We start from the raw sequence: 115,343 nt of genomic DNA on the forward strand, positions 1-115,343 counted from the left end.
GTTGGTTACATCTTTGATTTCTCGCGGAGTAACTTGTGATGCTGATAATCTTGTTGACTATCAGTCTGACTCCACAAGCACCCACACGAATTGCTTGATTCAATTGTTAAAGAGCGGTTGGTCAGCTTTCGCTGTACCGAGGCGCGCATTCTACAGCAGCCTCTGTTGCTGTCAAGCGGTTATTTTAAGATGTTTTCAAAGTTTCCTCTGTAACATCAACCACTTGCGCTTTCGATCTCTCGTTAGCGGGAGGCGAATTCTACAGCGTTACACGCTGCTGTCAACACCTCATTTCCTGCTTCGATGACTTGAAGCTGACACCACCGAAAACCATCCAACTCATTGAAACTCAAGGAGTTTTCCGTTTCGACTGCGCCGGAAGTGGGGCGAATTATAGACAGTTACAATTCCGAGTCAAGGGTTAATTGAACAAACCTATCAATTAACCCTAAACCCCAGCATTACTCGGCTTTCAGGGTGATTCGCGCGAAAGCCTTCTTACCTGCCTGACACACATGGGTGGAACCCAATGCATATATATAGGTGCGATCAACCACTTCACCATCTATACGCACACCACCCGACCCCAGCAGGTCGCGCGCCACTGCAGAGTTCTTCACCAGGCCCGCTTTATTAAGGACAGCAGCAATAGGCATATCCTCAGTAGCAGTCAGTTCAACCTCCGGCAGATCATCAGGCAGCTCGCCATCCTTCATCCGGTTACCGGCGCCACGATGCGCATTGGCAGCAGCCTCCTCACCGTGGAAGCGGGCAACAATCTCTTCAGCCAGCTTGATCTTGATGTCTCGAGGATTGGCACCGGCTTCGACTTCAGCCTTGAATGCATTGATTTCGTCCATGGAACGAAAGCTCAGCAATTCAAAGTAACGCCACATCAGAGCATCAGGAATGGAAACCAGCTTGCTGTACATCACGCCTGGCGCTTCCTGGATACCGACATAGTTACCCAGGGACTTTGACATCTTCTTGACGCCATCCAGACCTTCGAGCAAAGGCATGGTCACAATACACTGAGCTTCCTGACCGTAGCCGCGCTGCAACTCACGACCCATCAGCAAGTTGAACTTCTGATCAGTACCGCCCAACTCAACGTCTGCCTTGAGCGCAACCGAGTCATAACCCTGCACAAGCGGATAAAGGAACTCGTGAATCGCGATAGGCTGATTGGTGGTGTAGCGCTTGTCGAAGTCATCGCGCTCAAGCATGCGAGCAACGGTGTATTGAGAGGTAAGCCGAATGAAGTCGGCAGGCCCCATTTGATCCATCCAGGTGGAGTTGAATGCCACCTCGGTTTTTGCCGGATCAAGGATCTTGAACACCTGAGTCTTGTAGGTCTCGGCGTTCTCGAGCACCTGCTCACGCGTCAGCGGTGGACGGGTTGCGCTTTTGCCACTTGGATCACCGATCATCCCGGTGAAATCACCAATCAGGAAGATCACCTGATGACCCAGTTCCTGGAACTGGCGCAGCTTATTAATAAGCACGGTATGACCCAAGTGCAGATCGGGCGCCGTAGGGTCGAAGCCGGCCTTGATACGCAACGGCTGACCGCGCTTGAGTTTCTCGACCAATTCAGACTCGACCAGTACCTCTTCGGCACCCCGCTTGATTAGCGCTAGCTGCTCTTCTACCGACTTCATATCAGACCCGTAAGGCTCAAATTCAAAGGGAACCAACGATACAAGATCAGGGACTAATTACAAGTTCCGGCAGGCATACGGCCGACTATCCGCGCGCGAATGGTTCGCAGACTTGCTTCAAGGGCGATTTGGTTATATTTTATACAGTTATTTCATATTCATTGTGTCAGTCATCTTTTCCAATTCATCCTTATCTCAAAGTCAAAATCATCTATGACCAGTCAACCGCCTAAAGCGCCACCGCTTTATCCGAAGACCCACCTGCTTGCCGCAAGTGGTATCGCCGCCCTCTTAAGTCTGGCCTTGCTGGTATTTCCCTCCAGCGAAGTAGAAGCCAAAAGAACGACCCTGAATCTGGAGCTGGAAAGCCCGGCAGAACAACTGACACAAGATCAAGACGCTGCAGATCTCGTTCAAGCCACAAATGAAGCGAATCCATCGCCATTTGCCCAGATTGAACAGCAGGACAGCGCCCCGGTAGCGACCGCCAAAGTCGAGCCAGAAGTTGCCCCTGCCCCAAGCCACCGCGAAGTGATCGTCAGCAAGGGCGATACGCTTTCAACCCTGTTCCAGAAGGTCGGCCTGCCTGCGACCTCCGTGCATGAAGTACTGGCAAGCGACAAGCAAGCCAAGCAGTTCAGCCAGCTCAAGCACGGCCAGAAACTCGAATTTGAAATGAGCCCCGACGGTCAGCAACTGAACAAGCTGCACAGCCAGGTCAGCGACCTGGAGACCATCACCCTCAACAAAACCGCCAAAGGCTATACCTTTCGCCGCGTGACCACCCAGCCGACCATGCGCTCGGCGTATGCACACGGCGTGATCAGCAGCTCCCTGTCTGTTTCGGGTCAGCGCGCTGGCTTGCCACACAGCACCACGATGGATATGGCCAAAGTATTCGGTTACGACATCGACTTCGCCCAGGACATTCGCCCTGGCGACCAGTTTGAAGTGATCTATGAGCAGAAAGTGATCAACGGCAAAACCGTTGGCACCGGCAATATCCTCTCTGCACGCTTTACCAACCGCGGCAAAACCTTCACCGCAGTGCGCTATACCAATAAACAGGGGATCAGCAATTACTACACCGCTGATGGCAGCAGCATGCGCAAGGCATTCATCCGCACACCGGTGGACTTTGCCCGTATCAGCTCGCGCTTTTCCTCAGGCCGCAAGCACCCGATCCTGAACAAGATCCGCGCCCACAAAGGTGTGGATTACGCAGCGCCACGCGGTACTCCAATCAAGGCTACCGGTGACGGCAAAGTGCTTCTAGCCGGCCGTCGGGGAGGCTATGGCAACACCGTGATCATTCAACACGGCAACACCTACCGTACCCTTTACGGGCACATGCAAGGCTTCGCCAAGGGCGTGAAAACCGGCGGTTCGGTCAAGCAGGGCCAGGTGATTGGCTATATCGGCACTACCGGCCTTTCGACCGGCCCGCACTTGCACTACGAATTCCAGGTTAACGGCGTACACGTTGACCCGCTGGGCCAGAAACTGCCGATGGCCGACCCGATCGCCAAGGCCGAACGCACCCGCTTCCTGCAGCAGAGCCAGCCGTTGATGGCGCGCATGAACCAGGAAAAGGCCACTCTTCTGGCCTCGAGCAAGCGCTAAGCCATGGCCCTCTATATAGGCGTGATGTCCGGAACCAGCCTGGACGGTATGGACATTGCCCTTATAGAGCTGGAGGCAGGCATCAGGTTGCTCGCCACCCATTACACCCCCATGCCGAAGGCCTTGCGCAGCGAGTTGCTTGGCTTGTGCGCCAGCGGCGCAGATGAAGTGGCCCGCTGTGCAATTGCCGAAAACCACTGGGTCGAGCTGGCGGCTCAGGGCGTCAACACCCTTCTCGCACAGCAACAACTCTCCCCTGCTGATATCCGCGCAATCGGCAGTCATGGTCAGACCATTCGCCACGAGCCCGCCCGGGGCTTTACCGTGCAGATCGGCAATCCGGCACTGCTGGCCGAACTGACTGACATCTGCGTCGTCGGTGATTTCCGTCGTCGCGATGTGGCTGCCGGGGGCCAGGGCGCGCCCTTGGTTCCTGCGTTCCACGAGGCCTTGTTCACAGGTGAAGGCGGCAACCGCGCGGTACTGAACGTAGGCGGCTTCAGTAATCTGAGCCTGATAGCCCCCGCCCTTCCCGTTGCAGGATTCGACTGCGGCCCCGGAAACGTCTTGCTGGATGCCTGGATACAGGAAAAACGTGGCGAACTCTATGACCGCAACGGCGACTGGGCAGCCAGCGGCAAGGTTGAACCGCTGCTGCTCAACGCCCTGCTCAGCGACCCGTTCTTCCAGACCCAGGGCCCAAAAAGCACAGGCCGTGAGGTATTCAACCTCGCATGGCTGAAGCAGCACCTGTTCAATCTGCCGACCTTTCCTGCCGAAGACGTTCAAGCAACCTTGCTGGAACTCACCGCACAGACCATCGTGCAGTCGCTGCAAACAGCCCAGCCACACACGGACGAGCTGCTGGTATGCGGTGGTGGCGCCCATAACGCAGCCTTGATGGCCCGCCTTGGCGATTTGCTTGCACCCGCTCGAGTGAGCAGCACCCAGGCCAAGGGGGTTGACCCTGACTGGGTTGAAGCCATGGCCTTTGCCTGGCTTGCCCACTGCTGCCTGGAAGGCATCCCCACCAACCGCCCCAGCGTTACCGGCGCACGCGGCCTTCGCGTGCTGGGCGCCATCTACCCCGCCTGACTCCTCCGCCAAACGCCAGACAGCAAAACGCCGCGAATCGACGCGGCGTTGAGTTTAAAGCCTGTTAATGCAATCAGATCGAGAACGACGAGCCGCAACCACAGGTGGTGGTGGCATTCGGGTTCTTGATTACAAAGCGCGAGCCTTCCAGACCTTCCTGATAATCCACCTCGGCACCCGCCAGGTACTGGAAGCTCATGGGATCGACCACCAGGCTAACGCCTTCGCGCTCAACCAGGGTGTCGTCATCGGCCACTTCTTCATCGAAGGTGAAGCCATACTGAAAACCGGAACAACCGCCGCCCGTAACGAATACGCGCAACTTCAAACGATCATTACCCTCTTCATCGACCAGGCTCTTCACCTTGTGCGCAGCACCTTCGGTGAATTGCAAAGCCATGGGGGTGAAGGATTCGACGCTCATGCTGACTATCTCCCGGCGTTATGCCGCCATAATGCGTGATGACGCGCATTATCCGCTTCTCCTAGAAAAGCGGTCAACTATTCATAAGTAGCAACGGCAAGCGAAGCACTGCCCGCTTGCCGTTTGAAGCCGCAAATCTACGCTGCAATCAAGGCAACATCCCAGCATGGGACAAGCCCAGACGCTCATCCAGACCGAACATGATGTTCATGTTCTGCACGGCCTGGCCAGACGCGCCCTTGACCAGGTTGTCGATCACCGACAACACCACCACCAGGTCGCCATCCTGCGGACGATGCACCGCAATACGGCATACGTTGGCACCGCGAACGCTACGGGTTTCCGGGTGGCTGCCAGCCGGCATCACATCGACGAAAGGTTCGTTGGCATAGCGCTTCTCGTACAAGGCCTGCAGATCAACGGAGCGATCAACCACGGTTGCGTACAGCGTGGAATGGATACCACGGATCATCGGCGTCAAATGCGGAACGAAGGTCAGCCCCACATCCTTGCCCGCTGCGCGGCGCAGACCCTGACGAATTTCTGGCAAATGACGATGACCTTTAACGGCATACGCCTTCATGCTTTCTGACGTTTCGGCATACAGCGCGCCCACACTGGCACCCCGACCGGCACCGCTCACACCTGACTTGCAGTCAGCAATCAACTGCGTCGTCTCTGCAAGACCGGCCTCCAGAAGCGGCAGGAAACCCAACTGCGCCGAGGTCGGATAGCAACCTGGCACAGCGATCAAGCGGGCCTTTTTGATTTGCTCGCGGTTTACTTCCGGCAGGCCGTATACGGCTTCGTCCAGTAATTCTGGCGCACCGTGGGGCTGACCGTACCACTTGGCCCACTCTTCGGCATCCTGCAGACGGAAGTCAGCAGAGAGGTCGATAACTTTGGTGCCTGCGGCCAGCAGTTCACCCGCCAGGGCATGGGCTACGCCGTGAGGTGTAGCGAAGAACACCACATCGCACGCGCCCAGGGTTTGCGTGTCCGGCACGCTGAAGGCCAGGCCGTCATAGTGGCCGCGCAGGTTGGGATACATATCGGCAACCGGCAGGCCCGCCTCGGATCGAGAAGTGATGACTACCACTTCTGCCTGCGGATGCTGTGCCAGCAAACGCAGCAATTCGACCCCGGTGTAACCCGTGCCGCCGACAATACCGACCTTGACCATAACCTGCCCTCAACGAAACCACTGGAAAGCCTTTGATAATAGGGTCAGCGCGCCCCTGCGACAACCGCCAAGGTGACTCACAGACGCTCTACTACTACTATTTGATCTACCGTGAACCTGGGAATAACTAAAAATGCTTTATCTATGGCTAAAAGCCTTCCACATCATCAGCATTGTCTGCTGGTTTGCAGGCCTTTTTTACTTGCCCCGCCTCTTTGTTTACCACGCACAAAGCGAAGATTCCGTCAGCAAAGAACGCTTCAGCATCATGGAACGCAAGCTGTATCGCGGCATCATGGGGCCTGCAATGATTGCGACCCTGATCTTCGGCGGCTGGCTATTGTGGCTAAGCCCAGGCTTTCTCAGCCAAGGCTGGATGCACGCCAAGTTGACACTGGTGTTTCTGCTGATTGGTTATCACCATATGTGCGGCGCACAGGTAAAGCGTTTTGCCCGTGGTGAAAACAAACGCACTCACGTGTTCTACCGTTGGTTCAACGAAGTGCCGGTGGTGTTCTTGCTGGCTATCGTAATTCTGGTGGTGGTCAAACCGTTTTAAACTCACATCCTGACTAGCCGAGGTTATCCAATGTCGCTGCCCGCCCTGCTTGAACAACGCTTGCGCCTGCCGGTAGTTGCTGCGCCCATGTTTCTGATTTCCAACCCGCAACTGGTGCTGGCCTGCTGTCGCAACGGGGTAGTGGGCAGCTTCCCTGCACTCAACCAGCGTGAAAGCAGCGGGTTCAAGGCCTGGCTGGAAGAGATCGAAGCCGGGCTCGCCACATTGGATAACCCTGCGCCCTACGCCGTGAACCTGATCGTGCACAACAGCAACCCACGGCTACAGGCCGACCTGGCGATCTGCATCGAGCACAAGGTGCCCATCGTCATTACCAGCCTGGGCGCAGTCAAAGAGGTGGTGGATGCCGTCCACAGTTATGGCGGGCTGGTGTTCCACGATGTCACCACCCGTCGTCATGCCGAAAAAGCCGCAGAAGCCGGGGTCGACGGGCTGATTGCCGTCGCCGCCGGAGCCGGTGGCCATGCGGGCACCTGGAGCCCGTTTGCATTGCTGGCCGAAATTCGCCAGTTCTTCGACAAAACCGTATTGCTCTCGGGTTGCCTGAACCACGGCCACGAGATCCTGGCCGCGCAGATTATGGGCGCAGACCTTGCCTACCTCGGCACGCGCTTTATCGCTACACAAGAGAGCCAAGCGCCTGATGCCTACAAAGAGATGCTGCTGGCATCCCGCGCTGCCGATATCATCCACACCCCGGCAGTGTCAGGGGTACCCGCCAGCTTTATGCGCCAAAGCCTTGAAAATGCAGGTTTCGACCTTGCGGCACTCCAGGGCAAAAGCGAAGCCAGGCTCAAACCGCTGACCGATGAAGCCAAAGCATGGAAAACGGTCTGGTCTGCGGGCCAAGGCGTAGGAGAAATCCACGATCTACCCACCACCGATCAATTGATTGCACGCCTCGATGAGGAATACCGCAAGGCGCATAACCTCACTTCGACGCTGGCCCGACATTGGCCGCATCACTGACAGCACCAAGCCCGCCAATCCCGGCGGGCTTTTGTTAAACACATCCGGACAAGGAAGCCACCATGCCCGAGCTGAGCCTGGACAAAACCCCTCAAGAACACTACGCACCGCTTGACCCTTTGGGATTCAGCGGCCGGATCGGGCGTTTACGGCTACTGGCCTGGAGCATGATCATCAGCATCATCGCCATGATCACGTCACTGCTGGTGCTGCTTGCCGTCAAGGTTTCCCCCACGCTTGGCATTACCTGTGGTGCAACGCTCACATTGGCCTACTTCATCATCAGCCTGAGAATCAGCGCCCAGCGTTTACACGACATAAACTGGTCTGCCTGGATGCTGTTGCTGCATCTGGTGCCAGTGGCCAATCTGGTTCTGTCCCTCATGATGCTGCTGATGCCCGGCACGCCCGGCCCAAATAAATATGGCCCGCCGCCACCGCCCAACAGCCGGGCCGTCAACGTGCTGGCGGCAATCACGATCTTTTTGATTGGATTGGGCATTTGCGCGATGGTTGCCGTGCTGGCTTTGGGCCTGATGACTGCGGTGATCAACGCAGTGAACAGCAACAGCCTGTAGACTGCGTGCCTTAATGAACGCGTTAACGCCAGGGACATCATTGTCACCGGACTGTACCGTTGCAATGGAGAACAGCATGACCCGTTACGCTTTAATCACTGGCGCCACAAGCGGCATTGGCCTGGCCCTGGCTGAAGCCCTTGCCCGACGTGGGCGCAGCCTGATTTTGGTGGCCCGCCAACGGGATGCGCTGGAAACCATTGCCCTTGAGCTGACCCAGCGTTTCGGTATCGAGGTGTTGTTCCGCGCCTGTGATCTTGGCGAGCCCCTGCGCCTGTCCGGTTTTTTGCTCGAACTCGAAGAAGGCGATCGTCAGATCGACCTGCTGGTCAACTGCGCGGGCATAGGCACCTGCGGGCCGTTCCTGGCCCACGACTGGAGTGCCGAACAAGATCTGATCGAGCTCAATGTGCTGGCGCTCACCCGCTTGTGCCACGCCGTCGGCAATATGATGGCCGTCCAGGGCGGTGGGCAAATTCTCAATGTAGCTTCGATCGCCGCCTTCCAGCCCGGGCCCTGGCTCAGCACCTACTTTGCGAGCAAGGCCTATGTGCTGCATTTTTCCGAAGGTTTGCGCGAGGAAGTGAAAAAAACCGGCATCAAGGTTTCAGTCCTTTGCCCCGGCATCACCCGCACCCGTTTTTTTGATGCGGCCAACATGAATACCGACGCCATCAAGCAAAGTACCAGCGCCATGACCCCAGAAGAGGTTGCGCTCTACACTGTGCGCGCACTCGACAAAAACAGGGCGATCATCATTCCCGGGCGGCGCAATCGCTGGATAACTCGCTTGCCACGCCTGCTCTCACGCTGGATGACGCGAAAAATAGCCGCCTCAGTCAACAAATCCTACTGCCCTCGTTAACGAGGCTGGGCGTAACTGACTGCCCTGAGTACACTCAGACCGGACTTCACTCACGGAGACACAGCTTTGGATACTCTGTTCACCAAGATCATCAACCGCGAAATACCCGCCAAGATCATCTATGAAGACGATCAAGTGTTGGCTTTTCACGATATCGCCCCACAAGCACCGGTCCACTTTCTGGTTATCCCGAAAAAACCGATCCGCACGCTCAACGACCTGACCGAAGAAGACAAGCCGCTGGCAGGCCATATCCTGTTCACGGCACAGCGTCTGGCCAAAGAGCTGGGCTGCGAAGACGGCTTTCGCGTGGTGATGAACTGCAATGAAAAGGGCGGTCAGACCGTCTACCACATTCATATGCATGTTCTGGGTCAGCGCCAGATGAACTGGCCGCCGGGTTGATTGATCAATAACTATGACGCGTGAGCCCGATGGCTCTCGCGTTCACCCGTGATCCAACGCAAACCCCGGCTGCGGGATTGGGGTAAACTGACCGCCGTGATTTTTTCCGGAGGTAAGCATGACTACCCAACGTCACTACTCGCCGATTGACCGTCTTCTGTTACAAGCCGATACCGCCTTGCGAACACTTCTGCCGTTCAGCGGTCAGCCGCATCGGCCGTCGCCTGCCATCGTCAAACCTGAACACCCTTTGGACCCACAGGCCAAGCGTCATGTTGCCGGTCTGATGCGTATCAACCATACCGGCGAAGTCTGTGCTCAAGCCTTGTATCAAGGCCAGGCGCTGACAGCCAAGCTTCCCCATGTGCGTGAGGCGATGGAACATGCCGCGGAAGAAGAAATCGATCATCTGGCCTGGTGTGAACAACGCATCCGTCAACTGGATAGCCACCCCAGCGTGCTGAACCCGTTATTTTACGGCATGTCCTTTGGGATAGGCGCCGCTGCCGGCTTGATTAGTGACAAGGTCAGCCTGGGGTTCGTGGCAGCGACTGAAGATCAGGTGTGCAAGCATCTGAACGAGCATCTTGAGCAACTGCCGCCTGAGGATGAAAAGTCCCGGGCAATTCTTGAGCAAATGCGTATCGACGAAGAACAGCACGCAGAGTCCGCGCTCAATGCCGGCGGTTTTCGCTTCCCTGCCCCAGTGAAGTTCGGCATGAGCCTGATGGCCAAGGTCATGACCAAAAGCACCTACCGGATCTGACAGCACAGTCTTTGTGCAAGCAGGCCAGTTTGCGATTCACGCGCCGCGGCCTTTCTGTCTAACCGTGGTCAGGCCATCGCGAGCAAGCCCGCTCCCACAGGGGTTCTGCGAAGCACAAAAAAAGGCGGCTACCGTGAGGTAGCCGCCTTTTTATATGCCGAGAATTTACGCCATGTTGCGCGCGTAGAAAATCTCGAGCATTTCGTGTTTCACCCGTTCAGTGACCTGGGCGCGCTGTTCAACCGACAGATTGCTGGTGGCATCGCCGAACAGGTAGTTATCCAGTTCGAACTCCTTGAGCAGCATCTTGGTGTGGAACAGGTTTTCCTGGTACACATTTACGTCGGTCATCTGGTAACCGTCGCGGGTGTCTTCGGAGAGGTAGTTCTGGATCGAGTTGATCTCGTGATCGATAAAGTGCTTTTTGCCTTCCACGTCACGGGTGAAACCCCGTACACGGTAATCGACAGTCACGATATCCGAATCAAACTGATGGATCAGATAGTTGAGAGCTTTAAGCGGTGAAATAACGCCGCACGTCGACACGTCAATATCCACACGGAATGTTGCAATCCCATCAACCGGATGAATTTCCGGGTAGGTATGCACCGTGATATGGCTTTTGTCGAGGTGAGCCAGGATGGTCTCGGGCAGCGGGCCTGGGGACTCTTCGATCTGGCTTTCGGTAGGTATTACCGGCTGCTCGGAGATCAGAATAGTCACGCTGGCGCCTTGGGGGTCGTAATCCTGACGGGCAATGTTCAGGATGTTGGCACCAATGATATCAACCACATCTGTAAGGATCTGCGTCAGGCGCTCTGCGTCGTACTCTTGATTGATGTACTCAACATATGCCTGCTGGTCTTGCGGGGTTTCCGCATAACAGATGTCATAGATGTTGAAGCTCAAGGTCTTTGTCAGGTTATTGAACCCGTGGAGCTTGAGTTTGCTTTTCACCGTTATAAAACTCTCTATGTCGATGCGGCTCGGCCGCGTGATCCAGCATGCCCGTCAAGTGCGTGGGACGCACCTGCGTAGGACGGTTAACACCTCTTCGCGATGGCGATTTTGGTTATCTGTTCGGACATGCGGCCGGGAATCAACCCCGCCACTACCCTGAAAAAAGTGGCGCATTATGCAGACGTCAGCGACTGATCGCCAGAGTCTGCATCGCTTTTATGAAAATTGAATGTCCGCTCAGGCCAGTTCAATAATTTCATAGTCATGGCTGATGGCAACACCCGCAGCGCCGAGCATGATCGAAGCCGAACAATACTTCTCGGCCGACAGCTCGATGGCGCGCTTGACCTGGGCTTCTTTCAAACCACGACCCTTGACCACAAAGTGCAGGTGTATTTTGGTGAACACCTTTGGATCTTCGGTGGCGCGCTCAGCCTCCAGAAACGCTTCACAGCTCTCAACCGCCTGACGCGACTTCTTGAGAATGCTGACCACGTCAAAGTTGCTGCAGCCGCCGAGGCCCAACAGCAGCATTTCCATCGGACGCACGCCCAGGTTGCGACCGCCACTCTCAGGCGGGCCATCCATTACAACAACGTGGCCACTACCGGATTCGCCCAAAAACATGGCTTCGCCAGCCCATTGAATGCGTGCCTTCATCGCCCAGACTCCACTGTTTTAAAAGGGGCGCCAGCTTAGCACAGGGCCAGAAACTCATAACTCGCCGCACTGAAGCGTTTCTCCGATAAGCCACTCTGAAAATTCTACTAACCACACAGAACCTGTCTGGTAAGCTGGCGCCAAATAGCCGGCGCCAGCCAGCTAGCACTCTATATAAAAATAGATCTGACCCTTACTGTGCCAGCTTTTCGGGAAACAACCATGGTTGCTCTTACTCCCATACCCAAGATCAAAAACCTCGACAAGTTTTTGACTTTTTGCCAGCGCAAACGCTACCCCGCCAAGAGCAATATCATCTGCGCTGGCGAATCTTCACACACCCTGTTTTTCATCATCAAAGGCTCGGTAACGGTTTTGATTGAAGACGAGGAAGGTCGTGAAATGATCATTGCCTACCTCAATAGCGGCGACTTTATCGGCGAGCTGGGTCTGTTTGAACAGGCAGGCCAGGAGCAGACGCGCAGTGCATGGGTTCGAGCCAAGACCGAGTGCGAAGTTGCTGAAATCAGCTACCCAAAATTCCGAGAGTACACCCAGCAAGAACCAGAAATTCTTTACGCGATGAGTGGCCAAATCGCACAGCGCCTGCGCAACACCACACGCAAGGTCGGTGATCTTGCGTTCTTTGATGTCACCGGAAGAGTGGCTCGCTGCCTGCTGGAACTGTGCAAGCAACCGGACGCCATGACCCATCCCGATGGCATGCAAATCAAGATCACTCGGCAGGAAATCGGCAGGATTGTCGGCTGTTCGCGAGAGATGGTAGGACGCGTACTCAAAAGCCTGGAAGAACAGAACCTGGTAAGCGTCAAAGGCAAGACCATGGTGGTGTTCGGTACGCGCTAAACCTTGAGCAAGGGCGCCAGGAGCTGTTGATAACTGGCACTCAGGCGCTCAAAGAAATCCGGAGCGGCAAAGGCCTCGTGCAGCGCAATATGGCTGTCGGCCATGCAATGTTGCTCCAGATCGCATAACCGATTGAATCGATTGACTGCAGCCACCATCGACTCACGTTCGTTATCCACCAGCAAGGCACCGTGCACAAGACCGACAGGGCGCTGCCCGCCTTTGCTCTGGCGCCAGCGCTGGGCGGTGCCTACCAGTTTTCGGGCATTGAGATTGACGTTGAAGCGACCATCACAAAACGCGCCTTCAACCTCCCCCAAAGACGCCTCCCCACCCAATTGCGTCAACAAATCACAGATGGGCTCGCACAAACGGCGATAAGCCGTTTCGATACGCCCATGATCGCCTTCACTGGGTAAAGGTGCGTAAACCAGGGCAATATTGACGGTCGATGCCGATTGCGGAACGGGTTCGCCACCGGTTTCACGCAGCAGGATTGGCCAGCCACTGGCAGCCAGTTCGACACTGGCCTGCTCAAAACCGGGCAGGCGACTCAAGCGCCGTGGCATGACCAGCGCCCGGTCGGTGGGCTGCCAGAACAGCACACCCGCCTCGCACTCACCGGCACACACAGATGCCAATAAATCCTGTTCGGCCTTGAGGCCGGCTTCGACGGTGAGTTGCTGAATGGGTGTCATGGGATTCCTTATCAGACACTGAGCCCTTGTGGGAGCGAGCTTGCCCGCGATTCAGGCGCCGTGGCCTGACAGGCAAATCGCACTGATGCTATCGCGAGCAAGCCCGCTCCCACAGGGGGGGATTGGGTCAGTCCAGAGTCGAACCGGTTACCGCCACAGCACGCTCAGGGAAGAACAAGCGCTGCAGTTCATTGCCCGGGTTTTCGGCACGCATAAAGGCTTCGCCCACCAGGAACGAATACACTTCGCTGATTTCCATCAACTCCACATCCGCCCGGTTGAGAATGCCGCTTTCGGTAATCACCAAGCGGTCACGGGGAACGCGCGGCAACAGGTCCAGCGTGGTTTCCAGGCTGACTTCAAAGGTGTGCAGGTTGCGGTTGTTGATACCCACCAGCGGTGTGTCGAGGGTTTTAAGCGCACGTTCAAGCTCATCGCCATCATGCACTTCAACCAGCACATCCAGCCCGACGCTTTTGGCAACAGCCGCCAGCTCGGCCATTTTTACGTCGTCCAGGGCGGAGACGATCAACAGCACACAGTCGGCGCCCAACGCCCGGGCTTCGACGATCTGGTAAGGGTCGATCATGAAGTCCTTGCGGATAACCGGCAAAGTACTCGCGGCACGTGCCTGCTGCAGGTACGCATCGGCACCCTGGAAGTAGTCGATATCGGTCAGCACTGACAGGCAGGTAGCGCCACCTGCCTGATAGCTTTTAGCAATCTCGGCAGGCACGAAGTGCTCGCGAATCACACCCTTGCTCGGCGATGCCTTTTTGATTTCAGCAATCACCGCGGGCTGTTTTTTCCTGGCCTGCGCCAGCAAGGCACTGGCAAAACCACGAACAGGATCAGCCTGAGCGGCCAAACGCTCAAGTTCAGCCAGGCTTACCCGCGCACTGCGCTCGGCAACCTCCTGAACTTTACGCGCCAGAATATTTTCCAGAACGGTTGGCACACTCATGCTTCATTCTCCTGCTTGAAAATCGCGGTAAAGGCGCCGAGCTCTTCGAGCTTTTCCCGGGCCAGCCCGGTATGCAGCGCGTCGTGGGCCAATTCCACACCTTCTTTGAGTGTGTAGGCAAGGTCCGCGGCGTACAGAGCAGCACCTGCATTGAGTACAATCATTTCAGCCGCTTTCTGGCCTGCTTCGGTTTTGCGCCGCCCCAAGGCATCACGGATCAGCTCCAGCGATTGCTCCGGGCTGTCGACCACCAGGCCAAACAGGCTTTGGCTCTTGATGCCAAGGTCTTCAGGCTGAACCCAATACTCCTTGATTTCACCTTTATGCAATTCCGCTACAAAGGTCGGTGCTGCCAGGCTGAACTCATCCAGGCCATCCTGCGAGTGCACCACCAGCACGTGCTTGCTGCCCAGACGCTGCAACACTTCAGCCAGGGGCCGGCACAGCGCCTGATTGAACACGCCGACCACTTGATGCAATACACCAGCCGGATTCGTAAGCGGGCCAAGCATATTGAACAGGGTACGCAGGCCAAGATCGCGACGAGGGATGGCCGCATGTTTCATGGCGCCATGATGGCATTGTGCGAACATAAAACCGATGCCCACGCTGTCAATGCAGCGGGCAACTTGAACCGGGGTCAGGTTCAGGTACACACCGGCCGCTTCCAGCAGGTCGGCACTGCCGCTTTTACCGGACACCGCGCGGTTGCCATGCTTGGCCACCGTGCAGCCAGCGGCCGAAATCACCAACGCCGAAGCGGTGGACACGTTGAAAATATTCGCGCCGTCGCCGCCGGTACCAACGATATCGACCACGCCGTCCAGGGTCTTGAGTTCAACCTTGTCTGCCAGCTCGCGCATCACGGTCACGGCACCGACGATTTCGTCGATGCTTTCGCTCTTCATGCGCATGCCCATCATGAACGCGCCAATCTGCGCCTCGGTGCATTGACCGGTCATGATGTCGCGCATCACATCACGCATTTCATCGGTGGTCAGGTCGAGGTGACCGACGATACGGTTCAGGGCTGTCTTGATATCCATTTGAAGTCCTTAGCGCGTGCCGCCGGTTTGTTTAAGAAAGTTGGCAAACAGTTCATGACCCTGTTCGGTCAGGATCGACTCAGGGTGAAACTGCACCCCTTCGATGTTCAGCGTCTTGTGGCGCAGGCCCATGATCTCGTCGACCGAGCCATCTTCAAGCTGGGTCCAGGCCGTCAGCTCCAGGCAATCCGGCAGGGTGTCGCGCTTGACCACCAACGAGTGGTAACGGGTCACGGTCAGCGGATTGTTCAGACCCTGGAACACTCCGGTATCGAGGTGATAAACCGGACTGGTCTTGCCGTGCATCACCTGGCGCGCGCGTACCACATCGCCGCCAAAGGCCTGGCCGATGGACTGATGGCCCAGGCACACGCCCAGGATCGGTAGTTTGCCCGCAAAGTGCTTGATGGCTTCAAGAGAGATGCCCGCCTCATTCGGCGTGCATGGACCGGGCGAGACCACAATGCGCTCGGGCTGGAGCGCTTCGATCTGGGCCACGGTCAACTCATCGTTGCGCACCACCTTGACCTCGGCACCCAACTCGCCGAGGTACTGCACAACGTTGTAAGTAAAAGAGTCGTAATTATCGATCATCAGCAACATGTTGCTAAACCTCTGAATTCACTGACATTCAAAACTGTTTTCAGAATGCATTACCCGCAGTTTCGATTGCTGGATTGAACACACCAACCGAGGGGTAGCCATTCAGGAAAACGCAGGGGGCAGGTCCGGCGAGGCCGGCAGAGAAATATTAGGCGCGCCAACGCCAACGGCCATGGGCCTTGAGAACTCGCATAAAGAGTTTGCTGATGATCAACACAGGAAGGGTCTCATTTCTACGTCATGGCACAGTAACGTAGCCTTGCAACAGGTGCAACACGGGGCAGCACATACGGGGAAAAACACCTGCTAAGTACTTTGTGACTTTGTTTTTCATGAAACATTTAATACAGATTGTCTTGCTAAGGTCTGTAACCCAAATAATAAAAACAGGTCGTCACATGCGCAGGTTTTCCCTACTTATCCCCCTGGCGGGATGTATCTTGTCCGTCGTCAGTGAACGAGCAGTTGCAGCACCCTCCCCGTACTCCACCATGATTGTGTTCGGCGACAGCCTGAGCGACTCGGGGCATTATCCAGGGGTAGGCAGTGGCATGCGTTTCACCAATCTCACCGGACCGACGTACAAGGAATATCGGGGTGAGGAATATGCTGGCGTTGCGCCCACTCGGCTGGGCATAAAACTGGGTATCGCACCCGCAGATCTGCGCCCGTCCACATCGCCGGGTAACTTTCTCACCGGGGAACCCGACGGCAACAACTGGGCGGTGGGCGGCTATCGCACAGACCAGATACTCAATTCCATCAAGACCGAGTCAAAGGTCGCCTTCCCGGATGACTGGGCCTTCGTAGGCGGCTACGTCCTGCGCAGCAAGCCTGGTTACCTTGTGCAGAACAGCTTCACGGCTGACCCCAAGGCGTTGTATTTCATTTCAGGTGGCGGCAATGACTTTCTCCAAGGCAAGGTCACCAACCCCGCCGAAGCAGGCCAAGCCGCACAAAGGCTGGCGGCAAGCGCCCACACCCTGCAACAGGCAGGGGCACGCTACATCATGGTCTGGCTGCTGCCCGATCTGGGCCTGACGCCAGCCGTTTACGGTACACCTACACAGGCTGGCACCAGCGCCCTGAGCGCTCTGTTCAATCATGAGCTAACCCAGCAACTGGCGCAGATTGACGCCGAGGTGATCCCCCTCAATATCCCGCTGCTGCTGCGTGAAGCCACCGCAGACCCCGCCCGTTATGGCCTGGCACTGGGGCAGGACTTTGTCGCGACCTGTTTCAACGGCGAAGAGTGTACGGAAAACCCGCAGTACGGCCTCAACAGCGCAACCCCCAACCCGGCCAAACTGCTGTTCAACGACTCGGTACACCCCACCGAGACAGGGCAACAGCTGATTGCCGACTATGCCTACTCATTGCTGGCCACCCCATGGGAGCTGACCTTGTTACCCGTCATGGCCCAAGGCTCGCTAAACGCCCATCAAGACCAACTGCGTCACCAATGGGCTGGCGATAACGGCCATTGGCAAGCCGTTGGCCAATGGAGACCCCTGCTCGCCGGTGGCGGGCAACGCCTGGAAATCGACAAGCAGGCCACGTCCGTGAGTGCCGATGGCAAAGGCTACAACCTGAACATCGGCACCAGCTACAGGCTGGATGAAACCTGGCGATTTGGCGTTGCAGGCGGGTTTTACCGGCAACGCCTGGAGACCGGAGCCAATGAATCGGACTACAAGCTCAACAGCTATATGGGCAGCGTGTTTGCCCAATACCAGCACAGTCACTGGTGGGGTGATGCCGCACTGACTTTGGGCAGGATGGATTACGACAGCCTAAAGCGTAAATTCGCGCTTGGTGTGGGTGAAGGCATGGAGCAAGGCCAGGCCGACGGACATCTGCGGGCATTAAGTACACGCCTGGGGTATGAAATCGCACAGGCTGCAGACCTGTGGCAGCTGTCGCCTTTTATCAGCGCCGACTACTCGCGGGTGGAAGTTAACCGCTATGAAGAAAAGGGCCGACGTTCGACTGCATTGAACTACGAAGAGCAGACACTGGTTTCAAAGCGCCTGGGCGCGGGTTTGCTCGCCAGTTACCAGGCCACCCCACAGACTCTGCTGTTCGGCGAAGCCGCCCATGAGCATGAGTTCCAGAGCGATACCCAGCGCCTGAATACCGCGCTCAACAGCCTGCCCAACAATCGCTTCAAACTCGAAGGCTATACGCCGCCAAGCAACCTCGGGCGTATCAGCCTGGGGGCTAGCCACAGGCTGACCGCCGACCTCAGGCTGCAGGCGACTTATAACGTAAGGAAAAGTGATGGCGTGACGCAACAGGGCGCCAATATCGGGCTAAGTCTGAATTACTAAAGCCTGTGGAAGGGAGCGGGCACGCTCGCTCCCACAAGCCGGTTGCAGGTTTTTAATCCCGCGGGGTGTGCTCGGCCAGGGCCACGGCACGGAACATTGCTCGGCGCTTGTTCAGCGTTTCTTCCCATTCCAGGGCCGGGACCGAGTCAGCAACAATGCCGCCACCGGCCTGCACATGCAGCTCTCCGTCCTTGATCACTGCAGTACGGATCGCAATCGCTGTATCCATATTGCCGTTCCAGGCGAAGTAACCCACAGCCCCGCCATACACACCGCGCTTGACCGGTTCCAGTTCGTCGATGATTTCCATCGCACGAATTTTCGGTGCGCCAGACAACGTACCCGCCGGCAGAATCGCCCGCAGTGCATCCATCGCTGTCAGCCCGCTTTTAAGCTGGCCGGTGACGTTGGACACAATGTGCATGACGTTGGAATAACGCTCGATCACCATTTTCTCGGTGAGCTTGACCGAACCGACTTCAGATACACGACCCGTGTCATTACGGCCCAGGTCGATCAGCATCAGGTGCTCGGCGATTTCCTTGTCATCACTGAGCAGGTCTTCTTCAAGCGCCAGATCAGCCTCTTCGGTTGCGCCACGCGGACGCGTGCCGGCAATCGGGCGTACGGTAATCAGATTGTCTTCAACCCGTACCAGCACTTCCGGCGAGCTGCCCACAACATGGAAGTCGCCAAAGTTGAAGAAGTACATATACGGCGTAGGGTTGAAGCAGCGCAGAGCGCGATACAGGTCGATGGGCGCAGCCTTGAAGTCGATGGACATTCGCTGCGAGGGCACTACCTGCATGCAATCGCCCGCAAGGATGTAGTCCTTGATGGTATCGACGGCTTTCTCGTAATCGCCCTGGGTGAAGCTGGAGCGAAACACCGGGTCAGCCGACTGCTGCGCTGTAAAGTCCAGGCCGCGACGCGGGGTGATCGGTTGACGCAGTTGTTCAAGCAGCGCCTCAAGCCGGGCCTGGCCTTCTTCATAAGCCTCAGGCTGAGCCGGGTCGACCAGCACAATCGCGTGCATCTTGCCCGCCAGGTTGTCGAACACCACCACGGCGTCCGATACCATCAGCAAAATATCCGGCACACCCAGAGGATCGGGGTTCGGGCACTTGCCCAGGCGTTTCTCCACATAACGTACGCAGTCATAGCCGAAATAGCCCACCAGGCCGCCGTTGAAACGCGGTAAGCCGGCGATGGTCGGCACGTTGTAACGGGCCTTGAACTGCTCGACGAAGGTCAGTGGATCCTCAACCTCACAGGCTTCGATCTCGACACCGTCATGGGTCACGCTGACCTGATGATCATGCACACGCAACACAGTGCGGCATGGCAAGCCAATAATCGAATAACGCCCCCACTTCTCGCCGCCCTGCACCGACTCCAGCAAATAGGAGTTGGGCTGATCGGCCAGCTTCAGGTAGATCGACAACGGCGTGTCGAAGTCAGCCAGGGTTTCGCGTGCAAGGGGGATACGGTTATAGCCGGCAGCGGCCAAACGCAGGAATTCTTCGCGGATCATGAGGTGCCTCGTGGTCTGAGGGTAAAACGGTCAGGTATGCAAACGTGCCGACTGCGCGGCCAGATTCAAGTCAGGCGCGCCAACGCCAGCGGGCCAGGGCCTTGATGACTTTCATCCAGAGTTTGCGGGTGACCACCACGATGGAATCTCTTCGAGAGGGGGAAACAGAATTGCCCAACGTTATCTCAGGCGCAGATTCTAAGCAACCGGCTATCAGCTCTTGCAGGTTACCAATCACCATATCCGGTGACTCTTCTTCAATCGGGCGACCGTGGTTGTAGCCGTAACTCAGCGCTACGCAACGAACACCGGCAGCCTTGGCGGCCAGCACGTCATTTCGCGAATCGCCGACAAATATCGATTGCGCGGGAGTAGCGCCAGCCATTTTCATTACAAACAGTAAGGCGGCAGGGTCGGGTTTTGTCTGTGGCAGGGTGTCGCCACCGATAATCCAGCGAAAAAACCGCCCCAGTTTCAACTCATCCAGTAATGGCGCCACAAAGCGTTCGGGCTTGTTGGTGATCAGGGCCATTTCAACACCCTGCTTTTGCAGCCACTTGAGGCTTTCACGCACACCGGGGTAGACCTTGGTGTGTGCATGGCCACCGTCGTAGGCTTCCATGAAAATTTCCAGTGCCTGTTCGGCCTCTGTGTCATCAACACCACTGCCGTCCATATTCCCGGCCAGGGCACGGCGCACCAGCATGGGCGCGCCGTTACCGATCCACAGCCGTACGTTTTCAATCCCGGCGGGCGGACGACCGAGCTTGAGCAGCATGGCCTCCACGGCAACGGCCAAATCCGGTACCGAATCAATCAGGGTGCCATCCAGATCGAACATCACCAATTTTGGCAGCTGCCCCTGGAGTAGCTGCTCAAAGCGGCTCATGGGCGGGCCAACGCAAGCTCGGCACGCATTTTCTGAATCACTTCTTCATAGTTTGGCGTGTTGAAAATGGCGGAGCCGGCGACAAAGGTATCGGCACCGGCTTCAGCGATTTCACGGATATTGCCAACGTTTACGCCGCCGTCGATTTCCAGGCGAATCTCGCGACCGCTGGCATCGATCAGGGCACGGGCTTCGCGCAGTTTGTTGAGCGTGCCGGGAATGAATTTTTGCCCGCCAAAGCCCGGGTTCACGCTCATCAGCAAGATCATGTCGACCTTGTCCATCACGTACTTGAGCACATCCAGCGGGGTGGCCGGGTTGAACACCAGACCTGCCTTGCAGCCGCCTTCGCGGATCAGTTGCAGGGAGCGATCGATGTGCTGGGTCGCTTCGGGGTGGAAGGTGATATAGGTGGCGCCGGCTTCGATAAAGTCGCCGATGATGCGATCGACCGGGCTGACCATCAGATGCGCATCGATCGGTGCGGTGACGCCGTACTTGCGCAGGGCGGCGCAGACCATCGGGCCGATGGTCAGGTTGGGTACGTAATGGTTGTCCATGACATCGAAGTGAACGATATCAGCACCCGCGGCGAGTACGTTGTCCACTTCTTCGCCGAGACGGGCGAAATCGGCGGAAAGAATCGATGGGGCAATAGCGAAGGGCTGCATGACGCACCTTTTAGTGGGCTAAACACGGTGGCGCGCATTGTATACCGCTGGCTATGTGCCGCACACCGTAGCAGCGATGATTGGCCATTTGTAGCAGCTGCCGAAGGAACGAGGCTGCGTTCGGTTGCGCAGCGACCGTAAACCCTCAACCCCGGTTTTAGATGACACACCGTGTTGCCTGTTTTTACGACGGCTTCGCCGCCGAACGCAGCCTCGTTCCTTCGGCAGCTGCTACGCAAAGTGCAATATCCGGTTAAGTGTTTACTTTGATACTTGCCGATGGCTGATCTAGCGTTAGAAAAAAACAGACCGAGGGCAAAGGATTGCCAATTTCAAACAACGCTTGTCACCTGCGCACAGGGCGCTACTCCGAACCCGGCCACATTTACCTGCTCACCGCCGTCACCGAGCTACGGCGACCCGTATTTACCGACTTCCATCTAGGCCGTCTTGTGGTGAACCAACTCCGGCATGCTCACGACGACGGCATCGTCAGGTCCATCGCCTGGGTGGTCATGCCTGACCACTGCCACTGGCTCGTAGAGTTACGTACCAAAACCCTGGGCGAGTTGATGTGCCGATTCAAGTCACGCAGCAGCATTACGGTCAATAAAGCATGCCGATCCAGTGAGCGAATCTGGCAAAGGGGCTATCACGACAGGGCTGTCAGACAGGAAGAGGACATTAAAAACATCGCCCGCTACATCATCAAAAACCCGATCCGCTCTCAACTGACCTCGCGGATCGGTGATTACCCCCTATGGGATGCCTGCTGGATCTAGACCCGAGCCGTACGCATTTTCTCGCTACGCCCACGCAACCACAGCAGGAGCCGATAACTCACAGAGAGCAAAAACATTTCATCTCAACCGTCATACCCTGACAAATACTGATCAACCCATTACGCTGCCGGTACTACTTCTGGCCTGGAATAACCGATGTTTTCTTATCGTCTGGCACTACCGGCTTTGTGCCTGTCGCTGATATTGCCGTTCGCCCTGCCAGTGCTTGCAGCCGATACCAAGCCCCAAGTCGAGCCAGAACCCGCAGTTCGCGCGCCCCTGCCCGAGCGCAGTCAGGAAGATGCGGCGGCCCTTGAGCGGCAATTGCCGCAACATGAGCAACAACAACTGCAAGCACCCAATGACAGTTTTCTCGCCCTGTGGAAGCCCGCAAACAGCAGCGCCCCCGAGGGTGCGGTCATCATCATCCCCGGAGCCGGTGAAACCGCTGACTGGCCACTGACCGTCAGCCCTCTGCGCAACAAGCTGCCGGACGCCAACTGGGCCAGCCTGAGCCTGAGTCTGCCGGACATGCAAAGCGAAGCCAGCCAGCCGCGCGAAGCCGAACCAGAGAAACCTCCTGCTGCAATTGCGACAGACAGTAGCAGCAAGGCAGCCACCACCACGGCCAAACCCATCGAGCAGGCCGCCAGTGACGGCACCGAAAGCACGGAATCCGAAGCGGCTCAAACCGGGCAAGACCTGGACAAGGCCGATGCCGAGCGCATCTTCGCCCGTATTGATGCAGCGATTGCCTTTGCCCAGCACCAGAACATGCGCACTATCGTTCTGCTCGGCCATGGTTCCGGGGCCTACTGGGCGTCGCGTTATATCAGTACCAAGCATCCTGCCCAGATCCAGAAACTGATCATGGTGTCTGCCCGCAAGCCTGTGTTGGCAGAGCCGGACCTGAGCCAGTTGACCCCGGCCCTCAACGTGGCGCTGCTGGATATCTTCTATAAAGACCAACCCCTGGCCCGCGAAGCCGCCCTGCAAAGATTGCAGGCCAGCAAGCGAGCCAACGGGTCGAATTTCAAGCAGGTCGGATTGTTCGCCACTCCGGGCAACCGGGATGGTGAACAGGAGCAGTTGTTTCGCCGTGTACGCGGCTGGCTCAGCCCGCAACCTGTGGATAAGTAAACTGCGCTAAAAACCACGCCGCTCACGGATCGAGGCGTAGGCCTGGTGCAGTTCACGGGTTTTTTCCGTGGCCTCGCGCACCTGCGCCGGGCCCGCACCGCTGCCGGCAACCTTGTCCGGGTGATGACGACTGAGCAGGCGCCGATAGGCTCGCTTGATTTGCTCAGGATCACTGGCCTCGGTCACCCCCAGCAGAAGCAGCGCTTGCCGGTAGGTACCGCCACGGGTCGCCAGCGGTTTGGGCTGAGGCTCATGTTCGCCACCCAACACCAGAACCTGTTGGCGGGTCCAGCCCAGCCAGCCCCCCCAAAGCACTATCAGCTCACGTTCCTGGGGAGCCACCCGGCCATCGGCCAGGATCATTCGCCAGCAGGCACGCAATACACCTTCTGCCGCATGAGGCTGAGCCTTGAGCCGTTTCAGGTAACCGCGCAGCGAATCAGTAGCGGATTTGCCACGGTTGAACGCGGCAATGGCACGCTTTTGCGCTGCAGGCTCCATATCGAGCTGACGCATTTCCAGCCGCGCCTGCTCGATATGCTTGCCCACCACCTGCCCGCCGCTTTTGGCCAGACGACCGAGCAACACAAACAACAACTCATCGTTGCGCAGCACCGGCCGGGCACCAAAACGCTCAAGCAGATCGGCCCAACTGTGCAGTTGCAAGCGCCGGTCGAGCGCCTGCCCCAGTAAAGCACCGAGCATGGCCCCCGGAATACTGGCTATGAAAAAGCCTGCTCCGGCTCCGATCAGAGTCCCTGGCCACAACATGCTAGCGCGCGTCCTTGATCAACGACTCGACCTCGGCCAGGCGCTCGTGCGTCCCTACATCCACCCAATGCCCTTGCAATCGCTCACCTGTCACTTGCCCTGCCGCCATGGCGTTACGTAATAGCGGTGCCAGTTTGAATGCACCCGCCGTACAGCCCCTGAACAGATCGGGGTGAAGCACGGCGATACCGCTGTAGGTCAGCGTATCGGCACCCGACATGCCATCTTGAACCTGTCCGCCGCTCAAGCTGAAATCACCGCTCGTGTGGTGTGCCGGGTTATCCACAAGAACCAGATGAGCCAGCCCGGTCAACGGCTGACGCAAGGCAGCAAACTCGTAATCGGTCCAGATATCACCGTTCACCACGGCAAAGGGGTCATCGCCAAGCAACGCCAGCGCCTGGAAAATTCCGCCACCGGTCTCTAGCGGTTCGCCTTCCGGGGAGTACTGGATGCTGACACCAAACTGCGAACCGTCGCCCAGATGATCTTCAATTTGCTGACCCAGCCAGGCATGGTTGATCACAATGTCGGTAAAACCTGCCGCGGCCAGCGCCCGCAAGTGGTACTCGATCAACGGCACGCCACCCACACGCACCAAGGGCTTTGGTGTATGCAGGGTCAGTGGCCGCAAGCGCTCGCCCTTACCGGCGGCCAGAATCATCGCCTTCATGCATCGACCTCGCTGACCAGCCCCAGGCTGCTGAACAACTCACCCAGCTCTGCCAGCTCGGGACGTCGCGCCAGCACAGCTTCTATATAAGAGAAGAAGCGTGGTACATCGGCCAGATAGCGTGGTTTACCATCGCGATGACAAATGCGGGCAAAAATGCCGATCACTTTCAAATGCCGCTGCACACCCATCAGGTCGCTGGCGCGCAAGAATTCTTCAAAATCGCGCTGCACCGGGATGCCCAACGGCAGCGCCAGCTTCCAGTAATCCTGCAGCCAGTTGCGCACACGCTCTTCAGGCCAGCTCAAGAAGGCGTCCTTGAACAGGCACGTAATGTCGTACGTCACCGGGCCATACACTGCGTCCTGGAAATCCAGCACCCCAGGATTGGGAATGCTGAGCATCAGGTTGCGCGGCATAAAGTCGCGGTGCACCAGCACTTTGGGCTGCGCCAGGGCACTGTCGATCAGCAGCGTACTGACTCGTTGCCAGACGGCCTGTTGCTGCTCATTGAAATCCACCCCCAGGTGAGCTCGCACGTACCACTCGGGAAACAGCTCCAGCTCGCGGCGCAACAAGGCCACGTCATAGCTGGGCAAAGGCTCGGTCATCGGCAATTGCTGAAAGGCCAGCAAGGCTTCAATGGCATCCTTGAACAACTCGTCGGCGTTGCTGCTGTTGATCACGTCCAGGAAGGTCTTGTTGCCCAGATCGTTGAGCAATAGAAAGCCGCGATCAAGATCCTGAGCGTAAATTTTCGGTACGTTAATCAGGCAAGTTCGCAAAAAATCAGCAATATCGACGAAAGGTTTGCAGTTTTCCTGGGGCGGCGGCGCGTCCATGACAACAAAACTGCGGCCCTCGCCCTCCCAGCGAAAATAGCGTCTGAAGCTCGCATCGCTACTGGCAGCAGTCAACGTGGCCGGGGGCACAGCTCCCCAACCCTCATTCTCGAACACGGTTGCCATCTGCTCATCCAGCCAAACTTTCAGGTGTTGCAGGCGTACATCTTGGTCAGGCATTACAAGGGTCTCCGACGGCGCTAGCCGTCAAGCGGGTCATGCTTTATTATCCAGAATCTTTTCCAGACCATCGATAGGCGTGCGGTCCCCCACCGCGGGCTGATGGCACGCAGGAAGCCCGGACTAATAAGATGGCATTGAAATCCCCCGCGTTTCGTAAAAAATTTCCGTTGCTGGTAACCGGCAGTTTGCTGGCCATGCAACCTCTCGCCACGCCGTTCGCGTTTGCCGAGGAGCAGTATGACTGTTCCGTGTCGGCTACGGGGGGCTGGGATTGCGCACCAAAAACCAACGTGGCGCAACTGCCACCGCGTCCTGCGCACGGTGACGGGTCTGTGGGTGCCAGCGGTGAAACCAGCGAGCAGGCCAAACAGGCCCCGCTGGTCACCGAGGCCAAAGGCCGTGGGCTCAAGGCGCGCAGTGACGATTACAGTCACCTCGACTGGGTGCCCCGGGACAAGCTGACCGCTGCCCAGTTGGCCGAAACCGGCCCGTACTGCTCCGGTTCGTACGTAGAGCCCATCCGTCCGGGCATGAACGACCCCACCAGCAAAAGCGACGCCCCGACCTTTATCGGCGCCAAAGCCTCCCGCTATGAGCAGGAAGAGCAGGTTGCGACCCTGGCCGGTGACGTAGTCATGCGCCAGGGCAGCATGCAGATCGAAGCCGACGAAGCCAGCCTGTACCAGGCTGAAAGCCGTGGCGAGCTCAACGGCAAGGTGCGCCTGCGTGACAACGGCGCACTGATCGTCGGCGACCACGCCGATGTGCAACTGGACACGGGTGCGGCCAAGGTCGACAACGCCGAATATGTGCTGCACAAGTCGCGCATCCGCGGCAGTGCGCTGTATGCCAAGCGTGCCGAAGACTCGATCATCCGCCTCAAGGATGGTACCTACACCACCTGCGAGCCAAACAGCAACGCCTGGCAGCTCAAGGGCAATAACATCACGTTGAACCCGGCCACCGGTTTCGGTACGGCCACCAACGTGACGCTGCGGGTCAAGGACATTCCGGTGTTCTACACCCCGTACATCTATTTCCCGATCGACGATCGCCGCCAGTCCGGTTTCCTGCCGCCGTCCTTCAGCAGCAGCACCGACACCGGCTTTATGCTCGTGACCCCGTACTACTTCAACCTGGCACCCAACTACGATGCCACGTTGTACCCACGCTACATGACCAAGCGCGGCCTGTTGATGGAAGGCGAGTTCCGCTACCTGACCGAATCGAGCGAAGGCCAGTTCGGTGCCGCGTACCTCAACGACGACAACGACGACCGCAAGCGCCAGACCGACTACACCGACAAGCGCTACATGCTTAACTGGCAGCACAAGGGTGGTCTCGACTCCCGTGTACTGACCGAAGTCGACTACACCAAAATCAGCGATCCGTATTACTTCCAGGACCTGGAAAGTGACCAGATCGGCGTTGAAAGCCGTGACTACCTGAACCAGCAGGGCGCCGTCAGCTACCGTGGCGATGACTACACCGCCAAGCTGAACGTGCAGGCCTATCAACTGGCTACCGTTACCCAGATCACGCCTTACGACATGTTGCCGCAGCTCACCCTCAACGGGATGCTGCCAACTCACCCAGGTGGCCTGAACTTCGCCTACAACACCGAACTGGTGCGATTCGATCGCGACTTGGAAACCGGTAAGTACACCAACGAAGACGGCACCACAGCAGATCGTCTGGACACCAACGTGAAAGGCCTGGCCCGTGCCAACGGTACGCGCATGAATCTTGCACCTAGTGTCAGCCTGCCGCTGAACTGGAGCTATGGCTTCCTGACGCCGTCCCTGAAGTACATGTACACCCAGTACGACCTGGACTTGGATGGCACCGGAAAGTCTGAGCTGCCCACTGGCCAGAAATTCGATAGCTCGGTCAACCGCAGCGTGCCAATCGCCAGCGTCGACAGCGGCCTGTACTTCGACCGCAACACCAACTGGTTCGGTACCAACTACCGCCAGACCCTCGAGCCGCGTGCGTTTTATCTGTATGTCCCAGAGAAAAATCAGGATGACATCCCGATCTTCGACACCAGCGAAACCACCTTCAGCTATTCCTCGCTGTGGCGTGACAACCGCTTTACCGGTACTGACCGTGTAGGCGACGAGAACAAGCTGTCGCTGGGTCTGACCAGCCGCCTGATCGAAGACAACGGCTTTGAGCGTCAACGCATCAGCGTGGGCCAGGCCTACTACTTCAAGGACCGCAAAGTTCAGTTACCGGGCATTGACGCAGACCGCAAGGATGCTACATCCAGCGTGTCCCCTTATGCCCTTGAATACGCCTATCGCTTCAACCGCGACTGGCGTGCGACTGCTGACTACAACTGGGATCCGGAAACCCGCAGCCCGCGCTCAGGCAGTGCGATGATGCACTACCAGCCTGAAGACAACCCGAACAAGGTGGTCAACGCAGGCTTCCGCTACCGCAACGACCAGGTGCGCTACGACCAGTACACCGGCAAGTGGACTGTGGGCGGTGGCGACTATCTGTCCCCGGGTGATCCTGGCTACATCAAGGATTACTACAAGATCAAGCAGCACGACTTCTCGGTTATCTGGCCGATCGTGCCGCAATGGAACGCCATCAGCCGCTGGCAGTACGACTACAACCGCAACCGTACCCTGGAAGCCTTCGGTGGCTTCGAGTACGACAACTGTTGCTGGAAGCTTCGTCTGATCAGCCGTTACTGGGTATCCAACGACGAGTACACCCAGGAAGCCCCTCAAAACGAGAAGGGCGACCATGGTCTCTTCCTCCAAGTTGTGCTGAAAGGTCTCGGTGGCGTTGTTGGCACCAAAGTAGAGAGCTTCCTCGACAAAGGCATCCAAGGTTATCGTGAACGTGAAGATCAAGCTTTCTGAGTGTCTGCGCCCGCTAATGCTGGGCGCGTTGTTCCTGGGTACTGCAGCCAGCGCTGCAGTACAGCCCCTGGATAAAGTGGTGGCCATCGTCGACAACGACGTGATCATGCAGAGCCAACTGGACCAGCGTGTCCACGAAGTTCAGCAAACCATCGCCAAGCGTGGCCAGGGCGTACCGCCTGCCAGTGTTCTGGATCAGCAAGTGCTTGAGCGCCTGATCGTCGAAAACCTGCAACTGCAGATCGGCGAGCGTTCAGGCATTCGCATCACGGACGAAGAACTGAACCAGGCTATCGGCACCATTGCCCAGCGCAACAACATGACCATCGAGCAATTCCGTCAGGCCCTGGCCCACGACGGTCTGTCGTATGAAGATGCCCGTGAACAGGTGCGTCGCGAGATGATCATCAGCCGTGTGCGTCAACGCCGCGTGGCTGAGCGCATTCAGGTCACGGATCAGGAAGTGAAAAACTTCCTGGCCTCGGACCTTGGCAAAATGCAGATGTCCGAAGAATTCCACCTGGCCAATATCCTGATCCCGACGCCTGAAAGCGCGAGCTCGGAAGCCATCCAGAACGCGGCAAAGCAAGCTGAAGAGGTCTACAACAAGCTCAAGCAGGGCGCTGACTTTGCCCAAATGGCCATCGCCCGCTCCGGCAGCGACACGGCACTGGAAGGTGGCGACATGGGCTGGCGTAAAGCTGCTCAACTGCCTCCCCCTTTCGACCGCATGCTCAGTGAGATGCCTGTAGGCGACGTTACACCTCCAGTACGCACGCCAGGCGGCTTCATCATCCTCAAGCTGAACGCGAAACGCGGCGGTGGATCAGTGGTGGTGGACGAAGTCCATGTCCGTCATATCCTGATCAAGCCAAGCGAAATTCGTACTGAAGCGCAAACCAAAGAACTGGCAGCCAAAATCTACGACCGCATTACGTCGGGCGAAGACTTTGCCACCCTGGCCAAGACTTACTCGGAAGACCCGGGCTCCGCCCTCAACGGCGGCGACCTGAACTGGGTTGACCCGAATTCGCTGGTGCCCGAGTTCCGCGAAGCCATGGCCGACACTCCGCAAGGTGTGCTGTCCAAGCCGTTCAAGACCCAATACGGCTGGCATGTTCTGGAAGTCCTTGGCCGTCGTGCCACTGACAGCACCACCCAAGCGCGCGAGCAACAGGCTATGAACGCTCTACGTAACCGCAAATACGATGAAGAGCTGCAATCCTGGCTGCGTCAGATCCGCGACGAAGCCTATGTTGAAATCAAGCTGCCAGGCGCAACCGGTACTGACAGCGCAGGCCAGGCCGCGCAGTGAACACACAGCGTTTTGCCCTGACACCCGGCGAACCGGCAGGCATAGGTCCCGACCTGTGCCTGCTTCTCGCCTCGCAGCACCAGCCACACCCCCTGATCGCCATCACCAGCTGCGACCTGCTCCTTGAGCGGGCCGCGCAGCTCGGTGTGGCTGTCAGCCTGCTACCGGTCGAGCCGGGCAACTGGCCCGATCAGCCGGCTCCGGCAGGCAGCCTGTACGTGTGGGACACCCCGTTGAACGCCACGGTTACCGCCGGCAAGCTGGACAAGGCCAACGCAGCCTTTGTGCTGCAAACCCTCACACGCGCCGCCCAGGGCTGCGTGGATGGCGACTTTGCCGGCATGATCACCGCCCCGGTGCACAAGGGCGTGATCAACGAAGCGGGCATCCCGTTCTCCGGGCATACCGAATTCCTCGCCGACCTGACCCATACACCGCAAGTCGTGATGATGCTTGCCACCCGCGGACTGCGCGTGGCATTGGTCACCACTCACCTGCCCCTGCGTCAGGTCAGCGATGCAATCACCCCCGAGCGACTGATGCGGGTCACCCGCATTCTGCACGCCGACTTAAAACAAAAATTTGGCATCGCCCGGCCGCGCATCCTGGTTTGCGGGCTCAACCCCCATGCAGGTGAAGGCGGCCATTTGGGCCACGAAGAAACAGACATCATCGAACCAACCCTGGAGCGCCTGCGCAGCGAGGGCATGGACCTGCGTGGCCCGCTGCCTGCCGACACTCTGTTTACCCCCAAATATCTGGAACACTGCGACGCAGTGCTGGCGATGTACCACGACCAAGGCCTGCCCGTACTCAAGTACAAAGGGTTTGGTGCCGCAGTCAACATCACCCTGGGCTTGCCGATTATCCGCACCTCTGTCGACCACGGCACCGCCCTGGATCTGGCGGGTAGTGGCAAGATCGATACCGGCAGCCTGCAAGTCGCCCTGGAAACCGCCTACCAGATGGCCGAGACCCGTATATGAACGAGCAATACCAACACAAGGCGCGCAAGCGCTTTGGTCAGAACTTCCTGCACGATGCCGGGGTTATCGACCGCATCCTGCGCGCCATCAACGCCAAGGCTGGCGAACGCCTGCTGGAAATCGGCCCGGGCCAGGGTGCCCTCACCGAAGGCATTCTCAACAGCGGTGGCCAGCTCGACGTTGTGGAGCTCGACAAGGATCTGGTGCCGATCCTCAACCGTCAGTTTGCCGGCATGAGCAACTTCACCCTGCACCAGGGTGATGCGCTGAAGTTCGACTTCAAGAGCCTCAATGCTGCCCCTCGCACCCTGCGCGTGGTTGGTAACCTGCCGTACAACATCTCCACGCCGCTGATTTTTCACCTGCTGAAAAACGCCGAGCTGATCCGCGACATGCACTTCATGCTGCAAAAAGAAGTGGTTGAGCGCATGGCCGCCGGGCCTGGCGGTGGTGATTGGGGTCGTCTGTCGATCATGGTTCAGTACCACTGCCGCGTCGAACACCTGTTCAACGTAGGCCCGGGTGCATTCAACCCGCCGCCGAAAGTTGATTCAGCGATTGTCCGTCTGGTGCCCCACGAAGTGCTGCCGCATCCGGCCAAAGACCACCGCCTGCTTGAGCGCGTGGTTCGCGAAGCCTTCAACCAGCGCCGCAAGACCCTGCGCAACACCCTCAAAGCCTTGCTCAGCAACGCTGAAATCGAAGCCGCAGGCGTCGATGGCAGCAAACGCCCGGAGCAACTCGACCTGGCCGCCTTCGTGCGCCTGGCCGACAAGCTCAGCGAGCAACCGGTCGTGGCGCCCGCCGCCGACTGATCGCCGAGAAAAAACGGGTACCCGGCCAGACGCCACGTCTAGCCGGGTACCCGCTGTTTGGCCTAGACTCAGGCATCAGTTTTATCCCGAACTGTGTCTTCGCTTTCAAGTAAGGCCTCTCGCATGCACGATCCCCGCTATCTGGTCGACGTCAGCGTCGTCACACGTTACCTGCCAGAACAATCACAGCCCGAGCATCAGCGCTTTGCCTTTGCGTACACCATCACGGTACGCAACAACGGTTCAATACCTGCCAAGCTGTTGTCACGGCACTGGGTAATCACCGACGGCGATGGTCATGTAGAAGAAGTCCGTGGCGCCGGTGTTGTAGGACTGCAACCCAAGATTGATCCCGGCAGCGAGCACACCTACAGCAGTGGGTCGGTCATCACAACCAAAGTCGGCACCATGCAGGGCAGCTACCTGATGCATGCCGATGACGGTCATGAGTTCAAAGCCATTATTGCGCCCTTTCGCCTGGCGGTACCCGGAGCCCTGCACTGATGGCGGTGTATGCCGTTGGCGACTTGCAAGGCTGCCTGAAACCGCTCAAGCGCCTGCTCGAACGCGTGGCCTTCGACCCCACCAAAGACAAGCTCTGGCTGGTGGGCGACCTGGTCAACCGCGGTCCCGAATCACTGGAAACCCTGCGCTTTCTGTATCGCATGCGCGAGTCGCTGGTGTGTGTACTGGGCAACCATGACCTGCACCTGCTGGCCGTGGGGCGCAATATCGAACGCCTGAAAAAAGGCGACACTTTGCGCGAAATTCTCCAGGCCCCCGATTGCGATGAGTTGTTGAACTGGCTGCGTCAGCAACCGCTGCTGCATTACGATGCCGAGCGTGAGGTTGCACTGGTGCATGCCGGAATACCGCCCCAGTGGACGCTGAAAAAAGCCCTCAAATGCGCCAGCGAAGTCGAACAGGCGCTGCGCGATGACAACCTTGTCGGCCCCTATCTCGACGGCATGTACGGCAACGACCCGGCCAAATGGGATAACGGACTGACCGGCGTTACCCGGTTGCGGGTTATTACCAACTATTTCACCCGTATGCGGTTCTGCACCCGGGACGGCAAGCTCGACCTGAAAAGCAAAGAAGGCGTAGGTACTGCACCGCCCGGCTTCGCTCCATGGTTCAGCTACAAAGAACGCAAAACCCAAGGCCTCAAGATCATCTTCGGGCATTGGGCAGCACTGGAAGGCAACTGCAAGGAACCCGGCATCTTCGCACTCGATACCGGCTGTGTCTGGGGCGGCGCCATGACCCTGCTCAATGTCGACACCGGCCAACGCCTGCTCTGCGATTGCGACGATCCAACACTTGCCGTACCCGGCATTGCCCCACACTCCGCACCAACTTCCCAACCCTTGGGCGCCAGCCAGCCGCGCCCGCTTTCAGGCCACAGGAATTTCCCATGACCGAATTCAAACGCATCCCGCCAGAACAGGCTCAGGCCCTGCGCGAACAAGGCGCCGTAGTCGTCGACGTGCGTGACCCGCAAGCTTTCGCCGCCAATCACATCAGCGGTTCAAAACATCTGGACAACCACTCGCTGCACGATTTCATCGCCAACGCCGACCTCGACGCCCCTCTGATCGTGGCCTGCTACCACGGCAACTCCAGCCAGAGCGCTGCGGCGTATCTTGTCGGCCAGGGCTTTAGCGAGGTCTACAGCCTGGATGGCGGCTTCGAATTGTGGCGTACCACTTACCCGGACGAAACCGCCCAAAGCCCGGGCGAATAATATTTTTATCAGCCCCAGCCCCCGTGATCAGAGGGCTTGGGGCCTGCCTGACCAACGGTCTAAGGCAACAATTCACGCATCTGACCTTGACCTCCCGTATTACCAACTATCCTTTACCTCAGGCCATCCAAATCTGGGGAGAGCCGGTACACCGGCGAATGGATCATCGGTAGTAACTTCAAGGGGTTAGCCACCTTGATGGTGTCCTGGGGGGTACACAGCAGCTGAAATGCTGCTGCATGCCAGCACTCGAACTGACCGATCTATCGCCGACTCCACGTATCGAGCGAGGTGACGTCATGAGTATTTTTAGCCACTTCCAACAACGCTTCGAGTCCACACGCCAGGAAGAGCTTACGCTCCAGGAATATCTTGAGCTGTGCAAACAGGACAAAAGCACTTACGCCTCAGCCGCGGAACGGCTACTGCTGGCCATTGGCGAGCCGGAACTGCTGGACACCTCAACCGACTCCCGGCTGTCGAGGATTTTCTCCAACAAGGTGATTCGCCGCTACCCGGCCTTTGAAGACTTCCACGGAATGGAAGAATGCATCGACCAGATAGTTTCCTACTTCCGCCATGCCGCACAGGGCCTGGAAGAGAAAAAACAAATCCTTTACCTGCTGGGCCCGGTAGGGGGCGGCAAGTCATCCCTTGCCGAAAAGCTCAAACAGCTGATTGAAAAAGTCCCCTTCTATGCAATCAAGGGCTCACCGGTTTTCGAGTCGCCTTTGGGCCTGTTCAACGCCACCGAAGATGGCGCGATCCTCGAGGAAGACTTCGGCATTCCCAAACGCTACCTGAGCACCATCATGTCGCCGTGGGCCACCAAGCGCCTTGCCGAGTTTGGCGGTGATATCAGCCAGTTCCGCGTTGTAAAACTGTACCCGTCGATCCTCAACCAGATCGGTGTAGCCAAAACCGAACCCGGTGACGAAAACAACCAGGACATTTCGGCCCTTGTAGGTAAGGTCGATATCCGCAAACTGGAAGAATTCCCGCAGAACGATGCCGACGCCTACAGCTACTCGGGCGCTCTGTGCCGGTCCAACCAGGGCCTGATGGAGTTCGTCGAGATGTTCAAGGCACCCATCAAGGTGCTGCACCCACTGCTGACGGCTACCCAGGAAGGTAACTACAACAGTACCGAAGGCTTGGGCGCGATTCCGTTTACCGGCATCCTGCTTGCCCACTCCAACGAATCGGAATGGCATACCTTCCGCAACAACAAGAACAACGAAGCGTTTATCGACCGGATCTACATCGTCAAAGTACCGTACTGCCTGCGTGTCAGTGACGAAGTGAAAATCTACGACAAACTGCTGTTCAACAGCTCACTGGCCAAAGCCCATTGCGCACCCGACACCCTGAAGATGCTGGCCCAGTTCACCGTACTGTCGCGCCTCAAAGAACCGGAAAACTCCAACATCTATTCCAAGATGCGGGTTTATGACGGCGAGAACCTCAAGGACACCGACCCGAAAGCCAAGTCCATCCAGGAGTACCGTGACAACGCGGGTGTGGACGAAGGCATGAATGGCCTGTCGACCCGTTTTGCGTTCAAGATCCTGTCCAAGGTATTCAACTTCGACCCCCACGAAATTGCCGCCAACCCGGTGCACCTGCTTTATGTGCTCGAACAGCAGATCGAACAGGAACAATTCCAGGCCGAAACCCGCGAGCGCTACCTGCGTTTCCTCAAGGAATACCTGGCGCCGCGCTACATCGAATTTATCGGCAAGGAAATCCAGACCGCTTACCTGGAGTCCTACAGCGAATACGGGCAAAACATCTTCGACCGTTATGTGCTCTACGCCGACTTCTGGATTCAGGACCAGGAATACCGGGATCCGGAAACCGGCGAAATCCTCAACCGCGTGGCCCTCAACGAAGAGTTGGAAAAAATCGAGAAACCGGCCGGCATCAGCAATCCGAAAGATTTCCGCAACGAAATCGTCAACTTCGTACTGCGTGCCCGGGCGAACAACAACGGTAAGAATCCAACCTGGCTCAGTTACGAGAAACTGCGGGTGGTGATCGAGAAAAAAATGTTCTCCAACACCGAAGACCTGCTGCCGGTTATCAGTTTCAACGCCAAGGCAAGCAAAGAGGACCAGCAAAAACACAACGACTTTGTTACTCGAATGGTCGAACGTGGCTATACCGACAAACAAGTGCGGCTGCTCTCCGAGTGGTACCTGCGGGTCCGCAAGTCGCAGTGAGGCAGTTGTAAGCCTCAAGCCTCAAGCTGCAGGAAAAGGCATGGGTAAATGCCTGGACTTGCAGCTTGCAGCTCACAACTTGAAGCTGCCCGGAGGGCCTAATGAGCTATGTGATCGACCGACGCCTCAATGGCAAGAACAAGAGCACGGTTAACCGTCAGCGTTTTCTGCGTCGCTACCGTGACCACATTAAAAAGGCCGTAGAAGAGGCCGTGGGCCGCCGCTCCATTACGGATATGGAACATGGCGAGCAAATCAGCATCCCTGGCCGCGATATCGATGAGCCGGTAATGCATCACGGGCGTGGTGGCAAGCAAACCGTGGTTCACCCCGGCAACAAGGAGTTTACCAGCGGCGAACATATCCCCCGGCCCCAAGGTGGATCGGGAGGTGGCGGCGGCCCTGGCAAAGCGGGGAATTCCGGCGAAGGCATGGACGAATTCGTGTTCCAGATCACTCAGGAAGAGTTCCTCGAATTCATGTTCGAAGACCTCGAACTGCCCAATCTGGTCAAACGCAACCTGACCGGCACCGACACGTTCAAAACCGTACGTGCCGGTATCAGCAACGAGGGCAACCCGTCTCGTATCAACATCATTCGTACCTTGCGCTCAGCTCACGCTCGACGCATCGCGCTGTCCGGCAGCAGCCGGGCGAAACTGCGGGAAGCCAAGGCCGAACTGGAGCGATTAAAACGCGAGGAGCCCGATAACTTCGGCGATATCAAGACCATCGAGGCCGAAATCGAGAAACTCAGCGCCCGCATTCATCGCGTGCCATTTCTCGACACCTTTGACCTCAAGTACAACCTGTTGATCAAACAGCCCAACCCCAGCTCCAAAGCCGTCATGTTCTGCCTCATGGACGTTTCAGGCTCCATGACCCAAGCCACCAAAGACATTGCCAAACGCTTTTTCATCCTTCTGTACCTGTTCCTGAAGCGTAACTACGACAAGATTGACGTAGTGTTTATTCGCCATCACACCAGCGCACGAGAGGTGGACGAAGAGGAGTTTTTCTATTCCCGGGAAACCGGCGGCACTATCGTCTCCAGCGCACTCAAACTGATGCAGGAGATCATGGCCGAACGCTACCCCACCAACGAATGGAACATCTACGCAGCCCAAGCCTCTGACGGAGACAACTGGAACGACGACTCACCCATCTGCCGCGACATTCTGATCAACCAGATCATGCCATTTGTGCAGTACTACACTTATGTAGAGATCACCCCGCGCGAACACCAGGCGCTCTGGTATGAGTACGAACGCATCAGCGAGGCGTTTTCCGACACCTTCGCTCAACAGCAACTGGTCTCGGCCGGCGATATTTATCCGGTCTTCCGTGAACTCTTCCAGCGCAGGTTAGTGACATGACCGCCAAAGAGAATAAGCGCCAACCCATCTCCACCGGCTCAGAGTGGACCTTTGACCTGATCCAGGCGTATGACCGCGAAATCGGCCGCCTGGCTGGCCGCTATGCGCTGGACACTTACCCTAACCAGATCGAAGTCATCACCGCCGAACAAATGATGGATGCCTACGCATCAGTGGGCATGCCGCTGGGTTATCACCACTGGTCCTATGGCAAACACTTCCTTAGTACTGAAAAATCCTACACTCGGGGCCAGATGGGTCTGGCCTACGAAATCGTTATCAACTCAGACCCCTGCATTGCCTATCTGATGGAAGAAAACACCATCTGCATGCAGGCACTGGTAGTAGCCCACGCCTGCTATGGCCACAACAGCTTCTTCAAGGGCAACTACCTGTTCCGCACCTGGACTGACGCCAGTTCGATCATCGATTACCTGGTATTCGCCAAGCAATACATCATGCAATGTGAGGAACGCCACGGCATCGATGCGGTGGAAGACCTGCTCGATTCCTGCCATGCCTTGATGAACTACGGTGTGGACCGCTACAAAAGGCCTGACCCGATCTCTGCCGAGGAGGAGCGCCGTCGACAAAAGGAACGCGAAGAGCACCTGCAAAAACAGATCAACGACCTGTGGCGCACCATCCCCAAAAGCGCAGACAAGCTCAGCGAGAAGGACAACGCCCGTTTCCCCGAAGAGCCTCAGGAAAACATCCTCTACTTCCTGGAAAAACACGCCCCGCTGCTGGAGCCCTGGCAGCGCGAAGTTGTACGTATCGTGCGCAAAATAGCCCAGTACTTTTATCCGCAGCGGCAAACACAAGTGATGAACGAGGGGTGGGCGACTTTCTGGCATTACACCTTGATGAACGACCTGTACGACGAAGGCCTGGTGACCGAGGGCTTTATGATGGAGTTCCTCATTTCCCACACCAGCGTGGTGTTCCAGCCTGGCTTTGACAGCCCTTACTACAGCGGTATCAACCCCTACGCGCTTGGGTTTGCGATGTATTGCGATATCCGGCGCATATGCGAACACCCGACCGAGGAGGATCGTTACTGGTTCCCGGATCTTGCGGGCAGCGACTGGCTGTCGAGCATCAAATTCGCCATGAGCAGCTTCAAGGACGAGAGTTTTATCCTGCAATACCTCTCACCCAAAGTGATCCGTGACCTGAAGCTGTTCAGCATCATGGACGACGATCAAAAAGACGACCTGCTGGTGCCAGCCATCCACGACGAAAATGGCTACCGCATCATTCGCGAAACCCTGGCCGCGCAATACAACCTGGGCAATCGCGAACCCAATATCCAGATCTGGAGCATCGACCGCCGGGGCGACCGTTCACTGACCCTGCGTCACCAGCAACATGACCGCAAACCCCTGGGCGACTCCACCGAAGAAGTTCTCAAGCACTTACACCGCTTGTGGGGCTTCGACATCCACCTGGAAACACTGCAAGGCGACCAGGTCATGAAGGTCCACCATGTCCCGCCAAAAGGCGACCACGGCGAGATTGACCGCGGTCGCCTGGATATGGGAGCCATTCACCTGTAAAGCAGGCCTCCGTTAGCACGGCACACGCGCTATCCTGTCGCGCTAACGGAGGTTTTTTATGAAGATCTATAAAGTTGGCGGCGCAGTGCGCGATCGCCTGCTGGGCAAGCCTGTCACCGATATTGACTGGGTGGTGGTGGGCGCAACAGCCGAACAAATGCAGGCCTTGGGCTATCGCCCTGTTGGCTCTGACTTCCCGGTATTTCTTCACCCCAAGACGGGTGACGAATATGCACTGGCCCGCACCGAACGCAAAAGCGGGCATGGTTATGGGGGCTTTGTTTTTCACGCCAGCCCCGACGTCACCCTCGAAGAAGACCTGATCCGTCGCGACCTGACCATCAATGCGATGGCAGAGGACGAGGCTGGCAACGTAACCGACCCTTACCATGGCCAGCGCGACCTTGAAGCCCGCATTTTGCGCCACGTTTCCCCCGCATTCGCCGAAGATCCCCTAAGAGTACTGCGCGTAGCCCGATTCGCTGCGCGCTACGCCAGCCTGGGCTTCAGCATCGCTCCCGAGACTCTGGAGCTGATGCGCCAACTGTCCCGGTCCGGCGAACTGCAAGCCTTGACCCCGGAACGCTGCTGGAAGGAAATTTCCCGCGCCCTGATGGAAGATCAGCCTCAGGTTTTTATCGAAGTGCTGCGCAGCTGCGACGCTCTTGAAGTACTGCTACCCGAAGTGAACGCCCTGTTCGGCGTCCCTCAGCCCCCCGCCCATCACCCGGAAATCGACAGTGGTGTACATACCCTCAGCGTGCTGGAGCAATCGGCGCTGCACAAGCAACCGCTGACGGTTCGCTGGGCTTGTTTACTGCACGATCTGGGCAAGGGGCTTACGCCAGAGAAAGACTGGCCAAGGCATATTGCCCACGAACACAAGGGACTGCGCCTGATCAAGGCGGTCAATGAACGCTATAAGGTGCCGAGGGACTGTCAGGAGCTGGCATTGCTGGTAGGCGAATACCACACCCACGGCCATCGCGCCCTTGAGCTCAAGGCTTCGACGCTACTGGAATTGCTGCAGCGCTTCGACGTATACCGTCGGCCACAGCGGTTCGAGGAGTTTATCGTAGCGTGCGAGATGGACGCCAAAGGCCGCCTGGGCCTGGAAGACCGACCCTACCCGCAGGCCGACTACCTGCGCGGCGCGGCGCGGGCCGCCCTTTCGGTAGCGGTGCAGCCGTTACTGGAGCAGGGTTACAAGGGCCCCGAACTGGGCGAAGCACTCAAGCGCGAACGGCTCAAGGCACTACAAGCTTACAAGGATGCGGCGTAGTGCAAACCTTGTGGGAGCGGGCTTGCTCGTGATTAGGGCACCACGGTCTTTCACTCAGACCGCATCGACGCCATCGCGAGCAAGCCCGCTCCCACAAAAAAGCAGTAACCTGCAGCCCATTCAATCGACTCTCAGCCCGCCAGCATCTCCAGCGGCGTCAAGGACTCCCCCCGCCACTCGAAGGCTGCAGGCGCAAGCACCTGCTCGATCTGCGCCTCGGCCCAAATCTGCGCAAGCGTCTTGCCCACACCGGGATGAACTTTGTCTGGGGCAATCAAAGACAGCGGCCACAACACAAAAGCGTTCTTGAGGATTTCGGCACGGGGCAAGGTCAAACCGTCAAAGTTGCCCACCAGATCGCCAAAGAACAACACGTCGATATCCAGCGGCAAACCTTTGCGATCTTGAGCGTAACGCCCGTTATCAGCTTCGATCAGCTTCAAACGACGACTTAACTCAACCAGTGGAAAATCGGTTTTTGCCGACACCACGAGGTTGAAAAACGGCCCGCTCTTGATACCCACCGGCTGGCTTTCAAACACCGCCGAACAGCGCATCTCCTGCAAGAATCCGCTCAGCGCTTCCAGCCCTGCCAGCAAGTGCTTTTCACGCTCGACATTACTGCCCAGCCCGAGATAAACCTGAGTTAGCGACATCCGCGCTCAATCTCCACGCCCACCCCAGTGGCCGCCGCAACTGCGCCGGGCTTGGTCAGCTTGAGGTGCAGCCAGGGGATAGTGAACTCACTCATCAACACTTCGGCCAGTCGCTCTGCAAAGGTCTCCACCAACTGGAATTGAGCCTGCTCGGCGAACGCCTGAATTCGCGAAGAAACGCTCGCATAATCCAGCGCCAACGTCAGATCATCGCCAGCCGCAGCTGGACGGTTATCCCACGCAAAACTCAGATCAAGGCGCAGACACTGACGGATGCCACGTTCCCAGTCATAAGCACCGATTACGGTGTCAACTTCCAGGCCTTCGATAAACACTCTGTCCAAGCACTCTTCTCCGCAGCACGACAAGGGCGCAAAGCGCCGTTAGAATCAGGGCGTCCTCGCCCGGAATAGTTAGCATGTTTTGGTTACTGGCGATCCTCGCCTACCTGCTCGGCTCTCTGTCCTTTGCCATTTTGCTCAGCCGCCTGACGGGAACCCCCGACCCGCGAATGAGTGGCTCCGGCAATGCCGGCGCAACCAACATGTTGCGTCTGGCCGGCAAAAAACTTGCCGTCCTGACCTTGCTCGGCGACCTGTGCAAGGGGCTTTTGCCCGTCCTGCTGGCCAACCAACTGGATCTCTCGCTCCAGGACCAGGCCTGGATCGGCGGCTGCGCCGTTGTAGGTCACATGTACCCTGCCTACTTCCGCTTTCGCGGCGGCAAGGGTGTCGCCACGGCGGCCGGCATGCTGCTGGGACTGTATCCCCCTGCTGCACTGTTGGCAGTCGCCGCATGGCTGCTGACCTTCCAGCTGACCCGTACCAGCTCACTGGCGGCGTTGATCGCCACTCCCCTGACCCTGCCATTGCTGGCCTGGCAAGAGCCTGCCGCGCTACTGCCAATGAGCGCCTTGACGGCGCTGATTGTATGGCGCCATCGCGGCAATTTACGCGACCTGATGGCCGGGCGCGAACGGCATTTCTGAATCTTGCCCGTGAAAAATCTTCACGCCGGCTCCAGCCCCCATTCTCACAGGGGCTGCAGTTGCTCCATCGGCCAGCGTGCCTGCACGCTGATCGCCAATGATTCGTGCTGACCGGCCTGCAAGCGCTGACAACCCGCAAACGCAATCATCGCGCCATTATCCGTACAAAATTCCGGACGGGCGTAATACACATTGCCCTTCATCTCACCGAGCATTTTCTCAAGGGAAACGCGCAGCGCCTTGTTGGCACTCACCCCGCCTGCAATCACCAGGCGCTTCATGCCTGCATGCTTCAAGGCACGCTTGCACTTGATGGTCAGCGTTTCAACCACGGCCTGCTGGAACGCCAGGGAGATATCGCAACGGGTCTGCTCAGTGTCGTCGCCCTCTGCCACACAACGCTGCCAGGTGTTCAAGGCAAACGTCTTGAGGCCGCTGAAGCTGAATTGCAGGCCCGGACGGTCTGTCATGGGCCTGGGGAAGACAAAGCGTCCTGCAACGCCCTGGGCGGCCAAGCGCGCGATCTCAGGGCCACCCGGATAGTTAAGCCCCATCATCTTCGCGGTCTTGTCGAACGCTTCACCCGCGGCGTCATCCAGTGTCTCGCCCAGCAACTCGTATTGGCCGATGCCATCAACGCGAACCAGCTGCGTATGACCGCCCGAGACCAACAAAGCGACGAACGGAAATTCCGGAGGTTGCTCTTCCAGCATAGGGGCCAGTAAATGGCCTTCCATGTGATGCACGCCAAGGGCCGGAATGCCCCAGGCAAACGCCAGCGCCTGGGCGCAAGAAGCCCCAACCAGCAGGGCTCCAACCAATCCCGGGCCCGCCGTATAGGCAATTGCGTCGATCTCGGTAGGCACACAGTCGGCCTCGGCCAGCACCTGACGAATCAACGGCAGCATTCGCTTGACGTGATCTCTGGAAGCCAGCTCCGGTACCACACCGCCATAGGCGCGGTGAAGGTCGATCTGGCTGAACAGTGCATCGGCCAAAAGCCCGCGTTCACTGTCGTATAGCGCGACGCCGGTTTCGTCGCAGGAGGTTTCTAATCCCAGTACTAGCATGGGTTTACGCCTTGTAGAGGCTAAATTCGAAGGCGCGCATAATAGTCGCCACTCCCGCCCCCGGCCAGCGGTTTTCGATCAGAGGCTTTGCATTCCGGGCGATGAGGGGTTAACATCCGCAACCCTTAAAAACCGACGTCTTCCAACGCGATTTTGCCTTGAGACGTTGACCCCGGTAATGAATGAAGGTAGCTCTGGATGCCAGCCGTCAAAGTAAAAGAGAACGAACCCTTCGACGTAGCTCTGCGTCGTTTCAAGCGCTCCTGCGAAAAAGCCGGTGTTCTGGCTGAAGTTCGCAGCCGCGAATTTTACGAGAAGCCGACTTCTGAGCGTAAGCGTAAAGCAGCAGCTGCTGTTAAGCGTCACGCGAAGAAAGTTCAGCGCGAGCAGCGCCGCGCCGTTCGTCTGTACTAATACACAGACGTTCGTTGCACGCTTCTGCCAAGCCCGGCCTAAAGCCGGGCCGTAGGCAGTTGTTGCAAGTTACATGCTTTATCGTCAAGGCCGCAGATGCGACCGCGACAAGCGTTACAACACGTCAGACCTGGCCTAATAGCCAGCGGTGCACGTCTTTACTGACGAGCCTTCCAAGGCTACCGACGAGCACACCTCTCTGATTATCCTTAAAGACGATCAGCCCAAGGCACCTCTCCAGTGCCTGCTTATGAGCTATCCGAGACCAGCCATTGGTCAGTGCCGGACTCAGAGCGTGACATTTATCGATCCCGTCGACTCTGATTAATATGAGTAGAGCGGATTTCGACAGATACACTTCCCCGAGATAATTGAGCAGACGCCCCACGATCGAGCAGAGCTTTTGCCTGCACGCACGATGACCAAGCTCTTTATTCGGACCCAATTCTGCGCAGTGATGACGAGAACGCCATGGCCGGGTTAATCCCCCAGAGCTTTATTGACGACCTTCTGAACCGTACCGATATCGTCGATGTCGTCAGCTCGCGCGTGCAAATGAAGAAAGCTGGCAAGAACTACACCGCCTGCTGCCCCTTCCACAAAGAAAAAACCCCGTCGTTCAGCGTCAGCCCGGACAAGCAGTTCTATTACTGCTTTGGCTGCGGCGCTGGCGGTAACGCCCTCGGCTTCATCATGGATCATGACAACCTGGACTTCCCCCAGGCTGTCGAAGAACTGGCCAAAGCTGCCGGGATGGAAATCCCACGGGAAGAAAGCGGCCGGGCGCACAAACCTCGGCAACCGACTGACTCCCCGCTGTACCCGCTTCTTACTGCAGCTGCTGACTTTTATCGCCAGGCCTTGAAAAGCCATCCGGCACGAAAAGCAGCGGTGGACTACCTGAAAGGCCGAGGCCTGACCGGCGAAATCGCTCGCGACTTCGGCTTGGGCTTTGCGCCACCAGGCTGGGACAACCTCTACAAACACCTGAGCAGTGACACGCTGCAACAAAAAGCCATGATCGACGCTGGCCTGCTGGTCGAAAACGCCGAGACCGGCAAGCGTTACGACCGCTTTCGCGACCGGGTAATGTTTCCGATCCGCGACAGCCGTGGCCGCATCATCGCTTTTGGTGGCCGGGTGCTCGGCGACGACAAGCCCAAATACCTGAACTCCCCGGAAACCCCGGTCTTTCACAAAGGCCAGGAACTGTACGGGCTGTTCGAAGCACGCAAGTTCAATCGCAGCCTCGACGAAATCATCGTGGTTGAAGGCTATATGGACGTCATTGCCCTGGCCCAGCAAGGCCTGCGCAATGCTGTCGCGACACTGGGCACCGCTACCAGCGAAGAGCACATGAAGCGCCTGTTTCGCGTGGTACCCAGCGTATTGTTCTGTTTTGACGGCGACCAGGCCGGCCGCAATGCGGCATGGCGCGCACTTGAAGCCACGCTGCCCTGCCTGCAGGACGGGCGCCGCGCACGCTTCCTGTTTTTGCCCGAGGGTGAAGACCCGGACACCCTGGTGCGCTCTGAAGGCACCGATGCTTTCAAGGCCCGTATCAACCAGCATGCCCAGCCGCTGGCAGACTACTTCTTCCAGCAATTGACCGAAGAAGCCGACCCTCGCTCGCTCGAAGGCAAGGCCCATATGGCCACGCTGGCAGCACCGCTGATCGACAAAGTCCCGGGCGCCAACCTGCGGACCCTGATGCGTCAGCGCCTGAGCGAAATAACCGGCCTTACCAGCGAAACCGTCAGCCAGTTGGCACAAAATACGCCCGCAAAAATCCAGGCACAGCCAACCTATGACCCGGGCATTGATTACGATGCAATGCCCGACTACAGCGACTTCCAGCAACCGGACATGTACATCCCCCAACAGGAATGGACCCCGAAAAAGACTGGCGCTGGCGGCAAAAAGTGGGAAAACAAACCCTGGGACAAAAAAGGCAAGCGCGGCGCCGAACGCGAGCAGGCCTGGATCCCGGTAGGTGTTGAACCCCCGACCCTGACAGCCCTGCGCACCCTGCTGCATCACCCGCAACTGGCCAAAAAAGTTGAGGACGCCGGGCACTTTGCTGCAGAAGACCAGACTAATAATCAACTACTGATTGCTCTGGTCGAGGCTGTACAGAAAAATCCTAAGCTAAGCTCTATTCAGCTACTGTCCCGCTGGCACGGCACTGAACAGGGCCGTTTGCTGCAAAGACTGCTGGAAAAGGAATGGCTAATTGATGCCGATAACCTTGAACAACAGTTTTTCGACACCATAACTAGCCTGTCAGCTCGCCAACGCGAGCGAAATCTAGAGCAACTTCTTCGAAAAGCACGTCAAGGCGAGCTAAGTAGCGAGGAAAAAAATCAGTTACGCGACCTTTTAAGTCGCAATAATCCTGCATCAAACCCGACCTCAACTGGCGCGTGAGGTCATAGCTAAGGTATAATCCTCGGCTTGTTTTTTGCCCGCCAAGACCTTCAGTGGATAGGGTGTTATGTCCGGAAAAGCGCAACAGCAGTCTCGTATCAAAGAGTTGATCACCCTCGGCCGTGAGCAGAAGTATCTGACTTACGCAGAGGTCAACGACCACCTGCCCGAAGATATTTCAGATCCGGAGCAAGTGGAAGACATCATCCGCATGATTAATGACATGGGGATCCCCGTACACGAGAGTGCTCCGGATGCGGACGCCCTTATGTTGGCCGATGCCGACACCGACGAAGCAGCAGCTGAAGAAGCGGCTGCAGCGTTGGCGGCAGTAGAGACCGACATTGGTCGTACTACCGACCCTGTGCGCATGTATATGCGTGAAATGGGCACGGTAGAACTGCTGACACGTGAAGGCGAAATCGAAATCGCCAAGCGTATCGAAGAAGGCATCCGTGAAGTGATGGGCGCAATCGCGCACTTCCCTGGCACGGTTGACCATATTCTCTCCGAGTACACTCGCGTCACCACCGAAGGTGGCCGCCTGTCTGACGTCCTGAGCGGTTATATCGACCCGGACGACGGTATTGCGCCGCCAGCAGCCGAAGTACCTCCTCCTGTCGACACCAAGGTGAAAGCCGAAGGTGATGACGAAGAGGACGACAAGGAAGATTCCGGCGAAGACGAGGAAGAGGTCGAAAGCGGCCCTGATCCGATCATCGCGGCCCAGCGCTTTGGCGCTGTTTCCGATCAGATGGAAATCGCTCGCAAGGCCCTGAAAAAGCACGGTCGCGGCAGCAAGCAGGCAATTGCCGAGCTGGTTGCACTGGCTGAGCTGTTCATGCCGATCAAACTGGTTCCGAAGCAATTCGAAGGCCTGGTTGAGCGTGTTCGCAGCGCCCTGGAGCGTCTGCGTGCACAAGAGCGCGCAATCATGCAGCTGTGTGTACGTGATGCACGCATGCCGCGCACCGATTTCCTGCGCCTGTTCCCGGGCAACGAAGTCGACGAAAGCTGGAGCGATGCGCTGGCCAAAGGCAAAAGCAAATATGCTGAAGCCATTGGTCGCCTGCAACCGGACATCATCCGTTGCCAGCAAAAGCTCTCTGCTCTGGAAGCAGAAACCGGCTTGAAGATTGCCGAGATCAAGGACATCAACCGTCGTATGTCGATCGGCGAGGCCAAGGCCCGCCGCGCGAAGAAAGAAATGGTTGAAGCCAACTTGCGTCTGGTGATCTCCATCGCCAAGAAGTACACCAACCGTGGCCTGCAGTTCCTCGATCTGATCCAGGAAGGCAACATCGGCTTGATGAAAGCGGTAGACAAGTTTGAATACCGCCGCGGCTACAAATTCTCGACTTATGCCACCTGGTGGATCCGTCAGGCGATCACTCGCTCGATCGCCGACCAGGCCCGCACCATCCGTATTCCGGTGCACATGATCGAGACGATCAACAAGCTCAACCGTATTTCCCGTCAGATGTTGCAGGAAATGGGCCGTGAACCGACCCCGGAAGAGCTGGGCGAACGCATGGAAATGCCTGAGGATAAAATCCGCAAGGTATTGAAGATCGCTAAAGAGCCGATCTCCATGGAAACCCCGATCGGTGATGACGAAGACTCCCATCTGGGTGACTTCATCGAAGACTCGACCATGCAGTCGCCAATCGATGTTGCTACCGTTGAGAGCCTTAAAGAAGCGACACGCGACGTACTCGGCGGCCTCACAGCCCGTGAAGCCAAGGTACTGCGCATGCGTTTCGGTATCGACATGAATACCGACCACACCCTTGAGGAGGTTGGTAAACAGTTCGACGTTACCCGTGAGCGGATTCGTCAGATCGAAGCCAAGGCGCTGCGCAAGCTGCGCCACCCGACGAGAAGCGAGCATTTGCGCTCCTTCCTCGACGAGTGACAACAAAACCCCCGGCCCTGCCGGGGGTTTTGCTTTACAGCTAAAAACCTCCTGCTCCCTCCCCTCTGCCACAGCCCGACTACACTGGATGCATCCAGGTGTATTGAAGGGATGCGTATGTCACGCTTGCTGGCTACCCTGCTTCTGTCACTTCTCGTTTGGACCTCTGGCGCCCAAGCCCTGACGTTCACCGATGAAGAACAGCAATGGCTCAAGGAGCACCCCGAACTGCTCCTCGGCATCGATACCACATGGCCGCCTTTTGAGTTCCTCAACGCACAGGGCACCTATACAGGCCTCGCTGCCGACTATGTAAACCTGATCACCAACCAGTTGGGCGTAAGCGTCAAGCAAGTCGCTGCGTCAAGCTGGAGCGAAGTCCTGGAGCAAACCAAGGAAGGCAAACTCGACTGGTTACCCGGCGTCATGTCGACCCCCGAGCGCCAAAAACGCCTGGCATTTACCCGGCCCTATCTGGACTTCCCCATTGTCATCCTCGCCCACAAGGGCGGCGCGGCGCCTAAAAATATCCAGGAACTCTACGGCCTCAGAGTGGGTGTAATTGAAAACTACGCCCCCCACGAATTGCTGCGCGCTCAACACCCTGATCTCAACATCGTCGCCCTGCCCAACGTCAGCTCGGCGTTGCAGGCTCTGGCCACGGACCAGGTAGATGCCATGGTGGGTGATCTGGCTTCCAGCGTATGGAGCTTGCGCCAGCTCAAGCTCGATGGCCTGTACGTCAGCGGGGAAACCCCGTATCGCTTTCAATTGGCCATGGCCGTTCCTAAAAACCAGACCGTTCTGCTAGGACTGCTGGACAAGGTGCTGGCCAATATAAGCCCGAGTGAAACCCAGCGCATTCAGCAGCACTGGGTAGGCGATATCAACGATTACCGACCCCTGTGGCGCACCCTGCTGCTCTATGTTCTGCCTGGCATACTGCTGCTGATCATCATTTTGTTCGTAGTCATCCGCATCAACCGACGCCTGAGCTCCGAGATTTCCCGGCGAACCACCCTCGAACAGGAACTGCGCAGCAGCGAGGATCACTACAAGGGGTTGATTGAAAGCCTTTCGGCTATTGCCTGGGAAGCACAGCTGGACAACGACACCTATACCTATGTATCCCCCCAGGCCGAAGCCTTGCTCGGCTATCCAGTCTCTGACTGGCTAAGCCCGGGGTTCTGGAAACGGGTTGTTCACCCCGATGACCTGCCCAGAATCCAGGCCTGGCGTAAAAAAGAGATCAGCGCAGGCCACGATCACAGCTTGGACTATCGTGTGATCACCGCAGAGGGCAACATCCTCTGGCTACGGGACATTGCCAGTATCACGACCCACAATCAGCAAGCCGTGGTTCGCGGCTTGCTGATCAATATCAGCGAAACCAAGCAGACTGAAGAAGCCTTGCTTCTTTCCGAAGAAAAGTTTGCCAAAGCTTTTCATGCATCGCTGGACGGCCTTTTACTGAGCCGTCAAAGCGATGGCCTGATACTCGAGATCAACGAAGGTTTCAGCCGGGTCATCGGCTATGACAGTGCCAGTGCCTTGTACCACTCAACCCTGGAACTGCAATTGTGGGTCGACCCCCATGAGCGCCGTGAATTGCTTGCGGTCCTGGAAAAAAACGGCTTTGTGCGCGACTTCACCTGCCATATCCGACATAAGGACGGGCAAGTTCGCCTCTGTGAAATCTCCAGCTACCCGTTGCTGATCGGCGCCGACGACTGCATTTTGACCATCGTCCACGACATTACCGAACGGCATCAGATGCAGGAAAAACTTCTGCAAACAGCCACCGTGTTCGAGAGCACGGCCGAAGGCATCATCTTTACCGATCCCGAGCAAAAAATTACCGCGGTCAACCGGGCCTTCGGCGAAATCACCGGTTACTCCGAAAGTGAAGTCCTGGGCCAGACGCCGCGCATGCTGGGGTCTGGCCGACACGACAAACTGTTCTTTGCAACCATGTGGTACCAGCTATCGACCGCTGACAACTGGCAGGGCGAAATCTTCAACAGACGCAAAAACGGTGAAATCTACCCTAGCTGGATGACCATCAGCGCCGTGCGCAACAACAATGATGTGGTGACACATTTCGTCGCCGTATTTTCTGATATTTCCACCCTCAAACTGGCCCAGGAACGCCTTGATCACCAGGCCCACCACGACCCGCTGACCAACCTTCCCAACCGTTTGCTGTTTGAAAGCCGGGTGCGCCAGGTACTCTCCGATCAGCGGCGCAATGATCAACAGAGCGCGGTGCTGTTTCTGGACCTTGATCGCTTCAAGAACATCAATGACAGCCTCGGGCACCCTGTGGGCGATCAGTTGCTGAGGGGCATCGCAGCCCGCCTCACCGAACAATTGCGCGACATCGACACGGTCGCCCGTCTTGGCGGCGATGAATTTATCGTCCTGCTGCCTGGGCTCAAACACCCGGAAGATGCACAGAAGATTGCCGAAAAGCTGCTGAACAGCTTCAACGAACCCTTTCTGACCGACGAAAGCGAACTGTTTATCAGCGCCAGCGTCGGTATCAGCATCTACCCGGATGATGGCGACGACGTGGCCACACTGATCAAAAATGCCGATATCGCGATGTACCACTCCAAACTCAAAGGGCGCAATCGCGTCGAACGTTACAGCCACGACCTTAACTCCCAGACCAGTGCCCGCATCCTTCTGGGCCAGGAACTGCGCCGCGCCCTGGAGCGAGGCCAGGTCTCACTGCTGTATCAGCCCAAAGTCCGGTTGCGCGACCATACGCTGGCTGGCGCCGAAGCACTGTTGCATTGGAACCACCCTCTACTCGGAGGAATCTCACATGAGCGCTTGATTCATCTGGCAGAAGAAAACGGCATGATCATTCAAATTGGTGACTGGATGCTCGAGCGTGCGTGCCAGCAACTGTGCTCATGGAATCAACTGTACAAGCCCTTTGGACCCATCTCGGTCAACCTTGCCAGCGCCCAATTACACCAGCCGGGGCTGATGGCGCACATTCAGCAACTGCTCGAAACCTGCAAGCTCAAACCCGAGAGCCTGAAACTGAAAATCACCGAAACTTTTCTCACCGGCCAGACCGAAGCGGCATTTGATGCCCTGCATCGGCTCAAACAACTGGGAGTAAAACTGTCCATCGACAATTTTGGTACTGGCAACTCGTCCCTCAGTTACCTGAAGCGCTTGCCGTTGGACACGTTGAAAATCGACCCGTCATTTGTACATGGCTTGCCCGACGACCCCCATGATGCTGCCATCGTGCATGCCATCATCGCGCTGGGGCACAGCATGCACTTCACCATCATTGCCGACGGTGTTCAAAACCGGGAACAACAGATTTTCCTGGCGCAGGCAGGTTGCGAACTGATCCAGGGCGAGATCGTCAGCCCGCCGTTACTTCCCGAAAAATTTGCAGCAACTTTCCTTCACCTGGCAATTTCAGATCTTTCGGATAGCACTACTTAGAAACCATCGTTATAATCCGCCACCTACTGAGGGCCTATAGCTCAGTTGGTTAGAGCAGGGGACTCATAATCCCTTGGTCGTAGGTTCGAGTCCTACTGGGCCCACCATACAAAACAAAGGCTTACGCTTAACGGCGTAGGCCTTTTTTGTTTTTTGACGAAAATTCTTAACGAATTGCTCAACGAATGCAGCCTGTGCCTATTCCCTGACAATTTGAGGGACCTCATTGATGGCACGTAGCCATTCTCGGAGCTATAATGGGAAAAAACGCAAAATCAGGGACGAAAATGACACCTCCTCCATTACTCCTGTTTCCTGCCTTGCCTAGCACTCTTGCTCGACAGGAATGTCTTCTACGCAGCAGTCACGACCACTTTAGTAACTGGAGTCGAATATGCTAAACCCTACGACCATATCATTGGCGATCATTGGCTTCGCACTTCTCATATATCTCCAGCACCAATTAAACCAAAATAATGGCCGCAAAGTAATAATCACCCTATGCGCCCTAGCAGTCTTATTCGCAGTATCGATAGGATGGGTCAAGCTCATATACAACAGCCCTGAAAATATTTCAAATAGAGCAGAAGTTCGCGCACAAGAAAAGAAAGAAAAAGATGCTGAAACCGCTCACAACATGTGCAACAACTCTATCTTGGCATACCTAACATCTAGAGACTTCGTAGAGCGCCGTTTAAAATCTCCAAGTACCGCTGAGTTCCCGTCATTCAGTGCCATACAATCAGTCTCACTAGGAAACTGCAAGTTTCAGGTGAGAGCCTACGTAGATGCTCAAAATGGTTTTGGAGCCACAACAAGGACACCATATCAAGCAACACTTGAATATATTCCTAAAGAACAATCATGGAAATTGTTAAATTTAGAAATCTAACAGGCATCTACGCCACCTTTTTATAGATATTAGGCCCACATCACGCCTGGATAAGGTGAGGCATCCCTGTTTGGCACCGGCTTAGTAGTCTGCGCAATGCCGCGCACCAGCGCGTTATAGCGGCTCTTCGGTCCACTCTTGCAGTGTCCCATGTGCGAAGTCAGCCAACCTCCGTGTTTCGCTAGCCAGCGCCTGGGCGGCATAGATTCAGCGGCCTCGATTGCCCATAGAAGTAGCTGTTCGTCGCTGGGTTGATCGTCATCTTCAAACTCGACTGCATCCTCAGGAACCATATTGTCCTGCACTCCTGGTATTGCCCGACCGGATTAGGATCGGGCGTCTAGATCAGATATGCCCAGCGGTTGCCAGCCCCATGCCCAGGTTCTGGCGAGTGCCAATCAGATTGTTCAGCGAGCTGACATTACCTAAGTCCAGATCCGTGATTTGCTCCAGCGCAGAACGAACACCAGCAAGCGTGACATAGCGCCCGGCTTCCTGAGCTGAATTGAAAGCTTGGGTGAACTCATCGGTATGAGCCTCGATCAACGGCTTCAACTTAGCGACCAAAGCGGAAATAGCCTTGCGATGATTTACTAGCCGTTCGATAGCTGCGATTGCATCAGCGACTTGCGCGGTGGCGGTATCCACTTTCGCTTGTTGCGCCTCGACTTCGGCCTGTAAGTGCAGGGCTTCCAGGCGAAGGTTTAGGCGTTTGGTTAGCCGGGCGGTGGTATCAATTTGATCCTCTAGCGCCGCCACGTCTTCACCAGCTCGGCAAGCTGACTCCCATTGTTCATTGAGGGACGCTAGCAACAGTTCGGCGTCGATTAGTTGCTGTTCATGCTGGGCGATCAATTCGACAGCGCTCATGCGCGGGCCTCCAGGCGAACCATGATGACCCCTAGGCTGGCCTCGATCAGAGCCATACGGTGCAGCAGGCTTTGCAGCAGATTGCGGTTACTGGTGCCCACAGGACGCCCAGGCTTACGGATTTCATCAGCCATTAGAAAGCTCTCCCGGAAAAGTACTCGTTAAAGTCAGGGGTGAGCTTTTCAATGATTGGCGCAGGTTGGGCCGCAAGTTTTGCTAATGCCTGAGCATTGCTTCCCATCCCTTTAGCTACTGTTTCTCCAAACTTATCGCTAACAATCTTTCGATTAGCCTCAATATTTTCTGATTTAAGGAAAGCCAGGTCCGACTTGATAGACGCAATGTCTTTTGTCAAACCTTCAAGAAGTCCAACCAATGTTTCCAAGTCGCGAGGACTAAGCGAAGCTGAAGCGTTTACAAGCTGTCGAGCCATGTTGATTTACCTACATATAATTAATTAAGTCCGCTTATTATATCGCAAGTAAAAACACGCCTATTCATCTCTGGAATAACACCAAATATGCTTAGCTAGCTATCTATGTGGCGATATATCGGCCAGGATTTAGATAAGAATGTATGGCGTGCCGCGTGTGCCGGGTTTTTCGACATTCATTATCTTTCTGAAAAATAAATATTGATATTTCACTACTTATATTTTTTTGAAAGTTTGGGGTATCTCAGATAACCCGGCACAAGCGGCACACATTGCACAAAAGAAAAGGGGCCGCGATGGCCCCTTCTTGTTATTGCTGTTGAATGCTCCAACCTGGACGAATCTCCAGGCCACTTACATACTTCCCATGTCGATCACGTGTACGCCCGAAGCCTAGCCGCTCCAACCTATCTACAAAAGATTTCTGCTTAACCTTCTGACCGATACCCTGATCAGACGCCCAACTCGTGAACGTGTCATACAGCTTTTGAGATCCGACCTTCCCTAATGCGCTCCGCTCACACACATCATCGACGAACTGGGCCACCTGATCAGCCTCTAGGCGCCATTCCTCTTTAGCTTGGCGACTACTCTCAGGATCAGTAAACCCGCGCCCCAGTGCCTCGCTATAAGCAGCCAAAGACATGTTGAGAATGCCGGGAAGCTCAGCTAGCAGCTTCTCTTTGAGCATCGGGTCTGTCTGGCCCAAGCTGGCGTCGAACTTCCTGTTGAAGCGAATGACCAGAGCACGCCGGAACAAGGCATCGGAAAAGTCCCGCGTGTGCGGCATGTGGTTCGTACCAAACCAGCAAGTGGCATATGGGCGCATCACAAACGGGTCCTGGAACTTATGCTCAACCGTCGCAGGCTCGCCCGACACAATGCCCTTCAACGCCGCGTCAGCGATTATCTCACCTTCCCGGATCTCGGTAACGATGTTGGCTAGCTTCATATGCAGATGCGCACGAGAAAAAGCACGGTCGAACTGCGAAGGCTGCACACCGGATACATTCTCAGACCCTAGCAACGCCTCCAGCACCGACAACAGGACGGATTTACCGTTGCTGCCACCACCGATGAGCATAATGAATCGCTCATGCCTGCAATGCGTCATCAGCGTATACCCAAGCATTTCCAACAGCGCCCGCGCCTTGTCCTTACCATCGCTGTCAGGCTCGAAAATCTCACCCAGAAACTGAGAGAAGCGAGGTGCAGCGGCTTCAGGCTGGTACTCAATTGGAACTTGAGTGGTTCGATACTCCAGCTTGTTATGAGGCTCAAGCTCCCATTCACCCGTCAAATCATGCCGCACCAGAGCCCCAGACAGGCAATTCACAGACTCCGGGTCACCCAAGTTGAAGTCGTGGTCTTTGGTATAAATATCGGTTTTGAAAACATCCGCCACGTTATTAACCACGTTTGCTGTAATCGCGGTATGCGGTGCGAGCGCCGATTGAACCAACTGCTTTACCGCTCGATCCTCAGCAACCCTCCAGACACCACGCTCCAGCCACTCATAGACCAAGGGCCCAGTTGCCAGGATGTTATCTGACCCGACAGAGGCCAAAACACGCTGAGCCAACTCAAGATGATCCTCGTGATCGTCATCATTCGCAGCAGGCTTTAACTCGCGCAAAGCGCCCAGGGCGATTCCCGTTTGCTGCTTGATCACTCTGAGCAGTCGTTCACGCTCGATAGGGCTCCGGGACGAAGCCTCTGCCACGAGCCTTTCAATATCGGACGACTCGCTCTCTTCACTGAGTAATTTCACGTCCGCGCTGATTTCTGAATATAGCCGTAACGGGACTGGTGCATATCCTTTGCGGCGCGCCCCCTCAATCATTCCCGCCAGCTCTACACCCAATAGCGCCGACGCACGCTCTGCGCCTCGTTGTTTTGCCACTTCAGGAGCTACGGCAGAAAAAACCAGATGAATCAGTTGATCGTCGGCACCCTTTGCCACCAATCGCCCAACAATACGCAAAGCATTTTCGTGAACGCTCTCACCCTGCAATAACTCAGCTAACAGCTCTGTGTGATCACTGCTGCCACGCTCTCCAGATTCGTTAGCGGCGCTTCGTTGTGGCTCCTTGAACGTGCCCAGCCATGCCGAGAACTCAGCCCACGTGTAACGCTGACCGCCCTCATGAACAATGCTCGATCTTACCGGCTGAGCTTTTGTGTGGTTGAACCCAGGCAGACGCATTACACGCGGCAAGTCGTGAATGCTCTTGTCACTGTCTACTAGCGCAATCAACTTGCGCTGTGCGGCGTCAAACTCATTCAGCGGCACGCCATCAACGCACCAATAGGCATGATGCTTACCGGGTGACGACTCGACAATGATCGACGGGGAAAATGGGACAGCCGCCAACCTATCGAGGTGGTCGTCGATGATGTCGAAGTCCACATACAAGGCTCGGACGCGGGTAATGCTAGCGGCGTCATGCCCTCCCGCATTCACAACAGCGTATGCGCCCCACCCAGCAATATTTTTCGCCTGCAAGTCATACAAAGAGTTTGCCTTGCGTGCCCCTTGCATCGGGTGGATAGCTCGATAGTGCCAATCTTGCGGTTGCGAATCGGGGTCTAACAGCGCCAAGAATCGCAAAGCCTCATCAACGTCCGGCAACAGCTTTTGTGCAGTGATAGTCATTGCAAACCCCCATGGTAGCTGGCGATTATTTGCACACGTTCAGCCTCAATCAGACCGGCAAGCGCTTTGCCTGAATTGAAGGCAGCCACATAACGTCGATTGACCTCAACCACATCAAGTGGGGCGGACTTAAGAAGATCAAAAGCGTCCACGAAGACGCTAATTGCGAGCGCATCGTCGTTATCGTTAGCACTGATCAACGAGGCGTTACCGATCATTTGATACAGGCCTGCAAGGGCTTTCACTTGCGTGATTTGCTGAGCATTCATGCCACAAGCTCCTTTTGTTGAGCCAATCGAACCAACACGTAAACAGCAACACGCGGATGAATACGGCCGAAGCGATCAGAGAGGTTTCGACGCTGGGTCAAAATCTCGTGCCCTTGCTCTCGCAACTCAATCACACGAGCGGCTGGCATCATGACGCTATAGCGATCTCGCAACTCAAAGGTGCTTGCGGGATGATCAATCAGCACGGCTAGGACACGCTGCCGTTGGGCATAGGCACTGGTAGCCTGAAGATCCATCGTTTTTTCAGGGCAATCCAAGGGCGCCCCCATATCGCAGGGTTGTTTAATCTCCATGATTAAGCCGCCTTTTGTTGCTTGGCGAAATACTGGGCTACTTGTTCGCGTGACCATCGAACGGCTCTGCCAATGCGAAGCGGTTGCGGAAAGTCAGACCGACTAGATACCCGCCACCAAGTGGTGCGACTCACAGCATAAAGCTTGCAGTAAAACTCTGCGGGGTGATGCGGAATGTTAAAATCAAGCATCGGATCTCCTTTGATCGCGAAGCCCGGAAAACCTGTTGACGGGGGGCCGTTGATTGCCTAACCTGCGTCATGTGGATACATGCTTTACCGGGTAAAACTAAAGTTATGTTTCGTTTTTCCCAAAATACGACTCCCCAAGACTAGACCTCTTGGGTTTCGTGTTTCTGGAACACACTCATTGTAACATGGGTAAAAACAGCCAAATTTCAGTTTAAAGTCACTCAACGACTACTCAGTCGCGCTTACTCGTAACTCCTTGATTTACTTAATCTAACGATCACTCGGTCAATTTATTGCGTGCGCCATATGTCGCATTTTTGACTTTGTCGTGTCGCATTAGCAGTAAGCCTCTGAACTATCACCTCCCTACACCCATCAGCGCGCTATGAACATGGGGAGATCTTATGGGACGCAAGAAGTCTTGGCGAAAGGGATAAATCGGCGACTAATCCCCCACAAGCAGACGCTCCAAATGAAGCTCCCAACGCGGATGTGCATGTAGGTGCTTCTTCCTTAGCTTCCAAATATCAGCTACCGACTTTGCCTCCATATTCAGTTGTGCGGCTAGAATGTCGCTTCCTGACTGCACACCTTCAGTAGCATCGTTGCGAGTGGGCTTTATACCGGCGCGCCTCAGTGCCTCCAGCGCTAGGCAAATCGTAAAGTTCCGCTTAAGGTCGGGCGGCTTGCCTTGTCGAGTTGGTCGTGGTCGTCCACCGCGCAGCACTTCAGCGATAAATACGCGGAAATACTCCGGTACCGGCTCCCCCCTCTCCACGTATGGAGCTGCGAACCGCGTTGCCTCATCCCATGCGTTCTGGTCGGTCTTAGCGGCCTCGATCAAATCCACGCCATCGACGTATGCACGCGTGACACCCTCAACTTTACGCCACGAGATAGACCGGACGTGCATCGGATAACCGTCCCAGTCCACGGGTTTACTAGGAAGAACACGGGAGAACATCGCCAGGACTCGGGCGGTAACTGCTACTGGGTCAAACGGTTGCTCTAGCAGCTTCTGGCGCTCTTGCAGGCGCGCCATTTCCTCAAATCGCCAGCTCATTGACGTACCACGCTACGTGTCGATAACTGCACCACTTCCGCACTCTGCGGCACTCCCGCCAACTCATCCAGATAGCGCGCCCACCTGTCTAAATCCACACGTTTTTCCGGTAGATAGTTCCACCGGTCATAGTGCTTTGCTTGCACACCTGACCGACCATGCGACAGTAACCATGCACGGCGCTCCTGATTCACCCCCAGCGCGGCTAGGTGCGTTTCGATGGTTGCGCGCAACGTGCGCCAAGTGAAACGGCGGGTCTCCCCCTTTGTCGAAAGCTGATCGCCAAGCGCTGAGAAAATATCTAGTGCAGTACCGGGTGTAATGCTGACTTTTCCACGCAGAGAGAACGGCCCAGGTGCTTTGCCTGCCTCTTGAAGCGCTAATAGCGGCGACAGGATTTCACAGAGTCGCTGAGTCATCGGCAACAGATGCTCACGCGGTGGAGTCCCTTTACCGCCCTTGAGGTCGATCAAGCGCATCACCTCACCATGTTCACCATCGTCGTAAAGGTCATCCCAAGTGACACGGCAAAGCATCTCTACCCGTTGCCCAGCTAGATAAAGCATTGCCCTTGCGATTGCACGGCGGCGCTCAGGCAAATCCTCAACGGCTAGAACAACCGCTTTCAATTCTTCCTTAGTCAGCGCCCAAGTGTTCGCCTGATTGGCGCCTTCAATAGTCGGCACATCACGCGCAGGATTTGTTTTGAGTCCGTATTGAACAGCGTCACCAGCACGAAGCGGGTTTAGGTCGCTCGCAAGCCCGAACGAAAACGCAGCTTGAAGGTAAGAGCGCAACTTATCAGCCTGCCGCTTCTTACCGTTGGTTGCTGAAGCCTTGGTCAAGCGCGTCCCCCGCCCTTTACTGGCGACTGATCGAGTCAGGCAGCGACGCAGGATGTTCGCAACATCGCTGGGTTCGACTTCCTTGGCCTTGCATTGCGACAATTCCAGGAATGGATCGAGAACATCCAGCTTTAGCGCTCCGCGCACAGCCCTGGCGCTGGACTTGCCCCTACGCTCCATATCGTCAACGTAGGCATTCAGCATTTGAGCCAACGTTCCCTGCCTTGCCTCAACATCCGCAGCACGTTGGGTTAGGCGTTGACGCTCATCTTCCGCTTTCTGATAGTCATCAATAGTCGGGAAGGCTCGAATCTCCAACGACTTCGCAGCGGCATAGGCTCGCCACTCAACCAGCGTTTTTTCGGAATAGTTCCCCAGCTTTAGCCGCTCCTGCTTTTTCTCTCGGCGCAGACTCAGATAGACCAACACGCCAGTAGCTCGGCGCTCAAAGAGAAGAGAACCCGTCCCTTTCCCTTCTAAGGCCTCAGAAAGCGTGGTTTTCAATGCTGTTATCTTGCTGTGAACCAGTTTCTGCGCCATTTTCAGCCCTATTCCTTTCTTAACGAATTGCTCAACGAATCATAGCAACTCTAGAGGATTTCAGGAAACAACGAGAAACGTAAAATCAAGCTATTAGCCCTATAAATAGGGACTTTCATATTTCACGAGGTAGCTCCAGATCACTAATCTTGTGACTCATAATCCCTTGGTCGTAGGTTCGAGTCCTACTGGGCCCACCAAACTCAAAGCCGCGCACTGCGCGGCTTTTGTGTTTCCGGGGTTTGGGATTTTGCTTTTCAAAACGCCCAGAAAACCGGTTTGCGTCCACAAAACGTCCACAGGCCAGCTCTATAGTCCTTTCGTCGGCTTACCCTGCATCCCAGGTTAGACAGTGAGCCGATTAGCCGGCATTATCGGCTCACTATATGAGCCGAATATATTCATTAATCGGCTCATAGACGAGTAAAGCCCATGAACGATTCCCCCTGGATCTGGCAACAGCCCGGCTGGCCAAACTTTAGCTGGCAAGCTGAGATGCTTAACCCGCTATTGCGTGCCTGTACCCAGGCTCAGGGCCGTTTGCTGGGGATGATTGGCGCTGTCGGAAGTGATAATGAAGCGCTCAACAGCCTGGACACCATGCTGCAAAACATCGTTACCTCATCAGCCATTGAGGGCGAACAGCTGAATGCAGGCTCTGTACGTTCATCCCTGGCTCGCCGCATGGGGCTGACCGGAACAGGTCGCACAACTGCACGCTCCGAAGGCTTGGCACAATTGTTGTTCGATGCCACAAGTGCGCATCAACGCTTGCTGGATCTTGAACGCCTCTATAAGTGGCACTGCTGGCTGTTCCCCGGCGAGGACAAGCTGTTGGCCCGCCCACTGCACACTGGCACGCTGCGCGGCGAAGAACCCATGCAGGTAGTATCCGGGCCCCTCCACCACCCCACCGTGCATTTTGAAGCACCACCACGTGCCGGGCTGGAAGAGCAACTGGGCGACTTCCTCACTTGGTTCGAGAGCAGCAGAATCGATGTCAGCCTTGATCCTTTACTACGTGCTGGCATTGCCCACTTTTGGTTCGTTACCTTGCATCCGTTCGATGACGGCAACGGCCGCCTCACTCGCACGCTCACCGATTTGGCATTGGCCCAGAGTGAGCAGCAATCCATCCGCTTCTATGCCATGTCAGCCAGCATTCTTGATGACCGCACCGGTTATTACCGAATTCTGGAGTCCAGCCAGAAAGGCACACTGGATATCACTCCATGGTTGCAGTGGTTTCTAGCCACGCTGCTTAAAAGCCTGGAGCAGGCCCTTGCCCGGATTGAACGAGTATTGAGCAAGGCCCGTTTCTGGCAACTACACCGCAACCAGGCCCTGCTAGCCGAACAGCTCAAGGTGCTGAACCACCTGCTCGACGGTGGCGAACGCGGCTTCGAGAACGGTATAAACGCCGCTCAATACCAAGCCGTGACCAAAGTCTCCAAGGCTACCGCGACCCGCCACCTGGGTGACCTGCTTGCGAAAGGCTGCATCACTCGCCTGCCTGGCAGTGGGCGCAGCACACGCTACCAAATTCAGTACGGCGTCAGCCTCCAAGGTGACCAGACACTGAGTAGCAAACTCGACTAAGACCAACAATCACGCAGCCCCTGGAGCCACCCTTGCCTGACACCCGCCCCCCTGCACTGGATGAAATCGACCGTCAATTGATCGCGGCCTTGCAGCTCAATGCCCGGGAAAGCGTGGCAATGCTGGCACGCCAATTGGGGATTGCCCGCACCACCGTGACATCACGCCTGGCGCGGCTGGAGAAAACCGGGGTGATTACCGGCTACGGGGTTCGCTTGGGCCAGCGCCTGATTGATGGCGGCCTGCAGGCCTATGTCGGGATTACCGTGCAGCCACGCTCCGGCAAGGACGTGGTGCGACGCTTGAGTGCGATGGCCCAGGTGCAGCAACTGTGCGCAGTCAGTGGCGAATTCGATTACGTGGCTTGGCTGCGCAGCGATTCACCCGAGCAGCTGGACCAGTTGCTCGATCAGATCGGCAGTGTCGAAGGCGTCGAGAAAACCACCACCTCAATCATCCTCAGCAGCAAAGTTGATCGCGGATAAGTCACATCGACTAGCCGCTTCGTCATATTGACTAAATAAAAGTCATAACGACGACAGTTTGCGTCTTATTTACGTGTTCTGCGCTGCCTATCATGGTGCCTGTCTTTTTCTATACTCAAGGTAAAGCTTGGGTCGCCAGCAAGGTCAGCCATGAACAAGAATAATCGTCACCCTGTCGACGGTAAAAAACCCGTCACCATCTTCGGCCCGGACTTCCCGTTTGCCTTCGATGACTGGATCGAACACCCCGCTGGCCTGGGCAGTATTCCCACACATAAACTTGGCGCTGAGGTAGCGATTGTCGGTGCTGGCATGGCCGGGATGGTGGCGGCCTACGAGTTGATGAAGCTGGGCCTCAAACCCGTGGTATATGAAGCCTCGAAAATGGGTGGGCGCCTGCGCTCGCAAGCCTTTGAGGGCAGTGAAGGGGTGATTGCCGAGCTCGGCGGCATGCGCTTTCCGGTGTCTTCAACAGCGTTTTACCACTATGTCGACAAGCTGGGGCTGGAGACCAAACCCTTCCCCAACCCGCTGACCCCAGCTTCCGGCAGTACGGTTATCGACCTCGAAGGCCAAACCTTCTACGCACAAAAACTGGCGGATCTGCCTGCCCTGTTTCAGGAAGTGGCCGACGCCTGGGCCGATGCGCTGGAGGAAGGTTCGCGCTTTGGCGATATTCAGCAAGCCATCCGTGACCGCGACGTCCCTCGCCTCAAAGAGCTGTGGAACACGCTGGTTCCTCTGTGGGACGACCGCACGTTCTACGACTTCGTCGCGACCTCCAAGGCCTTTGCCAAACTGTCATTCCAGCACCGCGAAGTGTTTGGCCAGGTGGGTTTTGGTACTGGCGGATGGGATTCGGACTTCCCCAACTCGATGCTGGAAATCTTCCGGGTGGTGATGACCAACTGCGACGACCATCAGCATCTGGTCGTTGGCGGTGTCGAGCAAGTGCCACTGGGAATCTGGCGCCACGCCCCCGAACGCTGTGCCCATTGGCCTGCAGGCACCAGCCTGAGTTCGCTGCACAACGGCGCGCCTCGCACCGGGGTCAAGGCGATCTCACGCACACAGGATGGGATGTTTTCCGTCACTGACATTCTCGGTGTCACACGCCCCTACGAAGCCGTGCTGGTCACATGTCAAAGCTGGCTACTGACCACCCAGATCGAATGCGAAGAGTCGCTGTTCTCACAGAAGCTGTGGATGGCCCTTGACCGTACGCGCTACATGCAATCATCGAAAACCTTTGTCATGGTCGACCGCCCGTTCTGGAAGGACAAAGACCCGGAAACCGGCCGCGACCTGATGAGCATGACCCTCACCGACCGCCTGACCCGTGGCACCTACCTGTTCGACAACGGCGACGACAAGCCGGGGGTGATATGCCTGTCGTACTCGTGGATGAGCGATGCGCTGAAAATGCTCCCGCACCCTGTGGAAAAGCGCGTGAAGCTGGCCCTCGACTCGCTGAAAAAGATTTATCCGAAGGTGGATATCGCCAGCCGCATCATCGGCGACCCGATCACCATTTCATGGGAGGCAGACCCGCATTTCCTGGGCGCCTTCAAGGGTGCACTGCCGGGGCATTACCGCTACAACCAGCGGATGTATGCGCACTTCATGCAACAGGACATGCCCGCAGAACAACGCGGGATCTTTATTGCCGGCGATGACGTGTCGTGGACCCCGGCCTGGGTTGAGGGCGCGGTGCAGACTTCATTGAACGCGGTCTGGGGCATCATGCATCACTTTGGCGGCAGCACCCATGCGGCCAACCCGGGGCCGGGAGATGTGTTCCACGACATTGGCCCGATTGCGCTGCCGGATTGACCCCGCAGGGTGAATTGATTCCAGTGGGAGCGCGCTTGCTCGCGATTCAGGCAACGCGGTGCATCAGGCATATCGGGTGGATGCCATCGCGAGCAAGCCCGCTCCCACACCAACAGTCAACACCAGGAGAACCCCATGCGCATTGCCCTTTACCAATGCCCGCCTCTGCCCTTGGATGTTGCGGGCAATCTGCAGCGTTTGCGTGAAACAGCCCAGCAAGCCGATAACATTGACCTGCTGGTGTTGCCCGAAATGTTCCTCACCGGCTACAACATCGGCGCGCAAGCCGTAGCCGAACTCGCACAAGCCCACGACGGCGACGCCGCACAGCAAATTGCCAAACTGGCCAAAGCCACGGGCATGGCCATTGTGTACGGCTACCCCGAGCGCGGTGCAGACGGACATATCTACAACAGTGCACAGTTGATCGACGCACACGGCAAAAGTCTGTGCAACTACCGCAAAACTCACCTGTTCGGCGAACTCGATCACTCGATGTTCAGCCAGGGCCCCGACTCATTCCCGGTCATTGAACTCAACGGCTGGAAGCTCGGCCTGCTGATCTGCTACGACCTCGAATTTCCGGAAAACACCCGCAGGCTGGCCTTGGCCGGAGCTGAAGTGATTGTGGTACCCACCGCGAATATGGTGCCCTTCGAGTTCATCGCCGATGTCACCGTGCGTTGCCGCGCTTTCGAAAACCACTGCTATGTAGCCTACGCCAACTACTGTGGCCATGAAGGCGAGATCCATTACTGCGGCCAAAGCAGCATCGCCGCACCCAACGGCAAGCAGATTGCCCTGGCCGAACAGGATGAGACCCTGCTGGTGGCAACGTTGCAACGCCAACAGCTGACTGATGCAAAAACCGGCAACTTTTACCTCGCAGACCGTCGGCCCGAGCTATATGGCGAGCTGAGCAAGGGCTAAATCCGCTAGCATGAGCGCTTCTCTGTTCCGGAAGTGCCCATGCCTGCGCTGAACCACCCTCACACCCAACGTCTGACCCTTGAAAACGGCCTGACCCTCTGCGTGCGCCACGAGCCGCGCCTCAAGCGCTGCGCGGCCGTTTTAAGGGTCGCCGCAGGCAGCCATGATGTGCCTGCGGCCTGGCCGGGCCTGGCGCACTTCCTTGAACACTTGCTGTTTCTGGGCACCGCACGCTTCCCGGCGGCAGACAACCTGATGGCCTGGGTACAGCGCCACGGCGGTCAGGTCAATGCCAGAACCTGCGAGCGACATACCGACTTTTTTTTCGAACTGCCCATGGGTGCTTTCGAAGGTGGTCTTGAACGCTTGTGCGACATGCTCGCCCATCCGCGCATGACTCTGCCTGACCAACTGCGTGAGCGTGAAGTGCTACATGCCGAATTTATTGCCTGGGCCCGTGAGCCTTCGGCACAGCGTGAGATCAAACTGTTCCAGCCATTGAACCCGGCCCATCCACTGCGCGCATTCCATGCCGGTAACCGTTATAGCCTGCCAGTACCTCGCGCGGGTTTTCAGCAAGCCCTGAAAGGTTTCTACCAGACCTTTTATCAGGCCGGACAAATGACCTTGAGCCTGAGCGGCCCGTCGGCAATCCGTGAACTGAGCACCCTGGCCGAGCGCTGCAGCACTGTGTTGCGCCCCGGCAAAGCCGTGCAACAGGCCGATGCACCCGCCTTGATGACCGGTCAGCAGCGACATTATCAACACATTGACGGCTCGCGCCTGAGCCTGATGTTTGCCCTGGAACAGCTGCCGCCGGAGTCTGACAAGGCGCTGGAGTTCCTGTGCAACTGGATCAATGCCGACAAAGCCGGCGGTCTGTTCGCACAGTTACGCCAGCAGCAACTGATCGACACCCTTAAGGCCACGTCGCTCTACTGTTTCAAAGACCAGGCACTGCTACAGATTGAGTTCACTGCAACCAACGCCATTGCCCAACATGCCACGCTAATCAGTGACACCTTCCATGACTGGCTGGGGTTCTTCCGCGCACAACAGGACTGGCCTGCGTTACGTGAAGAGTTCTGTCTGCTGCAACAACGCCAGCAAGACATCAGTGGCGCACTGGAGCTTGCTCGAAGTGACTGCAAGCAACATGTGCCCGGCTTATCGGATCAAGGCGTAACAACCCTCAAGGTCGTGCTGGGGCAGCTGCAGCCAGGGGCAATGCAGTTATCGCACCATGCCTGGCAACTGCCAGCGCCCAATCCATTTCTGCAAGCAGCGAAGGAGCCGGTGAGTGCCGGCCTGATTCGCGGGCAAACCAGCGCTCACCGTGGTTTGCGCACCTTTGCCCAGGATCGTTTGCGCAGTCGCCGCGACGTGTCTGCCATGAGTTTCAGCACGGCAATACCCAACCTCAGCGGCGAAGCAGCGATTTACCTGCGCTGGCGTTTGCCCGCTACACCTGCCGACAACCCGATGCCTGCGCTGCAGAACAGCCTGCGCCCGTTGATCCAGGATGCTCGTGACGCTGGTGTCGAACTTTCGCTCAACGCTTTGGGCAATGACTGGCTGCTGAAGATGTACGGTTACCACGAGCCGATGCCCGCCATTCTGGAAAGCGCCCTGCGTACGCTCGCCAGCCCGTGCACCGGGCAATCAGCCGGCACGCCCCCTGAGGCGACGTTGATGCCCATTCGCCAACTGCTCAAGCGCCTGCCCGAACTGTGCCCGCCCGCTGGCGAAAGTGACGGGGCCCACAATTGGTCAGAAACACGCTGGGACGGGCTGGCAGTCGGCCTGCCATCTGCCACACAGGCCTTGATTGGCCCCGTGCTGAACAAGGTGCCTGGTACCCCGGATGCGCAACTGACGCTTCAGTCCGGGCATCCTGTCGAGCGCCATTGGCACACAGTACCCTGTGATTCCAGCGAACACGCACTGCTGCTGTTTTGCCCGGCCGCCGAGGCCACAGTGGCGGGCGAAGCTGCCTGGCGTCTGCTTGCCCAAGTGGCGCAAACCCCTTTCTATCAACGCCTGCGGGTTGAACTGCAATTGGGATACGCGGTGTTCAGTGGCTTGCGCCAAATCAATGGCCAAACCGGCCTGCTGTTTGGTGTGCAATCGCCCCACGCGAGCACGGCACAAATCTTTGAGCACATCCGTAACTTCCTCGTAGATTTGCCAAATCTGGTCTCGGCACTGGATGAAACATCTTTCACCCAGGCCCGCGCCGCCCTGGCACAGCAATTCTCAAGCGAGGCCCTGGGCGTGTCCCAGGCCAGCGAATTGCTATGGCAAAGCAAGCTGGCAGGCCACCCGTCGGATTACCTGGCAGCCCTCTACACTGCGCTTATGGCGCTGGATCAAAACACTACACTCAAGGCTGCACAGCAAACCACACAACCTGACAGCCGCTGGTTATGTGTGGCTACCGGTCCTGTAACTGAAACGTTTTATCCCGGAAGAAGCTGATAATTACCAACCCTGCAAAGGGCTTTCTTCGACATTGGGCGTTCAAAAAGCGTCAAATTTAGTAACATAGCCACCTAAGCTTTTGAACATCTCCTTCGGGAGCTGGACTAATCAAGAGACACTACTCACCCACCCGCTGAAGGAGTCATGTTATGGCTTGGACTAAACCTGCTTACACCGACCTGCGTATTGGCTTTGAAGTCACCATGTACTTCGCTAGCCGTTGATCTGCTTCTTCACTGAGCAGAGCAACCCAACGCCTCGGTTCGCCGGGGCGTTTTTATTTCCAGATTTGCAAGAGAACACGCCATGTTTGTCCAGATTCTAGGTTCCGCCGCTGGCGGTGGTTTCCCGCAGTGGAACTGCAACTGCGTCAACTGCGCGGGTTTTCGTGATGGTTCGTTAAACGCCAAGGCACGTACCCAATCGTCGATTGCGATCTCCGACGACGGCGTGAACTGGGTGCTGTGCAACACCTCGCCCGACATTCGCGCGCAACTCCAGGACTTCGCCCCGATGCAACCGGGCCGTGCCCTGCGTGATACCGGGATCAGCGCCATCATTCTGATGGACAGCCAGATCGACCACACCACCGGCCTGCTGAGCCTGCGCGAAGGCTGCCCCCACGAAGTCTGGTGCACTGACATGGTCCACGAAGACCTGAGCACCGGTTTCCCGCTGTTCACCATGCTCAAGCACTGGAATGGTGGCCTGAACTGGAACCGCATCGAGCTGGAAGGTTCGTTCACCATCCCGGCCTGCCCCAACCTGCGTTTCAGCCCGCTGCCCCTGCGCAGTGCCGCGCCGCCGTATTCGCCGCATCGCTTCGACCCGCACCCGGGCGACAATATCGGCCTGATCGTTGAAGACCTGCGCACGGGCGGTAAATTGTTCTATGCCCCAGGCCTGGGCAAGGTTGACGCGCCGTTGCTGGAAATCATGGCGGGCAGTGACTGCCTGCTGGTGGATGGCACCATGTGGGACGACGACGAAATGCAGCGCCGCGGCGTAGGCACCCGTACCGGCCGGGAAATGGGCCATCTGGCGCAAAACGGCCCCGGTGGCATGCTCGAAGTGCTTGAGCAACTGCCCGAGCAGCGCAAAGTGCTTATCCACATCAACAACACCAACCCGATTCTCGACGAAGACTCCGCCGAGCGTGCCGAACTGGTACGCCGGGGGGTTGAAGTGGCCTTTGATGGCATGAGCATCGAATTGTAAAAGCTGAATCTGTAGCCGCTGCCGAAGGAACGAGGCTGCCTTCGGCAGCTGCTAAAAAGGCATCACATTTTTTTGGAGGCACCAGATGACCCAAGCCCCACTCTCTACCGCCGAATTCGAGGCCGCCCTGCGGGCCAAAGGCGCGTATTACCACATCTACCACCCCTATCAGGTGGCAATGTACGAAGGCCGCGCGACCCGCGAGCAGATCCAGGGCTGGGTCGCCAACCGTTACTACTACCAGGTCAATATCCCGCTTAAGGATGCCGCGATCCTGGCCAACTGCCCTGACCGTGAAGTGCGCCGCGAGTGGATTCAACGCATGATCGACCACGACGGCGCGCCCGGTGAAGACGGCGGCATCGAAGCCTGGCTGCGCCTCGGTCAAGCGGTTGGCCTGGACCCGGATCAACTGCGCTCTCAAGAGCTGGTCCTGCCCGGCGTTCGTTTTGCCGTGGATGCCTACGTCAACTTCGCCCGCCGCGCTACATGGGAAGAAGCCGCCAGCAGCTCGCTGACCGAAATGTTTGCGCCGCAAATCCATCAGTCGCGCCTCGACAGCTGGCCCCAGCATTACCCGTGGATCGACCCCGCCGGCTACGAATACTTCCGCACCCGGTTGGGCCAGGCCCGACGCGACGTGGAGCACGGGCTGGCAATCACCCTGCAGCACTACACTACTTATGAAGGCCAGCAGCGCATGCTGGAAATCCTGCAGTTCAAACTCGATATCCTGTGGAGCATGCTCGATGCCATGACCATGGCCTACGAGCTGGACCGCCCGCCCTATCACAGCGTGACCAGCCAACGTGTCTGGCACAAAGGAATCACCCTATGAGCTTTGATCGCAGCAAAATCCCGACCTGGCGCACCGGCTATCGTTACCAGTACGAGCCCGCGCAAAAAGGCCATGTGTTGCTGTACCCCGAAGGCATGATCAAGCTCAATGACAGCGCGGCCCTGATCGGCGGCCTGATCGACGGCCAGCGCGACGTCGCGGCCATTATTGGCGAACTGGACAAACAGTTCCCCGGCGTACCCGAGCTCGGCGCAGATATCGAGCAATTTATGGAGGTCGCTCGTGCAGAGCACTGGATCGAACTTGCCTGACAGCCGTATCCCGCCCAAGCCTGAAGTCGGCCTGCCGCTGTGGCTGCTGGCTGAATTGACCTACCGCTGCCCGTTACAATGTCCGTATTGCTCCAACCCGCTGGACTTCGCCCAGCAGGGCAAAGAACTGAGCACCGAACAGTGGATCAAGGTGTTTCGCGAGGCGCGGGAGATGGGTGCAGCGCAACTGGGGTTCTCCGGTGGCGAGCCATTGGTGCGCCAGGATCTGGCCGAGTTGATTGGCGAAGCGCGCAAGCTGGGTTTCTATACCAACTTGATCACCTCGGGCATCGGCCTGACCGAGCAAAAGATCAGCGACTTCAAAAAAGCCGGGCTGGACCATATCCAGATCAGCTTCCAGGCCAGCGACGAGCAGGTCAACAACCTGCTGGCCGGCTCGAAAAAGGCCTTCGCGCAAAAGCTCGAAATGGCCAGGGCAGTCAAGGCCCACGGCTATCCGATGGTGCTGAACTTCGTCACCCATCGGCACAACATCGACAAAATCGACCGCATCATCGAGCTGTGCATCGCCCTTGAAGCCGACTTTGTTGAGCTGGCCACCTGTCAGTTCTACGGCTGGGCCCAGCTCAACCGTGTCGGCCTGCTACCGACCAAGGAGCAACTGGTACGGGCTGAGCGCATCACCAACGAATACCGGGCCAAACTGGAAGCAGAGGGTCACCCCTGCAAGCTGATCTTCGTGACGCCGGACTATTACGAAGAACGCCCAAAAGCCTGCATGAACGGCTGGGGCAGCATCTTTTTGACCGTTACACCTGACGGCACGGCCCTGCCGTGTCATGGTGCCCGACAAATGCCGGTCGAGTTCCCCAATGTGCGTGACCACAGCATGCAGCACATCTGGTACGACTCGTTTGGCTTCAACCGTTTTCGTGGTTATGACTGGATGCCCGAGCCCTGCCGCTCGTGCGACGAGAAAGAAAAGGACTTCGGCGGCTGCCGTTGCCAGGCCTTTATGCTCACCGGGGACGCCAGCAATGCGGACCCGGTGTGCAGCAAATCGCCCCAACACAACCTGATTCTCAAGGCGCGCGAAGAAGCCGAGCACGCCACCCAGACCATCGAACAATTGGCCTTCCGAAATGAACGAAACTCACGTCTTATCGCCAAAAGCTGAGCCCTTCAGCGCCGCACTCGCCGTAGCCGCCGGGGTTGATTTCGCAGAATTGCGAGTCGGCCCTCAAGGCCTGTTCTGGAACGAATATCGTCCACAGGATGCGGCCTCGCGCATCTGGCACTGGCGCGATGGCCAGGCCCACTGCCTGACGCCCGCCGGTTTCAGCGCACGCAGCCGGGTCTATGAGTACGGCGGTGGCGGGTTTTGCCTGAGCGATAACGCCGTGGTGTTCGTCAACGAAACCGATCAGCAGCTGTATCTGCAACCTCTGGAAGGTAGCGCCCCGCAGGCACTGACCCAGGGTGAATGCCGCTACGGCGGCGTGCAGTTTGCCGGCGGGCAGGTGCTGGCAGTCGAAGAAACCGGCGACCAACACCGACTGGTCAGCATCGACCTGGGCACCCTTGAACGTCAGATCCTGGCTGAAGGTGCCGACTTCTACGGCGCACCGGCGCTGAGCCCTGACGGCCAGCGCCTGGCCTGGGTCGAATGGAGCCGCCCACACCAACCGTGGACCTCTACCCGTTTGATGCTGGCCGATGGCCAAACCGCCGGGCGCTGGAACACCGCGCAGTGCCTGGCCGGTGATCTTGATGAGGAATCGCTGCAACAGCCGCGTTTCGACGAACATAACCGGCTCCATTGCCTGACCGACCGCGCAGGTTTCTGGCAGCCCTGGGCCGAGTCTGGCGAAGGCCTGGTACCCGCGCCCAGCGCGCGCGCCGATCACGCCCCGGCCCCTTGGCAACTGGGCACCAGCACCTTTGTGCCGCTGGGAGAGCAGGCCTATCTGGCCAGTTGGACCGAGGACGGCTTCGGGCGACTGGGCATCCGCACAGCTGACGGCAACCTCGAAGACTTCACCGGTGACTACAGCCATTTTCGCAGCCTGGCATTGGATGAGGCATTTATCTACTGCATCGCAGCATCGCCGATACGCCCTTCAGCCGTGATCCGTATCTGCCGTGCCGAGCATAAGGTGGAGGTACTGGCAGGTGGCATTGCACCGCTGCCCCCCGAACGTATCAGCCGCCCGAGAACTCTGCGTTATCCCTCTGGAACGGGCCATGCCCACGGTTTTTTCTACCCGGCTATGAACGGCGAAAAAAAACCGCCCCTGCTGGTATTTATCCACGGCGGTCCGACTTCGGCCTGTTACCCGATGCTCGACCCGCGCATTCAATACTGGACCCAGCGCGGCTTTGCCGTGGCTGACCTCAACTATCGCGGCAGCACCGGCTATGGCCGTGAGTATCGTCAAGCCTTGCATTTGAATTGGGGCGTGGTGGATGTCGAAGATGCCTGCGCGGTGGTCAGTTATCTCACCGAACAAGATCTGATTGCTCCCCGCCGTGCGTTTATTCGTGGCGGCAGCGCGGGGGGTTACACCACCTTGTGCGCGCTGGCATTCCATAAAGTGTTCCGGGCGGGTGCCAGCCTGTACGGGGTCAGCGACCCGATTGCGCTGACGCGGTCCACCCACAAGTTTGAAGGTGACTACCTTGACTGGCTGATTGGCGATCCGGAGCGCGACGCTGAACGCTATGCAGCGCGCACTCCGTTGCTGTACGCCAACCAGATCAGCGTGCCGGTTATTTTCTTCCAGGGTGAGCTGGACGCTGTAGTGGTGCCGCAACAAACCCGCGACATGCTCCAGGCCCTGCAATACAACGGCATCCCGGCCCAGGCTCATTACTACCCGGACGAACGCCACGGCTTTCGCAAGGCCAGTAACCAGGCCCATGCACTGGAACAGGAATGGTTGTTTTATAGCCAGGTGATGCAGGCCGATACATAACTGTAGTCGCTGCCTGTTTACCGCTTGGCGATAATCCACACCGCATGCACGATGCCCGGGATATAGCCGCACAGGGTCAGCAGAATATTCAGCCAGAACGCACCGGCAAAACCCACCTGCATAAACACACCCAGCGGTGGAAGCAGAATGGCAAAGATGATTTTAATAAGATCCATATGCGCAGCTCCCTGATAGTGGCGGGCCAGAAATGGCGCTGCTTCTAATCGACTCCAGGCGCAAGCCAAAGGTTCAGACTGAACTTATCCACAGACAAAAAAAAACGCCCCGTACCGAAGAAATCAGGCACGGGGCGATGCGTTATACCGCGAGACGGTTCTTTAAATTCTGTGTAACGGCTGCAATCAGACGGCAACCCCGCGACGGCACTGCAATTGCGCCGTTCGAACCCGGGAAAACGCCCGGGCCAGACGCAGCAGCATTTCATCGATATTGCCCTTGCTCACACACAGGGCCGGGGTAAAACGCAGGCAGTCGGGCTGCGGGGCGCTGATCAGCAAGCCCTCATACAACGCCGCCTTGACCACAGCGTCTGCCGAGTTATCCGACAAGGTCAGACCCCAAAGCAGACCCTGGCCGCGCAATTCGCCCTGTGCATAACTATTCGCCAACCGGCCCAAACCCTCGCGCAGGTGTTGCCCCGCGTCGCGAACCTGCTGCAGAAAGCCCTTGTCCAGCACGGTATCCAGCACCGCCAACCCCGCTGCGCTCATCAAGGCATTGCCATGATGGGTACCGCCCAGCTCGCCGGGCTCCAGGCAACAGGCCTTGCCCCGAGCCAGCAATGCGGCCACTGGTACACCGCCGCCCAGGCCCTTGCCTAACGTAATGATGTCGGCGCGAATGGCGTAATTCTGTTCTGCCAGCAAGGTGCCGCAACGCCCCACGCCGGTCTGCACTTCATCCAGGATCAGCAAAATGCCCAGCTCGCGACACAAGCGCTCAACACCCTTGAGGTAGTGCTCAGTCGCAGGAATCACCCCGGCTTCGCTTTGTACCGGCTCCAGCATGATGGCCACGGTCTGCGCATCGACTGCCGCATGCAGCGCCGGCAAATCGTTGAACGGTACATTGATAAAGCCCGGCAACTGTGGCTCGAAGCGGTTATCCACAGAAGCGCCGCCCGAAGCCGACATCGCGCCAAAGCTGCGACCGTGGCAGCTGCGGCTGGCCGTGATGATCCGATGGGCGCCACCGCGATGCAGCTGGCCCCATTTGCGTGCCAGCTTGATCGCACCTTCATTGGCCTCAGCGCCGGTGTTGAGCAAATGCACCTGATCACTACCGGTGCTTTCACACAAGCGCTGCGCCAGGTTCAACATCCCGCGGTTTAAAAAACCTGCACCCGGGTTTAGCAATGATTGCGCCTGCTCGGTCATTGCCTTGACCAGCACCGCCGGGCTGTGGCCCAGGCTGTTGGCCGCACTGCCCTGGGTAAAATCCAGATACGCACGGCTGTCGCTGTCCCACATCCATGAGCCCTGGCCGCGCACAAACACTTGGGCTTCACGCTCAACGCAGGGCATCAGGCAGTCTCGGGACGGGTGGTTGCCAGCTTTGGATGGCGCAGAGTGCGCGGCCATTTCTTCGAGGCTGGGGGAATGGCGACGCAGGTTAAACAGGTTCATGCACGCGGACCTTGTGACCATAAACAGATTCGATTTGCAACCGCCGACGCTTCATGGGAAAGGTAAACCTCTGCTCGGGTTTATTGTCCTGCCTATGTAAAACGCCGTTGCCTATCAGCATCTCTGGCTCGATGAGCCTTGTGGAATGGGCGTAGACTAGGCGCCGGCAGGCCGTTGAGCCATTTCGTTTTTTAAGCATTTTCGATAAGTATTACTTATGGATTTCAAGCAACTGCGTTATTTCGTCGCGGTCTATGAAGAAGGCCATGTGGGCCGTGCCGCCGAGCGGCTTTGCATCTCGCAGCCAGCCCTCTCCCAGCAGATCCGTCAGCTCGAACACAACCTTGATGTGAGCCTGTTCGAGCGCAGCAGCAAGCGCCTGCTGCCTACTTTGGCAGCACACACGCTGTACAACCACGCGCTGCCCTTGCTCGACGGATTGCAGCGAGCCAAAGAGGCTCTGCACAACTTTCAGGGCCAGGCCCTGCGCACCATTGCCATCGGTGTATTGCAAACTGTGCATACCAGCCTGGTGCCGCAGATGCTGGAGCGTGTACGTCAGGCCCAACCCCATTTGGTGGTACAGATCTACGAGCTCACGGGCATAGAGATCGAACGGCGCCTGCTGAATGGTTCACTCGACATTGGCATCAGTTACCTGCCGCCACGCCAGCCTGGGCTGCACGCCATGATGCTTTACGAAGACGAACTGCAACTGGTGATCCCGGCGGATCATCCGTTGCGCGAATTCAAGAAAGTGTCCTTGAGCCAGGCGGCAGAGCTGCCGATGTTGCTGCTGGGGGAAGAGTTTCAGGTGCGCCAGATCTGGCAAGCCCAGCTTGCCAATCTGGGCCGTCGCCCGCAGGTGCAGGCCGAGCTCAACACCATGGCGGGGATCCTCGACAGCCTGCCCCATAGCAAGCTGGCCACTGTCTTGCCAGGGCGCTCGCGTCATCAACACGACGACAAGGCGCTGCTGTGGAAGCCGCTGAGCGAGCCACGGGTACCGCTGCAAGTGGGGCTGGTGTGTCGCGATGTGCAACGCCAGCAAGCCACTTTGGGACTGCTGCGCACGTTGCTTGAAGATGTGATGCAGGGCGATGAAGGGGCGCTGTAGCTGGCCACCTTGTGGGAGCGGGCTTGCTCGCGATTCAGGCGACTCGGTGCTCCAGGAAGACCGTGGTGATGCGATCGCGAGCGAGCCCGCTCCCACAGGAACTGGGAAATCGAGAAAATTCTGACGCACAAAAAAGAAAACCCCGCCGAGGCGGGGTTTTGCAGACTGTTTCCCTGACATCCTTTTCACTCCGCCATCCTGGCAGAATCCTACGTGTCCGTGTTGTTGCTTTGAGCTTCCTGCTCTACGTCCATGGAAAGTAGATTACCCCTGGATCCAATCTGCCGATATGGGAGATTGTCAGCATGTAATGTAAGCAAATGCTTACAAAACACTAAACAGGTTAAAAGTGTGCTTCGTCCAGCAGGTAAAGCGACTCGCTACCCGCCTTGACCGACGCGCTCAGCGAGTGGATACGCGGCAGCAAACGGGCGAAATAGAAGCGTGCCGTGCCCAGCTTGCTGGCATAGAAGGCTTCATCGGCCTCTTTACCCAACGCGGCCCTGGCCATCAACGCCCACATGTACGCATACGTTGTGTAACCAAAAACCTGCAGGTACTCAACGGAGGCTGCGCCGATCTCGTTCGGGTTGTTTTGCGAACGGTCCAGTACCCAGGCTGTCAACTGGTCAAGTGTGTCCAAAGCCGCCGCCAGTGGCTGGGTAAACTCGTTCAGGTCGCTGTTGGCGGTGGCGATGAACTGACGGATTTCATCAGCAAACTGGCGGTAGTAAGCCCCGTGGTTGCCAACGATCTTGCGCCCCACCAGATCCAGCGCCTGGATACCGTTGGTGCCTTCGTAGATTTGCGTGATGCGCACATCACGCACCAACTGCTCCTGGCCCCACTCGCGAATATAGCCGTGGCCGCCGAACACCTGTTGGCCATGCACGGTGGTTTCCAGGCCCAGATCAGTCAGGAAGGCCTTGGCCACCGGGGTCAGCAAAGCCACCAGGCCATCGGCGCGCTCACGCGCTGCCGGGTCTTCACTGAACTTGGCGATATCCAGCTGGTTGGCAACATAAGTAGAGAAGGCCCGACCGCCTTCGTTCGAGGCCTTCATGGTCAGCAGCATGCGTCGGACGTCGGCGTGAACGATGATCGGGTCCGCCACTTTATCCTTGGCCACTGCGCCTGTTGCAGCGCGTCCCTGCAAGCGATCGCGGGCATATTCCACGGCGTTCTGATACGAACGCTCACCCGAAGCCAGGCCCTGGATGCCAACGCCCAGACGCTCATAGTTCATCATGGTGAACATGGCGGCCAAGCCACGGTTGGGCTCTCCCACCAGGTAGCCGACAGCTTCATCGAAGTTCATCACACAGGTGGCCGAAGCCTGAATACCCATCTTGTGCTCGATAGAGCCGCAGGTCACCGGGTTGCGCTCACCCAGGCTGCCATCGGCATTGACCATGAACTTGGGCACCAGAAACAGCGAGATGCCTTTAGGCCCCGCAGGCGCGTCCGGCAATTTGGCCAGTACCAGATGGATAATGTTTTCGGTCAGGTCGTGCTCACCACCGGTGATGAAAATCTTGGTGCCGCTGACTTTGTAGGAACCATCCACCTGAGGCTCGGCTTTTGTCCGAATAATCCCCAGATCAGTACCCGCATGGGGCTCGGTCAAACACATGGAACCCGCCCACACACCCGAGTACATATTCGGCAAATAGGTCGTTTTCAATGCTTCGCTGGCGTGCGCGTTGATCGACACACAGGCGCCGGCGGTCAACATCGGGTACAGGCCGAACGACAGGCTGGAGGAGTTGATCATCTCTTCGACCTGGGCCGACACAGCCTTGGGCATGCCCATGCCGCCGAACTGCGGGTCGCCGCCCACACCCACCCAACCGCCTTCGGCGCAGGTGCGATAGGCATCGACAAAACCGGCCGGGGTGGTCACTGCACCATTGTCCCAGTGGCAGCCTTCCTCATCACCACTGCGGCTCAGCGGCGCGATGCTTTTCGCGGTGACCTTACCCGCTTCTTCGAGAATGGCTTCAACCGTTTCAGCATCTACGGTCTCTGCCAACGCAGGCAATTGCGCCCAGAGCTTGGCGACCTCAAAGACTTCATTGAGGACGAAGCGCATATCGCGCAGGGGCGCTTTGTAGTCAGCCATGGCAAACCTCGTAATCTGTAAACGGCGATTATTAATGTAGGACCCAGTCTAGCTTAACGACGATAGCGATACATAGGGTCATGCTGTGACTAATGTATATGTTTTGGTCGAGAGCATATCTGATGTGGGAGCGAGCCTGCTCGCGAGGGCTTTCGCGAGCAGGCTCGCTCCCACAGAAAGTTAAGGCGCACCAAAACTAAAAAAGCCGCCTCCCCAAAAGGAGAAGCGGCTTTGCAAGATGACCCGCCGAGGCTTAGTAGCCCAGGTCGAAGTCTTCTTCTTTCATGTCCATCAGGTTGGCAGCGCCCGACAGCATGGTGGCAACGTGCGCGCGGGTACGCGGCAGGATGCGCTGGAAGTAGAAGCGGGCCGTTTGCAGCTTGGCTTTATAGAACGCTTCTTCGGACGTGCCGGCCGCCAGCTTTTCAGCTGCCAGGCGCGCCATGTCAGCCCAGAAGTAAGCCAGGCAGGCATAACCGGAGTACATCAGGTAGTCGACCGAGGCCGCACCCACTTCTTCACGGTCTTTCATCGCGGCCATACCGACCTTCATGGTCAGCTCGCCCCATTCCTTGTTCAGCGCAGCCAGTGGCGTGACGAACTCGTTGAGTACGTCGTTGCCTTCGTTGCTCTGGCAGAACTTGTGCACGATCTTGGTGAAGCCCTTGAGCGCCTCGCCCTGGGTCATCAGCACTTTACGGCCCAGCAGGTCGAGTGCCTGGATGCCGGTGGTGCCTTCGTACAGCATCGAAATGCGGCTGTCGCGAACGTTCTGCTCCATGCCCCACTCGGCGATAAAGCCGTGGCCGCCGTAGATTTGCACGCCGTGGTTGGCGGACTCAAAACCGACTTCAGTCATAAAGGCTTTGGCGATCGGTGTCATGAAGGCCAGCAGTGCGTCAGCTTTCTTCTTCTCTTCTTCATCAACGCCGTATTTGACGATGTCGACTTGCTTGGCGGTGAAGTACACCATCGCACGGTTGCCTTCGGCGAATGCCTTGGTGGTCAACAGCATGCGACGTACGTCCGGGTGAACGATGATCGGGTCAGCCGCCTTTTCAGGCGCCTTCGGGCCGGTCAACGAACGCATCTGCAGACGGTCACGAGCGTATTTCAGGCCGCCCTGGAAGGCGATTTCAGCGTGGGACAGGCCTTGCAGCGCGGTGCCCAGACGTGCGGTGTTCATAAAGGTGAACATGCAGTTCAGGCCTTTGTTCGGCGGGCCGATCAGGTAGCCGGTGGCGCCGTCGAAGTTCATCACGCAGGTGGCGTTACCGTGAATGCCCATTTTGTGCTCAAGCGAGCCACAGGACACGGCGTTGCGCTCACCGATGCTGCCATCGGCGTTGGCGTTGAACTTGGGCACGATAAACAGCGAAATGCCTTTGGTGCCAGCCGGTGCATCCGGCAGGCGAGCCAGTACGATGTGCACGATGTTATCGGCCATATCGTGTTCACCGGCCGAGATAAAGATCTTGGTGCCGGAAATCTTGTAGGAACCGTCAGCCTGAGGTTCAGCCTTGGTGCGCAGCAGGCCCAGGTCAGTACCGCAGTGCGATTCGGTCAGGCACATGGTGCCGGTCCATTCGCCGGTCACCAGCTTGGTCAGGTAGGTCTCTTGCTGCTCGGGGGTGCCGTGCTCGGAGATGGTGTTCATCGCACCATGGGACAGGCCAGGGTACATGCCCCACGACCAGTTGGCTGCACCGACCATTTCGCTCACGGCCAGGCCCAGCGATTCCGGCAGGCCTTGACCACCGTGCTCTACGTCGTGAGCCAGGCTCGGCCAGCCGCCTTCAACGAATTGTTTGTAGGCTTCTTTGAAGCCTGTAGGGGTTTTAACCCCGGTTTCGCTCCAGGTGCAGCCTTCGATGTCACCCACGCGGTTCAGAGGTGCCAGCACCTGCTCACAAAACTTGGCGCCTTCTTCAAGAATGGCGTCAACCATATCTGGAGTGGCGTCCTGGCAAGCCGGCAGGCTCTGATAGTGCGCTTCGTAACCGAGCAGTTCGTCACGAACGAAGCGAATATCACGCAAGGGGGCCTTGTAGTCAGGCATAGCGATAAACCTCTGCTGATGAAACCGGGGATGAACAACCGCGTGGATTTGTTATGGCGGTCAAACAGGTGTTTGAAACATACGTTTACGCCTATTTATTGTCAAGCAGCGCGAAGCCGCCGTTCGTCTTGGGTCGGATTTGTCTGATCAAGGGAGGGGATATTTTTGGGGTGGGCTTGCTCGCGATACAGCCGGTTCGGACAGTCAGGCAGACCGAGGCGAGGCCATCGCGAGCAAGCCCGCTCCCACAGATTCAAGCGGTGTATCAGTCCAGCAAATCCAGTTGCAGGTATTCAGCCACGGACTGCGCCGACGCTGATTTGAGTTTAGGCACACGCCCAAGGCAAGGCGCGGGCAATCGCTCCGCCAGGGTGGCGAGGTTTTCTTCCAGGCGTGAGGTTTTCGGGCCAATGATATTGGCGACCCAGCCAGCCAGCTGCAGGCCATCACGGGCAATCGCCTCGGCGGTCAACAGTGCATGGCTGATACAGCCCAGACGCACGCCCACCACCAGGATTACCGGCAGGTCCAGCGCCTGTGCCAACTCCGACAAACTGTCCTGACCGGATAACGGCACGCGCCAGCCGCCGGCGCCTTCAATCAGGGTGAAGTCGGCCTTTTGACCCAGAATGTGCTGCATCGGCTCCAGCAGCGAGCGCACCGTCAGTACCACCCCGGCTTCACGCGCTGCGATATGCGGGGCGATGGCCGGCTCGAACGCCACCGGGTTGACCTCGTCATAACTCAACTTGATCGAGCTCTCGGCCATCAATGCCAGTGCGTCAGCATTGCGCAATCCCTGGGGAGTGACTTCACAACCCGAGGCAACCGGCTTGCCCGCGGCCGTACTCAGCCCGGCCGTGCGCGCGGCATACAGAAAACCTGCCGCCACCGTGGTTTTGCCTACATCTGTGTCCGTACCGGTGATGAAGTACGCTGGGCTCATCGCGCTTTCTCCAGAATGCCGTAGACCACCTGATAAGTCGCCGGTAACCCCAGCGGCTGACGAAACTGCTCGTAGGCGCCAACCAGCCCCTGAACCCGCGCCCTGCCGGTCAGCCCCTCAGGACGTCCCGGGTTGAGATTATGTGCACCGAGCGCTTTTAGCTCATGGGTCAGCTGGCGTACTTGCGGGTAGTGCAGCACATGCGGCTGATTCTGCAAGCCGAGCACCTGCAGACCGCTGTCGGCGCAAAGCTGCTGATAGGCCGTGAACTCACGAAAACGATTGACGTGAGCCTGGCCGTCGACTGCCCGCCAGCTATCACGCAGCTCATTCAAGGTGCCCACGCACAAACTGGTGAAGGCCAGGACCCCACCGGGTTTGAGCACACGCTGGGCCTCATTCAGCACCGCGCGAAAATCAGCACACCATTGCAGCGCCAGGCTGGAGAAAATCAGATCACAACTGTTTGCTTGCAGCGGCAGGCTTTCGGCATCGCCAGCGATAAAATGCTGTGCCCCGCCCAAAGGCCGGGCATACGCCAGCATGCCTTGGGCGATATCCAGTGCCACCCCCTGACTATGGGTAAAGCGCTGACCCAGCACGCGGCTGAAATAACCTGTGCCACTGCCCAGATCCAGCCAGCGCTGCGGGCTCAAATCCTGCGGTAAACGGGCCATCAGCTCATGGCCAACGTCACGCTGCAATTGGGCGACGCTGTCGTAACTGGCGGCCGCACGGGAAAACGAGACAGCCACTTGACGCTTGTTCGGCAAGCTGGCCGCAAGCATCGCAATACTCAAATCATTCATCGCCCGACTCGTGTAAAAAAGCCTGAATCGCCGCCGCCAGTTCGTGCGGGGCTTCCAGTAAAAATGCATGACAGGCCTGTTCAATCAGACCCACTTCGACATCGGGTAACAGCGCCAGCACATCACTTGCCGCCTGCTCCGGAACCAGCGCATCAAGCCCCGCGAACAGGTGCAATTGCGGCCCGTTGAAACGCTGCAAGGCTGCCCGCGTATCCAGCCTGCCGAGCAATTCAAGGCCGGCCGACAAGGCATCGGGCTGAGCATTGGGTGCGCCGGCCAGCAGCAGGCTGGCAAGCGCCCGCGGCTCCTCCGAGCCCTGGCTGCACAGCAGGCAAAAACGTTTGAGCGTGGTATTCGGCGCATCACCAAAACCGCTCAGGAACGGCTCGAACGTGGAGACAGGCATGGCGCCTGGCCAATCCGCGCGACTGACAAAGCTCGGGTTGCTGGCCAAGGTAACCAGCCCGCAGCAGCGATCGCCGCGACGCGCAGCCAGCTCGCTGGCAAGCATCCCGCCCAGCGACCATCCACCCAGCCAGACGTTGTCGGGCAGGGTCGCGTCGAGTTCATCGAGCCAGTCGTCAAGAGCGGTGGACAGCAGCACCGGTAACGGTTCGATTTCGACCCGCAAGTGCTCGTCCAGCCCGCGCAAGGCCTCGGCCAGAGGCTCCAGAGGTGAAACCCCCAGGCCCCAGCCCGGCAGCAGAATCAAACGATCACGCATGAGCAGGCTCCAACGTACGCCAACAGTCGTCGAGTGCCGTTAACAATAGCTGTACCTGTGCTTCTGTGTGGGCGGCCGACAGTGTCACGCGCAAACGGGCGCTGCCTGCGGGGACAGTGGGCGGGCGGATTGCAGTCACCAGCAAGCCGCGCTCGCGCAGCCTCTGCGACAGGCGAAGGGCTTGGCCACTGTCACCGATCATGATCGGCTGGATCGGCGTAAAGCTGTCCATCAACTGCAGGCCAATTTGCTCGGCACCAAGGCGAAACTGAGCTATCAACTTGTTCAGATGCTCACGGCGCCAATGCTCGGTGCGCAGCAGCTCAAGGCTTTTGAGCGTCGCACAGGCCAGCGCCGGAGGCTGGCTGGTGGTGTAGATGTAAGGTCGGGCGAACTGGATCAGGCTTTCGATCAGTTCTTCGCTACCTGCGACAAATGCACCGCTGGTGCCAAATGCCTTGCCCAGCGTTCCGACCAGTACCGGCACATCGTCAGCACTCAGGCCAAAATGTTCGGCAATCCCGCCGCCATTGGCGCCCAATGGACCAAAACCGTGGGCATCGTCTACCATCAACCAGGCACCCTTGGCCCTGGTTTCACGGGCCAGAGCGGGGAGGTCGGCCAGATCGCCGTCCATGCTGAATACGCCATCGGTGACCACCAGCGTACTGCCGCTGGCTTTTTCCAGACGCTTGGCAAGGCTACTTGCATCGTTATGCAGGTAGCGGTTGAAGCGCGCCCCGCTCAACAAACCGGCATCCAGCAGGGAGGCATGGTTGAGGCGGTCTTCCAGCACCGTATCGCCTTGCCCGACCAACGCGGTGACGGCACCCATGTTGGCCATGTATCCGTTACTGAACAGCAGCGCACGCGGGCGACCGGTGAACTCGGCCAGGGTCTCCTCCAGTGCGTGGTGCGGGGTGCTGTGACCGATGACCAGATGCGACGCACCGCCGCCTACGCCCCAGCGCGATGCTCCCGCTTGCCAGGCTTCAATCACTTGCGGGTGACTGGCCAGGCCCAGGTAGTCGTTATTGCAGAAGGCGAGCAGAGGCTTGCCATCGACCACCACCTGCGGCCCTTGCGGGCTTTCTAGCAGCGGGCGCTGGCGATACAGGTTATCGGCGCGGCGTGCGGCCAGCCGGGAGCGTAGATCGAATGACATGCTGACTATACTCCCTTGTAGCCGCTGGCGCAGGCTGCGATGGGCAGCGAAGCGGCCCCGGCTTCGGTATTGAAAGCGAAGGTCCTGCGGACCTTATCGCAGCCTGCGGCAACGACTACAGGCCAGCACGGTGGTTAAACCACAGCGTTATAGAACTGCTCGCTGGACTTCTGATCCCTAAGCGCGTGCTCTATCGCCGCCTGATGCACCTCGTCGGCGTGATCTTTACCCTCCTCCGGCAGAATGCCCAAACGGCTGAACAGCCGCATGTCCTTGTCTGCCTGCGGGTTGGCCGTGGTCAGCAGTTTGTCGCCGTAAAAGATAGAGTTGGCCCCGGCAAAGAACGCCAGCGCCTGCATTTGCTCGTTCATTGCCTCACGACCTGCGGACAGGCGTACATGGCTCAGAGGCATCATGATTCGCGCTACTGCCAGCATGCGGATGAAATCAAAGGGGTCGATGTCTTCGGCGTTCTCCATCGGCGTGCCGGCCACTTTCACCAGCATGTTGATGGGCACCGATTCCGGGTGCTCAGGCAGATTGGCCAGCTGGATCAGCAGGTTGGCGCGGTCGTCCAGCGACTCGCCCATGCCCAGGATGCCACCGGAGCAGATTTTCATCCCGCTGTCGCGCACGTAACTCAGGGTTTGCAGGCGTTCGCTGTAGGTCCGCGTGGTGATGATGCTGGTGTAGAACTCGGGCGAGGTGTCGAGGTTGTGGTTGTAGTAGTCGAGACCGGCATGGGCCAGTGCAGCGGTCTGCTCCTGATCAAGCTTGCCCAGGGTCATGCAGGTTTCCAGGCCCATGGCCTTCACCCCTTTGACCATTTCCAGCACGTAGGGCATGTCTTTGGCCGAAGGGTGCTTCCAGGCTGCGCCCATGCAAAAACGGGTGGCACCGATGTCCTTGGCCCGCTGTGCTTCTTCAAGCACCTTCTGCACCTGCATCAGCTTCTCTTTGGCCAGGCCGGTGTTGTAGTGGCCCGACTGCGGACAATATTTGCAATCTTCCGGGCAGGCCCCGGTCTTGATCGATAACAGCGTCGAAACTTGAACCCGGTTGGCATTGAAATGCTTGCGGTGAACGGTCTGCGCCTCGAAAAGCAGGTCGTTGAAAGGCTGGGTGAACATCGCCCGGACTTCGGCTAATGACCAATCATGTCGCAAGTTGGCAAGGCTGCTGGCGCTCATCGGCGTTTCTCTTGTTTATGCTTTGACTAGAACCCGAGGCAAAAAACCCAGGCACGGCACGGATATCGGCATGTTTAAGGATGTGACATGAACTGTCAACCACTATGGATTCGATTGGTTTACAATTGGTTAATAAACAACCAGTCATGTTTGTTGTGTGACGAGCGCGCCCGTACAGAGCAGGCCCTGTGCGTCGCCTGCGAACTGGAACTGCCCTGGCTGGGTGACCGCTGCCAGCGCTGCGCTTTGCCGCTGCCCATGGCGGGACTGGTTTGCGGCCATTGCATCAGACAGCCACCCGCCTTCGAACGAGTTCATGCACCTTGGGTGTATGGCTTTCCGATCGACAGCCTGATCGTGCGCTTCAAGCACCACAGCAAATGGCCCTACGGCCGCCTTTTGGCCGAAATTCTTGGGCAATCACTGCTTGATAGCTTCAACATGGGTGAACCTCGACCTGACGCCCTGCTGCCGGTACCCCTGTCCACCAAACGCCTGCGTGAGCGTGGCTATAACCAGGCCGGGATGCTGGGGGATTGGCTCGGCAAGCAGTTGTGCATCCCCTGCCAGCCGCACTGGCTGCTGCGTTCGCGGAACACCGCTGCGCAACAGGATCTGGACGCCAAAACCCGCAAACGCAACCTGCGCCACGCATTCAGCCTCGCGCCAGGGGTGCAGGTGAATGGCTTGCATCTGGCCCTGATCGATGACGTGCTGACCACCGGCGCCACGGCAGAAAGCCTGGCGCGCCTGTTGCTCAAGGGTGGGGCGCGGCGGGTCGATGTGTATTGCCTGGCGCGCACGCCAAAACCTGATGGGCTTGCTTGACGTCTCCCCGTGGAGCAGGCACTTTTCGGGCACTCCCCGTCTTGCGAACCTGTCTTCATGCACCTGCCTGCCCTGCTTGCCCAGCATATTGTCCACCGCCCGCAACGTATTGCCCTGTTGCAACACATCGCCGAGCAGGGCTCGATCACGGCTGCCGCCAAAAGTGCGGGCATCAGCTACAAGGCTGCGTGGGATGCCATCGATGAGCTGAACAACCTGGCGCAAACCCCCTTGGTGCAGCGCAGCATTGGCGGCAAGGGCGGAGGCGGCGCCCGGTTGTCCGTGGCCGGTGAGCGGGTGCTGCGCCTTTATCAGCGCTTGCAGGCGTTACAGGCTCAGGTGCTGGACGCCGCCGAAGACGCCCGGGATCTCGATCTGCTCGGCCGCCTGATGTTGCGTACCAGCGCCCGTAACCAGTTGCACGGTACCGTGATTGCCATCCACAGGCATGGTCACAACGATCTGATTGACCTTGAGTTGCCCGGTGGCCTGACCTTGCAGGCGCAAATCACCCACGACAGCACCCAGCACCTGGAACTGGCGATCAATAGCCCGGCGGTGGCACTGATCAAAGCGGGCTGGCTGCAGTTGATCGACGTCGCACAAGTGCCCAGCCCCGAACACAATCACCTGCACGGGCAGATCCAACAGATTCTGCACATCGCCGACGGCCCCAGTGAAGTGCGCATCAGCCTGCCTGGCGGCCAGACGCTGTGTGCGCTGACCGAACCGCAACACCTTGAAACACTTGGACTGGCCGTGGGCAGTACGGCACAGGTGCAGTTTGCGCCGACCCTGGTGTTGCTGGGCACAGCGCTCTAAACCGCTGCCCTCACCCCAATCTTCTCCAGGAGGGAGAGGGGCTTTTCAAACAAAAACTGAAACATCCCTGTCATACCCGCTGCTTATGGTGTCTGCCAAAACCGTTGCCAGACGAGCCAGCCATGAGCCTATTAGAAGAAAACCAATCCACCGACCTTGAGCAGATCATCGGCCTGAGCCGTCGGGGCTTTATCAGTGCGGGCGCCTTGTGTGGTGCGGCGATGTTCCTCGGCGGCGGCCTGCTTGGTCGCAGCGCCCTGGCGGCCGGGGTCAGCGCCGCCAACAGCAACCTGCTGGGGTTCGACAGCATCAACGCAGCCACCACCGACACCATCAGCCTGCCGCCCGGCTACCGTTCCTCGGTGCTCATCAGCTGGGGTCAGCCGTTGCAGGCCAAAGGCCCGGCGTTTGACCCTTCCGGTAAAGGCACCGCCAGCGAGCAGGAAGTGCAATTTGGCGACAACAATGACGGCATGAGCCTGTTCGCCTTCCCCGATGACCCGAACCGGGCCCTCATGGCGATCAACAACGAATACACCAACTACCGCTACCTCTACCCTCACGGTGGCTCGCCCACTTCCCTTGAAGAAGTGCGCAAGGCCCTGGCCAGTGAAGGCGTGTCGGTGATCGAAATCCAGCGCAAGGGCGACAGCTGGCAGTTTGTTCAGGGCTCACCCTTTAACCGGCGCATCCACGGCAACACGCCGATCCGCCTCAGCGGTCCCGCGGCGGGCCACGAACTGCTGCGCACCCGGGCCGATGCCACCGGCAGCCGTGCCCTGGGCACGTTCCAGAACTGCGCCAACGGCAAAACCCCGTGGGGCACTTATCTGACGTGCGAAGAAAACTTCACTGATTGTTTCGGCAGCTCTGATGCCAAGCAAACCTTCGACACCGCGCAAAAGCGCTATGGTGCCGTGGCGGCCAGCAAGGATATCAACTGGCACCAACACGACCCGCGCTTCGACCTGGCACTCAACCCCAACGAACTCAACCGTCACGGCTGGGTAGTGGAAATCGACCCGTTCGACCCGCTTTCAACACCGGTCAAACGCACCGCCCTGGGCCGTTTCAAACACGAAAACGCCGCCCTGGCCGAAACCGGCGACGGTCGTGCCGTGGTCTATATGGGCGACGATGAACGCGGCGAGTTCATCTACAAATTTATCAGCCGCGACAAGATCGACCACCAGAACCCCAAGGCCAATCGCGACCTGCTCGACCACGGCACGCTTTATGTGGCGCGCTTTGACAATGGCGACAGCAACCCTGATCGCCCCAAGGGCCAGGGCCAGTGGCTTGAACTGAGTCACGGCAAAAACGGCATTGATGCCGACCATGGTTTCGCCAGCCAGGCCGATACCCTGATCCATGCCCGCCTGGCAGGCAGCACAGTCGGCGCCACGCGCATGGACCGCCCGGAATGGATAGTGGTCAGCCCCAAAGACGGCCAGGTTTATTGCACCCTGACCAACAACGTCAAACGTGGCGAGGATGGACAACCGGCTGGCGGACCCAACCCGCGTGAGAAAAACGTCTACGGACAAATCCTGCGCTGGAACGCCCATAAGGGTGATCACGGCTCGGACACCTTTGACTGGGACCTGTTCGTGGTGGCCGGCAACCCGGCAGTGCACGGCAAAACGGCCAAAGGTGGCTCAGCCAACATCACCCCGCAAAACATGTTCAACAGCCCCGATGGCCTGGGCTTCGACGACGCAGGGCGCTTGTGGATCCTCACCGACGGCGACGCCAGCAACAGCGGCGACTTTGCCGGCATGGGCAATAACCAGATGCTCTGCGCCGACCCGGCCAGCGGTGAAATCCGCCGCTTCATGGTCGGACCGATTGGCTGTGAAGTCACCGGTATCAGCTTCTCGCCCGACCACAAAACCCTGTTCGTTGGTATTCAGCACCCCGGCGAAAACGGCGGATCCACCTTCCCCGAGCATCTGCCCAACGGCAAACCGCGTTCTTCGGTCATGGCCATCAGCCGTGAAGACGGCGGTATCGTCGGCGCCTGACCCTTTCGGTGTGGGAGCGGGCTTGCTCGCGATCGGGTTGGTGCGATTTAACTGACAGACCGCAGCGCCTGCATCGTGAGCAAGCCCGCTCCCACAGCGGATTAAGTCGCCTTCCGGGCCCCGGTCTGCGCTAACATGCATGGCCGGACGCGGCAGCCTGCTGCGCGCAGGAGTCAGCATGTCTCATCCGTTTGCAACACTTACCCCTGATCTGGTGCTCGACGCCGTCGAGAGCATCGGTTTCCTGAGCGATGCCCGCGTGTTGGCGCTCAACAGCTACGAAAACCGCGTGTATCAGGTCGGCATCGAAGACTCGCAGCCGCTGATCGCCAAGTTCTATCGCCCTCAGCGCTGGACCAACGAAGCGATCCTCGAAGAGCACCGCTTCACCTTCGAACTGGCCGACTGCGAAGTCCCGGTCGTGGCCCCGATGATTCACAACGGCCAAAGCCTGTTCGAGCACCAGGGCTTTCGCTTTACCTTGTTCCCACGCCGTGGTGGCCGTGCGCCAGAGCCGGGAAACCTCGACCAGCTGTATCGTCTCGGGCAACTGCTCGGCCGCCTGCATGCCGTAGGCGCAACCAAGCCGTTCGAACACCGCGAAGCACTGGGCGTGAAAAACTTCGGTCACGACTCGCTGACCACCCTGCTCGAAGGCAACTTCATACCGCGCAGCTTGCTCCCGGCCTACGAGTCCGTCGCCCGCGACCTGCTCAAGCGCGTTGAAGACGTCTACGCCGCCACCCCGCACACCAACATCCGCATGCATGGTGATTGCCACCCCGGCAACATGATGTGCCGCGACGAAGTGTTCCATATCGTCGACCTCGATGACTGCCGCATGGGCCCTGCGGTGCAGGATTTGTGGATGATGCTGGCCGGTGATCGCCAGGAATGCCTGGGCCAGCTGTCAGAGTTGATGGACGGCTACAGCGAATTTCATGACTTCAACCCCCGCGAACTAGCGTTGATCGAGCCGCTGCGCGCCTTGCGCCTGATGCACTACAGTGCCTGGCTGGCGCGACGCTGGGACGACCCGGCCTTCCCCCACAGCTTCCCGTGGTTTGGTACCGAACGCTACTGGGGCGACCAGATCCTGGCATTGCGTGAACAGCTTTCAGCACTCAATGAGGAGCCGCTGAAACTGTTCTGACGCCATGTATGTGGCTCTTGCAGGAGCGGGCTTGCTCGCGATTGGCTCGATGCGGTTTAACTGTCAGACCGCAGCGCCCGCATCGCGAGCAAGCCCGCTCCCACAGAAAATCCGGGACCGCTGCTGGTGCAAAAACAACTGTCTGCCTTGCAAATCTCCTGCACGACACGCCTGCAAAACCTGCTTACAATCCTGACTTCTTCCGTGTCTGTTAGTTGCCTAAGCAAGGATTCTGCATGCAAGCCGCCAACCCGCGCCGCGGGTATATTTTAGGCCTCACGGCCTATGTCATCTGGGGCATCTTCCCGCTCTACTTCAAACTGCTGGCCAGCGTTCCGGCGGCCGAAATCATCGTCAACCGGGTGCTTTGGTCGGCCTTGTTCGGCTCGTTGCTGCTGCTGGTGTGGAAGCACCCCGGCTGGTGGCAGGAACTGCGCGACAACCCCAAACGCCTGGGCGTGCTGACCATCAGCGGCCTGCTGATTGCCGCCAACTGGCTGACCTATGTATGGGCCGTAAATAACGACCGCATGGTCGAAGCCAGCCTGGGCTATTACATCAACCCGCTGGTAAACGTATTGCTCGGCATGTTGCTGCTGGGCGAACGCCTGCGCCGCTTGCAGTGGATTGCCGTAGGCCTGGCAGCTGCGGGCGTGGCACAACAAGTGTGGCAAGTGGGGAGCCTGCCGTGGGTATCGCTGGTGCTGGCGCTGACGTTTGGCTTTTACGGGCTGATTCGCAAGCAAGCACCGGTCAAGGCGCTGCCGGGGCTGGTGGTAGAAACCTGGATCCTGGTCCCGGTTGCCATCGGCTGGCTGTTGCTGCATCCGGAAGCCAACAGCGCCCACGTTGACTTCTGGAGTACCTCAGAGGCCTGGCTGCTGGTATTTGCCGGCCCGGCCACGCTGATACCCTTGGTCAGTTTCAACGCCGCCGCACGACATCTGCCCTACACGACCCTGGGCTTTATGCAGTACATCGCGCCGACGCTGGTGCTGATCCTGGCGGTCTGGGTGTATGGCGAACACCTGTCCGAAAGCACCTTGATCGCCTTTGCGTTTATCTGGGCCGGGCTGGTGGTGTACAGCCTCGATGCCTGGTTCAGCCTGCGCCAGCGCAGCTGAACCGGCGTAGTTACTCTTCGGTGCTGAACTTGAGGTCTACCAGCAGTTCATCGGCCAGGGTTTCCAGACGCTTTTGCAGCACGTCGAGCGATAAGGTCAGGGGCACAGCCAGAATGGCCTCGGCATGAAACAGCGGCTCGTTGCTCATGGGCGCGGGCCGCACATCGGTCACCAGCCGCTCCAGGCTCACCCCCTGCTCCGTCAGCACCCGGGTGATATCGCGCACAATGCCGGGGCGGTCGTTGCCCACCAGCTCCATGGCGATGGGCTTCCAGGTGCAGGACTGCTCGATCCCGCTTTCAGCGATCAATACCCGAATCCCTTCCTTGCCCAACCGCTGCAGCGCATCGACCAGCTCATCGTGGGCTTCGGCAGGCACGCCGACACGCAGGATCCCGGCAAATTGCCCGGCCATACGCGACATGCGACTCTCCAGCCAGTTACCTCCATGCTCGGCGATGCACTGGGCAATACGCTCGACCTGCCCGGCCTTGTCCTGGGCAAAGACAGTGATAACAAGATGATTCATGGCGGGACTCTCTTATTAGGGGGTCGATTGAGTATAGGCAACACCCTTCCCTGTGGGAGCGGGCTTGCTCGCGATGGTCTCGCCACGGTTTGCCTGACAGACCGCGTCGCCCGAATCACGAGCAAGCCTGCTCCACAGATGCCTTCAAAATCACAAATTGTGTACTGTTTTTAGAATTATCTGGAACAACCTGCCTGTTTCTTGAGAACATCCCGTTCTTCTGAGTGACCGTTCGCGTAAAAATGGTCGCAGAACGACGTGATCAGTCTGATTTTCACATCTGCAATTGATCATGTAGTATGCCTCGGCGACCACTACATAACTTGCAACATGGTCTGCCAAAGCGTCTGCAATCCCCGTACAAACCCGCTCTGGCGGTGTTTTGAGAAGCGCTCCAGGCTTTAAATAAAAATGAGTGAGGCAAGCAATGACTGAACACGTTCACGTCGGTGGCCTGCAGGTCGCCAAAGTCCTGTTCGACTTCGTCAACAACGAAGCTATCCCCGGTACCGGCCTCACCGCCGATCAGTTCTGGGCCGGTGCCGACAAGGTCATCAACGACCTGGCACCCAAGAACAAAGCACTGCTCGCCAAACGCGATGATTTGCAGGCGCGCATCGACGCCTGGCACCAGGCGCAGGCCGGCAAGGCCCATGACGCCGTGGCTTATAAGGCCTTCCTCCAGGATATCGGGTATCTGCAGCCAGAAGCTGCGGATTTCCAGGCAACGACGCAAAACGTCGATGACGAAATCGCCCGCATGGCCGGCCCGCAATTGGTGGTGCCGGTGATGAATGCGCGCTTTGCCCTCAACGCCTCTAACGCCCGTTGGGGCTCGCTGTACGACGCGCTTTACGGCACCGACGCCATCAGCGAAGCCGACGGCGCCGAAAAGGGCAAAGGCTACAACAAGGTTCGCGGCGACAAGGTCATCGCCTTCGCCCGCGCCTTCCTCGACGAAGCTGCACCTCTGGCCAGCGGCTCCCACGTTGATTCCAGCGGCTACGCCATTGTTGACGGCGCCTTGCAGGTCACCCTCAAGGGCGGCGCCAGCACCGGCCTGCGCGACACCGCGCAGTTGATCGGTTACCACGGCACGGCCGCAGCGCCGACGGCCGTGCTGCTCAAGCACAACGGCCTGCATTTCGAAATCCAGGTCGACGCGGCCAGCCCCGTCGGCCAGACCGATGCTGCAGGCGTCAAAGACGTGCTGATGGAAGCCGCCCTGACCACCATCATGGACTGCGAAGACTCGGTCGCTGCGGTCGATGCCGATGACAAGGTGGTGATCTACCGCAACTGGCTCGGCCTGATGAAGGGTGACCTCAGCGAGCAAGTATCCAAGGGCGGCCAGACCTTTACCCGCACCATGAACCCGGATCGCGAGTACACCGCGCCAAACGGCGGCACCGTCAGCCTCCACGGCCGCTCGCTGTTGTTCGTGCGCAACGTCGGCCACCTGATGACCATCGATGCGATCCTCGACAAAGACGGCAACGAAGTGCCCGAAGGCATCCTCGACGGCCTGCTCACCAGCCTGGCGGCTATCCACAGCCTCAATGGCCAGACCACGCGCAGCAACAGCCGCACCGGCTCGGTGTATATCGTCAAGCCGAAGATGCACGGGGCTGAAGAAGCCGCGTTCACCAACGAGCTGTTCGGCCGCATCGAAGACGTGCTCAAGCTGCCACGCAACACGCTCAAGGTCGGAATCATGGACGAAGAGCGCCGTACCACGATCAACCTCAAGGCCTGCATCAAGGCCGCCAGCGAGCGAGTGGTGTTTATCAACACCGGCTTCCTGGACCGTACCGGCGACGAGATTCACACGTCGATGGAAGCCGGCCCGGTCGTACGCAAGGCCGACATGAAAGCCCAGAAGTGGATTTCGGCCTACGAAAACAACAACGTCGATGTCGGCTTGAGCACTGGCCTGCAAGGTCGTGCACAAATCGGTAAAGGCATGTGGGCCATGCCCGATCTGATGGCCGCCATGCTGGAGCAGAAAATCGCTCACCCGCTGGCCGGTGCCAACACTGCCTGGGTGCCGTCACCGACCGCCGCCGCCCTGCACGCGCTGCATTACCACAAGGTTGACGTGTTCGCCCGTCAGGCCGAACTGGCCAAGCGCGCTCCGGCTTCGGTGGACGACATCCTGACCATCCCGCTGGCGGTGAACCCGCAGTGGACCCCGGAACAGATCCAGAACGAACTGGACAACAACTCCCAGGGCATCCTGGGCTACGTTGTGCGCTGGATCGACCAGGGCGTGGGGTGCTCCAAGGTGCCGGACATCAACGACATCGGCCTGATGGAAGACCGTGCCACGCTGCGTATCTCCAGCCAGCACATCGCCAACTGGCTGCGTCACGGCATCGTCAACGAAGAGCAGGTCATGGCAAGCCTCAAGCGCATGGCACCGGTGGTTGACCGCCAGAACGCCAACGACGCGCTGTACCGTCCGCTGGCGCCGGACTTCGACAGCAATATCGCCTTCCAGGCGGCGGTCGAACTGGTCATCGAAGGCACCAAACAGCCTAACGGCTACACCGAGCCGGTACTGCACCGTCGTCGGCGCGAGTTCAAGGCCAGAAACGGCCTGTAACCCGCAGCAATAAATAAAGCCCCGAACATTCGGGGCTTTTTTTTGACACGGTGGCAGACCAACCTTACATCCCCAACTCCTCACGGATCAGCTTGAGCAACCTGTCGGTATCAATCGGCTTGAGCAAAAAGTCCACCACGCTCAAATGCATGGCATCGATGGCATCCCGTACATTCGCATCCCCCGACATGATGATAACCGGCAAGGCCGCCCGCTCGGATTCACGCACTTTGCGGATCAGATGCAAGCCATCATGGGGCAGCATGCGCAAATCGGTGAGCATCAGGTTGATCGGCTGGCCCGATGCCAATAGCGCCAGCGCTTCTTCTTCATTGCTGGCCTGGAGGCACTCAATGGCATTGAGTTCAAGAAACTCCGCCAACAACTCCCGAGCCAAAACATCATCTTCGACAATCAACACACATGACGAGACCGAAGCAGGTGTCTGCATGACCTCTTGTAAGGCCTCTCTTTCGGCGTCAGTCAAAATATCGTGTTCGGTCATAGGCTTCTCGGAAGCTGACTTGCAGGCGAAATATCCTAATAGCGTAGTCGGTTATCCATTACTGGGTGTAAATGTGCGCTCACATTCCGGTATTTCCAAGCCTGACAGCACAAGAAATATCTGAAACCAATGTGCGATGTTTTTAAAACAGCAGCACAACGCTGCCCCATAGACTTACGTCCAATGGGCACCCGCGCGCAGACCACCGAGCATGAGGGATAGAAATACACCTTGGGGCGATGCCCTGTCCGGTCATAACAACAACGGCTCACAACCAACGACGCGGTATCAGTAATGAGTAAATCGGATGCGTTTCTCCAGGCAGGGAAAACCGCGGTGTTGCAGAACATTCACGGCACCATGCAATTCTTGCAACGATTCCCGCCCTTCAACCAAATGGAAAACACTCACCTGGCGTACCTGGTCGAGCAGTGCCAACTGCGCTTCTATGCCCCGGGCGAAAGCATCATCCGACCCACCGACGGGCCGGTGGAGCACTTCTATATCGTCAAGCAGGGCCGAGTGGTGGGCGAGCGCACCCACGCCGGTCGCGAAGAAGCCCAGACCACCTTCGAGATCACCGCCGGCGAATGCTTCCCCCTGGCCGCGCTGCTGGGCGAGCGCGCCACCCGCACCGAACACCGGGCCGCCGAAGATACGTTCTGCCTGCAACTGAACAAAACCGCGTTTATCAAACTGTTTGGCCTGTCCGACGAATTTCGCGACTTTGCCTTGCGCGGCGTCAGCAGCCTGCTGGACAAGGTCAATCAGCAGGTGCAGCAAAAAGCCGCTGAAACCCTCGGCACCCAGTACTCGCTCAACACCCGCCTGGGTGAACTGGCCATGCGTCATCCCGTGACCTGCGCGCCTCAGGTTGCACTGCGTGAAGCCGTGCGTCTGATGCACGAACAGCAGGTGGGCAGCATTGTGGTGGTCGACGAGCTCAAGGCCCCGCTGGGGATTTTCACCCTGCGCGACCTGCGTCAGGTCGTTGCCAATGGCATTGAGGATTTCGACCAGGCCATCGACCTGCACATGACCCCCGGGCCGTTCTACCTGAGCCCCGATCACAGCGCTTTCGACGCTGCAATCGCCATGACCCAGCGGCATATTGCCCACGTGTGCCTGGTTAAAGATCAACGCCTGTGTGGGGTTGTTTCCGAGCGTGACCTGTTTTCGCTGCAACGGGTCGACCTGGTGCATCTGGCACGTACCATTCGCCATGCTCCACGGCTGGAAACCCTGATCAGCCTGCGCGGCGAAATCGGCCAGCTGGTTGAGCGCATGCTGGCCCACGGCGCATCTTCCACGCAAATCACCCATATCATCACCCAACTGAACGATCACACCGTCTGCCGGGTGATTGAGCTGGTGCTGGCCGACAAGGGTGACCCCGGCGTGCCGTTTACCTGGCTGTGTTTTGGCAGCGAAGGACGGAGCGAACAAACCCTGCACACCGACCAGGACAACGGCATCCTGTTCGAGGCCAGGGACGCTGCCGAGGCCGCCGACATTCGCCAGCGCCTGCTGCCCATCGCCCAGCAGATCAACCAGCACCTGGCGGCCTGCGGCTTTACCCTGTGCAAGGGCAATATCATGGCCGGCAACCCCGACCTGTGCTTGTCCCGTACCGAATGGGCGCGGCGCTTTGCGGCGTTTATTCGTGAAGCCACCCCGGAAAACCTGCTGGCCTCCACCATCTACTTCGACCTGCGCGTGGTCTGGGGCGATGAACAGGGCTGCGCGCAACTACGTCGCGGCATCCTTGAGCAAGTGGCCGACAACCGCCTGTTCCAGCGCATGATGGCCGACAACGCCCTGCGTCACCGGCCACCGGTGGGGCGCTTTCGCGAGTTTGTGCTGGAGCGCAAAGGCAGTGACAAGGCCACCCTCGACCTCAAGGTGCAGGGCCTTACGCCCTTTGTCGACGGGGCTCGCTTGCTGGCACTGGCCAACGGTGTAGAAGCCAACAATACCCTTGAGCGCTTGCGCCAACTGGTTGCTCTCGACGTGATCGAACCGCTGGACGGCGGTGCCTACGAAGAGGCTTACCACTTTATCCAGCAAACCCGCATGCAGCAGCACCAGTTGCAAACCCGGGAAAATCGCCCGTACTCCAATCGCGTCGACCCGGACAACCTCAACCAGCTGGATCGCCGTATCCTGCGTGAAGCCCTGCGCCAGGCCCAGCGCCTGCAAAGCAGCCTGGCCCTGCGGTATCAGCTATGAGCCTGTTGTCCTGGCTGTTACCCCGCAAAAAACCGCTGCTAAGCCTTGAGCAACAGCAACGCCTGCTGCAATTGCCGTCCGCCACCGCCTTGAGCAATGTGCCATTGCGCAGTCAGCGTTGGGTGGTGGTAGACCTGGAAACCAGCGGTCTTAATCTCAACCGCGATCAAGTGTTGTCGATTGGCGCAGTAGTGATTGAAGACGGCGCCATTGACTTGAGCCAGGCCTTTGAGCGCACCCTGCTGCGCCCCGACCACCCCCTGAGCCCCAGCATGCTGCTGCATGAACTGGGACCTGCCGCCATTGCCGCCGGCAGCGACCCGGTGGATGCGCTGCTGGATTTCATGGACTTTGTCGGCGATAGCCCGGTACTGGCCTTCCATGCACCATTTGACCAGCACATGCTCACCCGAGCCCTCAAGGACAGCCTGGGCTATCGGTTGCAGCATCCGTTTATGGATGTGGCCGCACTGGCACCGATGCTCTGCCCGCAGTTCAACCCGCGCCAGGCAGGGCTGGATCACTGGATCAACCACTTCAACCTGCAGGTTGAAGACCGTCACAACGCCAGTGCAGACGCGCTGGCCACGGCCGAGCTGGCACTGATCCTGTTCAGCCGTGCCAGCGTCCAGGGCATCGACAGCCCCCTGGCCTTGCAACAGCGGCTTAACCAGTGGCAGCGACGCAAGCAGATTCACGGCTTTTAATCTGTGGGAGGGGTCTTGCTCGCGATTCATGCGACGCGGCTCATCAGGCGAAACGCGGCGATCCCATCGCGTGCAAGCCCGCTCCCACAATAACGACCCTCCCCCGCTTATATGTCATCCGATGAGCGTCAATTGCGTAGGATCACTCCCTCTGCCACAATCGCGAATAATTATCGTTAGTTAAAACTTGCAGTCGGTGATGCTCTTGTCGTCAGTCCAAACCCCCCACAGTGAGCTGGTTGGAGCGCTTTATCGCGACCATCGCGGCTGGCTGCTGGCGTGGTTACGGCGCAACGTGGCCTGCCCGCAGCGGGCAGAGGACCTCAGCCAGGACACTTTTGTACGCCTGCTTGGCCGTACCGAACTGCAAGCCCCGCGCGAACCCCGGGCCTTTCTGGCGGCCATCGCCAAAGGCCTGCTGTTCGACTATTTTCGCCGCGCCGCCCTGGAGCAGGCCTGGCTCAACGAGTTGATGCTGATCCCCGAAGCCGAGCACCCCTCGCCCGAGGCCCAGCAGTTGATCCTCGAAGACCTGCGAGCCATCGACCGCATGTTGGCCAAACTGTCGAGCAAGTCGCGTGCGGCCTTCCTGCACAGTCGGCTCGACGGCATGACCCACGGCGAAATCGCCGAACGCCTGGGCGTGTCGGTGCCCCGTGTACGTCAATACCTGGCCCAGGGCATCCGCCAGTGCTACATCGCCCTGTATGGTGAGCCGACATGAGCCAGGCCAACGGCAAACCTGTCTCGGCCCAGGTGCTGGACGCCGCCATCGCCTGGCAACTGTGCCTGGATTGCGGCAACGGCAGCGCCGTGGAACAGGCCGAGTTCGCCAAGTGGTACAGCGCCAGCGAAGAACACGCCCGGGCCTGGTTACAACTGGGCATGCTCGACCAGCGCTTCAGCAATACCGGCATCCCGGCGCGCAATGGCGTGCAGCAGCAGGCGCGCAAGATCGGCAGCGGCCTGGCGAGTATCGCCCTGGTGTGCGGGCTGGCCCTGTTTGCCGGCAAGAACTACTTGCCCATCGATTACTGGATGGCCGACCAGCGCACTGCCACCGGTGAACAGCGCCAGATGCGCCTGGCCGACGGCACGTTGCTCAACCTCAATACCCACAGTGCAGTTGATGTACGTTTTGACAACAGCACCCGGCGCATCATCCTGCAAGAAGGCGAGATCATGGTCGAAACCGGCCACGGCGACCCTCGCCCGTTTATCGTACAAACCCGCGATGGCAGCTTGCTGGCCCTTGGCACCCGGTTCATGGTCAAACGCGAAGCCGACGGCACGCGCCTGAGCGTGCTGCAATCGCGTGTCCAGGCCCATCCAGAAGATAGCGTCGAACAGACCATCTACAGCGAAGGGCAGCAAGTGCTGATGCACCGCGACCGTCTGGGCCAGATGTATGCAGTGAGCCCCGGGGCCGACGCCTGGACACGGGGCATGCTGGTACTGGACAACGTGCGCCTGGGCGACATGGTTGGCGAACTCAACCGCTATCACCGTGGCCACCTGGGTGTAGCCCCCGAAGTGGCCGACCTGCGCATCACTGGCAGCTTCCCGCTGAACAACGTCGAACTGGCGCTCAACGCCCTGTTGCCGACCTTGCCGGTGCAAATCGAACAGCGCACCCCGTGGTGGGTCACTGTCAGCGCCAGGCCTGCGGCGAACTGAATCTAAATTATTTTCAATAAGCCCTATCACTTTTCAAATCTCGTGCGGCAGATAGGCATTGAGAAACATTTCCATTCAGGAACCCGCCGAATGTCCCGCACCCTCGACACGTTTTTGCGCCCCAGCCTGCTGGCTGTTGCCATTTCCCTTGGCGCTCCGCTGGCCAGCACCACGCTGATCGCCGCCGAACAGGCATCCTCTGCGCGCAGCTACAACCTGCCCGCCGGCCCATTGGCGGCCACCCTGAACCAGATCGCCAGCCAGGCTGGCATCACCCTGGCCATCGACTCGTCCTTGCTGGCAGGCAAAACCTCGGCGCCGGTCAACGGCACATTTGAAGCCACGACTGCGTTGCGTGAGGCGTTGCAGGGGAGCGGCTTGCAGCTGGTGCCCGGCTCGGCTGGCAGCTTTACTCTGATCGAGATTCCCCAGGGCGCATTGGCTCTAGGAGCAACGACCATCTCCGCCCAGGGCAGCTACGAAAGCGCTTGGGGCCCGGTGGACGGCTACCTCGCCCAGCGCACGGCGTCGGGTACCAAAACCGATACCTCTTTGGCTGAAGCCCCGCGCTCCATCTCCGTGGCCACCCGTAGCCAAATGCAGGACCGGGCGGTGCAGAACCTGGATGATGCAGTACGTTACATGCCCGGCGTTACGGCCAGCAGCTATGGCAGCGACAGCCGCTCGGAGTGGCTGAAGGTACGCGGCTTCGAACCCACCCAGTTTCTCGACGGCCTACCGCTGCCCAAGGGCTCCTACACCATGCCCAAGCTGGAAACCTGGGACCTGGAGCGCGTAGCCCTGCTGCGTGGCCCAGCGTCATCGGTCTACGGCCAGACACCTGCCGGGGGTTTGCTGGACATGGTCAGCCGTCGCCCGCAGGACACCCCCACCCATGAAGTGCAGGTCCAGGTCGGCAGCTACCAGCGCAAGCAGATCAGCTTCGACAGCACTGGCCCGATCGATGATGAAGGCCGCTTTCTGTACCGTATCAGCGGCCTGGTACGCGACAGCAACACCGCCATCGATCACAACGAAGACAAGCGCTATAACCTCGCGCCCAGTCTGACCTGGAACATCGACCCGGACACAAAACTGACGTTCCTCAGCCAGTTCAATCGTGACGACACCGGTATCACAAGTCAGTTCTTGCCGATCCAGGGCACTAAGGTTGACTCACCGGCGGGCAGTGTGAAGTATCACGAGAACCTGGGTGATCCGAAGTGGGAGTTCTACGACAAGACCTACTACGCACTCGGCTACGCCTTCGAACACCGCTTTGACGATGTGTGGCAGTTCCGTCAGAACTTGCGCTACACCAAAAGCGACCTGTCATTTCAGGGCATCACTGCAGGCGGTTACTACGGCTCCGTTGCCGACGACGGTACCGTGCAGCGCGGCGCCAATATCGTGAACGAAGACATCAGCCAGTTCGCCGTGGATAACAACTTCCAGGCAGACTTCAATACCGGCGCCCTCAAGCACACGGTACTGATCGGCCTCGATCACCAGCGCGTCAATACCAACTATAAGTGGCAATACGGCGCGGCCCCGGCCAGCAACATCATCAACCCGATCTACGGGCAGGATTTCAGCAACGTCAAATACACCGCTTACAACGACTACAACCAGAAAACCCGTGACACCGGCCTCTACCTGCAAGACCAGATGGCGCTGGATAACTGGCATTTGACCTTGGGCGGACGCCAGGACTGGCTGCACACCGACACCACGTTCTACAACGAGAACAATGCGCGCGACAAACGTGACGACAGCGCCTTCACCGGCAATGCCGCGCTGAGCTATGTGTTCGATTCCGGCTTCACGCCTTATGTGTCCTATGCCGAATCGTTCCAGGCCGAGCCGGGTGGTTTTGGCGGCAAGGCGTTCAAGCCCGGTACTGGCAAGCAATACGAAGTGGGCCTCAAGTACCAGCCACCCGGCACCGAGATGCTGTTCACCGCTGCCGTGTATGACCTGACCCGTAAAAACATCGTGCTCAGCGACACCCTGGGTGTAAGCCGGCCACTGGGTGAAGCCAACGTGCGCGGCGTGGAGCTGGAGGCCGTGGGTAACGTCAACGAGAACCTTAAACTGACCGCTGCCTACACCTATGCCAACACCAAGATGACCAAGGTCTCCGACCCGCTGGACAAGAACCGTCCACTGCCCCTGACGCCTGAACATCAAGCCTCGATCTGGGCTGACTACACCTGGCACAAAGGCGCGCTGGATGGCTTCGGCGTCGGCTTTGGTGCCCGCTACATTGGTGAGACCGACAACATCGCAATCGGCAGCATGGCTTATGTGCCCGACGCTTCTTATGGCCACACCGACGCTTATACCGTCTACGACGCCGCGGTGCATTACGACTTGGGCAAGGTCAGCAAAACGCTCAAGGGCGCCACGGTTTCTGTGAACGCCAACAACGTATTCGACAAGGAATACCTGTCGACCTGCGACGGTTTCTATTGCTACTACGGCGACCGGCGTAACGTCATGGCCAGCGTCAACTACAAGTGGTAACCCGCTAAGGGCTGCACCACCTTCCCCCTGTGGGAGCGGGCTTGCCCGCGATGCAGACAACTCGGTGCAACTGCAAAAACGAGTTGATGCCATCGCGAGCAAGCCCGCTCCCACAGGGGGTTTACGCATTCAGGATTTTCATGAAAAGCAAAACCATCCGCCGCTGGTCCTTTATCCACACCTGGACCAGCCTGATTTGCACTGCGTTCTTGCTGATGCTGGCACTGACCGGCCTGCCGTTGATTTTTCATCATGAAATCGACCATCTGCTAGGCGATGCGCCGCAGGTCAAAACCCTGCCTGCCGATACCCCAACCCTCGACCTGCAACAACTGGTGCGCGCCGCCGAAGCTCATCGCCCGGGCGAGGTCATGCAGTATTTCGGCTGGGACGAAGACGAACCCAATGCCGTCCTGACCATCATGGCACCCACCGCCGGCACCGAGCCCAACTCCTCCCACACCTTTATGCTCGATGCGCGCACGGGCGAAGCCATAGAGGTGCCGTCAGCCAATGGCGGACTCATGATGGTCATGCTGCGCCTGCATGTGGACATGTTCGCCGGGCTGCCCGGCAAGCTGTTACTGGCCTTTATGGGCCTGCTGTTTGTATTGGCCATCATCTCCGGCACAGTGCTGTACCTGCCTTTTATGCGCCGCCATGAATTCGCTACCGTGCGCACCGACAAATCCAAACGCCTGCGCTGGCTCGACCTGCACAACCTGATTGGCGCCGTGACCCTGACCTGGGCCCTGGTGGTAGGGGTGACCGGCGTTATCAGCGCCTGTGCTGACCTGATCATTGCCGCATGGCGCAATGACAGCCTCAGCGCCATGATCGAACCCTACCGCGATGCTCCGCCACTGACCCGTCTTGCCCCGGCCAGCCAGTTGCTGGAGATCGCAGCCAAAGCCGCGCCCGGCATGCGCCCGGACTTTATCGCCTTCCCCGGTACACGGTTCTCCAGCGAGCACCATTACGCGGTCTTTATGAAAGGCAGCACGCACCTGACTTCTCACCTGCTGACCCCGGTATTGATCGATGCCAGTACCCTGGAGGTCACCGCAGTGGCCGGGCGCCCGTGGTACATGGACGCTATGGGCATGTCACAACCGCTGCACTTCGGCGATTACGGCGGCATGCCAATGAAAATTCTCTGGGCGGCTCTCGACGTGCTGACCATTGTGGTGCTCGGCAGCGGACTCTACCTGTGGTGGGTGCGCCGCCGAGCGGCCAGGGAGAGCGCACGATGAGGCCCCGTCAGTCGAACTTCTGGAAAGTGTTTTCCATCCCGCTGGCGATTGGCCTGGTCAGCGTGATGGGCTTGTTCAGTGCGCTATTGGGTGACGAGGCGTGGGATGTATTGAGCTGGATTGGCTTGGGTATTCCTGTGTGGATCAGTGTGCGCGGGTTGCTCAAGTGACCCTCACCCTAGCCCTCTCCCGGAGGGAGAGGGCTGCAACTGACCTCCACAAAAAAGCCCGCATCGCTGCGGGCTTTTTAGTACGCGCCGGTCTTAGTTGACCTTGGCGTTCAGCTCACCTTTGAGGTAACGCTGGTACATGGCTTCGAGGGAGATCGGCTTGATCTTCGAAGCATTACCGGCAGTACCGAAGGCTTCGTAACGGGCAATACACACGTCACGCATGGCCGTTACAGTGGCGCCGAAGAACTTGCGCGGGTCAAACTCGCTCGGGTTGGTTGCCATCAGGCGACGCATCGCGCCAGTCGATGCCAGACGCAGGTCGGTGTCGATGTTGACCTTGCGCACGCCGTGCTTGATGCCTTCAACGATTTCTTCTACCGGCACACCGTAGGTTTCTTTGATGTCGCCGCCGAACTCGTTGATGATCGCCAGCCACTCTTGTGGAACAGAGGACGAACCGTGCATCACCAGGTGAGTGTTCGGAATGCGCTTGTGGATCTCTTTGATACGGTCGATTGCCAGTACGTCGCCAGTCGGTGGCTTGGTGAACTTGTAAGCGCCGTGGGAAGTACCGATGGCAATTGCCAGGGCATCTACCTGGGTGCGCTTGACGAAGTCAGCCGCTTCTTCCGGGTCGGTCAGCATCTGGCTGTGATCCAGAACGCCTTCTGCACCGATGCCGTCTTCTTCGCCAGCCATACCGGTTTCCAGCGAACCCAGGCAGCCCAGCTCGCCTTCAACCGATACGCCGCAAGCGTGCGCCAGGGCAACGGTTTGCTGAGTCACGCGAACGTTGTAGTCGTAGTCGGTCGGGGTCTTGCCGTCTTCACCCAGCGAGCCGTCCATCATCACCGAGCTGAAGCCCAGCTGGATCGAGCGCTGGCACACGTCAGGGCTGGTGCCGTGGTCCTGGTGCATGCACACCGGGATATGCGGAAATTCTTCGATTGCAGCCAGGATCAGGTGACGCAGGAAAGGAGCACCCGCGTACTTGCGCGCACCGGCCGAGGCCTGAACGATCACCGGGGAGTCGGTCTTGTCAGCGGCTTCCATAATGGCGCGCATCTGCTCAAGGTTGTTTACGTTGAAGGCTGGAACGCCGTAGCCGAATTCGGCGGCGTGGTCCAACATCTGGCGCATGCTGATAAGTGCCATTGTGTGTGTCTCTCCCGGACAAGGGTCGTTAATCGTGCAAGCCTGCCGTAGCGGCGGCTGCTATTCAAGTTATTGCAGATCGGGGGTTTGCCCCGATATGGCCAATGCGATTTAGCTGAAACGTTACAGCTTCAGCTATAGCTATGCGGCCCATTGGGTGGGCCGCATTTCAAATCATGGGCACCCGCGCTCTTGTGAAGGCTTGGGCGACTCGTATTTTTCCAGCGCCTCGGGCCCTGAGCGTTTATTGACCAGCGGCACGCTTTGCGCCTGCCAGTCAGCCTGGTAACAACCACTCTCTTCAGGGGTTGCAGCCTCGGGCACCGACTCGCTCGAGCCGGCGCAACCGGCCAAAAAGCCCGCGATCATCAACAGCGGTAACAACTTGACCATGTCCATGCTTCCTTTCAGGGCCTGAAACACCTTCAGGCTTTGGCGCGGCTTTCCAGGATTTCAACGGCAGGCAGTACCTTGCCTTCGACGAACTCCAGGAATGCACCACCGCCGGTGGAGATGTAGGAGATTTGATCAGCAATGCCGTATTTGTCGATCGCCGCCAGAGTGTCGCCGCCACCCGCAATCGAGAACGCTGCGCTGTCGGCAATGGCCCGGGCCAGAACCTTGGTGCCGTTGCCGAACTGGTCGAACTCGAACACGCCAACCGGACCGTTCCACAGGATAGTCTTCGAAGACTTGAGCAGCTCGGCGAAATGCGCAGCAGTTTGCGGGCCGATATCCAGAATCATGTCGTCAGCAGCCACGTCGGCAATCAGCTTGACGGTGGCAGCGGCACTTTCAGCGAACTCCTTGGCCACGACTACGTCGGTAGGCAGGGGCACGTTGACCTTGGCAGCGATGGCGCGAGCGGTTTCCAGCAGGTCGGGCTCGTACAGCGACTTGCCCACCGGGTGACCGGCAGCGGCCAGGAAAGTGTTGGCGATACCGCCACCCACGATCAGCAGATCGCAGATCTGGCTCAGGCTGTTGAGCACTTCAAGCTTGGTCGACACCTTGGAGCCAGCAACAATGGCCGCCATTGGCTTGGCCGGGGCGCCCAGGGCCTTGCCCAGTGCTTCCAGTTCAGCAGCCAGCAGAGGGCCTGCCGCAGCAACCTTGGCAAACTTGGCCACGCCGTGGGTCGAACCTTCGGCGCGGTGAGCGGTGCCGAAAGCGTCCATCACAAACACGTCGCACAGGGCGGCGTATTGCTTGGCCAGTTCGTCGGCGTTTTTCTTTTCGCCCTTGTTGAAACGCACGTTCTCGAACAGCACGATGTCGCCGGCTTTGACGTCGACACCATTGAGGTAATCGCTGACCAGCGGCACTTCACGGCCCAGGGCCTTGCTCAGGTACTCGGCTACAGGCTTGAGGCTGTTTTCAGCCGAGAACTCGCCTTCAGTCGGACGTCCCAGGTGCGAGCAGACCATAACCGCCGCGCCTTTTTCCAACGCCAGCTTGATGGTCGGCAGCGAAGCGAGGATACGCGCATCGCTGGTGACTACACCGTCCTTGACTGGGACGTTGAGGTCTTCGCGGATCAGTACGCGTTTACCTTGCAGATCGAGGTCGGTCATCTTCAACACGGTCATGGGTCGCAATTCCTGAGTTTCTAATGTTAGAGAACGGATTTTGGGTGGGTAACGTGCAAGTAGTGCTCTGCCACATCGATCATTCGATTGGCAAAACCCCATTCGTTGTCGAACCAGGCCAGCAGGTTCACCAGCCGGGGGCCGGAAACACGGGTTTGGCTGGCATCGACAATGGCCGAATGAGGGTCATGATTGAAATCACAGCTGGCGTGCGGCAGCTCGGTGTAGGCCAGCAAGCCTTTGAGCGGGCCGCTGGTGGCAGCCTCGCGCAGCAGGCGGTTCACTTCTGCGGCATCGGTATCCCGGGCCGTGGTCAGGGTGATGTCCAGGCACGACACGTTCAAGGTCGGCACCCGTACTGCTTTGGCCTGAATTCGGCCGGCAAGTTCCGGCAACAGGCGCTCAATGCCTTTGGCCAGGCCGGTCGATACCGGAATCACCGACTGAAAGGCCGAGCGAGTACGTCGCAGGTCTTCATGATGGTAGGCATCGATGACCGGCTGATCGTTCATCGCCGAGTGAATCGTGGTGATCGACACGTACTCCAGGCCCAGCGCCTGATCCAGCAGACGCAACAGCGGTACGCCGCAATTGGTGGTGCAGGAAGCGTTGGACACCAGGCGCTCTTCGCCCGTCAGGCTGTGCTGGTTGACGCCGTAGACAATGGTGGCGTCGACATCGGCGTCGCTGGCCATCGGTTGCGAAAAAAGTACGCCGGGAGCCCCGGCATCCAGAAAGCGCTGGCCGTCGGCACGGGTGTTGTAGACACCGGAGCATTCCAGCACCAGGTCAATGCCCAGCGCGGCCCAGTCGATCCCTTCGGGGGTGGCACTGCGGAACACTTTCACGCAGTCGCCATTGATATGCAGGCAGTCGCCTTCGATCCGTATCTCGCCGGGAAACCGGCCATGGGTGGAGTCGAAGCGCGTCAAATATTCGAGACTGGCCATATCGGCCAAATCATTGAGTGCAACAATTTCAAACCCGGCAGAAGCCCCTCGCTCGAACAACGCACGCAAGACACAACGACCAATCCGGCCGTAGCCGTTGAGTGCAACTTTGTAGGGACGCGGTTGAGGCATGGGGTTCTCGATTACCAAGGTGAATCCTTCACCACTACTATTTCGCGAGCAGGCTCGCTGCCACAGGGATCTACATAGCCCATGTGGGAGCGAGCCTGCTCGCGAATAAGGCAGCCACTTTGTTACTTAGTCTTCCAGCAGCTCGTCAGCCTGACCCAGGATGTTTTCCAGGGTGAAGCCGAACTCCTCGAACAAGGCAGGCGCAGGCGCCGACTCGCCGTAGGTGGTCATGCCGATCACGCGGCCTTCCAGGCCCACGTACTTGTACCAGTAGTCAGCGTGGGAGGCTTCGATGGCGATACGGGCGCTCACCTGCAGCGGCAGAACCGACTGCTTGTAGCCCGCATCTTGAGCTTCGTACACGCTGGTGCATGGCATCGACACCACACGAACCTTGCGGCCCTGTTCGGTCAGTTTTTCCCAGGCCTGAACAGCCAGGCCCACTTCGGAACCGGCCGAGATCAGGATCAGCTCAGGCTCGCCTGCGCAGTCCTTGAGCACGTAGCCACCACGGTTGATATCGGCAATCTGGCCGGCATCACGGTTCTGGTGGTTGAGGTTCTGACGCGAGAAGATCAACGCGGACGGGCCGTCGTTGCGCTCCAGGGCGTATTTCCAGGCAGCTGCGGATTCCACCGCATCGGCCGGGCGCCAGGTGTCCAGGTTCGGCGTAGTACGCAGGCTGGTCAGCTGTTCGATCGGCTGGTGAGTCGGGCCGTCTTCGCCCAGACCGATGGAGTCGTGGGTGAACACATAGATCACGCGCTGTTTCATCAGGGCCGACATGCGGATGGCGTTGCGGGCGTATTCCATGAACATCAGGAAGGTTGCACCGTAAGGCACCAGGCCGCCGTGCAGGGCAACGCCGTTCATGATGGCGCTCATGCCGAACTCACGTACACCGTAGTACACGTAGTTGCCGCTGGCGTCTTCAGCCGAAACACCTTTGCAACCTTTCCACAGGGTCAGGTTGGAGCCGGCCAGGTCAGCGGAGCCGCCCAGCAGTTCAGGCAGCAACGGGCCGAAGGCATTCAGCGCGTTCTGGCTGGCTTTACGGCTGGCGATGGTTTCGCCTTTGGCCGCGACTTCAGCGATGTAGGCGTTGGCCTTGGCATCGAAGTCAGCTGGCAGCTTGCCGCTCAGGCGACGGGACAGCTCGGCGGCCAGCTCAGGGAACTCGGCAGCGTAGGCAGCGAAGCGCTTGTCCCACTCGGACTCAACCGCAGCACCGACTTCCTTGGCATCCCATTCGGCGTAGATATCAGCCGGGATTTCAAATGGACCGTGGTTCCAGTTCAGGGCCTTGCGGGTCAGGGCGATTTCATCGTTGCCCAGTGGAGCACCGTGGCAGTCTTCCTTGCCCTGCTTGTTCGGCGAACCGAAACCGATGGTGGTCTTGCAGCAGATCAGCGTTGGCTGGTCGCTTTTGCGTGCGGTTTCGATCGCGGTCTTGATTTCTTCCGGGTCGTGACCGTCAACGTTACGGATCACTTGCCAGTTGTAGGCTTCGAAACGCTTTGGCGTGTCGTCGGTAAACCAGCCTTCAACTTCGCCATCGATGGAGATGCCGTTGTCATCGTAGAAAGCGATCAGTTTGCTCAGGCCCAGGGTGCCGGCCAGCGAGCCAACTTCGTGGGAAATGCCTTCCATTATGCAGCCATCACCCAGGAACACGTAGGTGTGGTGATCGACAACGTTATGGCCAGGACGGTTGAACTGCGCGCCCATGACTTTTTCGGCCAGGGCAAAGCCCACAGCGTTGGCCAGGCCCTGACCCAACGGGCCAGTGGTGGTTTCAACGCCCGGCGTGTAGCCCAGCTCCGGGTGGCCCGGGGTGCGGCTGTGCAGCTGGCGGAAGTTTTTCAGGTCGTCGATCGACAGGTCATAGCCGGTCAGGTGCAACAACGAGTAGATCAGCATCGAACCGTGGCCGTTGGACAGCACGAAGCGGTCACGGTCAGCGAACGAAGGATTGCTCGGGTTGTGCTTCAGATAATCGCGCCACAGTACTTCGGCGATATCCGCCATACCCATAGGGGCACCTGGATGACCGCTGTTGGCTTTTTGCACGGCATCCATGCTGAGTGCACGAATGGCGTTGGCACGCTCACGACGGCTGGGCATCGCTGTTCTCCTGGGTATTGGAAGTTAAATCGAAACGGAAAAAAGGCGAGCATTTTCCCTCACCCACCCCCTCGGGGCAATGACAGATAGTCAGCTGAAACGTTTTTCCTTTGTTCAGGCAGGCAATCTGTTAAGGATCGGACATTTCATTTCGTTAATAAGCACATTCCACCCGACAAACGTGCCATTTATCGACCAATATCAAAAAGTTTTGATATTGAACTTGCGGGGGCTTGAGCGGGTAACTAGACTGCGGCCCCATGAACTTACGCGTGCCTTCAATCCGCCATGACGATTGCGACGAGCTCTCCGCCCTGTGCAAGGCTGGAGGCGATCCGCTGCGACTCAATGTGCTGCGCGCGTTGGCCAATGATTCGTTTGGTGTGCTGGAACTGACACAGATCTTCGCCACCGGGCAGTCCGGCATGAGCCACCACCTCAAGGTGCTGTCCCAGGCACGGCTGGTTGCAACCCGGCGCGAAGGCAACGCGATTTTTTATCGCCGCGCCCTGCCCCATACCGAACAACTGGGCGGCAAATTGCATGCAGCACTGCTGGAAGAGGTCGATAACCTGGCCTTGCCCGCCGATGTACAGGCGCGCATCAGCGCCGTACACGGCCAACGTGCAGCCGCCAGTCAGGACTTTTTCTCACGCATAGCCGAGAAATTTCGCGCTCAACAGGATTTGATCGCCGGCTTGCCGCAATACCGTGACAGTGTTTTAACCCTGCTCGACAAACTGAGCTTCGGCCCGGGGGCCACAGCCCTGGAAGTCGGCCCCGGCGATGGCAGCTTCTTGCCCGACCTGGCCCGTCGTTTCCATCAGGTCACGGCGCTGGACAACAGCCCGGTGATGCTGGAGCTGGCCCGCCAGTTGTGTGAACGCGAGTCACTGAACAACGTCAGCCTGATCCTGGCCGACGCGCTGCATGAAGCACCGATCCAGGTCGATTGCGTGGTCGTGAACATGGTCTTGCACCATTTCGCTGCACCGGCCGAAGCACTCAGGCAACTGGCGACCTTGCTGCAACCGGGCGGTAGCCTGCTGGTAACAGAGTTGTGCAGCCATAATCAGGCGTGGGCCCGCGAGGCCTGCGGTGATTTATGGCTGGGTTTTGAACAAGATGATCTGGCCCGTTGGGCCACCGCTGCGGGACTCGTTCCCGGGGAAAGCCTCTATGTAGGCTTACGTAATGGTTTCCAGCTTCAGGTCCGCCACTTTCAGCGGCCAGCTGGCGACACTCACCATCGGTAAATATTAGGAAACCGTCGAGATGAGCGAATACTCCCTTTTCACCTCCGAGTCCGTGTCTGAAGGGCATCCGGACAAAATCGCCGACCAGATTTCTGACGCGGTGCTGGACGCCATCATTGCTGAAGACAAGTTCGCCCGTGTGGCGTGCGAGACTCTGGTGAAAACCGGCGTAGCAATCATCGCCGGCGAAGTCACCACTTCGGCCTGGGTTGACCTGGAGCAGATCGTTCGTGACGTGATCACCGACATCGGTTACACCAGCTCCGACGTCGGCTTCGACGGTGCTACCTGCGGCGTGATGAACATCATCGGCAAGCAGTCTCCTGACATCAACCAGGGTGTAGACCGCGCCAAGCCTGAAGATCAGGGCGCCGGCGACCAGGGCCTGATGTTCGGCTACGCCAGCAACGAAACCGACGTGCTGATGCCGGCACCGATCACCTTCTCTCACCAGTTGGTACAGCGCCAGGCAGAAGCCCGCAAATCCGGCCTGCTGCCGTGGCTGCGCCCGGACGCCAAGTCCCAGGTCACTTGCCGTTACGAAGGCGGAAAGGTTGTGGCCATCGACGCCATCGTGCTGTCGACCCAGCACAACCCGGAAGTGTCGAACAAAGACCTGCGCGAAGGCGTCATGGAGCTGATCGTCAAGCACGTGCTGCCTGCTGATCTGTTGCACAAAGACACCCAGTTCCACATCAACCCTACTGGCCAGTTCATCATCGGTGGCCCGGTTGGCGACTGCGGCCTGACCGGTCGCAAGATCATCGTTGACACCTACGGCGGCATGGCCCGTCACGGCGGCGGCGCGTTCTCGGGTAAAGATCCATCCAAGGTTGACCGTTCGGCGGCCTACGCCGGTCGTTACGTGGCCAAGAACATCGTGGCTGCCGGCCTGGCTGAGCGTTGCGAGATCCAGGTTTCCTACGCAATCGGCGTCGCTCAACCGACTTCGATTTCGTTGAATACTTTCGGCACTGGCAAAATTTCCGACGACAAGATCATCAAGCTGGTCCGTGAGGTGTTCGACTTGCGTCCATACGCCATCACCAAGATGCTTGATCTGCTGCACCCGATGTACCAGGAAACTGCAGCATACGGTCACTTCGGCCGTATCCCGCAGACCAAAACGGTTGGCGACGATACCTTCACCACGTTCACGTGGGAGCGTACCGACCGCGCTGAAGAACTGCGTACTGCCGCTGGTTTGTAAGTAAGCCTGCTGCACCAAAAGCCCCGGACAGGCGACTGTTCGGGGCTTTTTGCTGCTGGCGGGCATCGCGCAACGGATTGCTTGCGTACGGATGCTGCTAACATCCACGGTTTCGAACCGCCGAACGACGCTTGTGCAGCGTTCTTTCGACCTTATTTAATTGTCATCTTTGGTCATGGAGCTATTTATGAAATTACTTTCACCGCTCGCCCTGTTTACTGTCTGCGGCCTGTTGGCTGCCCCGCTGATGGCCGCCGACACAGCGCCTGAACTGACCGGCTGTGCTGCCAAGAAGCAGGCCATCACCCTGCAACTTGAGCAAGCGCGTGCCCACGGCAACAGCAACCAGGTAGCAGGCCTGGAAAAAGCCCTGAGCGAAGTTGAAGCCCATTGCACCGACGCGGGCCTGCGCAAGGAACGCGAAAACAAGGTGCTGGAAGCCAAGCACGAAGTCAGCAAGCGCCAGGCAGATCTGGACAAGGCCATGAAGAAAGGCGATCCGGAAAAAATCGACAAGCGCAAAAACAAGCTGGCCGAATCGCGCAAAGAGTTGCAGGAAGCGCTGGATCAGCTGGACAAGTAATTCGCCCTGTGGGAGCGGGCTTGCTCGCGATGGGATCGCTGCGGTCTGCCTGACAGATCGCGTCGCCTGCATCGCGAGCAAGCCCGCTCCCACAGCAGGTGGGTACCGGCTCAACTTTACTCAGTGATTCCTGAATGCCTTGTGGCACGCACTGCAGGTGTCTTCGACCTTCTGCACCGCAGGCATCAGGTTACTGGCCTTGTAGGGTTGCACCTGGCTGGCGATAACCAGCTCACCCGTAGCAGCCTCCAACTGCCGCGCCAACTCCTGAAAACGTGCCTGCTTTTGCCAGACGTCATCAGTAGCGCTGGTTTGATCGCTCTCCTTTACTTGAGGGAAATGCTTCCACGGCTCGTAAGCCAACGCATCCAACTTGATAGCGCCTGCGGTAAAGCGCGGACCATCGAACGGAATTCGACCCCGCAACATGCCGCCCAGATCTTCACTGGTCTTTAGCATTTGCTTGAAAATCGCTTTACGCTGGCCCAGCGGCGAATCGGGATCAACCCCGCCACACGCCGTCAGCGTCAGGCAGGCCAGCACTACAACAGTCAATCGTTTAAGAATCATGGTGGCTTCAGGTCACGGAAATCGGCCGCCAGTATCCTCGTGTCACCCGTAAAGACCAATACCCTTATTAAATATACGGGTTGCCTTGAAGGCCATCAGACCTCGGCAGCCGTTAAGGAACAGCGTCAATGAACATATTTTTCAAACCACTGGCCTGGGCGCTGCCCGTTGTCATGCTCCTGGCCGGGTGCAACGGCACCGACAAGGACGCGGACAAAAATGCCGCAAAACCTGAACCTCACACGACCTACAGCAAAGCCGACTGGAGTGCGCTGCCGGAAGTGACAGGCAATGACCTGCAAAGCGGCTTCGCTTCATGGCGCAGCGCCTGCACCCGTCTCAAGGCCGACGCCAACTGGGGGCCGGTATGCAGCGACGCTGCGGCCCTGCCTGCCAGCCCCAGCGTGGCTGAAATCAGCAATTTCCTGCAAACCCACCTCGACGTCTACAGCTTGCGTTCGGCCGAAGGCAGCAGCGACGGCCTGATCACCGGTTACTACGAACCCGTTTACCCGGGCAGCCTCAAGCCCACCCAGGCGGCCAATGTGCCGATCTACGGCGTACCGTCTGATCTGATCGTGGTCAACCTGGACAGCATTTACCCCGAGCTCAAAGGCAAACGCCTGCGCGGTCGCCTCGAAGGCCGTGTACTCAAGCCTTATGACACAGCCGAAACCATCAACAGCAACGGCCTGAATGCTCCGGTACTGGCGTGGCTGACCGATCCGATGGATCTGCAATTCCTGCAGATCCAGGGCTCTGGCCGGGTCCAGCTCGACAATGGCCGTCAACTGCGCATTGGCTATGCCGACCAGAACGGCCACCCGTACAAACCGATTGGCCGCTGGCTGGTCGAGCAAGGCGAGCTGAAAAAAGAAGACGTGACCATGGGCACCATTCACGCCTGGGCCATGGCCAACCCGCAGCGTGTCCACGAGATGCTTGCCAGCAACCCGAGCTATGTATTTTTCACCCAGAACGCCGACAGCAACGAAGGCCCGCGCGGCTCGCTGAACGTGCCGCTGACGGCCGGTTACAGCGTGGCAGTGGACCGCAAGGTAATCCCGCTGGGCAGCCTGTTGTGGTTATCGACCACCCAGGCCGACGGCCAGCCCATCGTGCGCCCGGTTGCCGCCCAGGACACCGGCGGCGCCATTGCCGGCGAAGTGCGGGCCGACTTCTTTGTCGGTACGGGCCCCGAGGCAGGGCAAATTGCAGGCGACATGAAACAGAAGGGCAATATCTGGCTGCTGTGGCCTAAAGGGGCGGCGTTGCCGTTGTAACTGCCCTTGTGGGAGCGAGCCTGCTCGCGATGGCATCACTGCGGCGCATCAGGTAAACCGCATCGCCGACATCGCGAGCAAGCCCGTTCCCACAGGCAGTGTGGTGATTGCGTTACATCGACACAAAAAAGAAGCTGACCACCAGCCCCATGCCGATAAACCACACGATGGAACGCAGCATCGCCCAGTCAGCCAGGTAGCAGATGATGTAGAGCATGCGACTGGTAATAAACAGCACCGCCAGCACGTCAATGGTCACCGGCTGGGCGTTGCCGACGATATCGGCAATGATCACCGCCGCGGCAAACGCCGGGGTCACTTCAAAGCTGTTGAGCTGGGCACTGTGGGCACGCTTGGCAAACCCTTGCAGGCCGTCAAGAAACGTACGCGGATCATGGTTTTGCCTGGGCCCGAACTTGCCGTCACTGAACTTGGCAAAGGCGGTACACACATAGGTCAAACAGAAGGCAATCAGCACACACCAGAAAGCAACCGTCATTGGAATTTCCTTTTTAGAGTTTCATCACGAGCATGCCGATCAGCACCAGCCCACAGGCTAAGAGCCTCGGTCCGCCGAAAGGTTCTTTGAGGTAACGCATACCGAACAGCACCACCAGAATCACACTGACTTCACGCAGCGCCGCCGCCTCGGCAATCGAGCCCAGTTGCATGGCCCACAGCACCAGCGCATAGCTGGCCAGCACGCAAACCCCCACCGCCACGCCCAATCGCCATTGTGTACGCCAGAACAGCGCAAACGCGGCACGCTTGCGGGTAACCGCCAGCAACGGAAACGGCCAGGCGCTGAGCAGCGTGACCCACACCAGGTAATCCAGCGGGTGCGACCAGCGGCGGATAGCCTGGCCATCCAGGAAGGTATAGCAACCAATGCACAGGCCGATCAGCGCCACGACCGGCAGCATCGACCAGGGCAGGCGATCACCGCCACCGCCCTGCCACAACAGGCAGGCCATGCCGCACGGGATCAGCAAAATACCGATAATCTGCTGCCCGGTCAGCACTTCTCCGGCAAAGGTCAGGGTCAGCGCCAGCACCACCAATGGCGACAGCCCGCGCATCAGCGGGTACACCAGACCCAGATCCCCCACCCGATACGCGCGGATCAGCAGCACCCGGTACACCAGCTCGAAAAATACCGACGCCAGGATCCACGGCCAGATATCCGCCGGTGGCCATTGCGCAAACCCCACCAGCACCGCCACCACCACCAGCGCCACCGTGTCCATGCAGGCGATCACCAGCAAGCGCTCACCGCTGAACTTGATCAGGGTGTTCCAGATCGCGTGCAATACCGCCGCGACCAACACCAACACCGTTGCCAGCACCGCAGACTCCTTATTGTTATCAACCTGCGACTGCCGCAAGCGCCACCATGCAACCTCAGTGCAGCATTGTGGTCAATGACCTCGCACTTCGCGTCCGTTTGCCACACCCCCGGGATGTGCCCCTGACGCCCGTTTTTGCATCCAAACATGACCCGAACCCATCGGATTTCCATTCACTCTCGCCACCACAGGATCCCGGATGCTTGAGCTTGTTGCTGCGTTTATCTGCCTGACCTCACTACTGACTTATGTGAACTTCCGCTTTATCGGCCTGCCGCCGACGATTGGCGTGATGGTCACCGCCCTGATGTTTTCCCTGCTGTTGCAAGGCTTGAGCTTTCTCGGTTACCCCGGGCTGGAAGAGCGCGTGCAAGAGCTGATCGGCCAGATCGACTTCGGCGACCTGCTGATGAACTGGATGCTGTCGTTCCTGCTGTTTGCCGGCGCCCTGCATGTGAATTTCAACGACGTGCGCAGCTATCGCTGGCCCATTGGTTTGCTGGCCACGGTCGGCGTATTGATCGCCACTACGGTGATCGGCAGCCTCGCGTACTGGATTTTCGGCCTGTTCGGCTGGCATATCAGCTTCCTGTACTGCCTGCTGTTTGGTGCACTGATCTCCCCCACCGATCCGATTGCCGTGCTCGGCGTGCTGCGTACAGCCAATGCCTCCAAGCCACTGAAAACCACCATCGTCGGGGAGTCGCTGTTCAATGACGGCACCGCCGTTGTGGTGTTCACCGTGCTGTTGGGCATCGTGCAACTGGGCGAAACACCTAGCCTGAGCGCCACGGCCATGCTGTTCGCCCACGAAGCCATTGGCGGCGTGGTGTTCGGCGGCCTGATCGGTTACCTGGTGTACCGCATGATCAAGAGCATCGAGCAATACCAGATCGAAGTGATGCTGACCCTGGCCCTGGTGATTGGCGGCTCGGCCATGGCCAGTGAGCTGCATGTATCGGCGCCGATTGCGATGGTGGTCGCCGGTTTGATCATCGGCAACCTGGGCCGCAACAAGGCCATGAACGAGATGACCCGTCGCTACATGGACGGCTTTTGGGAGCTGCTTGATGACATGCTCAATGCGCTGCTGTTTGCGCTGATCGGCATGGAACTGTTGCTGCTGCCGTTCTCGTGGCTGCATTTGCTGGCTGCCAGTGGTTTGGCCGTGGCCATTTTGCTGTCGCGCCTGCTGACTGTGGCCCCGGCCATTGTCTTGCTGCGCCGCTGGCGCACCGTGCCGCGCGGCACTATCCGCATCCTCACCTGGGGCGGCTTGCGCGGTGGTGTTTCGGTGGCGCTGGCCCTGGCCTTGCCGCTGGGCCCGGAGCGCGACCTGATCCTGAGTATCACTTATATCGTGGTGCTGTCCTCGATCCTGTTCCAGGGCCTGACCATCGGCAAACTGGTCAAGCATGTGACCAAGGATGCGCCGATAGAGGCTGAGCAGGCGCACTGACACTCACATTTCCTGTGGGAGCGGGCTTGCCCGCGATGGCATCTACTCGGTCTGTCAAAGAGACCGAGCCGCCTGTATAGCGAGCAAGCCCGCTCCCACAAAGATTGCTGCCGCTTGCATCCTCCCGGCGATTTCCTCCGCCTTGGCTACACTCACTTTCCGTGATGCCCTCGGGCATGAATCGCTAAGGAGAAAGGGATG

The 115,343-nt window shown here is 58.2% G+C and carries 105 protein-coding genes and 1 tRNA gene (1 of these 106 running past the window's edge); 61 read left to right on the plus strand and 45 right to left on the minus strand.

Features of this window, described 5'->3' with window-relative positions; all coding sequences use genetic code 11:
- Positions 1-461: 461 nt before the first annotated feature.
- Positions 462-1,661, minus strand: a complete 1,200-nt coding sequence (gene tyrS / locus PPTH39_RS14470; protein ID WP_094999963.1) for a tyrosine--tRNA ligase — start codon at positions 1,659-1,661, stop codon at positions 462-464.
- 213 nt (positions 1,662-1,874) lie between these two features.
- On the opposite strand from tyrS, the gene PPTH39_RS14475 reads away from it, so the two are divergent.
- Together PPTH39_RS14475 and PPTH39_RS14480 are read left to right on the plus strand one after the other, a co-directional pair.
- Positions 1,875-3,284 carry a peptidoglycan DD-metalloendopeptidase family protein gene (locus PPTH39_RS14475; protein ID WP_094999962.1) on the plus strand — a complete coding sequence of 470 codons (1,410 nt, stop codon included), beginning with the start codon at positions 1,875-1,877 and terminating at the stop codon, positions 3,282-3,284.
- Positions 3,285-3,287: 3 nt separating this feature from the next.
- Positions 3,288-4,379 (plus strand): anhydro-N-acetylmuramic acid kinase, encoded by a 1,092-nt coding sequence (locus PPTH39_RS14480; RefSeq protein ID WP_130872127.1) that lies wholly within the window; start codon positions 3,288-3,290, stop codon positions 4,377-4,379.
- Positions 4,380-4,452: 73 nt separating this feature from the next.
- Here PPTH39_RS14480 and erpA read toward each other — a convergent pair whose 3' ends face one another.
- The gene (erpA, locus tag PPTH39_RS14485; RefSeq protein WP_016782396.1) at positions 4,453-4,803 is read right to left on the minus strand and encodes an iron-sulfur cluster insertion protein ErpA; all 351 of its coding nucleotides are present in this window, start codon (positions 4,801-4,803) and stop codon (positions 4,453-4,455) included.
- Between the two features lie 148 nt (positions 4,804-4,951).
- Positions 4,952-5,986 carry an N-acetyl-gamma-glutamyl-phosphate reductase gene (argC, locus tag PPTH39_RS14490; RefSeq protein WP_095020428.1) on the minus strand — a complete coding sequence of 345 codons (1,035 nt, stop codon included), beginning with the start codon at positions 5,984-5,986 and terminating at the stop codon, positions 4,952-4,954.
- A gap of 133 nt (positions 5,987-6,119) precedes the next feature.
- On the opposite strand from argC, the gene hemJ reads away from it, so the two are divergent.
- From hemJ to coq7, 6 genes are all read left to right on the plus strand, one after another.
- Positions 6,120-6,545 carry a protoporphyrinogen oxidase HemJ gene (gene hemJ / locus PPTH39_RS14495; protein ID WP_088378834.1) on the plus strand — a complete coding sequence of 142 codons (426 nt, stop codon included), beginning with the start codon at positions 6,120-6,122 and terminating at the stop codon, positions 6,543-6,545.
- Between the two features lie 30 nt (positions 6,546-6,575).
- Positions 6,576-7,535, plus strand: coding sequence for an NAD(P)H-dependent flavin oxidoreductase (locus tag PPTH39_RS14500; RefSeq protein WP_094999958.1), 960 nt, complete (start codon positions 6,576-6,578; stop codon positions 7,533-7,535).
- Positions 7,536-7,597: 62 nt separating this feature from the next.
- On the plus strand, positions 7,598-8,113 hold the full coding sequence (locus tag PPTH39_RS14505) for a DUF805 domain-containing protein (protein WP_094999957.1): 516 nt from the start codon (positions 7,598-7,600) through the stop codon (positions 8,111-8,113).
- A 76-nt stretch (positions 8,114-8,189) separates the two neighbouring features.
- Positions 8,190-8,978 carry an SDR family NAD(P)-dependent oxidoreductase gene (locus PPTH39_RS14510; RefSeq protein ID WP_095019508.1) on the plus strand — a complete coding sequence of 263 codons (789 nt, stop codon included), beginning with the start codon at positions 8,190-8,192 and terminating at the stop codon, positions 8,976-8,978.
- 66 nt (positions 8,979-9,044) lie between these two features.
- Positions 9,045-9,383 carry a histidine triad nucleotide-binding protein gene (locus PPTH39_RS14515; RefSeq protein WP_094999955.1) on the plus strand — a complete coding sequence of 113 codons (339 nt, stop codon included), beginning with the start codon at positions 9,045-9,047 and terminating at the stop codon, positions 9,381-9,383.
- Between the two features lie 118 nt (positions 9,384-9,501).
- The gene (gene coq7 / locus PPTH39_RS14520) at positions 9,502-10,149 is read left to right on the plus strand and encodes a 2-polyprenyl-3-methyl-6-methoxy-1,4-benzoquinone monooxygenase (RefSeq protein WP_094999954.1); all 648 of its coding nucleotides are present in this window, start codon (positions 9,502-9,504) and stop codon (positions 10,147-10,149) included.
- 165 nt (positions 10,150-10,314) lie between these two features.
- Here the strand turns inward: coq7 and speD are convergent, their stop codons facing one another.
- Positions 10,315-11,106, minus strand: coding sequence for an adenosylmethionine decarboxylase (gene speD, locus PPTH39_RS14525; protein WP_016782404.1), 792 nt, complete (start codon positions 11,104-11,106; stop codon positions 10,315-10,317).
- A 240-nt stretch (positions 11,107-11,346) separates the two neighbouring features.
- Positions 11,347-11,769: an OsmC family protein gene (locus PPTH39_RS14530; RefSeq protein ID WP_016782405.1), complete on the minus strand. Its 423-nt coding sequence runs from the start codon at positions 11,767-11,769 to the stop codon at positions 11,347-11,349.
- Between the two features lie 222 nt (positions 11,770-11,991).
- On the opposite strand from PPTH39_RS14530, the gene crp reads away from it, so the two are divergent.
- On the plus strand, positions 11,992-12,636 hold the full coding sequence (gene crp / locus PPTH39_RS14535; protein WP_094999953.1) for a cAMP-activated global transcriptional regulator CRP: 645 nt from the start codon (positions 11,992-11,994) through the stop codon (positions 12,634-12,636).
- Here crp and PPTH39_RS14540 read toward each other — a convergent pair.
- The 4 genes from PPTH39_RS14540 to PPTH39_RS14555 form a co-directional block, all read right to left on the minus strand.
- Positions 12,633-13,334, minus strand: coding sequence for a lipoate--protein ligase family protein (locus tag PPTH39_RS14540; protein ID WP_095019507.1), 702 nt, complete (start codon positions 13,332-13,334; stop codon positions 12,633-12,635). The genes crp and PPTH39_RS14540 overlap by 4 nt on opposite strands.
- A 127-nt stretch (positions 13,335-13,461) precedes the next feature.
- The gene (trpC, locus tag PPTH39_RS14545; protein ID WP_095031838.1) at positions 13,462-14,298 is read right to left on the minus strand and encodes an indole-3-glycerol phosphate synthase TrpC; all 837 of its coding nucleotides are present in this window, start codon (positions 14,296-14,298) and stop codon (positions 13,462-13,464) included.
- Positions 14,295-15,344 carry an anthranilate phosphoribosyltransferase gene (gene trpD, locus PPTH39_RS14550; RefSeq protein ID WP_094999950.1) on the minus strand — a complete coding sequence of 350 codons (1,050 nt, stop codon included), beginning with the start codon at positions 15,342-15,344 and terminating at the stop codon, positions 14,295-14,297. The genes trpC and trpD overlap by 4 nt, the downstream gene beginning before the upstream one ends.
- A 9-nt stretch (positions 15,345-15,353) precedes the next feature.
- Entirely contained in the window at positions 15,354-15,947 is a 594-nt protein-coding gene (locus tag PPTH39_RS14555) for an aminodeoxychorismate/anthranilate synthase component II (protein WP_094999949.1), read from the minus strand.
- A gap of 398 nt (positions 15,948-16,345) precedes the next feature.
- Here PPTH39_RS14555 and estP point away from each other — a divergent pair, with 398 nt between their 5' ends.
- A complete protein-coding gene (gene estP / locus PPTH39_RS14560) occupies positions 16,346-18,277 on the plus strand; it encodes an esterase EstP (RefSeq protein WP_130872128.1) in 1,932 nt (643 codons plus the stop codon).
- 52 nt (positions 18,278-18,329) lie between these two features.
- Here the strand turns inward: estP and trpE are convergent, their stop codons facing one another.
- From trpE to rpe, 3 genes are all read right to left on the minus strand, one after another.
- On the minus strand, positions 18,330-19,811 hold the full coding sequence (trpE, locus tag PPTH39_RS14565; protein ID WP_095019503.1) for an anthranilate synthase component I: 1,482 nt from the start codon (positions 19,809-19,811) through the stop codon (positions 18,330-18,332).
- A gap of 70 nt (positions 19,812-19,881) precedes the next feature.
- The gene (locus PPTH39_RS14570; protein WP_094999946.1) at positions 19,882-20,700 is read right to left on the minus strand and encodes a phosphoglycolate phosphatase; all 819 of its coding nucleotides are present in this window, start codon (positions 20,698-20,700) and stop codon (positions 19,882-19,884) included.
- Entirely contained in the window at positions 20,697-21,371 is a 675-nt protein-coding gene (rpe, locus tag PPTH39_RS14575; protein ID WP_016782414.1) for a ribulose-phosphate 3-epimerase, read from the minus strand. The genes PPTH39_RS14570 and rpe overlap by 4 nt, the downstream gene beginning before the upstream one ends.
- A gap of 323 nt (positions 21,372-21,694) precedes the next feature.
- Between rpe and PPTH39_RS14580 the strand changes: the two genes are divergently transcribed.
- A complete protein-coding gene (locus tag PPTH39_RS14580; protein ID WP_095020431.1) occupies positions 21,695-22,153 on the plus strand; it encodes an REP-associated tyrosine transposase in 459 nt (152 codons plus the stop codon).
- 156 nt (positions 22,154-22,309) lie between these two features.
- Positions 22,310-23,293, plus strand: coding sequence for an alpha/beta hydrolase family protein (locus tag PPTH39_RS14585; protein ID WP_130872129.1), 984 nt, complete (start codon positions 22,310-22,312; stop codon positions 23,291-23,293).
- A 6-nt stretch (positions 23,294-23,299) separates the two neighbouring features.
- Here the strand turns inward: PPTH39_RS14585 and PPTH39_RS14590 are convergent, their stop codons facing one another.
- From PPTH39_RS14590 to PPTH39_RS14600, 3 genes are read right to left on the minus strand one after another with little or no spacing between them, the layout of a single operon-like run.
- Positions 23,300-24,064: a TerB family tellurite resistance protein gene (locus PPTH39_RS14590; RefSeq protein ID WP_130872130.1), complete on the minus strand. Its 765-nt coding sequence runs from the start codon at positions 24,062-24,064 to the stop codon at positions 23,300-23,302.
- A gap of 1 nt (position 24,065) precedes the next feature.
- The gene (murU, locus tag PPTH39_RS14595; RefSeq protein ID WP_095023275.1) at positions 24,066-24,737 is read right to left on the minus strand and encodes an N-acetylmuramate alpha-1-phosphate uridylyltransferase MurU; all 672 of its coding nucleotides are present in this window, start codon (positions 24,735-24,737) and stop codon (positions 24,066-24,068) included.
- Positions 24,734-25,759: an aminoglycoside phosphotransferase family protein gene (locus PPTH39_RS14600; protein ID WP_130872131.1), complete on the minus strand. Its 1,026-nt coding sequence runs from the start codon at positions 25,757-25,759 to the stop codon at positions 24,734-24,736. Before PPTH39_RS14600 ends, murU begins: the two co-directional genes overlap by 4 nt.
- Positions 25,760-25,890: 131 nt before the next feature.
- On the opposite strand from PPTH39_RS14600, the gene PPTH39_RS14605 reads away from it, so the two are divergent.
- The 11 genes from PPTH39_RS14605 (at position 25,891) to PPTH39_RS14655 (ending at position 39,943) form a co-directional block, all read left to right on the plus strand.
- Entirely contained in the window at positions 25,891-28,641 is a 2,751-nt protein-coding gene (locus tag PPTH39_RS14605) for an LPS-assembly protein LptD (protein WP_130872132.1), read from the plus strand.
- Positions 28,616-29,956, plus strand: a complete 1,341-nt coding sequence (surA, locus tag PPTH39_RS14610; protein WP_178084404.1) for a peptidylprolyl isomerase SurA — start codon at positions 28,616-28,618, stop codon at positions 29,954-29,956. Before PPTH39_RS14605 ends, surA begins: the two co-directional genes overlap by 26 nt.
- On the plus strand, positions 29,953-30,942 hold the full coding sequence (gene pdxA, locus PPTH39_RS14615) for a 4-hydroxythreonine-4-phosphate dehydrogenase PdxA (protein WP_094999937.1): 990 nt from the start codon (positions 29,953-29,955) through the stop codon (positions 30,940-30,942). The genes surA and pdxA overlap by 4 nt, the downstream gene beginning before the upstream one ends.
- Positions 30,939-31,757 (plus strand): 16S rRNA (adenine(1518)-N(6)/adenine(1519)-N(6))-dimethyltransferase RsmA, encoded by an 819-nt coding sequence (gene rsmA / locus PPTH39_RS14620; protein WP_094999936.1) that lies wholly within the window; start codon positions 30,939-30,941, stop codon positions 31,755-31,757. Before pdxA ends, rsmA begins: the two co-directional genes overlap by 4 nt.
- Positions 31,758-31,880: 123 nt before the next feature.
- A complete protein-coding gene (gene apaG / locus PPTH39_RS14625) occupies positions 31,881-32,261 on the plus strand; it encodes a Co2+/Mg2+ efflux protein ApaG (protein WP_094999935.1) in 381 nt (126 codons plus the stop codon).
- Positions 32,261-33,178, plus strand: coding sequence for a symmetrical bis(5'-nucleosyl)-tetraphosphatase (locus PPTH39_RS14630; RefSeq protein WP_094999934.1), 918 nt, complete (start codon positions 32,261-32,263; stop codon positions 33,176-33,178). The genes apaG and PPTH39_RS14630 overlap by 1 nt, the downstream gene beginning before the upstream one ends.
- Positions 33,175-33,504, plus strand: a complete 330-nt coding sequence (gene glpE, locus PPTH39_RS14635; protein WP_094999933.1) for a thiosulfate sulfurtransferase GlpE — start codon at positions 33,175-33,177, stop codon at positions 33,502-33,504. The genes PPTH39_RS14630 and glpE overlap by 4 nt, the downstream gene beginning before the upstream one ends.
- 299 nt (positions 33,505-33,803) lie before the next feature.
- Complete coding sequence (locus PPTH39_RS14640) at positions 33,804-35,726, plus strand: PrkA family serine protein kinase (protein ID WP_016782433.1); 1,923 nt, start codon at positions 33,804-33,806, stop codon at positions 35,724-35,726.
- A 101-nt stretch (positions 35,727-35,827) separates the two neighbouring features.
- A complete protein-coding gene (locus tag PPTH39_RS14645; RefSeq protein WP_094999932.1) occupies positions 35,828-37,102 on the plus strand; it encodes a YeaH/YhbH family protein in 1,275 nt (424 codons plus the stop codon).
- Positions 37,099-38,661: a SpoVR family protein gene (locus PPTH39_RS14650; protein WP_094999931.1), complete on the plus strand. Its 1,563-nt coding sequence runs from the start codon at positions 37,099-37,101 to the stop codon at positions 38,659-38,661. The genes PPTH39_RS14645 and PPTH39_RS14650 overlap by 4 nt, the downstream gene beginning before the upstream one ends.
- Before the next feature lie 58 nt (positions 38,662-38,719).
- Positions 38,720-39,943 (plus strand): multifunctional CCA addition/repair protein, encoded by a 1,224-nt coding sequence (locus PPTH39_RS14655; RefSeq protein WP_094999930.1) that lies wholly within the window; start codon positions 38,720-38,722, stop codon positions 39,941-39,943.
- 131 nt (positions 39,944-40,074) lie between these two features.
- Here PPTH39_RS14655 and folK read toward each other — a convergent pair whose 3' ends face one another.
- Both folK and folB read right to left on the minus strand, forming a co-directional pair.
- Complete coding sequence (gene folK, locus PPTH39_RS14660) at positions 40,075-40,599, minus strand: 2-amino-4-hydroxy-6-hydroxymethyldihydropteridine diphosphokinase (RefSeq protein ID WP_095019497.1); 525 nt, start codon at positions 40,597-40,599, stop codon at positions 40,075-40,077.
- On the minus strand, positions 40,590-40,943 hold the full coding sequence (gene folB, locus PPTH39_RS14665; protein ID WP_094999928.1) for a dihydroneopterin aldolase: 354 nt from the start codon (positions 40,941-40,943) through the stop codon (positions 40,590-40,592). Before folB ends, folK begins: the two co-directional genes overlap by 10 nt.
- A gap of 74 nt (positions 40,944-41,017) precedes the next feature.
- Here folB and plsY point away from each other — a divergent pair, with 74 nt between their 5' ends.
- Positions 41,018-41,587, plus strand: a complete 570-nt coding sequence (gene plsY / locus PPTH39_RS14670) for a glycerol-3-phosphate 1-O-acyltransferase PlsY (protein ID WP_094999927.1) — start codon at positions 41,018-41,020, stop codon at positions 41,585-41,587.
- A 44-nt stretch (positions 41,588-41,631) separates the two neighbouring features.
- Here plsY and tsaD read toward each other — a convergent pair whose 3' ends face one another.
- Positions 41,632-42,657 carry a tRNA (adenosine(37)-N6)-threonylcarbamoyltransferase complex transferase subunit TsaD gene (tsaD, locus tag PPTH39_RS14675; RefSeq protein WP_094999926.1) on the minus strand — a complete coding sequence of 342 codons (1,026 nt, stop codon included), beginning with the start codon at positions 42,655-42,657 and terminating at the stop codon, positions 41,632-41,634.
- 198 nt (positions 42,658-42,855) lie between these two features.
- Here tsaD and rpsU point away from each other — a divergent pair, with 198 nt between their 5' ends.
- The 6 genes from rpsU to PPTH39_RS14705 all read left to right on the plus strand — a co-directional run bounded on the left by rpsU (position 42,856) and on the right by PPTH39_RS14705 (position 51,779).
- Positions 42,856-43,071 carry a 30S ribosomal protein S21 gene (gene rpsU / locus PPTH39_RS14680; RefSeq protein ID WP_002551877.1) on the plus strand — a complete coding sequence of 72 codons (216 nt, stop codon included), beginning with the start codon at positions 42,856-42,858 and terminating at the stop codon, positions 43,069-43,071.
- Between the two features lie 471 nt (positions 43,072-43,542).
- Positions 43,543-45,498 (plus strand): DNA primase, encoded by a 1,956-nt coding sequence (dnaG, locus tag PPTH39_RS14685; RefSeq protein ID WP_094999925.1) that lies wholly within the window; start codon positions 43,543-43,545, stop codon positions 45,496-45,498.
- Positions 45,499-45,565: 67 nt separating this feature from the next.
- Positions 45,566-47,413 (plus strand): RNA polymerase sigma factor RpoD, encoded by a 1,848-nt coding sequence (gene rpoD, locus PPTH39_RS14690; protein ID WP_094999924.1) that lies wholly within the window; start codon positions 45,566-45,568, stop codon positions 47,411-47,413.
- Between the two features lie 117 nt (positions 47,414-47,530).
- Entirely contained in the window at positions 47,531-50,887 is a 3,357-nt protein-coding gene (locus PPTH39_RS14695; protein ID WP_130872242.1) for a bifunctional diguanylate cyclase/phosphodiesterase, read from the plus strand.
- Positions 50,888-50,917: 30 nt separating this feature from the next.
- A tRNA-Ile gene (locus PPTH39_RS14700) sits at positions 50,918-50,994 on the plus strand.
- Positions 50,995-51,281: 287 nt separating this feature from the next.
- Positions 51,282-51,779 (plus strand): hypothetical protein, encoded by a 498-nt coding sequence (locus tag PPTH39_RS14705; RefSeq protein WP_127881594.1) that lies wholly within the window; start codon positions 51,282-51,284, stop codon positions 51,777-51,779.
- A gap of 345 nt (positions 51,780-52,124) precedes the next feature.
- On the opposite strand, the gene PPTH39_RS14710 is transcribed toward PPTH39_RS14705, so the two are convergent.
- The 8 genes from PPTH39_RS14710 to PPTH39_RS14745 all read right to left on the minus strand — a co-directional run bounded on the left by PPTH39_RS14710 (position 52,125) and on the right by PPTH39_RS14745 (position 58,960).
- Positions 52,125-52,649, minus strand: a complete 525-nt coding sequence (locus tag PPTH39_RS14710) for a hypothetical protein (RefSeq protein ID WP_130872133.1) — start codon at positions 52,647-52,649, stop codon at positions 52,125-52,127.
- Positions 52,646-52,783 (minus strand): hypothetical protein, encoded by a 138-nt coding sequence (locus PPTH39_RS23540; RefSeq protein WP_161952167.1) that lies wholly within the window; start codon positions 52,781-52,783, stop codon positions 52,646-52,648. The genes PPTH39_RS14710 and PPTH39_RS23540 overlap by 4 nt, the downstream gene beginning before the upstream one ends.
- Positions 52,783-53,082 (minus strand): hypothetical protein, encoded by a 300-nt coding sequence (locus tag PPTH39_RS14715; RefSeq protein WP_130872134.1) that lies wholly within the window; start codon positions 53,080-53,082, stop codon positions 52,783-52,785. Before PPTH39_RS14715 ends, PPTH39_RS23540 begins: the two co-directional genes overlap by 1 nt.
- A 310-nt stretch (positions 53,083-53,392) precedes the next feature.
- A complete protein-coding gene (locus tag PPTH39_RS14720; RefSeq protein ID WP_130872135.1) occupies positions 53,393-55,738 on the minus strand; it encodes a phage/plasmid primase, P4 family in 2,346 nt (781 codons plus the stop codon).
- Positions 55,735-56,007, minus strand: a complete 273-nt coding sequence (locus tag PPTH39_RS14725) for a hypothetical protein (protein ID WP_078467125.1) — start codon at positions 56,005-56,007, stop codon at positions 55,735-55,737. Before PPTH39_RS14725 ends, PPTH39_RS14720 begins: the two co-directional genes overlap by 4 nt.
- On the minus strand, positions 56,004-56,321 hold the full coding sequence (locus tag PPTH39_RS14730) for a helix-turn-helix domain-containing protein (protein WP_232527651.1): 318 nt from the start codon (positions 56,319-56,321) through the stop codon (positions 56,004-56,006). The genes PPTH39_RS14725 and PPTH39_RS14730 overlap by 4 nt, the downstream gene beginning before the upstream one ends.
- A gap of 636 nt (positions 56,322-56,957) precedes the next feature.
- The gene (locus tag PPTH39_RS14740) at positions 56,958-57,575 is read right to left on the minus strand and encodes a hypothetical protein (RefSeq protein WP_095020440.1); all 618 of its coding nucleotides are present in this window, start codon (positions 57,573-57,575) and stop codon (positions 56,958-56,960) included.
- Positions 57,572-58,960: a tyrosine-type recombinase/integrase gene (locus PPTH39_RS14745; RefSeq protein ID WP_078467123.1), complete on the minus strand. Its 1,389-nt coding sequence runs from the start codon at positions 58,958-58,960 to the stop codon at positions 57,572-57,574. The genes PPTH39_RS14740 and PPTH39_RS14745 overlap by 4 nt, the downstream gene beginning before the upstream one ends.
- Before the next feature lie 432 nt (positions 58,961-59,392).
- Here PPTH39_RS14745 and PPTH39_RS14750 point away from each other — a divergent pair, with 432 nt between their 5' ends.
- The 11 genes from PPTH39_RS14750 to PPTH39_RS14800 all read left to right on the plus strand — a co-directional run bounded on the left by PPTH39_RS14750 (position 59,393) and on the right by PPTH39_RS14800 (position 71,552).
- Positions 59,393-60,559, plus strand: coding sequence for a Fic family protein (locus tag PPTH39_RS14750; RefSeq protein WP_095039064.1), 1,167 nt, complete (start codon positions 59,393-59,395; stop codon positions 60,557-60,559).
- 32 nt (positions 60,560-60,591) lie between these two features.
- Positions 60,592-61,044: an Lrp/AsnC family transcriptional regulator gene (locus PPTH39_RS14755; RefSeq protein ID WP_016782458.1), complete on the plus strand. Its 453-nt coding sequence runs from the start codon at positions 60,592-60,594 to the stop codon at positions 61,042-61,044.
- A 150-nt stretch (positions 61,045-61,194) separates the two neighbouring features.
- The gene (locus tag PPTH39_RS14760) at positions 61,195-62,877 is read left to right on the plus strand and encodes a flavin monoamine oxidase family protein (RefSeq protein ID WP_130872136.1); all 1,683 of its coding nucleotides are present in this window, start codon (positions 61,195-61,197) and stop codon (positions 62,875-62,877) included.
- A 135-nt stretch (positions 62,878-63,012) separates the two neighbouring features.
- Positions 63,013-63,807: a carbon-nitrogen hydrolase family protein gene (locus PPTH39_RS14765; protein ID WP_095025312.1), complete on the plus strand. Its 795-nt coding sequence runs from the start codon at positions 63,013-63,015 to the stop codon at positions 63,805-63,807.
- 39 nt (positions 63,808-63,846) lie between these two features.
- Positions 63,847-66,285 carry a pyrroloquinoline quinone biosynthesis protein PqqF gene (gene pqqF, locus PPTH39_RS14770; protein WP_130872137.1) on the plus strand — a complete coding sequence of 813 codons (2,439 nt, stop codon included), beginning with the start codon at positions 63,847-63,849 and terminating at the stop codon, positions 66,283-66,285.
- Between the two features lie 152 nt (positions 66,286-66,437).
- The gene (pqqA, locus tag PPTH39_RS14775; RefSeq protein WP_003444522.1) at positions 66,438-66,512 is read left to right on the plus strand and encodes a pyrroloquinoline quinone precursor peptide PqqA; all 75 of its coding nucleotides are present in this window, start codon (positions 66,438-66,440) and stop codon (positions 66,510-66,512) included.
- Between the two features lie 82 nt (positions 66,513-66,594).
- A complete protein-coding gene (gene pqqB, locus PPTH39_RS14780) occupies positions 66,595-67,506 on the plus strand; it encodes a pyrroloquinoline quinone biosynthesis protein PqqB (RefSeq protein ID WP_048361138.1) in 912 nt (303 codons plus the stop codon).
- Between the two features lie 85 nt (positions 67,507-67,591).
- Positions 67,592-68,344 (plus strand): pyrroloquinoline-quinone synthase PqqC, encoded by a 753-nt coding sequence (gene pqqC / locus PPTH39_RS14785; protein ID WP_016782463.1) that lies wholly within the window; start codon positions 67,592-67,594, stop codon positions 68,342-68,344.
- On the plus strand, positions 68,341-68,616 hold the full coding sequence (pqqD, locus tag PPTH39_RS14790) for a pyrroloquinoline quinone biosynthesis peptide chaperone PqqD (RefSeq protein WP_094999919.1): 276 nt from the start codon (positions 68,341-68,343) through the stop codon (positions 68,614-68,616). The genes pqqC and pqqD overlap by 4 nt, the downstream gene beginning before the upstream one ends.
- The gene (gene pqqE, locus PPTH39_RS14795; protein WP_153327691.1) at positions 68,609-69,754 is read left to right on the plus strand and encodes a pyrroloquinoline quinone biosynthesis protein PqqE; all 1,146 of its coding nucleotides are present in this window, start codon (positions 68,609-68,611) and stop codon (positions 69,752-69,754) included. Before pqqD ends, pqqE begins: the two co-directional genes overlap by 8 nt.
- Positions 69,720-71,552, plus strand: coding sequence for a S9 family peptidase (locus PPTH39_RS14800; RefSeq protein WP_130872138.1), 1,833 nt, complete (start codon positions 69,720-69,722; stop codon positions 71,550-71,552). Before pqqE ends, PPTH39_RS14800 begins: the two co-directional genes overlap by 35 nt.
- Before the next feature lie 17 nt (positions 71,553-71,569).
- Here the strand turns inward: PPTH39_RS14800 and PPTH39_RS14805 are convergent, their stop codons facing one another.
- Together PPTH39_RS14805 and PPTH39_RS14810 are read right to left on the minus strand one after the other, a co-directional pair.
- Positions 71,570-71,728: a YqaE/Pmp3 family membrane protein gene (locus PPTH39_RS14805; protein WP_004419451.1), complete on the minus strand. Its 159-nt coding sequence runs from the start codon at positions 71,726-71,728 to the stop codon at positions 71,570-71,572.
- A gap of 186 nt (positions 71,729-71,914) precedes the next feature.
- Entirely contained in the window at positions 71,915-73,198 is a 1,284-nt protein-coding gene (locus PPTH39_RS14810) for an aspartate aminotransferase family protein (protein ID WP_095019489.1), read from the minus strand.
- 217 nt (positions 73,199-73,415) lie between these two features.
- Between PPTH39_RS14810 and PPTH39_RS14815 the strand changes: the two genes are divergently transcribed.
- Positions 73,416-74,315 carry a LysR family transcriptional regulator gene (locus tag PPTH39_RS14815; RefSeq protein WP_094999915.1) on the plus strand — a complete coding sequence of 300 codons (900 nt, stop codon included), beginning with the start codon at positions 73,416-73,418 and terminating at the stop codon, positions 74,313-74,315.
- A gap of 343 nt (positions 74,316-74,658) precedes the next feature.
- Here the strand turns inward: PPTH39_RS14815 and PPTH39_RS14820 are convergent, their stop codons facing one another.
- The 7 genes from PPTH39_RS14820 to bioB form a co-directional block, all read right to left on the minus strand.
- Positions 74,659-76,437 (minus strand): acyl-CoA dehydrogenase C-terminal domain-containing protein, encoded by a 1,779-nt coding sequence (locus PPTH39_RS14820; RefSeq protein ID WP_130872139.1) that lies wholly within the window; start codon positions 76,435-76,437, stop codon positions 74,659-74,661.
- 253 nt (positions 76,438-76,690) lie between these two features.
- Positions 76,691-78,496 carry a phenylacyl-CoA dehydrogenase gene (locus tag PPTH39_RS14825; RefSeq protein WP_094999913.1) on the minus strand — a complete coding sequence of 602 codons (1,806 nt, stop codon included), beginning with the start codon at positions 78,494-78,496 and terminating at the stop codon, positions 76,691-76,693.
- Positions 78,497-78,761: 265 nt separating this feature from the next.
- Complete coding sequence (gene bioD, locus PPTH39_RS14830) at positions 78,762-79,442, minus strand: dethiobiotin synthase (RefSeq protein WP_094999912.1); 681 nt, start codon at positions 79,440-79,442, stop codon at positions 78,762-78,764.
- On the minus strand, positions 79,439-80,251 hold the full coding sequence (gene bioC, locus PPTH39_RS14835) for a malonyl-ACP O-methyltransferase BioC (RefSeq protein ID WP_095019487.1): 813 nt from the start codon (positions 80,249-80,251) through the stop codon (positions 79,439-79,441). The genes bioD and bioC overlap by 4 nt, the downstream gene beginning before the upstream one ends.
- Entirely contained in the window at positions 80,244-80,975 is a 732-nt protein-coding gene (locus tag PPTH39_RS14840) for an alpha/beta fold hydrolase (RefSeq protein ID WP_130872140.1), read from the minus strand. The genes bioC and PPTH39_RS14840 overlap by 8 nt, the downstream gene beginning before the upstream one ends.
- Positions 80,968-82,140 (minus strand): 8-amino-7-oxononanoate synthase, encoded by a 1,173-nt coding sequence (bioF, locus tag PPTH39_RS14845; RefSeq protein WP_130872141.1) that lies wholly within the window; start codon positions 82,138-82,140, stop codon positions 80,968-80,970. The genes PPTH39_RS14840 and bioF overlap by 8 nt, the downstream gene beginning before the upstream one ends.
- Positions 82,141-82,274: 134 nt before the next feature.
- Positions 82,275-83,330, minus strand: coding sequence for a biotin synthase BioB (gene bioB / locus PPTH39_RS14850; RefSeq protein ID WP_094999908.1), 1,056 nt, complete (start codon positions 83,328-83,330; stop codon positions 82,275-82,277).
- An 87-nt stretch (positions 83,331-83,417) separates the two neighbouring features.
- Between bioB and PPTH39_RS14855 the strand changes: the two genes are divergently transcribed.
- The 5 genes from PPTH39_RS14855 to rarD all read left to right on the plus strand — a co-directional run bounded on the left by PPTH39_RS14855 (position 83,418) and on the right by rarD (position 89,281).
- Positions 83,418-84,158 (plus strand): ComF family protein, encoded by a 741-nt coding sequence (locus tag PPTH39_RS14855; RefSeq protein WP_130872142.1) that lies wholly within the window; start codon positions 83,418-83,420, stop codon positions 84,156-84,158.
- A 57-nt stretch (positions 84,159-84,215) separates the two neighbouring features.
- Positions 84,216-84,980: a TOBE domain-containing protein gene (locus PPTH39_RS14860; protein WP_094999906.1), complete on the plus strand. Its 765-nt coding sequence runs from the start codon at positions 84,216-84,218 to the stop codon at positions 84,978-84,980.
- A gap of 122 nt (positions 84,981-85,102) precedes the next feature.
- A complete protein-coding gene (locus PPTH39_RS14865; protein WP_094999905.1) occupies positions 85,103-87,004 on the plus strand; it encodes a PhoX family protein in 1,902 nt (633 codons plus the stop codon).
- Between the two features lie 178 nt (positions 87,005-87,182).
- Complete coding sequence (locus PPTH39_RS14870; protein WP_094999904.1) at positions 87,183-88,157, plus strand: serine/threonine protein kinase; 975 nt, start codon at positions 87,183-87,185, stop codon at positions 88,155-88,157.
- A gap of 236 nt (positions 88,158-88,393) precedes the next feature.
- Positions 88,394-89,281: an EamA family transporter RarD gene (gene rarD, locus PPTH39_RS14875; RefSeq protein WP_094999903.1), complete on the plus strand. Its 888-nt coding sequence runs from the start codon at positions 88,394-88,396 to the stop codon at positions 89,279-89,281.
- A 10-nt stretch (positions 89,282-89,291) separates the two neighbouring features.
- Here the strand turns inward: rarD and PPTH39_RS14880 are convergent, their stop codons facing one another.
- The gene (locus PPTH39_RS14880; protein ID WP_016782481.1) at positions 89,292-89,810 is read right to left on the minus strand and encodes a glycine cleavage system transcriptional repressor; all 519 of its coding nucleotides are present in this window, start codon (positions 89,808-89,810) and stop codon (positions 89,292-89,294) included.
- A 427-nt stretch (positions 89,811-90,237) separates the two neighbouring features.
- On the opposite strand from PPTH39_RS14880, the gene PPTH39_RS14885 reads away from it, so the two are divergent.
- Complete coding sequence (locus tag PPTH39_RS14885; RefSeq protein WP_094999902.1) at positions 90,238-92,415, plus strand: malate synthase G; 2,178 nt, start codon at positions 90,238-90,240, stop codon at positions 92,413-92,415.
- 64 nt (positions 92,416-92,479) lie between these two features.
- On the opposite strand, the gene PPTH39_RS14890 is transcribed toward PPTH39_RS14885, so the two are convergent.
- A complete protein-coding gene (locus tag PPTH39_RS14890) occupies positions 92,480-92,920 on the minus strand; it encodes a response regulator (RefSeq protein WP_094999901.1) in 441 nt (146 codons plus the stop codon).
- Between the two features lie 294 nt (positions 92,921-93,214).
- Between PPTH39_RS14890 and PPTH39_RS14895 the strand changes: the two genes are divergently transcribed.
- The 7 genes from PPTH39_RS14895 to PPTH39_RS23545 all read left to right on the plus strand — a co-directional run bounded on the left by PPTH39_RS14895 (position 93,215) and on the right by PPTH39_RS23545 (position 101,482).
- Positions 93,215-95,149, plus strand: a complete 1,935-nt coding sequence (locus PPTH39_RS14895; protein ID WP_095025304.1) for a putative nucleotidyltransferase substrate binding domain-containing protein — start codon at positions 93,215-93,217, stop codon at positions 95,147-95,149.
- A complete protein-coding gene (locus PPTH39_RS14900; RefSeq protein ID WP_094999899.1) occupies positions 95,146-95,856 on the plus strand; it encodes a 3'-5' exonuclease in 711 nt (236 codons plus the stop codon). Before PPTH39_RS14895 ends, PPTH39_RS14900 begins: the two co-directional genes overlap by 4 nt.
- Before the next feature lie 199 nt (positions 95,857-96,055).
- Entirely contained in the window at positions 96,056-96,580 is a 525-nt protein-coding gene (locus tag PPTH39_RS14905; protein WP_165446525.1) for an RNA polymerase sigma factor, read from the plus strand.
- Complete coding sequence (locus PPTH39_RS14910) at positions 96,577-97,533, plus strand: FecR domain-containing protein (RefSeq protein WP_130872143.1); 957 nt, start codon at positions 96,577-96,579, stop codon at positions 97,531-97,533. The genes PPTH39_RS14905 and PPTH39_RS14910 overlap by 4 nt, the downstream gene beginning before the upstream one ends.
- Positions 97,534-97,623: 90 nt before the next feature.
- Positions 97,624-100,059: a TonB-dependent siderophore receptor gene (locus PPTH39_RS14915; RefSeq protein WP_130872144.1), complete on the plus strand. Its 2,436-nt coding sequence runs from the start codon at positions 97,624-97,626 to the stop codon at positions 100,057-100,059.
- A gap of 140 nt (positions 100,060-100,199) precedes the next feature.
- Entirely contained in the window at positions 100,200-101,312 is a 1,113-nt protein-coding gene (locus PPTH39_RS14920) for a PepSY-associated TM helix domain-containing protein (protein ID WP_095020452.1), read from the plus strand.
- Positions 101,309-101,482 carry a hypothetical protein gene (locus PPTH39_RS23545; RefSeq protein WP_094999895.1) on the plus strand — a complete coding sequence of 58 codons (174 nt, stop codon included), beginning with the start codon at positions 101,309-101,311 and terminating at the stop codon, positions 101,480-101,482. Before PPTH39_RS14920 ends, PPTH39_RS23545 begins: the two co-directional genes overlap by 4 nt.
- Before the next feature lie 93 nt (positions 101,483-101,575).
- On the opposite strand, the gene fba is transcribed toward PPTH39_RS23545, so the two are convergent.
- The 5 genes from fba to tkt all read right to left on the minus strand — a co-directional run bounded on the left by fba (position 101,576) and on the right by tkt (position 107,435).
- Complete coding sequence (gene fba, locus PPTH39_RS14925; RefSeq protein WP_004419605.1) at positions 101,576-102,640, minus strand: class II fructose-bisphosphate aldolase; 1,065 nt, start codon at positions 102,638-102,640, stop codon at positions 101,576-101,578.
- A gap of 174 nt (positions 102,641-102,814) precedes the next feature.
- Positions 102,815-103,033 carry a hypothetical protein gene (locus PPTH39_RS14930; RefSeq protein ID WP_094999894.1) on the minus strand — a complete coding sequence of 73 codons (219 nt, stop codon included), beginning with the start codon at positions 103,031-103,033 and terminating at the stop codon, positions 102,815-102,817.
- A 32-nt stretch (positions 103,034-103,065) separates the two neighbouring features.
- Positions 103,066-104,229 carry a phosphoglycerate kinase gene (locus PPTH39_RS14935; RefSeq protein WP_094999893.1) on the minus strand — a complete coding sequence of 388 codons (1,164 nt, stop codon included), beginning with the start codon at positions 104,227-104,229 and terminating at the stop codon, positions 103,066-103,068.
- Between the two features lie 26 nt (positions 104,230-104,255).
- Complete coding sequence (epd, locus tag PPTH39_RS14940; RefSeq protein WP_095019480.1) at positions 104,256-105,311, minus strand: erythrose-4-phosphate dehydrogenase; 1,056 nt, start codon at positions 105,309-105,311, stop codon at positions 104,256-104,258.
- Positions 105,312-105,437: 126 nt separating this feature from the next.
- Positions 105,438-107,435 carry a transketolase gene (gene tkt, locus PPTH39_RS14945; protein WP_130872145.1) on the minus strand — a complete coding sequence of 666 codons (1,998 nt, stop codon included), beginning with the start codon at positions 107,433-107,435 and terminating at the stop codon, positions 105,438-105,440.
- Positions 107,436-107,695: 260 nt separating this feature from the next.
- On the opposite strand from tkt, the gene PPTH39_RS14950 reads away from it, so the two are divergent.
- The 3 genes from PPTH39_RS14950 (at position 107,696) to PPTH39_RS14960 (ending at position 110,484) form a co-directional block, all read left to right on the plus strand.
- Positions 107,696-108,691, plus strand: a complete 996-nt coding sequence (locus tag PPTH39_RS14950) for an ArsR/SmtB family transcription factor (RefSeq protein WP_094999890.1) — start codon at positions 107,696-107,698, stop codon at positions 108,689-108,691.
- Positions 108,692-108,710: 19 nt separating this feature from the next.
- A complete protein-coding gene (gene metK / locus PPTH39_RS14955) occupies positions 108,711-109,901 on the plus strand; it encodes a methionine adenosyltransferase (RefSeq protein ID WP_094999889.1) in 1,191 nt (396 codons plus the stop codon).
- Positions 109,902-110,088: 187 nt separating this feature from the next.
- Positions 110,089-110,484, plus strand: a complete 396-nt coding sequence (locus PPTH39_RS14960; protein ID WP_094999888.1) for a DUF1090 domain-containing protein — start codon at positions 110,089-110,091, stop codon at positions 110,482-110,484.
- 120 nt (positions 110,485-110,604) lie between these two features.
- On the opposite strand, the gene PPTH39_RS14965 is transcribed toward PPTH39_RS14960, so the two are convergent.
- Positions 110,605-111,054 (minus strand): c-type cytochrome, encoded by a 450-nt coding sequence (locus PPTH39_RS14965; protein ID WP_094999887.1) that lies wholly within the window; start codon positions 111,052-111,054, stop codon positions 110,605-110,607.
- 128 nt (positions 111,055-111,182) lie between these two features.
- On the opposite strand from PPTH39_RS14965, the gene mltA reads away from it, so the two are divergent.
- Entirely contained in the window at positions 111,183-112,337 is a 1,155-nt protein-coding gene (gene mltA, locus PPTH39_RS14970) for a murein transglycosylase A (protein ID WP_095019478.1), read from the plus strand.
- 112 nt (positions 112,338-112,449) lie between these two features.
- On the opposite strand, the gene PPTH39_RS14975 is transcribed toward mltA, so the two are convergent.
- Together PPTH39_RS14975 and PPTH39_RS14980 are read right to left on the minus strand one after the other, a co-directional pair.
- Positions 112,450-112,836, minus strand: coding sequence for an MAPEG family protein (locus tag PPTH39_RS14975; RefSeq protein ID WP_095019477.1), 387 nt, complete (start codon positions 112,834-112,836; stop codon positions 112,450-112,452).
- A 13-nt stretch (positions 112,837-112,849) separates the two neighbouring features.
- Positions 112,850-113,683, minus strand: a complete 834-nt coding sequence (locus tag PPTH39_RS14980) for a DMT family transporter (protein WP_130872146.1) — start codon at positions 113,681-113,683, stop codon at positions 112,850-112,852.
- Between the two features lie 199 nt (positions 113,684-113,882).
- Here PPTH39_RS14980 and PPTH39_RS14985 point away from each other — a divergent pair, with 199 nt between their 5' ends.
- Together PPTH39_RS14985 and PPTH39_RS14990 are read left to right on the plus strand one after the other, a co-directional pair.
- Entirely contained in the window at positions 113,883-115,142 is a 1,260-nt protein-coding gene (locus PPTH39_RS14985; protein ID WP_095019475.1) for a cation:proton antiporter, read from the plus strand.
- A 198-nt stretch (positions 115,143-115,340) separates the two neighbouring features.
- Positions 115,341-115,343, plus strand: the beginning of a protein-coding gene (locus tag PPTH39_RS14990) for a hypothetical protein (protein ID WP_094999883.1). The gene runs 372 nt beyond the window's last position; only the first 3 of its 375 coding nucleotides appear in the window; its start codon is at positions 115,341-115,343; the stop codon falls past the right edge of the window.

Source organism: Pseudomonas bubulae (genome assembly GCF_900618535.1).
Classification (GTDB): domain Bacteria; phylum Pseudomonadota; class Gammaproteobacteria; order Pseudomonadales; family Pseudomonadaceae; genus Aquipseudomonas; species Aquipseudomonas bubulae.

Bases quoted from the DNA above. Each gene is read 5' to 3' on its own strand.
- apaG (WP_094999935.1), top strand. From the start codon at position 31,881: ATGCACGATCCCCGCTATCTGGTCGACGTCAGCGTCGTCACACGTTAC.
- PPTH39_RS14715 (WP_130872134.1), bottom strand. From the start codon at position 53,082: ATGGCTCGACAGCTTGTAAACGCTTCAGCTTCGCTTAGTCCTCGCGAC.
- PPTH39_RS14505 (WP_094999957.1), top strand. From the start codon at position 7,598: ATGCCCGAGCTGAGCCTGGACAAAACCCCTCAAGAACACTACGCACCG.
- PPTH39_RS23545 (WP_094999895.1), top strand. From the start codon at position 101,309: ATGAGGCCCCGTCAGTCGAACTTCTGGAAAGTGTTTTCCATCCCGCTG.
- PPTH39_RS14815 (WP_094999915.1), top strand. From the start codon at position 73,416: ATGGATTTCAAGCAACTGCGTTATTTCGTCGCGGTCTATGAAGAAGGC.
- PPTH39_RS14555 (WP_094999949.1), bottom strand. From the start codon at position 15,947: ATGTTGCTGATGATCGATAATTACGACTCTTTTACTTACAACGTTGTG.
- mltA (WP_095019478.1), top strand. From the start codon at position 111,183: ATGAACATATTTTTCAAACCACTGGCCTGGGCGCTGCCCGTTGTCATG.
- PPTH39_RS14570 (WP_094999946.1), bottom strand. From the start codon at position 20,700: ATGAGCCGCTTTGAGCAGCTACTCCAGGGGCAGCTGCCAAAATTGGTG.
- murU (WP_095023275.1), bottom strand. From the start codon at position 24,737: ATGAAGGCGATGATTCTGGCCGCCGGTAAGGGCGAGCGCTTGCGGCCA.
- PPTH39_RS23540 (WP_161952167.1), bottom strand. From the start codon at position 52,783: ATGGCTGATGAAATCCGTAAGCCTGGGCGTCCTGTGGGCACCAGTAAC.
- PPTH39_RS14880 (WP_016782481.1), bottom strand. From the start codon at position 89,810: ATGAATCATCTTGTTATCACTGTCTTTGCCCAGGACAAGGCCGGGCAG.
- rpoD (WP_094999924.1), top strand. From the start codon at position 45,566: ATGTCCGGAAAAGCGCAACAGCAGTCTCGTATCAAAGAGTTGATCACC.
- PPTH39_RS14975 (WP_095019477.1), bottom strand. From the start codon at position 112,836: ATGACGGTTGCTTTCTGGTGTGTGCTGATTGCCTTCTGTTTGACCTAT.
- pqqC (WP_016782463.1), top strand. From the start codon at position 67,592: ATGACCCAAGCCCCACTCTCTACCGCCGAATTCGAGGCCGCCCTGCGG.
- PPTH39_RS14960 (WP_094999888.1), top strand. From the start codon at position 110,089: ATGAAATTACTTTCACCGCTCGCCCTGTTTACTGTCTGCGGCCTGTTG.
- PPTH39_RS14475 (WP_094999962.1), top strand. From the start codon at position 1,875: ATGACCAGTCAACCGCCTAAAGCGCCACCGCTTTATCCGAAGACCCAC.
- estP (WP_130872128.1), top strand. From the start codon at position 16,346: ATGCGCAGGTTTTCCCTACTTATCCCCCTGGCGGGATGTATCTTGTCC.
- hemJ (WP_088378834.1), top strand. From the start codon at position 6,120: ATGCTTTATCTATGGCTAAAAGCCTTCCACATCATCAGCATTGTCTGC.
- bioC (WP_095019487.1), bottom strand. From the start codon at position 80,251: ATGAATGATTTGAGTATTGCGATGCTTGCGGCCAGCTTGCCGAACAAG.
- PPTH39_RS14800 (WP_130872138.1), top strand. From the start codon at position 69,720: ATGAACGAAACTCACGTCTTATCGCCAAAAGCTGAGCCCTTCAGCGCC.
- rpsU (WP_002551877.1), top strand. From the start codon at position 42,856: ATGCCAGCCGTCAAAGTAAAAGAGAACGAACCCTTCGACGTAGCTCTG.
- PPTH39_RS14710 (WP_130872133.1), bottom strand. From the start codon at position 52,649: ATGAGCGCTGTCGAATTGATCGCCCAGCATGAACAGCAACTAATCGAC.
- PPTH39_RS14890 (WP_094999901.1), bottom strand. From the start codon at position 92,920: ATGACCGAACACGATATTTTGACTGACGCCGAAAGAGAGGCCTTACAA.
- PPTH39_RS14750 (WP_095039064.1), top strand. From the start codon at position 59,393: ATGAACGATTCCCCCTGGATCTGGCAACAGCCCGGCTGGCCAAACTTT.
- PPTH39_RS14895 (WP_095025304.1), top strand. From the start codon at position 93,215: ATGAGTAAATCGGATGCGTTTCTCCAGGCAGGGAAAACCGCGGTGTTG.
- PPTH39_RS14640 (WP_016782433.1), top strand. From the start codon at position 33,804: ATGAGTATTTTTAGCCACTTCCAACAACGCTTCGAGTCCACACGCCAG.
- coq7 (WP_094999954.1), top strand. From the start codon at position 9,502: ATGACTACCCAACGTCACTACTCGCCGATTGACCGTCTTCTGTTACAA.
- tkt (WP_130872145.1), bottom strand. From the start codon at position 107,435: ATGCCCAGCCGTCGTGAGCGTGCCAACGCCATTCGTGCACTCAGCATG.
- PPTH39_RS14695 (WP_130872242.1), top strand. From the start codon at position 47,531: ATGTCACGCTTGCTGGCTACCCTGCTTCTGTCACTTCTCGTTTGGACC.
- PPTH39_RS14500 (WP_094999958.1), top strand. From the start codon at position 6,576: ATGTCGCTGCCCGCCCTGCTTGAACAACGCTTGCGCCTGCCGGTAGTT.
- PPTH39_RS14930 (WP_094999894.1), bottom strand. From the start codon at position 103,033: ATGGTCAAGTTGTTACCGCTGTTGATGATCGCGGGCTTTTTGGCCGGT.
- erpA (WP_016782396.1), bottom strand. From the start codon at position 4,803: ATGAGCGTCGAATCCTTCACCCCCATGGCTTTGCAATTCACCGAAGGT.
- PPTH39_RS14985 (WP_095019475.1), top strand. From the start codon at position 113,883: ATGCTTGAGCTTGTTGCTGCGTTTATCTGCCTGACCTCACTACTGACT.
- plsY (WP_094999927.1), top strand. From the start codon at position 41,018: ATGTTTTGGTTACTGGCGATCCTCGCCTACCTGCTCGGCTCTCTGTCC.
- PPTH39_RS14760 (WP_130872136.1), top strand. From the start codon at position 61,195: ATGAACAAGAATAATCGTCACCCTGTCGACGGTAAAAAACCCGTCACC.
- PPTH39_RS14885 (WP_094999902.1), top strand. From the start codon at position 90,238: ATGACTGAACACGTTCACGTCGGTGGCCTGCAGGTCGCCAAAGTCCTG.
- PPTH39_RS14740 (WP_095020440.1), bottom strand. From the start codon at position 57,575: ATGAGCTGGCGATTTGAGGAAATGGCGCGCCTGCAAGAGCGCCAGAAG.
- PPTH39_RS14765 (WP_095025312.1), top strand. From the start codon at position 63,013: ATGCGCATTGCCCTTTACCAATGCCCGCCTCTGCCCTTGGATGTTGCG.
- rsmA (WP_094999936.1), top strand. From the start codon at position 30,939: ATGAACGAGCAATACCAACACAAGGCGCGCAAGCGCTTTGGTCAGAAC.
- PPTH39_RS14585 (WP_130872129.1), top strand. From the start codon at position 22,310: ATGTTTTCTTATCGTCTGGCACTACCGGCTTTGTGCCTGTCGCTGATA.
- pqqD (WP_094999919.1), top strand. From the start codon at position 68,341: ATGAGCTTTGATCGCAGCAAAATCCCGACCTGGCGCACCGGCTATCGT.
- PPTH39_RS14920 (WP_095020452.1), top strand. From the start codon at position 100,200: ATGAAAAGCAAAACCATCCGCCGCTGGTCCTTTATCCACACCTGGACC.
- pqqF (WP_130872137.1), top strand. From the start codon at position 63,847: ATGCCTGCGCTGAACCACCCTCACACCCAACGTCTGACCCTTGAAAAC.
- bioD (WP_094999912.1), bottom strand. From the start codon at position 79,442: ATGAGCCCAGCGTACTTCATCACCGGTACGGACACAGATGTAGGCAAA.
- PPTH39_RS14705 (WP_127881594.1), top strand. From the start codon at position 51,282: ATGCTAAACCCTACGACCATATCATTGGCGATCATTGGCTTCGCACTT.
- PPTH39_RS14480 (WP_130872127.1), top strand. From the start codon at position 3,288: ATGGCCCTCTATATAGGCGTGATGTCCGGAACCAGCCTGGACGGTATG.
- epd (WP_095019480.1), bottom strand. From the start codon at position 105,311: ATGCCTCAACCGCGTCCCTACAAAGTTGCACTCAACGGCTACGGCCGG.
- PPTH39_RS14720 (WP_130872135.1), bottom strand. From the start codon at position 55,738: ATGACTATCACTGCACAAAAGCTGTTGCCGGACGTTGATGAGGCTTTG.
- PPTH39_RS14950 (WP_094999890.1), top strand. From the start codon at position 107,696: ATGAACTTACGCGTGCCTTCAATCCGCCATGACGATTGCGACGAGCTC.
- PPTH39_RS14730 (WP_232527651.1), bottom strand. From the start codon at position 56,321: ATGGAGATTAAACAACCCTGCGATATGGGGGCGCCCTTGGATTGCCCT.
- PPTH39_RS14870 (WP_094999904.1), top strand. From the start codon at position 87,183: ATGTCTCATCCGTTTGCAACACTTACCCCTGATCTGGTGCTCGACGCC.
- pqqB (WP_048361138.1), top strand. From the start codon at position 66,595: ATGTTTGTCCAGATTCTAGGTTCCGCCGCTGGCGGTGGTTTCCCGCAG.
- rarD (WP_094999903.1), top strand. From the start codon at position 88,394: ATGCAAGCCGCCAACCCGCGCCGCGGGTATATTTTAGGCCTCACGGCC.
- PPTH39_RS14865 (WP_094999905.1), top strand. From the start codon at position 85,103: ATGAGCCTATTAGAAGAAAACCAATCCACCGACCTTGAGCAGATCATC.
- PPTH39_RS14605 (WP_130872132.1), top strand. From the start codon at position 25,891: ATGGCATTGAAATCCCCCGCGTTTCGTAAAAAATTTCCGTTGCTGGTA.
- PPTH39_RS14855 (WP_130872142.1), top strand. From the start codon at position 83,418: ATGAACTGTCAACCACTATGGATTCGATTGGTTTACAATTGGTTAATA.
- PPTH39_RS14915 (WP_130872144.1), top strand. From the start codon at position 97,624: ATGTCCCGCACCCTCGACACGTTTTTGCGCCCCAGCCTGCTGGCTGTT.
- PPTH39_RS14840 (WP_130872140.1), bottom strand. From the start codon at position 80,975: ATGCGTGATCGTTTGATTCTGCTGCCGGGCTGGGGCCTGGGGGTTTCA.
- PPTH39_RS14540 (WP_095019507.1), bottom strand. From the start codon at position 13,334: ATGACACCCATTCAGCAACTCACCGTCGAAGCCGGCCTCAAGGCCGAA.
- PPTH39_RS14510 (WP_095019508.1), top strand. From the start codon at position 8,190: ATGACCCGTTACGCTTTAATCACTGGCGCCACAAGCGGCATTGGCCTG.
- trpE (WP_095019503.1), bottom strand. From the start codon at position 19,811: ATGATCCGCGAAGAATTCCTGCGTTTGGCCGCTGCCGGCTATAACCGT.
- PPTH39_RS14590 (WP_130872130.1), bottom strand. From the start codon at position 24,064: ATGTTGTGGCCAGGGACTCTGATCGGAGCCGGAGCAGGCTTTTTCATA.
- trpD (WP_094999950.1), bottom strand. From the start codon at position 15,344: ATGGATATCAAGACAGCCCTGAACCGTATCGTCGGTCACCTCGACCTG.
- PPTH39_RS14910 (WP_130872143.1), top strand. From the start codon at position 96,577: ATGAGCCAGGCCAACGGCAAACCTGTCTCGGCCCAGGTGCTGGACGCC.
- PPTH39_RS14820 (WP_130872139.1), bottom strand. From the start codon at position 76,437: ATGGCTGACTACAAAGCGCCCCTGCGCGATATGCGCTTCGTCCTCAAT.
- PPTH39_RS14900 (WP_094999899.1), top strand. From the start codon at position 95,146: ATGAGCCTGTTGTCCTGGCTGTTACCCCGCAAAAAACCGCTGCTAAGC.
- dnaG (WP_094999925.1), top strand. From the start codon at position 43,543: ATGGCCGGGTTAATCCCCCAGAGCTTTATTGACGACCTTCTGAACCGT.
- PPTH39_RS14645 (WP_094999932.1), top strand. From the start codon at position 35,828: ATGAGCTATGTGATCGACCGACGCCTCAATGGCAAGAACAAGAGCACG.
- folK (WP_095019497.1), bottom strand. From the start codon at position 40,599: ATGTCGCTAACTCAGGTTTATCTCGGGCTGGGCAGTAATGTCGAGCGT.
- PPTH39_RS14725 (WP_078467125.1), bottom strand. From the start codon at position 56,007: ATGAATGCTCAGCAAATCACGCAAGTGAAAGCCCTTGCAGGCCTGTAT.
- PPTH39_RS14650 (WP_094999931.1), top strand. From the start codon at position 37,099: ATGACCGCCAAAGAGAATAAGCGCCAACCCATCTCCACCGGCTCAGAG.
- trpC (WP_095031838.1), bottom strand. From the start codon at position 14,298: ATGAGTGTGCCAACCGTTCTGGAAAATATTCTGGCGCGTAAAGTTCAG.
- tsaD (WP_094999926.1), bottom strand. From the start codon at position 42,657: ATGCTAGTACTGGGATTAGAAACCTCCTGCGACGAAACCGGCGTCGCG.
- crp (WP_094999953.1), top strand. From the start codon at position 11,992: ATGGTTGCTCTTACTCCCATACCCAAGATCAAAAACCTCGACAAGTTT.
- PPTH39_RS14810 (WP_095019489.1), bottom strand. From the start codon at position 73,198: ATGAACCTGTTTAACCTGCGTCGCCATTCCCCCAGCCTCGAAGAAATG.
- PPTH39_RS14905 (WP_165446525.1), top strand. From the start codon at position 96,056: ATGCTCTTGTCGTCAGTCCAAACCCCCCACAGTGAGCTGGTTGGAGCG.
- bioB (WP_094999908.1), bottom strand. From the start codon at position 83,330: ATGAGCGCCAGCAGCCTTGCCAACTTGCGACATGATTGGTCATTAGCC.
- PPTH39_RS14630 (WP_094999934.1), top strand. From the start codon at position 32,261: ATGGCGGTGTATGCCGTTGGCGACTTGCAAGGCTGCCTGAAACCGCTC.
- bioF (WP_130872141.1), bottom strand. From the start codon at position 82,140: ATGTCATTCGATCTACGCTCCCGGCTGGCCGCACGCCGCGCCGATAAC.
- PPTH39_RS14600 (WP_130872131.1), bottom strand. From the start codon at position 25,759: ATGCCTGACCAAGATGTACGCCTGCAACACCTGAAAGTTTGGCTGGAT.
- fba (WP_004419605.1), bottom strand. From the start codon at position 102,640: ATGGCACTTATCAGCATGCGCCAGATGTTGGACCACGCCGCCGAATTC.
- argC (WP_095020428.1), bottom strand. From the start codon at position 5,986: ATGGTCAAGGTCGGTATTGTCGGCGGCACGGGTTACACCGGGGTCGAA.
- PPTH39_RS14860 (WP_094999906.1), top strand. From the start codon at position 84,216: ATGCACCTGCCTGCCCTGCTTGCCCAGCATATTGTCCACCGCCCGCAA.
- PPTH39_RS14805 (WP_004419451.1), bottom strand. From the start codon at position 71,728: ATGGATCTTATTAAAATCATCTTTGCCATTCTGCTTCCACCGCTGGGT.
- tyrS (WP_094999963.1), bottom strand. From the start codon at position 1,661: ATGAAGTCGGTAGAAGAGCAGCTAGCGCTAATCAAGCGGGGTGCCGAA.
- glpE (WP_094999933.1), top strand. From the start codon at position 33,175: ATGACCGAATTCAAACGCATCCCGCCAGAACAGGCTCAGGCCCTGCGC.
- PPTH39_RS14655 (WP_094999930.1), top strand. From the start codon at position 38,720: ATGAAGATCTATAAAGTTGGCGGCGCAGTGCGCGATCGCCTGCTGGGC.
- rpe (WP_016782414.1), bottom strand. From the start codon at position 21,371: ATGCAGCCCTTCGCTATTGCCCCATCGATTCTTTCCGCCGATTTCGCC.
- PPTH39_RS14935 (WP_094999893.1), bottom strand. From the start codon at position 104,229: ATGACCGTGTTGAAGATGACCGACCTCGATCTGCAAGGTAAACGCGTA.
- PPTH39_RS14530 (WP_016782405.1), bottom strand. From the start codon at position 11,769: ATGAAGGCACGCATTCAATGGGCTGGCGAAGCCATGTTTTTGGGCGAA.
- metK (WP_094999889.1), top strand. From the start codon at position 108,711: ATGAGCGAATACTCCCTTTTCACCTCCGAGTCCGTGTCTGAAGGGCAT.
- PPTH39_RS14965 (WP_094999887.1), bottom strand. From the start codon at position 111,054: ATGATTCTTAAACGATTGACTGTTGTAGTGCTGGCCTGCCTGACGCTG.
- PPTH39_RS14825 (WP_094999913.1), bottom strand. From the start codon at position 78,496: ATGCCTGACTACAAGGCCCCCTTGCGTGATATTCGCTTCGTTCGTGAC.
- PPTH39_RS14745 (WP_078467123.1), bottom strand. From the start codon at position 58,960: ATGGCGCAGAAACTGGTTCACAGCAAGATAACAGCATTGAAAACCACG.